Here is a 112,919-nt window from a genome sequence, read left to right on the forward strand (position 1 = left end):
AAACGCTTCGCGGCTCAGCGCGCGTTGACCTGCGGCGTTGCGCGCGTCGCACGCATCACCTCGTCCGCCGCCTGCTGCGCCGGCACGATGCACGCAAGGAACGCCTCGATCGCCGGGCTCTGGCGGCGCGCCTTCAGGTAGTACACGTATTCGTCGATCGTGGTGTCGACGCCGCGCAGCTCGATCACGCGCAAATCAGGATGACGCTCGGCCTCGCCGCGCGGAAAGAGGCTCCCGCCCACGCCATGCAGAATCGCCTCGCGGATCGCTTCGCGGCTGCCGATCTCGGCGACGGACGCGGCCGCGACGCCGGCCGCCGCGAGGATCGTCTCCGTGCAGCGGCGCGTGACCGACCCTTCCTCGCGAATCAGGAGCCGTACATCGGCGAGCTGGGCGGCATCGATCGCATCGAAGCGCGCGAGCGGATGGTCGCGATGCACGACGAGCACGAGCGGATCGGTCGAGATCACCTTGCGTTCGAGCCCGTCGGCGTCATTGCGCTGCGACGACACCGCGAGATCGATGCGGAACTCATGCAGCGCCTGCAGGATCTCCTCGGAATTGCCGATCCGGCACGTGAGCGCGATCGACGGATGCGCATGCGAGAAGCGGCCGACCGCATCCATGATGTAGTACGGCCCCGTCGCACCGATCCGCAGATGCCCTTCGAACAGGCCGCCGACGTTGCGCAGCATGATGTCGGCCTGCGCCTCGAGCGCGATCATCTTCTCGACGAGCGGCAGCAGCTCGATGCCGGTCTCGGTCACTTCGAGCTTGCGGCCGCTGCGGTAGAACAGCTCGACGCCATACAGCTGCTCGACCTGCCGGATCTGCGCGGCGATCGTCGGCTGGCTCACGCCCAGGTGGCGCGCGGCGCGCGTGATGCTGCCCTGCCGGACGGTCGCGTGGAACGCCTTCAGCTGATCGAACACGACTCGGCTTCTCCCCCGTCTTCATCGCGCGTCAGCGTAGCGTACCGATGTGTCGGCCGGATGAAAGGCGCGCGGTGCGCCGCTTCGCAAAAAAGCTGGGGGTCACCGCAAGAAACCTGCGGGAACCGGTCACGGCCGGGACACGCCGGTGCGGACTAATAACGGCAACGCACCGACCGCCGGATCCGCTCGACCGGCGCCACCCATACCGACCCACAGGATCCTCTTCATGTCCGCCACCAATCGACGCGATTTCCTGCGCCTCGCCGCCCAGTCGGCCGGCGCGATGGCCGCCTACGCCGGCTTTCCGCCCGCGATCCGCAACGCGCTCGCCATACCGGCCGCGTACCGCACCGGCACGATCCGCGACGTCGAGCACGTCGTGATCTTCATGCAGGAAAACCGCTCGTTCGACCATTACTTCGGCGGGCTGCGCGGCGTGCGCGGCTTCAACGACCCGCGCCCGCACCTGCTGCCGAGCGGCGCGCCGGTGTGGCAGCAGCCGCCGGCGTCGGTGGTCACGAAGAACTACCACGCGCGCGGACTCGACCCGGCCGCGCCGTACGTGCTGCCGTTCTATCTCGACCCGAAGCAGACGACCGAATTCCAGCCGGGCACCAACCACGGCTGGAGCAGCGGCCATCTCGCATGGAACAACGGTCAGTGGGACCAGTGGGTGAACCAGAAGCAGGACGTGCTGACGATGGGTTACCTGAAGCGCCAGGACCTCACGTACCACTACGCGCTCGCCGACGCGTTCACGATCTGCGATTCGTACTTCTGCTCCGCGCATGCGGATACCGCGCCGAACCGCATCTACCTGTGGACCGGCACGATCGACTCGCGCAACGTGTACGGCACGCAGCAGAATGGCCCGGGCATCGGCGAGCGCAACGACGTGAATGGCTACACGTGGACGACCTACGCGGAACGCCTCGAGAACGCGAACATCAGCTGGAAGGTGTACCAGGGCGGCACGGGCATCCCGGGCGATCCGACCGACAACTACACCGACAACTCGCTGATGTTCTTCAAGCGCTTCCAGGTGAAGGAAGGCGCGAGCGGCCCGCTGGTCGACAAGGGCGCGTCCGACCACACGCTCGCCGAGCTGAAGGCCGACGTGCAGGCGAACCGGCTGCCGCAGGTGTCGTGGATCGTGTCGCCGTACAAGTACAGCGAGCACCCGCAGGCGTCGCCGACCGACGGCGCGTTCTACATCAACATGGTGCTCGAGGCGCTGACGTCGAACCCGGACGTATGGGCGAAGACGGTGTTCATCCTCAACTACGACGAGAACGACGGGCTGTTCGACCACGTCGTGCCGCCGGTGCCGCCGGTGACGAGCGGCGTGGGCGGGCAGGGCATCGTGTCGTCGAACCTGCTGTCGAACCTCGGCGACGAACTGCTCGACCTGAACAAGTACCCGGGCGAGATGAGCCCGCTGGTGCCGGGCGCGGACCCGGGCGGCATCCAGCCGATCGGCCTCGGGCCGCGCGTGCCGCTGATCATCATCTCGCCGTGGACGAAGGGCGGCTGGGTCTGCTCGGAGACGTTCGACCATACGTCGGTGCTGCGTTTCCTCGAAGCACGCTTCGGCGTGAAGGAGCCGAACATCAGCGCGTGGCGCCGGTCGATCTGCGGCGACCTCACGTCGGCGTTCGACTTCTCCGCGCGCCCCGATACGCGCACGGTGAGCTTCACGGTGCCGCAGCACATCCAGACGGCCGGACAGGCGTACCAGGTGCCCGCGCAGCAGACGATGCCGGCGCAGGAGCCCGGCACGCGGCCGGCGCGCGCGCTGCCGTACGAGCTGTTCGTGCATGCACGCGTGAACGGCCGCGACGACAGCGTGTCGCTCGATTTCGCGAACTCCGGTGACGCGGGCGCCGCTTTCTACGTGTACGACCGCCGCAATCCGGCGACGCCGCCGCGCCGCTACGCAGTGTCGTCGCACGACCGCTTCGCCGATACGTGGAGCACGTCGGCCGCGCGCGGCGACTACCATCTCGCCGCCTACGGCCCGAACGGCTATCTGTGCGAATTCCAGGGCAACACGCGGCTCGCCGCGGACGGCAACCACGCGAACCCCGAAGCGAAGCTCGGCTACGACGTGCGCAACCGCCACGTGTACCTGCAGCTGCGCAACAGCGGCCGCGCGGCGTGCCGCGTGATCGTCGACAACGCGTACAGCCATGCGCCTGCCCGCACCTACACGCTGGAGCCGGGCGGGCGCATCGAGGATCACTTCGAGCTGTCGTCGAGCCACGGCTGGTACGATCTGACGCTCACCGCGACCACGCTGCGCGGCGGCGACGACAAGGTCGTGCGGCGCTTCGCAGGCCACGTCGAGACGGGCCGGCCGAGCCAGAGCGACCCGGGGCCGGTGAAGCGGACGGTCTGACGGCTGTCTCGCGTCGTGCGGTCGGGCGTGTTCGTGCCGGCCGCGCGGCGTCAGCTTTTTGGAAACTGAAAACTGTTGACAATATATCGGGCCGACGGTATACAAGGATCATTCGCCGATATGGCGCCCTCGTTTTTCATCCGCAGCTTCGCTGCCTGCCCGACCATGACTGCCCCGAACGCGCTCAACGCCATCGAACTCCTGCAAAGCCAGTCGCTCGCGATGATTGTCCAGGACATGCTCGAGCGCGCGATCGTATCCGGCGAATATGCGCCGGGCGAGAAGCTCAACGAAGTCGATATCGCGACGAAGCTGAACGTGTCGCGCGGGCCGGTGCGCGAGGCGTTCCGCGCGCTCGAACAGGCCGGGCTGCTGCGCAACGAGAAGAACCGCGGCGTGACGGTGCGCGTCGTGCCGCTGCGCGAAGCCGAGGAAATCTACGAAGTGCGCGCGATGCTCGACGAATCGGTCGCGCGCGCGCTCGCGAAGCGCATTTCGCCCGACACGCTGAAGGTGCTGAAGGGCATCATCCAGTCGATGAAGGATGCGGCAAAGACGCACGATGTCACGCGCTACACCGAGCTGAACGTGCAGTTCCACGACGCGATGGTGGTCGGCGTCGGCAATACGCATCTCACCGACACCTATCGCCGGCTCGTGCGTCAGCTCGGGCTGCTGCGCCAGGCGGCGATCGAGGCCGAGGAAGATGCGATCGCGGTGTCGGCGGCCGAGCACGACAAGATCGTGCAGGCGCTCGCGAGCGGCGACGAGGAGAAGGCCGTCGCGCTCGTGCGCGAGCACGTCGCGCACGGCCTCGCGCGGATGCGCCGCACGCACGAGCAGGGGCTGCCTGCGACGGGCAAGGCGGCGCGCGAGAAAGCCGAGCGCGTGTAACGCAGCCGGCAGGGCCGCAGCGGCAAAGGGAAAGGCAATGGGAAAGGCAAAGGGACGCTTCGCAGCGTCCCTTTTTCATTGCGCGTCACGTCACCGCATCAGCGTGCGTGACGTTGCCCTGCCGTCACGCCTTGTCGGCCTTGCCTGCCGCGCTCGCGAATTTCGCGAGCCACGTATCGATCATCGCCGGCCGACGGCTCTCGTCTTCCGCACGCTCCTTGCGACGGATCGCATTGCGCACGACGTGCGCGCCGACATAGCGGATCGGCTCCGGCGGAAAGTGGCCGAGCGGGCCGCGCACGATCGGGCTGCGCGTCCATGCGTTGTCGAGGCCGAGCACCAGCGACGACAGGATCTGTCCGCCCATGTAGGTCGGCCCGACGCCGTTGCCTGAATAACCGAAGCCGTAGAACACGTTCGGCGCGTCGTCGAGGCGCCCGAAGAACGGGAAGCCCGTCACCGAGCGATCGGACGGGCCGTTCCAGCTCGCGGTGACGGGCACGCCCGCGAGCGACGGGAAGAATGCGCGCAGGCTCTGCGTGAGCTGCGCTTCGTACGGCGAGCGCCGGTCGAACACCGGCGCGATGCGGCTGCGCCACGAGAACGTGTTGCCGCCCTTGCCGAGCATCAGCCGGCCATCGACGGTCGTGCGGTAGTAATACACGAAGATTCGCGAGTCGAGCACCGACACGCCGTCGACGAGCCCGGTCCGCTCCAGCAGCTCCGGGCATTTCTCGGTGATGACCATGTCGCTCGACACGACCGCGATCGTGCGTTCGAACTGCGGAAAGCGGCTCGCCATCCACGCGTTGATCGCGAACACCAGCTTGCCGGCGCGCACGCTGCCGGACGGCGTGCGCACGACGGCCGGCTGCCCCGGCGTGAAGTCGACGAGCGGCGTGCGCTCGTAGATCCGGATTCCCATGTCGAGCGCGACGCGGCGCAGCCCGCGCACGAGCTTGCCCGGATGCACGGTCGCGGCGATCGGCGAATACACGCCGTCGAGGTTGCGCGCGGAGCCCGAGCGCCGCGCGACTTCGGCGGCCGGCAGCGGCTCGTAGCTGTGGATCCCGCACGCGGCGAGCGCATCGAGCACCGGCGCGAGCGTGCCGACCTGCGCGCGCGACGTCGCGGTGTACAGCGTGCCGTCGAGCCGCAGCTCGGCATCGATGCGATGCGCGCGGCAGAAGTCGGCGATGTGCTGGACGGCCGCCTCCGATGCCTTCACGAGCCGGATCGCCTCCGCTTCGCCGAACAGCCGGCGCAGCGTGAGGAATTTCGCGGACCACGTGAGGAGGCACCCGCCGTTGCGTCCGCTCGCGCCGGCGCCGCACAGATCGGCCTCGAGTATCGCGATGTCGAGCGCCGGGTTCTGCTGCTTCGCCTGGATCGCGGTCCAGAGCCCCGTGAAGCCGCCGCCGGCGATACAGACGTCGGCCTGCGTCGCGCCCTGCAGCGCGGGTGCGAGATCGCCATCGTTGAACAGTGCTTGTTCGATCCAGAAGGGTCGCATCGGGTGTCGTGCCAGTAAGGTCGGAGGTGCCGTGCCGCGCACGGCGGGAAACGCAACCGCGGACGAAAGCGAAAACCGCAATCGCCGCATCGCGAGGCGCGCCGGCGATGGCTGCGCGCGCCGCGATGCGGCCCGGTTCGTCGCGTCAGGCCGCCGCTTGCGCGGACACGCGGCGCACGCCCATCGCCTTCAGCGTGTCGGCGATCGCGGCGACCGCGCCCGGAATCCCCGCTTCGCCGAAGTGGCCGATGCAGCCGACGCGGAACGTGTCGACTTCGGTCAGCTTGCCCGGATACAGAATGTAGCCGCGCTTTTTGACCTCCTGATAAAACCGCTTGAAGTCGTAGTTCGGATCGTCCGGCGCATGGAACGTGACGATGATCGGCGCCTGGATCGCCGCGTCGAGGAACGGCCGGAACCCGAGCGCGCGCATCCCGTCGATCAGCGCGCGCGTGTTGCGCTGGTAGCGGCCGCCGCGCGCGGCAAGCCCGCCTTCGTCGACGTACTGCGCGACGGCTGCGTCGAGCGCCGCGACCACGTGCGTCGGCGGCGTGAAGCGCCATTGCGTCGTGCGCTGCATGTACACCCACTGGTCGTACAGGTCCATCGCGAGCGAGTGGCTGTTCCCTTCGCAGCGTTCGAGCGTCGCGCGCTTCGCGATCACGAAGCCGAGCCCCGGCACGCCTTCGAGGCACTTGCCGGACGCGGCGATCACCGCGTCGAACGGCGTCATGCGCGCGTCGATGTCGATCGCGCCGAACGAGCTCATCGCGTCGACGATCAGCCCGCGGCCGTGCTTCGCGACGACCTGCGCGACGTCGTGCAGCGGGTTCAGCACGCCGGCGCCGGTCTCGCAGTGCACGAGCGCGACGTGCGTGATCGAAGGATCGGCCGCGAGCGCGCGCTCGACGTCGGCCGGCTCGACGCGGCGATCTTCGGTGTAGTCGATCGTCGTGAGCCGGCGGCCGAGCACGCGGCAGATCTTCGCGAGGCGCTGGCAGTACGCGCCGTTGTTCGGCACGAGCACGTGGCCGTCGCGCGGCACGAGCGTGCCGATCGCCGCCTCGACCGAGAACGTGCCGCTGCCCTGCAGCGGCACGCATTCGTGCGTGCCTTCGCCGTGCACGATCTGCAGCAGCCGTTCGCGCAGCCGCGCGGTGATCGCGTTGAAGTCGCTGTCCCACGAGCCCCAGTCGCGCAGCATCGCGTCGCGCGTGCGGTCCGAGGTCGTCAGGGGGCCGGGGGTGAGCAGGATGGGCTGGGTGGCGAGCGTCATGGTGTCTCCTCGATGAAGTCGGGACGTCACGTGAATGCGGCGAAAGGATCAGCGGCGATGCGGCGTGCGCCACGCCTGCGTGCGGCGCAGCAGCCGGTGCGAGATGCAGGCGAACAGCACGCACGCGAGCGACGACGTCGCGAGCACGAGCGTCGCCATCGCGGCGGCCGGGCCCATCTGGCCTGCGTCGTCGAGGTTCAGGATCGCGACGGACGCCGGCTGCGTGTCCGGCGAGTACAGGAACGCGACCGCCGAGACCGTCGTCATCCCGTTGACGAACAGGTAGCGTGCGATCAGCAGGATCGCGGGCAGGCACACGGGCACGGTCACGCGCAGGAAGCTCTTGTAGAACGGCACCTTCAGCGACGCCGACACCGCCTCGAACTCGCTGTCGATCTGCCGCAGCGCGGTGACGGCGGTCAGGTGGCTCGACGCGTAGTAGTGGACGACCGTGACGATCGCGAGCAGCCACAGCGAACCGTAGAGCCCGTTCAGCGGATTGCCCGGCGCGTTGAACAGGAAGATGTAGCTGATGCCGAGCACGAGGCCCGGTACGCCCATCGGCAGGATCGCGCACAGGCTGATGAAGCCGCGCAGCCAGCGCGCGCCGCGGGTCTTCTCGATCAGGTAGGCGCCACCGAACACGACGATCGTGCCGCCGAGCGCGACCGTCGCGGCCATCCGCAGGCTGTTCTTGTACGCGTCGAAGATGCCCGCGGCGATCAGCCCCATCCGGTAGTGCTGCAGGCCGAGACTCATCTGGTACGGCCAGAACTTCACGAACGACGCGAACACCGAGATGCCGACCACCGCGATGAAGAACGCGCACACCAGCGCGCAGTACGCGAGCATCGCGGCATCGAAGCCGCGCGACGGCTTCGGCTGGTACGGCGTCGAACGCGCGCCGAGCTGCGACTGCTGGCGGCGGCGGATGAAGAAGTCGACGCCGAACGCGACGAGCGCCGGGCACAGCAGCATCAGGCTCACGACCGCGCTGCGGTTGAAGTCCTGCAGCCCGATGATCAGCTTGTAGATGTCGGTCGACAGCACGTTGTACGAGCCGCCGATCACGACCGGCACGCCGAAGTCGTTGATGCACATCGTGAACGCGACCATCGTCGCGCTGATCAGCCCGTATTTCGCGCCGGGCAGCGTGATCGTGAAGAACTTGCGCGTGCGGCTCGTGCCCATCGCTTCGGCGGCCTCGTAGAGCCGACCGTCCGCGAGCGACAGCGCGGTGACGAGGATCATCAGCACGTGCGGGAACGATGCGTACACCATGCTCAGCACGATCCCCGGCAGCCCGTAGATCGAATGGCCGTGCAGCAGCGGCTTGAGCAGCCCCGCGTTGCCGAACCAGTAGATGAACGACACGGCCGACAGCAGCGTCGGCGCGAGCAGCGGCAGCAGCGCGATCGTGCGCGCGGCGTTCTTCAGCGGCATGCACGAGCGCGTCAGCGCATACGCGAACGTGAACGCCATCGGCACGACGATCGCCGTGACGAGCGCGCCGACCGTCAGCGAATGCAGCATCGAGCGCAGCACGCCGCTGTCCTCCAGATACTCGACGAAGTTGTGCGCGCCGACGAAACGGCCGTCCGCATCGACGAAGCATTTCTGCACGACCAGCGCGAGCGGCAGCAGCAGGAACAGCGACATCAGCGCGGCCATCGCGACGAGCGCGAACTGCGCGAGCCGGTCGTGCCAGTGCGTGAGCTGCCGCACGTCGGCGGGGGCGGCCGCGCCGCGGCGGCGTTCGGTGAGGACGGTGCTCATTGCAGTCGCTCCTTCGCGCTCGGGAACACGCGGACATGCTCGCGATCGAGCGCGAGGTCGATGCGCGCACCGGCCTGCACGCCGGTGCGGTCGACGTCGTGATACGACAGGTCGGCGACGATCTCCTGGCCGTCGAGCCCGTCGATCCGGAAGCTCACGCGGCAGAACGCACCGAGGAATTCGAGTTTCTCGACGCGGCCCGCGAGCACGTTGTCGGCGGTCTCGCCCGGCACGCGGATGCGCAGGTCCTCGGGCCGCACGTAGACCGACACGGCCGCGCCTTGCGCGGGCCGCGTGCCGCCATGCCGGCAGTCGAGCCCGACGCCGCCGGCGCGCAGCGTGCCGTCCTGCGCGACTTCGGCGGGAATCGTGTTCACGCGGCCGATGAAGTCCGCGACGAACGGCGACGCGGGCTGCCGGTAGACTTCGAGCGGCGTGCCGATCTGCTCGATCACGCCGTGGTTCATCACGACGATCCGGTCGGCCATCGACAACGCTTCTTCCTGGTCGTGCGTGACCATGATCGTCGTCACGCCGAGCCGCTGCTGCAGCGCGCGGATTTCCTGGCGCAGCCGCACGCGCACGCGCGCGTCGAGCGCCGACAGCGGCTCGTCGAGCAGCAGCAGGCCGGGCGACGTCGCGAGCGCGCGCGCCAGTGCGATGCGCTGCTGCTGGCCGCCGGACAATTGACCGGGATGCTTGCGATGGCTGTCGGGCAACCCGACGAGTGCGAGCAGCGTATGCACGCGCTCGTGGATCGCGTCGCGCTTCATCTTGCGGTTCACGAGCCCGTACGCGACGTTGTCGTAGACGGTGAGGTTCGGAAACAGCGCGTACGACTGGAACACGATCCCGTAGTCGCGCAGTTGCGGCGGCAACCGGGAGATGTCGCGGCCGTCCTGCGTGATGTGGCCGGCGCTTTGCGCCTCGAGCCCCGCGATGATCCGCAGCAGCGTGGTTTTCCCGCAGCCGGACGGCCCCAGGAAGCAGATCATCTCGCCCTTCATCACGCTCAGGTTGATGTCGACGAGGACCTGTGTATCGTTGTACCGCTTTTCGATGCGCTCTACGCTCAGATAGGGTGCCATGCACGCCTCCACGCTGCGGACGGCCCGCGCGCGGGCCGGATACGACGATGGAAAGGGATGCGGGGCGGCGCACGGCGCGGCCCCGCGGCGGGTTGCGGCGTTATTGCTGTGCTTTCGCCCCGTAGCGCTTCTGCCAGGTATCGAGGATCGACTGACGGTTCTTCGCGGACCACACGAAGTCGTTCTTTACGAGCAGGTCCGCATAGTTATCGGGGATGCCGGCCAGCTTGCGCGCAACGCCCGGGTACGCGACGATCGCCCACCAGCGCGCGGTGATCTGGTTCGCTTCCTTGCTCGCCATGAAGTCCGCGAGCTTCTTCGCGGCGTCGGGCTGCTTCGTCGTCTTCATGATCGCCGTGCCTTCCATGTCCCAGCCGAGCCCTTCCTTCGGGAACACGAGGTCGATCGGCGCGCCCTGCGCCTGCAACTCGTGGCCGCGGAACTCGAACGAGATGCCGATCGGGAATTCGCCGGTGCCGGCGAGCGTGCACGGCTTCGAACCCGAGTGCACGTACTGCGCGACGTTCTTGTCGAGCGCGTCCATGAATTTCCAGCCTTTGTCGTCGCCGAAGGTCTGCAGCCACGCGGTCACGTCGAGGTAGCCGGTGCCCGACGACACCGGGCTCGGCATCACGATCGCGCCTTTATAGACCGGCTTCGTCAGGTCTTCCCACGACGTCGGCTTTGGAATGTTCTTCGCCTGCGCGGCGACGCGGTTGTAGCAGATCGTCGCGCCCCACACGTCCATCCCGACCCAGTGCGGCGGCGTGTTCGCGTCGCTGTACTTGCGCGTGAGCTGGTCGAAGCCCTTCGGCGCATACGGCATCAGCATGCCCTGCAGATCGAGCAGCGTGAGGCTCGAAGCGGCGAGGCCGAGCACGACGTCCGCGCGCGGGTTGTTCTTCTCCGCGAGCAGCTTCGCGGTGACGGAGCCGGTCGAGTCGCGCACCCAGCGGATCTCGATGTCGGGGTTCGCCTTTTCGAACGCGTCCTTGTACGGCTTCATCGCCTCGTCTTCGAGCGCGGTGTAGACGAGCAGCGACGTCTTCGCGTGCGCCGCCTGCGCGGCACCGAGCGCGACCGCCGCGGCCAGCGCGACCCGCGCCGCGCCCATCGCCCATCCATTGAAACGCTTGTGTACCGGCACTTCGTTCATCTTCAGACCCCTTGACTGTAGCGCCGCGGCACGCGGCGGATGAGTGGAGACCAGCCCTCTTGCTGCTACGTTGTTTTGCCTTCTGTTCTTTGCATGTTGTTGACAATCTACAAATCATCAATTTTAATGTCAAGCATGGAAAACACCTCCTCGGCGCGGCGCGGGCGCCGATCGCTCAACCCCCTTCGAACCGAAAGGACTGAACGTCATGACTGAAACGCCTGTATCCGTGGAAGTGAACGGCCGTCGCTACAACTGGATGCGCCGCCCCGTGGTGGTGGTCTGCGTCGACGGCTGCGCGTACGAATATCTCGAGATGGCGGCGGAGGCCGGCGTCGCGCCGTTCCTGCGCACGCTGCTGAAACCGGGCACCGCGCTGAAGGGCGAATGTGTGGTGCCGAGCTTCACGAACCCGAACAACCTGTCGATTGTTACCGGCGTGCCGCCGGCGGTCCACGGGATAAGCGGCAACTACTTCTACGATCGCGACACCGGCGCCGAGGTGTTGATGAACGATCCGAAGTACCTCGTCGCGCCCACCGTGCTCGCGACGTTCGCGGAACAGGGCGCGCGGGTCGCGGTCGTCACCGCGAAGGACAAGCTGCGCCGCCTGCTCGGCAAGGGGCTCAAGGGCATCTGCTTCTCGTCGGAGAAGGCCGATGAAGCGAGCATCGCGGAAAACGGCATCGACAACGTGCTGGAACTCGTCGGCAAGCCGGTGCCGAGCGTGTACAGCGCGGACCTGTCGGAGTTCGTGTTCGCGGCCGGCGTGCGCCTGCTCGAGACGCGGCCGATCGACCTGATGTACCTGTCGACGACCGACTACGTGCAGCACAAGTGCGCGCCCGGCACCGACGGCGCGAACGCGTTCTACCAGATGATGGACACGTACCTGAAGCGGCTCGACGAGCTCGGCGCGATCGTCGCGATCACGGCCGACCACGGGATGAACGCGAAGCACGACGGCGAGACCGGCGAGCCGAACGTGATCTACCTGCAGGAGCTGTTCGACGAATGGCTCGGCCACGACGCGGCGCGCGTGATCCTGCCGATCACCGATCCGTACGTCGTGCACCACGGCGCTCTCGGTTCGTTCGCGACCGTCTACGTGCCGGCGTCCGCCGATGTCGACGCATTGCGCGCGCGGCTCGCCGCGGTGGACGGCATCGAGGTCGTGCTGACCGGCGCCGAAGGCTGCGCGCGCTTCGAGCTGCCGCCGGACCGGATGGGCGACCTGATCGTGATCTCGAAGCAGGACGTCGTGCTCGGCACGCGTCGCATCAAGCACGACCTGTCGGGTCTCGACGTGCCGCTGCGCTCGCACGGCGGGATCTCCGAACAGATCGTGCCGCTGATCTTCAGCAAGCCGGTCGCGACCGACGTAACGGGCCGCGCGCGGCTGCGCAACTTCGACATCATCGACATCGCGCTCAACCATCTGCAGTGACGCGGACGTATCCGCCAGGAGACACTCATGAACGCCATTGCAGAATCGACGGATGTCCGCACGCTTCATCGCGAAGCACTGCGAATCGATGGTGAAAAGCTCTACCGCGACGCGGTGATCGAGGTGCGCAATCCGTACGACGGCTCGCTTGTCGGTACCGTACCGAAAGCGACGCTCGACGACGTGCGGCGCGCGTTTGCCGTGGCCCGCGCATACCGGCCGTCGCTCACGCGCCACGAGCGCGCGGCGATCCTGCGCCGCGCGGCCGACATCGTGCGCGCACGCACCGCCGACATCGCGGCGCTGATCACGGCCGAAGCCGGGCTGTGCCTCAAGGACTCGACGTACGAAGCGGGGCGCGTCGCCGACGTGCTCACGTTCGGCGCGGGCGAAGTGCTGAAGGACGACGGGCAGATCTTCTCGTGCGATCTGACGCCCCACGGCAAGAAGCGCCGCGTGTACACGCAGCGCGAGCCGCTGCTCGGCGTGATTTCCGCGATCACGCCGTTCAACCATCCGATGAACCAGGTCGCGCACAAGGTCGTGCCGTCGATCGCGACCAACAACCGGATCGTCGTGAAACCGTCGGAGAAGGTGCCGCTGTCGTGCTACCTGTTCGCGGACATCCTGTACGAAGCCGGCCTGCCGCCGCAGATGCTGCAGGTGATCACCGGCGACCCGAAGGAAATCGCGGACGAGCTGATCACGAACGCGGCGATCGACCTGATCACGTTCACCGGCGGCGTATCGATCGGCAAGTCGATCGCGTCGCGGATGGGCTACCGGCGCGCGGTGCTCGAGCTCGGTGGCAACGATCCGATCATCGTGATGGAGGACGCCGATCTCGACGAAGCGAGCACGCTCGCGGTGTCAGGTTCGTACAAGAATTCGGGGCAGCGCTGCACCGCGATCAAGCGGATGCTCGTGCACGACGCGGTGGCTGACCGCTTTACCGAGCTGGTCGTCGAAAAGACCCGCGCGTGGGCATACGGAAATCCGGCCGATCCGTCGGTCGACATGGGCACCGTGATCGACGAAGCGGCCGCGAAGTTCTGCGAGCAGCAGGTGAACGATGCGATCGCGCGCGGCGCGCGGCTACTGGTCGGCAACGTGCGCGACGGCGCGCTGTATTCGCCGACGGTCGTCGATCGCGTGACGCCCGACATGCCGCTCGTGAAGTACGAGACGTTCGGGCCCGTGTCGCCGATCATGCGCTTTCGCGACATCGACGAAGCGATCCGGATGTCGAACAGCACCGACTATGCGCTGTCGTCGTCGGTCTGCACGAACCGCTTCGACCACATCACGCGCTTCATCACCGAGCTGGAAGTCGGCAGCGTGAACGTGCGCGAAGTGCCGGGCTACCGGCTCGAGCTGACGCCGTTCGGCGGCGTGAAGGATTCGGGCCTCGGCTACAAGGAAGGCGTGCAGGAAGCGATGAAGAGCTTCACGAATACGAAGACCTATTCGCTGCCGTGGTAAGCGGCGCGCGATGAACCCGCGCGGGTTCGCCTACCGGTCGAGCACGGCGGCGACGATGGCCTCCGGCGCATCTTCCTGGACCAGGTGACCCGCGCGCGGCACCCTTGTCAGCTTGCCGTCCGCGATCCGGTCGGCAAGCGCCTGCCCCTGTTCGAGCGGAATCCACGCATCGTCCTCGCCCCATACGATGCGCACCGGGAAGTCCGGCCGCGCATAGCGGGCTTCGGCTTCCTCGATGTAGCGCTGGCGCATCTGCGCGATCTGGCGATAGAACGCCGGCTGACCGGCCGGTGTGAGCCACGGCGAACGGTAGATCGACAGCACGTCGTCGCTCAACGGCCGTGCGACCGCGTTGCCGATATAGGCCGACACCAGCGCGTGATGCGCATATGCCGGTAAACCGGTGAACGCGGCTTCGTGCTGCGCGACGTGCCGCACGAACGGCGAGCCTTGCGGCGCGATCGCGACCGGATTCACGAGCGTCAGGTCCGAATACGCGATGCCGTCGAGGAAATGCGCGCGCAACACCGTCGCGCCGCCGTAGTCGTGCGCGAGCACGCGCGGGCGCGACAGCTTCCATTCGTCGAGCAGCGCGCCGAACAGCACGTTCTGCCGGCCGAGCGATACGTCGGCGTCGGGCATGTCCGACTGGCCGTAGCCGAGCAGGTCGTAGAAGAACACGCGATGGCGCCGCGCGAGCCACGGCGCGATCCGCCGCCACACCTGCGACGAAAACGGCGTGCCGTGCACGAGCACGAGCGGCGGCCCGTCACCGAGCGTGCCCCACGCGATCCGGTGGCCTTCGAAAACGAAGCGGTTGGGAAGATCCAGCATCGGTGCCTCCGTGATAACCTGTTTTGGTTGTTAACAGGTTACGCCGGTTTGGCCGGATATGAAACCGATAGGCGGAAATAAATGGTTACTCGGCACGCGCCTGCGCGGCAGGTGCACACATGGGGCGAGGCGGATTTCGTCGGCGGCCATCCGGCGCTGGACTTCCTGAACACGGTGGCGGACACGGGCAAGACGCGCGACGAGGACAAGCTCGCCGACTGGCCGGCCGTGCGCGCGTGGGCCGGGAAGGCCGGGTTGCTGGCGGAGCCTGACCTGACGCGGTTTCTGCGTCATCCGCGGCAGGACGGCGCGGCCGAACTGGCCGCGCTGCATGCGTTCCGCGAGGATGCCTATGCGGCGCTCGCGCACCTGACGGCCGGCGGCGGCAGCGCCGGTGCGCGCGCGGCCGACCGGCTCGCCGTGGCGATTCGCGATGCGATCGGACGCAGCACGTTCGACGCGATCGGTGGCCGTTTCGCGTGGCGCCCCGATGCGCGCGCGGCGTCGCGCTGGGTCGATGCGGCCGCGCTCGGATTCGAGCAGCTGCTGCGCAGCGACGACTTCGCGCGCGTGCGGCAGTGCGGCCGTTGCACGTGGTTCTTCGTCGATCGCGGCCGCGGCGTCGGGCGACGCTGGTGCGACATGCGCACGTGCGGGAACCGCGCGAAGGTCGAGGCGTTCAGGGAGCGGTGACGCGCGTGTGGCACGCCGTGCGCATCATTCGATTGATTCGTGCGCGCGATGCTCCGGCCACAGCCCGCCGGCGACGACCAGTCCGGCGACGAGGAGCGGCGTGCCGATCGCGAACAGGATCGCGGTGAGCCCCCACCGGTCCCAGAACTGGTCGATGACCGCGCGCTCCGGTGTGACGGGGTCGTACAGCACGTTGACGATCTCGCCTTCGTACAGCGTAGGGTGCGACGACGCCGAGCCTTGCGCGAACCGGATCGGGCGGCCGCTGTCGGTCGTGAACGCGACGATCGCCGAATAGAGCGACGTGCGCGTGGGGGACGAGCGTGCGGTTTCGGCGATCTCGACGACGTGACCGATCGAGCGCGCGTAATGACGGGCGATCTGCCACTCGCGCAGCCCGGCCGCGCCGGCGCCGGCCAAGAAGCCGGTGCCGATCGCGATCGGCAGCAGCGCGATCGCGACGTTCCAGCGGCGCCGTGCCGCGTTGCCGGCGCTCGCGGCGGACGGGGTGTCGACGTGCCGGCTGCGCCGCTCGTTCACGTACAGCAGGCTGCCGATCGCGAGCGATGCGGCCGCGAGCAGCGCCGGCACCGCGACCGGAAACCAGCGTTGCGCGAAATCGTCGATCAGCGCGGGACGGTTCGGATGGTCGGGGTCGATCAGCACGTCGACGCTTTCGCCGATGTCGTAGGCGGGCACCATCGATGCGGTATTGCCGGCGACTTCGCGGCGCCGGCCATCGTGCGCGAGATACGCGACGATCGGGCGGTACGCGCGCATCGCGTCGCTGTCCTGCACGATGCGCACGACCGTGCCGGGTGCGCGGACCAGGTGCCCGGCCGCGGCGCTACCGGCGATGGCGAGCGCCGCTGCGACGACGAGCAGCGCAATGCCGAGCGCGAAGGCGACGAGCGCGTCCTTACGCAGCATGACCGGATCCGTTGCGCGCGTGGTGCGATGGATCCGGATGCGATCGGGTGGATGGCGCGACGAGACCTGCGCGCCGCTGCTGGTGTGACCATGCCCTCTGAATGGTCGCGTCTCGCTCACATGATTCCATGTCTGACGTCCCATGCTCTCTCAGTGCCGGCCCGCGATACGCGACGATCGCGGTGCCGGTCGTGTGATATTTGTCGGAGGATTCTAGCGGAAAGTGTACGCGCGAGGCATCTATGTGATCGCCTGCGGTGATGCGGGGAGGGCCGGGCTGCGCCGGAAATGGAAAAAGGCCGGTCAGCTTGCGCTGACCGGCCTTTGGAATTCCTGGTGGGGCGTGAGTGACTCGAACACTCGACCTACGGATTAAGAGTCCGCTGCTCTACCAACTGAGCTAACGCCCCCAACAGAAGAAAGATTATGCATGGGTATTTCGGTCTTGGCAAGGCCTTTCTCGAAATTTCCGAAAAATATTTCGTCACGACAACGGCGGCTGTCGGCGTGGTAACGAGCCATCGCAGTTGGCCCGCTCCCGGTATGATGACGTCCACCTGTTGCGCGGCGGTCGCGCAACGCTTTCTGGGCATTCGAAGATGGACGAAAACGCAGTCCGCGAATTGCTGGATCGCCTGCTGGCCCCGTGGGTCCGCTCGCTGGGTCTGGTCCCCGTATCGATCGGCGACGACAGCGTCACGATGCGCCTGCCGTTTTCCGGCGAATTCCGTCATTCGGGCGGCATCATCTGCGGCCAGGTGTTCACGGCCGCCGCCGACACCGCGATGGTGGTCGCGATCTCGGCCGCGCTCGGCGAGTTCCGGCCGATGACGACCGTGTCGCTGAACACCAACTTCATGCGGCCGGTGCGCAAGGGCGACGTGCTCGTCACCGCGCGCGTGCTGCGGATGGGCCGCAACCTGGTGTTCGGCGAAGTCGAGCTGTTCGACGAGGACGGCAAGATGGCCGTGCACGCGACGTCGACCTACGCGCTCGTCAGCTGAGCGGCGCGATGTTCGACCAGATCGTGTTCGCGGGCGGCGGCAATCGCTGCTGGTGGCAGGCCGGCTTCTGGGACGTCGCACAGCCGGCGCTCGGCTTGCGCCCGCGCGTGATCGCCGGCATCTCGGCCGGCGCGGCGACCGCGTGCATGCTGTACACGCGCGACGCCGCGTGGGTGATGCGCTATTACGAGGAAGCGCTGCGCCACAACCGCAAGAACGCGTACTGGGGCAACCTGTTCGGGCGCGAGCCGGTGTTTCCGCATTACCGGATCTACCGTCAGGCGCTGCTCGACATCTACGGCGAGCCGTTTGCGCGTCTCGCGGATGCGCCCGAGATCCGGATCGGCGTATCGCACGTGCCGCGCTGGCTCGGCGCGCGTAGCGCGGTCGCCGCGGGCCTCGTCGCGTACAACATCGAAAAATACCTGCGCAAGACGCTGCACCCGACGCTCGGGCGCACGCTCGGCTTTCGCCCGGAGTTCGTGCGCGCGCAGGCCTGCGCGAGCGTCGACGAACTCGCCGACCTGATCCTGCAGTCGTCGTGCACGCCGCCGTTCACGCCGGTGCTGCGGCGCGGCGGCCGGCCGGTGCTCGACGGCGGGATGGTCGACAACGTACCGGTCGGCGCACTCGATCCGTCGCCGGGCGACGTGCTGGTGCTCGTCACGCGGCTGTATCCGCGTCCGCAGATGTTCACGGTCGCGCACGGCGACCAGCGGCGGCTCTACGTACAGCCTTCGAGCAAGGTGCCGATTTCGAGCTGGGATTACACGAGTCCGTCGCAGATGCGGCACGCGTACGACCTCGGACGGCGCGACGGCGAGCATTTCCTCACGCGCGTCGACGCGATGACGGGCGGCCGCGCGGCCGCCTGAAGAAGGGCGCGGGGAAGCAGGCAGCGCGGCCGCGCGGCGCGCGCGGCCGGAGCCCGCGGCGGTCAGCGCACGCGGCGCGGCGTCAGCGCTTCCGGATTGACGACGCTCGACAGGTCGCCCTGGTCGAACGCGAGGATGTTCCTGAACGCCGCGCTGAAATAGAGCTCGTAGCTTTCGCGCTCGACGTAGCCGATGTGCGGCGTGCAGATCACGTTTTCCATCCGCAGCAGGCTGTAGCCCTGCAGGATCGGTTCGCTCTCGAACACGTCGATCGCGACCATCCCCGGACGGTTGTGCGACAGCGCGTTGACGAGCGCGTTTTCCTCAAGCAGCTCCGCGCGGCTCGTGTTGACGAGCAGCGACGTCGGCTTCATCCGCATCAGGTCTTCCTGCTTGACGATCCCGCGCGTGTCGTCGTGCAGGCGCAGGTGCAGCGACAGCACGTCGCTCTGCTCGAACAGCGCCTCGCGGCTGTCGGCGGCCGTGTAGCCGTCCGCGCGCGCGGCCTCGAGCGAATGCTCGCGGCCCCAGATCATCACGTTCATCCCGAACGCCTTGCCGTAGCCGGCGACCAGCCGGCCGATCTTCCCGTAGCCCCAGATGCCGAGCGTCTGGCCGCGCAGCACCTGGCCGAGGCCGAAGTTCGGCGGCAGCGCCGACGTCTTCAGGCCCGACTGCTGCCACGCGCCTTGCTTCAGGTTCGCGACGTATTGCGGGATGCGGCGCTGCGCGGCCATCACGAGCGCCCACGTCAGTTCGGCCGGCGCGACCGGCGAGCCCGTGCCTTCGAGCACCGCGATGCCGCGGTCGGTACAGGCGTCGAGGTCGATGTGGCTCGAGATGCGGCCTGTCTGGCTGATCATGCGCAGGTTCGGCAGCTTCGCGAGCAGTTGCGACGAAATCGGCGTGCGCTCGCGGATCAGCACGAGCGCCTCGACTTCCGCCAGACGGCTCGCGAGTTGCCCCAGGCCGCGCACCGTGTTGTTGAAGACCTTCACGTCGTGCTCGGCGAGCATCTCGAAGCAGTTCAGCTTGCGGACGGCGTCCTGGTAGTCGTCGAGAATGGCAATTTTCATGGTCAGCGGGAGTCGCGCGTTGAAAGCGGCCGTAGCGGCGGCAGCGCACGTTGCGCACCCGTCCGGCCCGGCCGGGGCCGACATGATGCTACGCCGGCGGCCTTCATGGTGTCTTTTTAACAGGTTGTTACGCTCCGCCGCAATCGGCGCCGGCCTCACAGGGCGGCCCTCCGCTGCCGCGCGCCGGGGTGCGCTGCTGTGTCGCATCAAACACGTCCTTCCTGATTCGGCCGCTTACCGGACGAGGTTCACCCAATTGTTGCTCCAATCAGAATAATTGGATCATCCATTCGCAATCGATGAGGATTTTTGACTATTTTTATCGCGAACCGGCGTGTTGTTGAGCAACTCTGCATCATTTCCGCTGTCGTAGGAGAATTACGCATTTGCTTCAACTTTTTGAAGTTGTAACAGCGGCAGGAGTCGTTTATGGATCATTTGCAGTCGATGCGCGTGTTCGTCAAGGTTGCGGATCTCGGCAGTTTCGCGCGGGCCGCGAGTGCAATGGATATCTCCAACGCGGTCGCGACGCGTCACGTCGCCGATCTGGAAGGCCGGCTCGGCACGCGGTTGCTGAACCGCACCACGCGCAGCCTTTCGCTGACGGAGTCGGGCCAGGTCTATCTGGAGCGGGCGCGCCAGATTCTCGACGAGCTCGAGGATGTCGAACAGATGGTCGTCGCGCGCAATCACGAGCCGGTCGGCACGTTGCGCATCGTCGCGCCGGTCGTGTTCGGCCTGCACAACCTTGCTCCCGTCCTGCAGTCGTACACGGAGAATTTCCCGAAAGTGGTGCCGGATCTGACGCTGGTCGACCGTCAGGTCGATCTGGTCGAGGAAGGTTTCGACGTCGGGATCGTCGTCACGCGCCAGATGCGCAGCGCGAGCATCGTCACGCGGCGGCTGACCACGGGCTGCATGACCGTGTGCGCGACGCCGAGCTACCTGGAAAAGCACGGTGTGCCGACCCATCCGGAACAGCTCGCCGAGCACCCGGCGCTGAGCCTGCCGACCGAGTACTGGGGCGACGAGCGCGTGTTCACCGGCCCGGACGGCGAAGTGCGCGTGCGGCCGACCAACGTGATCGTCGCGAACAACACCGCGATGCTGCGCCAGTTCGCGCTGCTCGGGATGGGCGTCGCGATCCTGCCGAGCTACCTGATCGGCAGCGACATCGCGCGCGGCGCGCTGGTGCGGCTGCTGCCGGATTTCCGGCTGCCGCAGGTCGAGATCAACATTGCTTACCCGAGCCGGCGCCACCTGCCCGCGAAGGTGCGTACGTTCATCGACCATCTCGTCGAATACTTCAGCCGCTCGACCGACGCGATGATGGGCGAACAGTGGGCCGCGCAGGGCGCGGCGCCTGCGCCGATCGGCGTCGAGATGCGAGCGGATCCGGCCGAATCGACGGACCCGAACCTGCAGCCGCGTCTCGCGCGTGCGCCGCGCGCGCGGGTCGCGGTGCCGTCGCCGCTGTAACGGCGCGGCGGCCGCGCGCCGACATGGCGCGGCACCAATAAAAAACGCGGATCGAGCGATCGATCCGCGTTTTTTTTCGCCGGGCGGCCGGCATGCGACGCGCCGGGGAAGCCCGGCGGCCGCGTCGTTACGAGCCCGTCTTGCGCGCCGTCGTCTTCCGGGCGGCAGTCTTGCGCGCCGGTGCCGGTTTCTCTTCGGCGCCTTCCGTCACGGTTTCGGCGTCCTTCGTCGCCGATTTTGCCGTCTTCTTTGCGGCGGCGGCTTTCGGTTCCTTCTTTTCGAACTCGAAACCGATCTTGCCGTCCGGCTGCTTCACCAGGAACGCCTTGAAGTTGCGGCCGGTGCGCGACGACTTGAAGTTCGGCAGCAGATCCGTGCGGCCGTCGGCCAGCAGCTTCGCCATCTGTTCGCGCGTGATTTCCTGCTGCAGGATCACCTTGCCCGAACGGAAGTCGCAGGTCTTCGGATTCGCGACCGAGTGCTCGCACACGTAGCTCATCCCGTGCTCGAACACGCGGCCCTTGCACTTCGGGCACGCGCCGACCGGTTCCTGCGCGGAGAAGTCGGGCGCTTCGCCTTCCTCGCCGCCCTGGTCCTGGCCGAAGTCGAACTCGAGCTTGTAGTTCTTCGTTTCGTCGTCGAACGACAGCTTCAGGATCGCCGAGAACGGGCGCCCCATCTTGCTGCGGAAACCGGACAGCGGACCGATCGTCTTCTCGCGCAGCAGTTCCTCGACTTCCGCGATCTCGAACTGCCGGCTGCCCGGAATCTTCGAGATCGAGAACTCGCATTTCGTGCACGCGAAGCGGCGGTAGTTTTCCTTCACCTGGCCGCCGCAGTTCGGGCAGGGTGTCTCGAGCGTCGCGTAATCGCCGGGGATCGTGTCGGAATCGTATTCCTTCGCGCGCTTGACGATCTGCTGCGTCATGCGGGCGATTTCCTGCATGAAGGCGTCGCGGCCGAGGTTGCCGCGCTCCATCTGCGACAGCTTGTATTCCCATTCGCCGGTGAGCTCGGGCGCGGTCAGTTCCTTCACGCCGAGCCCGCGCAGCAGCGTCATCAGCTGGAATGCCTTCGCGGTCGGAATCAGCTCGCGGCCTTCGCGCACGAGGTATTTCTCGCCGAGCAGCCCTTCGATGATCGCCGCGCGCGTCGCCGGCGTGCCGAGGCCCTTCGCGGCCATCGCTTCGCGCAGTTCGTCGTCCTCGACCAGCTTGCCCGCGCCTTCCATCGCGGACAGCAGCGTCGCTTCCGAGTAGCGTGCGGGCGGTTTCGTCACGAGTGCGACGGCGGCGATCTCGTCCGTCTTTACCTTCTCGTCCTTCTGCACCGGCACGAGGTTCGCGTCGGCGCCTTCGGCGTCGCGGCCGTACACCTGCAGCCAGCCCGGCTCGACCAGCACCTTGCCTTCGGTCTTGAAGTGATGGCCGGCGACTTCGGTGATCCGCGTCGTGACGCGGAATTCGGCCGCCGGGAAGAACACCGCGAGGAAGCGCTTCACGACCATGTCGTACAGCTTCTGCTCCGGCTCGGACAGCGACTTCGGCGCCTGCAGCGTCGGGATGATGGCAAAGTGGTCGCTGATCTTCGAGTTGTCGAAGATCCGCTTGTTCGGCTTCACCCAGCCCTTGTCGAGCACCTGCTTCGCATGCGGCAGGTAGTTGTGGCTCTCCTTGAGCATCTCGAGCGTCGACTGCACCGTCGAAAGATAGTCTTCCGGCAGCGCGCGCGCGTCGGTACGCGGGTAGGTCAGCACCTTGTGCTTTTCATACAGCGCCTGCGCGAGACCGAGCGTGTTCTTCGCGGAGAAGCCGAAACGGCTGTTCGCCTCGCGCTGCAGGCTCGTCAGGTCGAACAGCAGCGGCGACAGCTGGGTCGACGGCTTCGATTCCTCGGACACCGTGCCGACCTGGTCGCGGCACGCGGCGACGATCGTTTCGGCGGCCGGCAGGCTCCACAGGCGGGAGTCGCGCTTTTCCGGATCGAATTCGTCGCGCTTGAATTTCGGGTCGAACCACTTGCCTTCGTAGAAGCCGCCTGCACACGCGAACTCGGCCTTCACTTCCCAGTAGTCGCGCGGCACGAAACGGCGGATTTTCTCTTCGCGTTCGACGACGATCGACAGCGTTGGCGTCTGAACGCGGCCGACGGTCGTCAGGAAGAAGCCGCCGCCCTTGCTGTTGAACGCAGTCATTGCGCGCGTGCCGTTGATCCCGACGAGCCAGTCGGCTTCCGACCGGCAGCGGGCGGCGTCGGCGAGCGGCTGCATGTCGGTGTCGCTGCGCAGGTGCGCGAAACCGTCGCGAATCGCCTGCGGCGTCATCGACTGGAGCCACAGGCGCTGGACCGGCTGCTTCGCCTTCGCGTGCTGCACGATCAGGCGGAAAATCAGCTCGCCCTCGCGCCCCGCGTCGCATGCGTTGATCAGGCGATCGACGTCCTTGCGCTTCATCAGCTTGGTGAGGACCTTCAGGCGCGATTCGCTTTTTGCGATCGGGTTCAGGTCGAAATGCGGGGGAATGACGGGCAGATGAGCGAAGCTCCATTTCCCGCGCTTGACCTCGTACTCTTCCGGGGCGGCGATTTCCAGCAGGTGGCCGACCGCGGACGACAGGACGAATTCGTCGCTCTCGAAGTATTCGTCATGCTTGGTAAAGCCGCCCAAAGCGCGCGCGATGTCGTTCGCGACAGAAGGCTTTTCCGCAATGATCAGTGCTTTGGACATGACAGATGTGTGTTGGTAGACCGGGTTCGCCGGTGTGGGTCCCTTTTACGACGGCTTTATAGCACACGCGGCGGCGACGGCGGCTCGGCGTGTAAAAAGCGGCTCATCATAGAGGGGGGGCGCAACGGCGGCAAGCGCCCGGCGCGGCGGCACGCGCAACGGCGTGCGGCACCGGCCGGCCGGCGCGTGATTCACGCCTCGACGTTCAGGATGTTGCGCAATTTCGGTGCGTGCGGTGCGCCGGGTACCGCGCTCAGGTCGGCGAGCATCCGTTCGACGATCGCCGCGTGCGGCAGCACCGTGCCGAAGAAGCGCGCGGTGTTCGCGTCCTCGATCAGGATGGTCGGGAAGTTCTCGACGTCGAGGTCGTCGAGCCGGTCGGCGTGGGTTTCGATGTCGATCCACGCGAAGCAGGCGCCGGGATGGGCGTCGGCGAGCTGGTCGAAGGCCGCGCGGTAGTCGCGGCAGGTGCCGCACCAGTCGGCGCACAGGCAGGCGACCAGCAGCGTGTCGGGATCGGCGAGGCGCTCGGCGATCCGATCGGCATCGGTGTCGAGATTCAGCGCGGGCATGGAATTCCTTGGATATCGTCGGCGGCACAGCCGCTCCTATGCGGGGGAATGTAGCACGCCGGACGGGGCCGGGGTGGGCGCCGCGTCGAGCCGCGCGAAGCGTCCGCCGGGCACGCTCGCGACGCGGCCGGCGAGTTCGAGCGCGAGCAGCGCGCCGTGCAGTACCTCGTCGGACAGGCCGCTGTGCTCGGCCAGCCACTCGTATGTGACGGGGCCATATCCCAGTGCGGCCAGTACGGATCGCTCGGCCGGATCGTCGGGCGGCGGGGCCGCGATCACGCCGGCTGCGGCGCATGGTGCCGCGCCAGCTGTTGCCGCGACGGGCTCGCCCGACTGTTCGCCGGTCGGGGCGACGGCGTCTTCGTCAGCGGGGCGCGAAGCCGAATGCGCCGTGGCGCTGCTCGCTCCGCCCGTCCGGTCGCCCGGCCCGTATTCCTCGAGCACGTCGAGCGGTGTCGCGGTGAGCTTCGCGCCGTCGCGAATCAGCGCATGGCATCCCTGCGCGAGCGGCGCATGGATCGAACCGGGCATCGCGAACACGTCGCGGCCGAGCTCGTTCGCGAGCCGCGCGGTGATCAGCGAGCCGGAGCGCGGCGCGGCTTCGACGACGAGCGCGCCGAGTGCCAGCGCGGCGATCAGCCGGTTGCGCTGCGGAAAATGCGACGCGCGCGCCGGCGTGCCGAGCGGCCATTCCGACACGATCGCGCCGCGCGCGGCGATTGCGTGGGCCAGCGCGCGGTGCCGCGCCGGATAGACGAGATCGGCGCCCGTCGCGATGACGGCGATGGTGCCGGCGCGGCCGTCGAGCCCGCCGCGATGCGCGGCGCCGTCGATACCGAGCGCGAGACCGGAGACGATCGCGAACCCCGCATCGGACAGCGCGTGCGCGAAGCGCGTGGCGTCGGCGAGCCCTTGCGGTGTCGCATGCCGGCTGCCGACCACGGCAATGCCGCGCGCGTGCAGCAGGTCGAGCCGACCCTTTACATATAGCAGCGGCGGCGGATCGTGCAGATCGTGCAAGCGCGGCGGATACGCGGGATCGCCGAGCGTGACGAGCGCATTGCCCGGCAACTCGAGCCACGCGAGCGCGGCATGCGTGCGCGCGTCGAGGTCGTCCCGCTCGCTCGCGCGCACTGCGCGCGCGGCGGCCACGCCGGTTGCGGCCGCGATCGCCTCGTCCGGCGCGCGCAGCAGCGCCTCCGGCGAGCCGAACGCATCGAGCAGCGCGCGCAGCACGGCGGGCGCGAGGCCCGGCGCGTGCGCGAGCTGCAGCCACGCGCGCAGCGCGGAGGAGGTCAGCGCTTGCGGCGACATGAGGCTGCCCTCGAATGCGACCGCCAGCGGAGCGCGTGGCGCCATGATAAAATTTTCATCATCCGAAATACTCGACAGGGCCGCGCGCACAGGCGTCCGGCCAATTGCAGGAGGCATGACCTGCGGCATTGATATGCCGCGCGTCCGCCTCATCTTCATTGCATCCCGGCAGTGGCGCCAGCCGGCCGGATGGCCGATGCGGCACGCCGCTCCACCGAATACCGAACACCATGGCTTTGCTGAACATTCTTCATTACCCCGACAAGCGGCTGCACAAGGTCGCCAAGCCCGTCGACAAGGTCGACGACCGGATCCGCAAGCTCGTCGCCGACATGGCCGAAACCATGTACGCGGCGCCGGGCATCGGCCTCGCGGCGACGCAGGTCGACGTGCACGAGCGCGTGATCGTGATCGACGTCTCCGAAGAGAAGAACGAGCTGCGCGCGTTCATCAACCCGGAGATCATCTGGTCGAGCGACGCGAAGCAGGTCTACGAGGAAGGCTGCCTGTCGGTGCCGGGGATCTACGACGAAGTCGAGCGCCCGGATCACGTGCGCGTGCGCGCGCTGAACGAGCACGGCGAAACCTTCGAGCTCGACTGCGAAGGTCTCCTTGCCGTATGCGTGCAGCACGAAATGGATCACCTGATGGGGCGCGTGTTCGTCGAATACCTGTCGCCGCTGAAGCAGACGCGCATCAAGACGAAGATGAAGAAACTCGAACGCGCGATGTGACGCGCGTTCGCCCAGCCCTCCCGAACGCTGTCATGACCCATACGTTGCGCGTGATTTTTGCCGGCACGCCGGAATTCGCCGCGGCTGCACTCGCCGCGATCCACGAGGCCGGTTTTCCGGTGCCGCTCGTGCTCACCCAGCCCGACCGGCCCGCCGGGCGCGGGATGAAACTGCAGGCGAGCGCGGTGAAACGCTACGCCGTCGAGCACGGGATGCCCGTCGCGCAGCCGCCGTCGCTGCGCCGCGCGGGCAAGTACCCGCAAGAGGCGGCCGACGCGATCGAGCTGCTGCGCACGACCCCGCACGACGTGATGGTGGTCGCCGCGTACGGCCTGCTGCTGCCGCAGGAAGTACTCGACATTCCGCGCGCCGGCTGCATCAACATCCACGCGTCGCTGCTGCCGCGCTGGCGCGGCGCCGCGCCGATCCACCGCGCGATCGAGGCCGGCGACGCCGAGACGGGCATCACGCTGATGCAGATGGACGCCGGCCTCGACACCGGCGCGATGATCGACGAAGCGCGCGTCGCGATCGCGCCCGACGATACGACGGCGACGCTGCACGACCGGCTCGCCGCCGACGGCGCGCGGCTGATCGTCGACGCGCTCGTGCGGCTCGAGCGCGACGGCACGTTGCCCGCCACCCCGCAGCCGGCCGACGGCGTGACCTATGCGGAAAAGATCGGCAAGCACGAAGCGGCGCTCGACTGGCGCAAGCCGGCCGACGTGCTCGCGCGCCAGGTGCGTGCATTCGACCCGTTCCCGGGCGGCGTCGCGATGCTCGACGGCGCGGCGATCAAGCTGTGGGCGGCCGAGCCGGTGGCGGCGCGCGGCTCGACTGCCGACATGGCGCCCGGCACGATCGTCGAAGCCGCGCCGGAGGGCGTGGTCGTCGCATGCGGCAGCGGCGCGCTGCGCGTCACGCAGCTGCAGAAGCCGGGCGGCAAGCGGCTGCCCGCGCGCGAATTCCTGGCCGGCTCGCCGCTCGCCGCGGGCCAGCGCTTCGCGATGCCCGACGCGGGCTGAGCGTCATTCGACACGGCATCGCGGCTGCGCGCAATCGGCCGGATGGCCGAGTCGCGCGCTGCCGCAGGCGCGCGTAGAATTTCCCTGCGCTTTCCGGTTTCGAGGTTCTCATGCTTGGCATCACCCATTTCGGCTTCTTCGTGCTCGCGGTTTTCCTGCTGAACGTCACGCCCGGCCCCGACACCGCATACATCGTCGGCCGCAGCGTCGCGCAGGGCCGCGGCGCGGGGCTGATGTCGGCGCTCGGCATCTCGGCCGGCTGCTGCGTGCACGCGCTCGCATGCGCATTCGGGCTGACCGCGCTGCTCGCCGCGTCGGCGGCCGCGTTCACGGCGATCAAGCTGGTCGGTGCCGCGTACCTGATCTATCTCGGCGTGCGCATGATCGTCGCGAAGCAGGCCGGCGCGCCTGCGGGTGCGCAGGCGGGGCCGGCCGCGGCCGCGAAGCCGCTGCGCCAGTTATTCATGCAGGGATTCTGGACCAACGTGCTGAACCCGAAGGTCGTGCTGTTCTTCGTGTCATTCTTCCCGCAGTTCGTATCGGCCGACAGTCCGCACAAGGCGCTGGCGTTCCTGGCGCTCGGTTCGGTGTTCGTCGTGATGAGCACCATCTGGACCTGTATCGTCGCGTGGGTTGCGGGCAGCGTCACGCAACGCTTTTCCGGCAAGCCGGGCGTCAAGAAGTGGCTCGACCGCACGGTCGGCAGCGCGTTCGTCGGCCTCGGGCTGCGGCTCGCGGCCGCGCAACGCTGAAATTGAATTTTTCCGGCAAGACCTTATCTAACAAATCGCTTACAATTTTCCGCTGCGCCTGTGATGTGCGGCGGTCCCCTGACGGATAAGGAGTGGGTATGTTCAATTGGGTCAAAACGGCGATGCTGATGGCCGCGATCACGGCACTGTTCATCGTGATCGGCGGCATGATCGGCGGCTCGCGCGGCATGACGATCGCGCTGCTGTTCGCGCTCGGCATGAATTTCTTCTCTTACTGGTTCTCCGACAAGATGGTGCTGCGCATGTACAACGCGCAGGAAGTCGACGAGAACACGGCGCCGCAGTTCTACCGGATGGTGCGTGAGCTCGCCACGCGCGCGAACCTGCCGATGCCGCGCGTGTACCTGATCAACGAGGATGCGCCGAACGCGTTCGCGACGGGCCGCAACCCCGAGCACGCGGCGGTCGCGGCGACGACGGGCATCCTGCGCGTGCTGTCCGAGCGCGAGATGCGCGGCGTGATGGCGCACGAACTCGCGCACGTGAAGCACCGCGACATCCTGATCTCGACGATCACCGCGACGATGGCCGGCGCGATTTCGGCGCTGGCCAACTTCGCGATGTTCTTCGGCGGCCGCGACGAAAACGGGCGCCCGGCCAACCCGATCGCGGGCATTGCGGTCGCGCTGCTCGCGCCGATCGCAGGTGCGTTGATCCAGATGGCGATCTCGCGGGCGCGCGAATTCGAGGCCGACCGCGGCGGCGCGCAGATCTCCGGCGATCCGCAGTCGCTCGCCACCGCGCTCGACAAGATCCATCGTTACGCGGCCGGTATTCCGTTCCAGGCGGCCGAAGCGCATCCGGCCACCGCGCAGATGATGATCATGAACCCGCTGCACGGCGGCGGGCTGCAGAACCTGTTCTCCACGCACCCGGCCACCGAGGAGCGCATCGCGCGCCTGATGGAGATGGCGCGCACCGGCCGCTTCGACTAGGCCGCGCCGCGCTCCGCACGCCACCCCGCACGCCTCGCGCTGCGGGGTGTTTCATTTGCGTGTCTCGTAAAGGGGCCGCATTGGCCTCACGCTACAATGCGCGGTTTGGAATCGCGGCGGCCACGCGGCCGCATGGTTCCCGCGGCTCGCCGCGCCCGATTGCCGATCTTGTTCCGATGACACGAACCCGTTCCTCCGCCCAGTCTTCCGCCGGCCGCCCTGCGCGCCTGTCCGCGCTGCACCTCGCGCCTGATTCGCTGGGCTTCGCGCTCGACTCGGCCGCGCAGGCAGTCGACGCGGTGCGGCGCGGCACCGCGCTGCCCGCGGCACTGGCTTCGGTGTTCGCGCAGATGCCGGCCGGCGCGCAGGCGCTGGCGCGCGGCGCGACGCAGGACGTCGCGTACCGGACGATGCGTCGTCTCGGCAGCGCAGACTGGCTGATCGGCCGGCTCGTCAGCAAGGCGCCGCCCGCGCACGTGCATGCGGTGCTTGCCGGCGCACTCGCGCTGCTGCTCGATCCGGAGGACGCGGCCGCATATTCCGCGTTCACGATCGTCGACCAGGCCGTGACCGTGATCGGCGCGCGGCGCGAATACGCGTTCGCGAAGGGGCTCGTCAATGCGGTGCTGCGGCGTTTTCAGCGCGAGCGTGATGCGCTCGTCGCCGCGATGCAGGACGATCCGGTCGCACGCTGGAACTACCGCCCGTGGTGGATCGACGCGGTGAAGCGCGCGTGGCCGGACGCATGGCAGGCGATCCTCGCGGCCGGCGAGCGCCAAGGCCCGCTGACGCTGCGCGTGAACGCACGCCGTGCGAGCGTCGACGCGTATCTCGACACGCTGCGCGCGAGCGGGATCGACGCGACCGCGATCGGCCGCCATGCGGTGCGGCTCGCATCGGCGCTGCCGGTCGATCGCATTCCGGGCTTCGGCGACGGCGTCGTATCGGTGCAGGACGCCGGCGCGCAGCTCGCAGCCGAATGGCTCGGTGCGCGCGACGGCATGCGCGTGCTCGACGCATGCGCGGCACCGGGCGGCAAGACCGGCCATATCCTCGAGCTCGCCGACGCGGAAGTCGTTGCGCTCGAAAGCGATGCGAGCCGCGCGGCGCGCATCGGCGAGAACCTCGCGCGCCTGTCGCTCGCGGCCGACGTGCGCGTCGGCGACGCCGGCGCACCCGGCGCGTGGTACGACGGCCGCCCGTTCGACCGGATCCTTGCCGACGTGCCGTGCTCGGCGTCGGGCATCGTGCGCCGCCATCCCGACATCCGCTGGCTGCGCCGCGAAGCCGACATCGCGGCGCTCGTCGCGGAACAGCGCCGCATCCTGACGGCGTTGTGGCCGCTCGTGAAGCCGGGCGGCGAGCTGCTCTACGTGACCTGTTCGATCTTCCCCGAGGAGGGCGAATTGCAGGCCCGCTGGTTTGAAGCGGCCTGTGAAGATGCGGTACGATTGGACGCGCCCGGCCAACTGCTGCCGGGCGGCGTGCACGGCGCGACGGCCGGCGCACTCGACCAGAACACCGATCACGACGGATTCTTCTACGCGCGGTTTCAGAAACGGTGACGATCAAACACCTTTTTCCACTTCGGCTCGCGGCCGTCCTGCTGGTCGCGCTGGCGCTGTGCCTGGCTGTCGTTCGGCCGGCGCGCGCCGAATCGATCGCCGTGCAGCGTGCCTCGCTGCAGGCTGACGGAAGCGGCTGGAGCCTCGATGCCCGCTTCGATTTCGAACTGAACCCGAACCTCGAGGATGCGGTCAACAAGGGCATCCCGCTTTACTTCACGACGGACTTCGAACTGAGCCGCGCGCGCTGGTACTGGTTCGACGAGCAGCCGGTGTCGGTGTCGCAGACCATCCGCCTGTCGTTCCAGCCGCTCACGCGCGAGTACCGCGTGTCGACCGGCGGCTTGCAGCTCGGCTTCCCGTCACTGAAGGATGCGCTTGCCGTCGTGCGGCACATCACGTCGTGGCACGTGATCGACCGCAACCAGGTGCGTGCCGGCGAAACCTACACGGCCTCGGTGCGGATGCAGCTCGACACGGCGCTGATGCCGAAGCCGTTCCAGGTCGACGCGGTCAACAACCGCGACTGGACGCTCGGGTCCGACTGGAAGCGCTTCAACTTCACGGTGACCGAACGTGCTAAATAAAGTGCGCCGCGCGGCCAGCGGGAAGAGCCTCCTCGTTCGCGTGATCGTGTCGACCGTCGCGATCACCGCGCTGCTGCTGCTCGTGCTGCTCGCGGCCGCGAGCGCGAACACCGAATTCTTCGACCGCTACTACTCGTGGCTGTACGCGATGAACATCGTCGTCGCGCTCGTGTTCCTGCTGGTGGTGCTCGGGCTGATCGGGATGATCGTCGTGCGCCTGCGGAAGGGCAAGTTCGGCACGCGGCTGCTCGCGAAGCTCGCGGTGTTCTTCGCGCTCGTCGGCGTGGTGCCGGGCGGGATCATCTACATCGTGTCGTACCAGTTCGTGTCGCGCAGTATCGAGTCGTGGTTCGACGTGAACGTCGAGACCGCGCTGACGGCCGGCCTGAACCTCGGCCGCGGGATGCTCGATGCGTCGCTGTCCGACCTGCAGACGAAGGCGCGCCTGATGTCCGACCAGCTCGCGAGCGTCGATGCGAACACGAACGGCACGACGCTCACGCTGCTGCGCCTGCGCGACCAGTTCGGCGTGCAGGACGCGACGATCGTCGAGCCGAGCCGCGGCGGCTCGGGCGCTGCGCCCGACCTGCACATCGTTGCGCAGGCATCGGGCAATTTCGCCGCGCTGATTCCGGACGACCTGCCGACGCCGCTGATGCTGAGCCAGGCGCGCGAACACGGCGCGTACGCGGCGATCGAGGGCGAAGTCGACGGCGATCCGCGCGCGCACGGCGCGAAGGGCGCACTGCGGCTGCGCGTCGTGCGGCCGATTCCGGACGCGACCACGTCGCTGCTGCAGCCGGCGGAGCGGTTCCTGCAGCTCACGCAGCCGGTGCCGCCGACGCTCGCGCACAACGCGGACGCCGTGCAGCGCGCATATCGCGAGTACCAGGAAAAATCGCTCGGCCGCACGGGCCTGCGCAAGATGTACATCGGCACGCTGACGCTCGCGCTGTTCCTCGCGACCTTCATCGCGATGATGCTCGCGCTCGCGCTCGGCCAGCAGCTCGCGCGGCCGCTGTTCCTGCTCGCGCAGGGCACGAAGGAGATCACGGAGGGCGACTACACGCCGAAGCGCGAGATCAAGTCGCGCGACGAGCTCGGCTTCCTCACGCAGTCGTTCAACGCGATGACGCGCCAGCTGTCCGAGGCGCGGCTCGCGGTCGAGAAGAACCGGATCGCGCTCGAACATTCGAAGACGTATCTCGAAAGTATCCTCGCGAACCTCACCGCGGGCGTGTTCGTGCTCGACCGCCAGTTCCGGCTGACGACGGCCAACCGCGGCGCCGAACGCATCTTCCGGCAGCCGTTCGGTTCGATGATCGGCACGGCGCTCGACCGGATCGGCGTCGTCGCGGAGTTCGGCGCGATGGTGCGCAAGGCGTTCGCCGATCGCGAAGCGGCGTCCGACGGCGGCAGCGGCGATCGCGGCCACTGGCAACAGCAGTTTGCGATCGAAGTGCCCGGCGAAGCCGATCCGCTGACGCTGCTCGTGCGCGGCACGCGCCTCGTGTCGACGGTCGAAGGCGAGGCCGACGATCCGCAGACGTCCGGCTACGTCGTCGTGTTCGACGACATCTCCGACGTGATTTCCGCGCAGCGTTCGGTCGCCTGGGGCGAGGTCGCGCGACGGCTCGCGCACGAGATCAAGAACCCGCTGACGCCGATCCAGCTGTCGGCCGAGCGGCTGCAGATGAAGCTGTCCGACAAGCTCGAGCCGCACGATGCCGATGTGCTGAAGCGCGGCGCGACGATGATCGTGAACCAGGTGGCCGCGATGAAGCGGATGGTCGACGATTTCCGCGAATACGCGCGCACGCCGCCGGCGGTGCTCGCGAACCTGCAGCTGAACGAACTGGCGAGCGAGGTGCTCGGCCTGTATGGTGTCGGCGAAGGCAAGAGCGCGATCGTCGCCGAGCTCGCGCCGTCGCTGCCGGTGATTCGCGGCGATGCGACCCAACTGCGCCAGGTGATTCACAACCTGCTGCAGAACGCGCAGGATTCGGTCGCGGACGTCGCGCATCCGCGTGTGTTGATCGAAACCAAGACAGTAGAATATGGCGATCCCGACGCCGAGGGCAAAACGCGCGTCGCGGTACGTCTTACCGTGTCCGACAACGGGCCCGGTTTTCCGGCACGCATCCTGACCCGTGCGTTCGAGCCTTACGTGACGACGAAGGCGAAGGGCACGGGGCTCGGGTTGGCCACGGTCAAGAAAATCGTCGACGAGCACGGCGCGCGGATCGATCTGCGCAATCGCATGCACGGCGAGACCGTCGAGGGTGCGCAGGTGTCGATCCTGTTCCTGCAGATGGCGAGCGATACGCCAGGCGCCGAACATGGCGCGCAGGGCGGGGCGGCCCCCGCTAAGACAAAAGCAAGTGTGCAGACAAAGGCAGCGTAAATGGCAACCATCCTGGTGGTAGATGATGAAATGGGCATCCGGGAATTGCTCTCGGAGATCCTCAGCGATGAAGGACATGTCGTCGAGGCGGCGGAGAACGCGCAGGCCGCGCGGGAATACCGGCTGAATCAGGCGCCCGATCTCGTGCTGCTCGATATCTGGATGCCCGATACCGACGGCGTCACGCTGCTCAAGGAATGGGCGGCGCAGGGCCTGTTGACGATGCCCGTGATCATGATGTCCGGGCACGCGACGATCGACACGGCCGTCGAGGCGACGAAGATCGGTGCGCTCGATTTCCTCGAGAAGCCGATCGCGCTGCAGAAGCTGCTGAAGTCGGTCGAGCACGGTCTCGCGCGCGGCGCGGCGCCGGTGTCGGTCAACGCGGCGGCGAAGGCCGGCGGCGGCCAGGCGTCGGGGCCGGCAGCGGTCGCGTCCGCGGCGGCATTGCCGACGCTCGGCGACGACATGGCCGCGGCGCTCGGCCTCGCGGGGCAGACGGCCGCGATTCCGTTCGACATCCCGTTGCGCGAAGCGCGCGACGCGTTCGAACGCGCGTACTTCGAATATCACCTCGCGCGCGAGAACGGCAGCATGACGCGCGTCGCGGAGAAGACGGGCCTCGAGCGCACGCACCTGTATCGCAAGCTCAAGCAGCTGGGTGTCGAGCTCGGCAAGAAGCCGACGGAAGGCGCCGCGTAAAAATATTTCGCCAAAACCCTTGCGCAAGGGCTGAGGGCTCGATATACTTTCATTCTTCGTTGGCCCGGTAGCTCAGTTGGTAGAGCAGCGGATTGAAAATCCGCGTGTCGATGGTTCGATTCCGTCCCAGGCCACCAGCATTTAAAACCCCAAGAATCGGAAGGTTCTTGGGGTTTTTCGTTTGTGGTGGGTTTGCGCGGCATCGGCGCGTGCCCGGCAGCATTCGCCGGGGCATGATAAAATCCGTGCCCGCTCAATGACTTAGCGCATCGCTTCATGCGGCCCGGCCGGCTGCCCGCACGCGCCGCCGTGACGCGCGGCAACGATGCCGTGCGATGCGCGGTATAAGCGCGCCGCCGCGTTCGCGGCCCGGCCCGCTGCCTATACTGGTCGAGCCGGCGCAGGCCGGCACGCGTCGGGCCGCCCGGCGGCAGCCGGCCCCGGCGCGCAGCGCGACGCGAGCCTACACATTCACGGAGTATCACGGTGATTCGGACAGACGCTAAAGACGGCGCGCTCGTGTTGTTTTCCGGCGGGCAGGACTCGGCCACGTGCGTGGCCTGGGCCCTCGAACGCTACCAGACGGTCGAGACGCTCGGCTTCGATTACGGCCAGCGCCACCGCGTCGAACTCGAATGTCGCGAAGGCGTGCGCGAAGCGCTGAAGCGTCAGTTTCCCGCATGGGCGGACCGCCTCGGCGACGATCACATGATCGACCTGTCGGTGCTCGGCGCGATCAGCGATACCGCGATGACGCGCACGATCGAGATCGAGACGTCGGCGAACGGGCTGCCGAACACGTTCGTGCCGGGCCGCAACCTGCTGTTCATGACGATCGCCGCCGCGATCGCGTATCGTCGCGGGTTGCGCGTGCTGGTCGGCGGGATGTGCGAGACCGACTTCTCGGGCTACCCCGATTGCCGCGACGACACGATGAAGGCGCTGCAGGTCGCGCTGAACCTCGGGATGGACACGCGCGTCGTGCTCGAGACGCCGCTGATGTGGCTCGACAAGGCGCAGACCTGGCAACTCGCCGAGCAGCTCGGCGGCGACGCGCTCGTCGAACTGATCCGCGTCGAGACGCACACGTGCTACGTGGGCGAGCGCGCGGAACTGCACGACTGGGGCTTCGGCTGCGGAGAGTGCCCGGCCTGCAAGCTGCGCAAGCGCGGCTACGAGGCCTACCTGAAGGGCGAGCGGGTGACCGAAGCGCCGCTGTGAGGCGCTTGCGCGGGCAGCGCTTGATGGACAACGGATTCTGATCGACAACGAGCGGCGCGAGCCGGACGAAGCACGATGACTTACGCGGTCAAGGAAATTTTCTACACGTTGCAGGGCGAGGGCGCGAACGCGGGCCGGCCGGCCGTGTTCTGCCGGTTCGCCGGCTGCAATCTGTGGTCGGGCCGCGAAGAGGATCGTGCGGACGCCGTGTGCCGCTTCTGCGATACCGACTTCGTCGGCACCGACGGCGAGAACGGCGGCAAGTTCAAGGATGCCGAAGCGCTCGTCGCGACGATCGCCGGCCTGTGGCCGGACGGCGAGGCACACCGCTTCGTCGTCTGCACGGGCGGCGAGCCGATGCTGCAGCTCGACCAGCCGCTCGTCGACGCGCTGCACGCGGCCGGCTTCGAGATCGCGATCGAGACCAACGGGTCGCTGCCCGTGCTGGACACGATCGACTGGATCTGCGTGAGCCCGAAGGCCGACGCGCCGCTCGTCGTCACGAAGGGCAACGAACTGAAGGTCGTGATTCCGCAGGACAACCAGCGGCTTGCCGACTACGCGAAGCTCGATTTCGAGTATTTTCTCGTGCAGCCGATGGACGGCCCGTCGCGCGACATCAACACGAAGCTCGCGATCGACTGGTGCAAGCGGCATCCGCAGTGGCGGCTGTCGATGCAGACCCACAAATATCTGAACATTCCCTGAGCCACGGCTTTTGACATCGTGCTGATTACCCGAAAACTCGAATTCGACGCGGGCCACCGCATTCCCGATCACCGCAGCCAGTGCAGGAACCTGCACGGCCATCGCTACGTGCTCGAAGTCACGCTGCGCGGCGATCTCGTCGATACCGAGGGGGCGCCCGACCGCGGCATGGTGATGGATTTTGCCGACGTGAAGGCGCTCGCGGTCGAGCATCTCGTCAACAAGTGGGATCACGCGTTCCTGGTCTACGCGCGCGACGAGGTCGTGCGCTCGTTCCTCGAGCAGATGGCCGACCACAAGACCGTCGTGCTCGACCGGATCCCGACCGTCGAGAACCTCGCGGCGATCGCGTTCGACATCCTCGCGAACGTGTACGACGCGCACTACGGCGTGAACCTGCGCCTCGAGCGCGTGCGCCTGTACGAAACGCCGAACTGCTGGGCCGACGTCGAGCGCGACCCGGCTCGCTGACGTTCCCGCATTCCCGCGTCGGCCCGCGCGCTCGCGCGGCTGCCGGCCGGCAACCACCGCCTGCGGCGCCCGATCGGTCCGTCCGGCCGCCGCTTTCCGCCTGGTCCCACATCCGCTTACCGCCGCGCTATGATCGTTGCGTGGCACCCGAAAGCGCGTCCGCGCGCGGCCGCGCGGCCCCGCGCTGTCAGATCGGCCGGCCAGCGCCGGCCAACGTTCCAGCGCGCTGTCCGCTGCAGCCGCCGTGCTGCGCTGCACGACGCGTTGCACCCGCTTCCGCCTGTTCTGCCCGTTGCTTGTCCCGTTCGATTGCCGTTCCGTCCAGGAGCCCGTATCGATGAGCACGCTCACCAATTCCCTCAAGCAGCGTCTGCACGACGGCGACGAGCCGCTGTACGGCCTGTGGCTGTCGCTCGGCTGCGATTCGGCCGCCGAGGCGCTTGCGCACGCCGGCTATGACTGGCTCTGCATCGACATGGAGCACGCGCCGAACGACAGTCGCGACGTCGCGTCGCAACTGCGCGCGCTGGCCGCCGCGCATCTGCCGAGCGAGCCCGTCGTGCGCGTGCCGGGTCGCGAGCCGTGGCTCGTGAAGCGCGCGCTCGACGCCGGCGCGCGCACGCTGATGTTCCCGTGCATCGAGACGCCCGACGACGCCGCGCACGCGGTGCGGCTCACGCGCTTTCCGTCGCCGGATTCGCCGGACGGGCTGCGCGGCGTTGCCGGGATGGTGCGCGCGGCCGCGTACGGCATGCGCCGCGATTACCTGCAGACGGCGAACGCGCAGGTCGCGGTGATCGTGCAGATCGAATCGGCGCGCGGGATCGACGAAGTCGAGCGGATCGCCGCGACGCCGGGTGTCGACTGCCTGTTCGTCGGCCCGGCCGATCTTGCGGCGAGCTTGGGCCATCTCGGCGACAGCCGCCACCCCGACGTCGAAGCCGCGATGGCGCGCGTGCTCGCGGCCGGCAAGCAGGCCGGCGTCGCGGTCGGCATCTTCGCGAGCGATGCGGCAATCGCGCGCCAGTATCGCGAGGCAGGCTACCGGATGATCACGCTGTCGGCCGACGTGACGTGGCTGCTGCGCGCGACTCGGCAGGCGCTGCAGGAGGCGCGGTCATGAACGGCGACGGTGGTGCGGGCAGGGAACGCGCGCGGCGCGCGGTCGGTGCGCGCGGGCGAATCGGCGCGACGCTCGCGCTATGGGCCGTATGCGTGGCCGCATCGGCGCAGAATGCGCCGCACGCGAAGCCCGATCCGGCGCACGAGACGCAGTCGGCGGTCGCTGACTACAACGCCGGCGACTATCGCGCGGCGCTGGTGCAGTTCCACGACGCGGCCGAGCGCGGCGACCGGCTCGCGCAGTTCAACTACGCGATGATGCTGCTCACCGGCGTCGGCGTCACCGCGAACGTCGACGAAGGGCTGCGCTGGCTGAAGCGGGCCGCCGACGCGAACATGTCGCATGCGCAGTACGTGTACGGGCGGATGTTCGACGACGGCGAGTTCGTCGCGCGCAATCCGGCCGAAGCGCACCGCTGGTTCCTGCGCGCGGCGAAGCAGGGGCACGTGCAGGCCGAGCTGTCGCTCGCGAACCAGTTCCTCGACGGACGCGGCACGCCGCGCGACAACCGGCAGGCGTTCGCGTGGTACAAGCAGGCGGCCGACGCGGGCGAGCCGACCGCGCAGTACGTGACCGCGTCGTTCTACGAGCGCGGCGGCGACGGCGTCACGCAGAACCTGAACATCGCGCGCGCGTACTACGCGGCCGCGGCTGCGCAGGGCGACGAGACGGCCGAACTGAAATTCAGGGAGCTGAGTGCGCGGCTGAAAACGCCGGAGCCGGCGTCGGGCGCCGGTGCGAACCCGGGAAGCCCGCGCGCGACGCCGCAGTGAGCGGGCGCGGCTTGCGGCATTTGCTTGCCACACAGTGAAAAACGGCGCCGACGCGCCGTTTTCCGTTGCTGCGAATGCGCGCGGCCGCGCGGTGCCGCGCCGTCAGCTCTTCATCAGCCGCCGCTGTCGCCCGACGCTCATGATCATCCCGATCGCGACGCCGAGCGTCGCGAGCGCGGTGCCGCCGTAGCTCATGAACGGCAGCGGCACGCCGACCACCGGCAGCACGCCGCTCACCATCCCGATGTTGACGAACGCATAGACGAAGAACGCGAGCGTGAGCGAACCGGCGAGCAGCCTGCCGAACAGCGTCGCGCCTTGCGCGGCGATGTAGAGCCCGCGCGCGATCAGCGCCATGTACAGCGTCAGCAGCACGAGGCCGCCGGCGAGCCCCCATTCCTCGGAGAACACCGCGAAGATGAAGTCGGTGTGCTTCTCCGGAATGAATTCGAGGTGGGCCTGCGTGCCTTTCAGGTAGCCCTTGCCGAGCACGCCGCCCGAGCCGATCGCGATCACGGCCTGGATCGTGTGGAAGCCCTTGCCTAGCGGGTCGGAGGTCGGATCGAGCAGCGTGCACACGCGGTGCTTCTGATAGTCGTGCATCAGCGGCCACTGCACTTCGGGCTGGCAGATGCGCTCCTCGAACACGGCGATCGAGCCGACCGCGATCACGCCGGCGACGAGCACCGGCACGATCAGCTTGAACGACAGGCCGGCGAGGTAGATCACGAAGAAGCCGGCCGCGAACACCAGCAGCCCGGTGCCGAGGTCGGGCTGTTTCGCGATCAGGCCGACCGGCACCATGAGGATCGCGAACGCGGCGATGAAGTCGTACCAGCGCAGCCCGCCTTCGCGGCGCTGGTAGTACCACGCGAGCATCAGCGGTGTCGCGATCTTCAGGATTTCCGACGGCTGGATCACGACGCCGACGTTCAGCCAGCGCTTCGCGCCTTTCTTGGTCATCCCGAACAGCGCGACCGCGACCAGCAGCGCGACCCCGAACGTATAGAGCGGGACCGCGAAGCGCATCAGCGTCGTCGGCGGAATGTTGGCGATCACCCACATCAGCACGAACGTCAGCAGGATGTTGCGTAGCTGGTCCTCGACGCGGCCCGGCATGTCGATCGCCGCGCTGTACAGCGTGACGATGCCGACGCACAGCAGCAGGAACACGATGAGGGCGAGCGGGCGGTCGAAGCCCGCGAACATCTGCTTGATCTTGTCGAGCCAGGCGCGCTTGTCGAATTGCATGCCTTTCTCCGTCAATGAGCGGTGCCGGCGTTCGCCGCTTTCGCGGCGGCCATGGCACGGGAGTTGTCGTCGCGCGTCGCGGCGGCGAGCGGCTGGCCGTCGCTCGCGGGCCGGCGCGGCCGGTGCGGGCGCCGGATCGGCGGCAGGCTCGCGGCGCGCGGCGCCGCGGCGCTCGCTTCAGCGGGCTGCGCCGCGCTCGACGCGTCGGGCGCCGCCGCGGCCGACGCCGCCGACGCTGCGTCCGCCGCACTCGCCGCACTCGCCGCACTCGCCGCGCTCGGCACGACCGGCTGCGGCAGCGCGGTGAAGCCGGCCGCGACGGCGGCGGGCTTCGACGCGTCGCCGATCACCGGCGCGCTCACCGGTTCGGTTGCCGACGCGGCGGCGGCCACCGCCGCGGCCTCGTTCTTCGGGTTCTGGCGCTCGACGAGGTAATAGTCGAGCACGCGCCGGGCGATCGGGCCTGCTGCCTGCGCGCCCCAGCCGCCGTTCTCGACGACCAGCGCGAGCGCGATCTGCGGATGGTCGACCGGCGCGTACGCGATGAACAGCGCGTGGTCGCGCAGGTGCTCGGCAAGCAGGTGGCCCTTGTAGTTCGAGCCCTGCAGCGAGAACACCTGCGCGGTACCGGTCTTGCCGGCCGCGAGGTACGGCGCGCCGCGGAATACCTTGTACGCGGTGCCGGACGGGTTCTCGATCACGTTCTCCATCCCGCGCTTCACGACGTCGATGTCGGCCTGCTTCAGCGGAATCACTTCGCTTTCCTTCGGCACCGTCAGGTGGCGCGCGCGCGTGATCGGATCCTCGACTTCCTTCACGAGGTGAGGCTTCATCACGACGCCGTTGTTCGCGAGCGTCGCGGTCGCGTGCGCGAGCTGCAGGATCGTGAACGAGTTGTAGCCCTGGCCGATCCCGAGGCTGATCGTCTCGCCGTCGAACCATTTCTGCTGCGCGGCCTTCTTGAACGCCTTCTTCTTCCAGTCGGTCGACGGCAGGATCCCGCGCGCCTCGCCCTGGATGTCGATGCCGGTGATCTGGCCGAACCCGAACGGCTTCATGAAGTTCGCGATCGCGTTCACGCCGAGGTCGCGCGCGAGCATGTAGAAGTAGGTGTCGTTCGACACCATGATCGCCTTGTTCATGTCGACCCAGCCCTGGCCGGAGCGCACGTCGTTGCGGAACGTATGGCCGCCGAACGTGAAGTAGCCGGGATCCTGGAAGCCCCAGCCGGGCGTGCGCTTGCCGAGCGTCAGGCCGGCCAGCGCCATGAACGGCTTGTACGTCGAGCCGGGCGGGTAGGTGCCGTGCAGCGGACGGTTCAGAAGCGGCTTGTCGGGCGAGTTGTTCAGCTCGTCCCAGGTCTGCTGGTCGATGCCGTCGACGAACGAGTTCGGATCGAAGCTCGGCGACGACACGAACGCGAGCACGTCCCCCGTCTTCGGCTCGATCGCGACGAGCGCGCCGCGCTTGCCGGCGAACGCCTGCTCGGCGACCTGCTGCAGCCCGATGTCGAGCGACAGCACGAGGTTGTTGCCCGGCGTCGCCTGCGTGCGCGATAGCGTGCGCACCGGCCGGCCGCCGGCCGTCACCTCGACTTCCTCGAAGCCCGTGAGGCCGTGCAGCTCGGTTTCGTAGCTCTGCTCGACGCCGATCTTGCCGATGTAGTCGGTGCCCTTGTAGTTGTTCGCGTCGCGGCGCGGATCGTAGTGTTCCTGGTCGCTGTCGTTGTCGTCGCTCATCGCGTCGATGCGATCCTGGTCGCGCTTCGAGATCCGGCCGATGTAGCCGATCACGTGCGCGGCCGTCATGCCGAGCGGGTACTGGCGGAACAGCCGCGCGCGCACGTCGACGCCGGGGAAGCGGAAGCGCTGCGCGGTGAAGCGCGCGACTTCCGCGTCGGTGAGGCGCGTGCGGATCGGCAGGCTCTCGAAGTTCTTCGAGTCTTCCTGCAGCTTCTTGAAGCGGCGGCGGTCGCGTGCGTCGATCGGGATGATCTCGGACAGCTTGTCGATCGTGTTGTCGAGCGTGTCGTCGAGCTTCGACGGCGTGATCTCGAGCGTGTACGCCGAGTAGTTCTTCGCGAGCACCACGCCGTTGCGGTCGGTGATGATCCCGCGGTTCGGCACGATCGGCGCGACCGAGATGCGGTTTTCCTCGGCCTGCAGCGCGTATTTGCCATGCTGCATCAGCTGCAGGTAGAAGAAGCGGCTCGCGAGCAGGCCGAAGCAGACGAACACGAACACGCCCGCCGCCGCGACGCGCAGGCGGAACTTCGAGAGCTGCTGTTGGGTGTCGTTGAATTCGGTCATGCGGTTACGTTCGATCCGGCCCGTGTGCGCGAAGCGCGCGCGGGCGAGGGGCCGCCCCGGAGCGCGGCGCGCGGCGGGCGTGGGGGCGGCGGGTAATCAAGGTCGGTCCGGCTCAGATGGGGCGCGTATCGTCCGGGTCGACCGGGCGGCGTTGCGGCATCAGCAGCAGGTGGCTCGCGATCGGCCACAGCGCGGCCTCGACGAAGCCGTCCACCAGATAGCGCCAGCCGGGAAACGCGGCGCCCATCACGAGGCGGATCACGAACGGCACCAGCTGCGCGACGACGAGCAGCGGCGTGACGTACAGCACCTGCACGCCGATCGGCATCCACAGCACGCGGCGATGGATCGTGATCGCGCCGTACGACAGCAGCGTGTAGGCGAGCGCGTGCTCGCCGAGCAGCCCCGCGTCGTGCACGTCCATCAGGATGCCGAGCGCGAACGCGACGCCCATCCCGACCTTGCGCGGCTGGTGGATGTTCCAGAACAGCAGCACGAGCGCGACGAAGTCGGGCACGCCGGGCAGGCGGCCCCACGGCATCAGGTTCAGCAGGAACGCGGCGGCGAGACTGAAGACGATGAAGTACGGATTGACCGGCTGCAGGATGTATTGCGGGCGGTTCATCACTGGGCTCCTGATTGCCCGGCCGCGGGCTTCGCGTTCGCGGCGGCGGGCTTGGCCGGCGCGACAGGCGCAGTCGGCGCGGGTTTCGCGCCCGGCGCGGCCGCGGCGGCCGGCTTCGCGTTGGGGTCGGCCTTGTCGGCCTTCTCGGCCTTGTCGGTTTTTTCACCCTTCGCGGCGGCCTTGGCGCCCTTCTTGCCCTTCGCGTTCTTCTCGGCGGCCGGGTCGGGCTCGGCCGGGCGCGGCGGGACGTCGTTCTGGTAGTGCAGCACGAGCATCTGCCGCGCGCCGCGCACGGCGGCCACCGGCGCGCACGTGACGCGCGCGAATGCGGTGTCGGCGAGCTTGTCGACGCGCACGACCTTCGCGACCGGCAGGCCCGGCGGATAGACGCCGTCGAGGCCGCTCGTGACGAGCTCGTCGCCCGCGACGAGGTCCGAACTCGTCGGCACGAAGCGCAGATCGAGCGAATCGCCCTTCGGCGTGCCGTATATCACGCTGCGCAGGCCGGTGCGCAACACCTGCACGGGAATCGCGAGATCGCGGTCGGTGATCAGCGTGACTTCGGCCTGCAGCGGGAACACGCGCGTGACCTGGCCGATCACGCCGTCCTCGCTGACGACCGGCGCGCCGTTCTGGATGCCCTGCTGCGAACCCTGCCCGATCACGATTTTCTGCGTGAACGGATCGCTCGTGTCGTACTGGATCTCGACCGGCGTCGATTGCGTCGCGATGTGCTGGCGCAGCTCGAGCACCGCGCGCAGATGGGTGTTTTCCTGCGCGAGCACCGCGGCCTGGTTGGCCTGCGTGGACAGTTGCAGGTTGCGCTTGCGCAGCGCGTCGTTCTCGTGGCGCAGCGATGCGCCGGTGACGGCGATGTCGGCCGCCCCCATGAACAGGTCGCGCGGCACGAGCGCCGCGCGTTGCAGCGGGTACAGCACGGTGCCGAGCACGCCGCGGAGGATTTCGAGCGTGCTGAAGCGCGCGTCCGATACGAGAAGCGCGATGGCGAGGGCGACGAAGAAGATGAGCCGCGCGAGCGCGGGCGGACCTTGCTTGAAGAGGGGCGGCGGACTGTATTCCATGGTCGGCGCCGGGCGCGTGGCGATCGGTTAAATAATGCTCAGACGCGCAAACGGCGTGGCGGTTCGTTCTGAACGAGCGAGCCGGCCACGCCGCGGGTGCGTCATATCAAACGGGACTGCTTAGGCGATCACTCGGCGATCACTCGTACGAGAAGATGCTGCCCAGCTTGTCCATGCGCTCGAGCGCCATGCCCGAACCGCGCACGACGCAGGTGAGCGGGTCTTCGGCGACGAGCACCGGCAGGCCGGTTTCTTCCGCGAGCAGGCGATCGAGGTCGCGCAGCAGCGCGCCGCCGCCCGTCAGCATCATCCCGCGCTCGGCGATGTCGGCGCCGAGTTCCGGCGGCGTCTGCTCGAGGGCGATCTTCACCGACGACACGATCTGGTTCAGCGGATCGGTCAGCGCTTCGAGGATTTCGTTGCTGGAGATCGTGAAGCTGCGCGGAATGCCTTCCGACAGGTTGCGGCCCTTCACTTCCATTTCCTTGACTTCGGAGCCCGGGAACGCGGAGCCGATTTCCTTCTTGATCGCCTCGGCGGTCTGCTCGCCGATCAGCATCCCGTAGTTGCGGCGGATGTAGTTGACGATCGCTTCGTCGAACTTGTCGCCGCCGACGCGCACCGAACCCTTGTACACGATGCCGCCGAGCGAGATCACGCCGACTTCGGTCGTGCCGCCGCCGATGTCGACGACCATCGAGCCGGTGGCTTCCGACACCGGCAGGCCCGCGCCGATCGCGGCCGCCATCGGCTCCTCGATCAGGTAGACCTGCGATGCGCCGGCGCCGTGCGCGGCTTCCTTGATCGCGCGGCGCTCGACCTGGGTCGAGCCGCACGGCACGCAGATGATGATGCGCGGCGACGGCGAGAACATGCGCGACTCGTGCGCCGTCTTGATGAACTGCTTGATCATCTGCTCGGTGACGGTGAAGTCGGCGATCACGCCGTCCTTCATCGGGCGGATCGCCTCGATGTTGCCCGGCACCTTGCCGAGCATCTGCTTGGCTTCCTTGCCGACCGCCTGGATCGTCTTCTTGCCGTTGGGGCCGCCTTCCTGGCGAATCGACACGACGGACGGCTCATCGAGCACGATGCCCTTGCCGCGCATGTAGATCAGGGTGTTTGCGGTGCCGAGGTCGATCGCCAGATCGTTGGAGAAGTAGCTGCGCAAAAAACCGAACATTCAGAATCCTGTTTCGCTCTGGGCCGGCCCTGCATAGCGAGCGCTGAGGGCGGCAGCGGAAAAAATAACAGCCTCGGGAAGCGTGACGGAAGTGGCCGCCGCGGCGCACGAAGCTGCGAGTGATGTCTACCGGGGATCGCACGAAGCACGCACGGCTTTGCCGAAACAGGGCGAAACGGTGCGGGAAAAGGCTGCCGGGTTTGGGTCGAACGCGTAATGATACCTTATAATTTCACCGTATTTGAATCGAAACGGGCGGTATTTTTGCCGCTTCGGCCCCGATTTTTGAGGGTGGGATCGCACCCTCCAACCCCCCGCCGCAGCGCTGCATTCGATGCGCTGCGCAGTCTTGTTTTTCCGGTGATCGCATGGCCCTGACCCTGACCGATGTGAAACGCATCGCGCACCTGGCGCGACTCGAAATGGCCGACGCCGACGCCGAGCATACGCTCGGCCAGCTCAATGAATTCTTCGGCCTCGTCGAGCAGATGCAGGCGGTCGACACCGCCGGCATCGCGCCGCTCGCCCACCCGATCGAACAGATCCAGGAAGTCGCGCAGCGCCTGCGCGACGACGCCGTGACGGAAGTCGTCGCTCGCGACGACAACCAGCGTCCGGCGCCGGCCGTCCAGGACGGCCTCTATCTCGTGCCGAAGGTGATCGAGTAAGCATTCGATGACAAGCGCGCCGGCGCCGCGCCGCGCGCCACCCAGAATTCCCAGGAAAACCACTCAATGCACGCAAAAAGCCTGACCGAACTGCGCGCCGCGCTCGCCGCCAAGGAATGCTCGGCCGTCGAGCTCGCGCAGCTCTACCTGAAACGGATCGATGCGGCACGCGACCTGAACGCGTTCGTCCACGTCGACGCCGACCTCACCCTTGCGCAGGCGAAGGCCGCCGACGCCGAGCTCGCGCGCGGCGCGGGCGGCGCGCTGACCGGCCTGCCGATCGCGCACAAGGACGTGTTCGTCACGCGCGGCTGGCGCTCGACCGCCGGCTCGAAGATGCTCGCGAACTACGAGAGCCCGTTCGATGCCACCGTCGTCGCCCGCCTGCAGGCCGCCGGCATGGTCACGCTCGGCAAGACCAACATGGACGAGTTCGCGATGGGCTCGTCGAACGAGAACTCCGCGTTCGGCGCGGTGAAGAACCCGTGGGATACGAGCGCGGTGCCGGGCGGCAGCTCGGGCGGCAGCTCGGCTGCCGTCGCCGCGCGCCTCGCGCCGGCCGCGACCGGCACCGACACCGGCGGCTCGATCCGCCAGCCCGCGTCGTTCGCGGGCGTGACGGGCATCAAGCCGACCTACGGCCGCGTGTCGCGCTACGGGATGATCGCGTTCGCGTCGTCGCTCGACCAGGGCGGCCCGATGGCGCAGAGCGCGTCCGACTGCGCGCTGCTGCTGAATGCGATGGCCGGCTTCGACGAGCGCGACTCGACGAGCCTCGAGCGCGACGACGAAGACTTCACGCGCCACCTCGGCCAGCCGTGGACGGCCGGCAGCGACGCGGGCAAGCCGCTCGCGGGGCTGCGCATCGGTCTGCCGAACGAGTATTTCGGCGACGGCCTCGCCGACGACGTGCGCGCGGCGATCGACGCGGCGCTCAAGCAATATGAAGCGCTCGGCGCGACGCTCGTGCCGGTGTCGCTGCCGAAGACGGAACTGTCGATCCCCGTGTACTACGTGATCGCGCCGGCCGAGGCGTCGTCGAACCTGTCGCGCTTCGACGGCGTGCGTTTCGGTCACCGCGCCGCGCAGTACGGCGATCTGCTCGACATGTACAAGAAGTCGCGCGCCGAAGGCTTCGGGCCCGAAGTGAAGCGCCGCATTCTCGTCGGCACCTACGTGCTGTCGCACGGCTATTACGACGCGTACTACCTGCAGGCGCAGAAGATCCGCCGCATCATCGCGCAGGATTTCCAGGAGGCGTTCAAGTCCTGCGACGTGATCATGGGCCCGGCTTCGCCGACGGTCGCATGGGATCTCGGCGCGAAGGGCGACGATCCGGTGCAGATGTATCTCGCAGATATTTACACGCTGTCGGTGAGCCTCGCGGGCCTGCCCGGCATGAGCGTGCCGTGCGGCTTCGGCGCCGGCGCGAATGCGAAGCGCCCGGTCGGTCTGCAGATCATCGGCAACTATTTCAACGAAGCCCGGATGCTGCAGGTCGCAGACGCGTTCCAGCGCGCGACCGACTGGCACAAGCAAGTTCCGGCGGGGGTATAAGCATGACTCAATGGGAAGTCGTCATCGGTCTCGAGACGCACGCGCAACTGTCGACCGTCTCGAAGATCTTCTCCGGCGCGTCGACGCAGTTCGGTGCCGAGCCGAACACGCAGGCGTGCCCGGTCGACCTGGCGCTGCCGGGCGTGCTGCCGGTGCTGAACCGCGGCGCGGTCGAGCGGGCGATCCGCTTCGGCCTCGCGATCGGCTCGACCATCGCGCCGCGCAGCATCTTCGCGCGCAAGAATTATTTCTACCCCGATCTGCCGAAGGGCTATCAGATCAGCCAGTACGAGATTCCGGTCGTGCAGGGCGGCCAGATCACGATCCAGGTGCCGGCCAACGAAAAAGCCGGCAAGGCCGCGTACGAGAAGACCGTCAACCTGACGCGTGCGCACCTCGAGGAAGATGCGGGCAAGTCGCTGCATGAAGACTTCGCCGGGATGACCGGGATCGACCTGAACCGCGCGGGCACGCCGCTGCTCGAGATCGTCACCGAGCCGGAAATGCGCAGCGCGGCCGAGGCCGTTGCCTACGCGAAGGCGCTGCACGCGCTCGTCGTGTGGCTCGGCATCTGCGACGGCAACATGCAGGAAGGCTCGTTCCGCTGCGACGCGAACGTGTCGGTGCGGCCGGTCGGCCAGGAAAAGTTCGGCACACGCGCCGAGATCAAGAACCTGAACTCGTTCCGGTTCCTCGAGGAAGCGATCAACTACGAAGTGCGCCGCCAGATCGAGCTGATCGAGGACGGCGGCGAGGTCGTGCAGGAAACGCGCCTCTACGATCCGGACAAGCGCGAGACGCGGTCGATGCGCAGCAAGGAAGACGCGCACGATTACCGCTACTTCCCCGACCCCGACCTGATGCCGCTCGTGATCGGCCAGGACTGGATCGAGCGCGTGCAGGCCGGGATGCCCGAGCTGCCGGCCGCGATGCAGCAGCGCTTCGTCGAGCAATATGGCGTGTCCGCGTACGACGCCGGCGTGCTTACGTCGAGCAAGGCGATGGCTGCGTACTTCGAGGCCGTGGTCGCGAAGGCCGGCGCGGCGAACGCGAAGATCGCCGCGAACTGGCTGATGGGCGACGTGTCGTCGCAGCTGAACCGCGACGGCATCGAGATCGACGCGATTCCGGTCTCGGCTGCGCAGCTCGCGCTGGTGCTGCAGCGCATCGCCGACGGCACGATCTCGAACAAGATCGCGAAGGAAATCTTCGCGACGATCTGGGACGAGAAGGCGACCGACGACGCTGCGGCCGACCGCATCATCGACGCGAAGGGACTCAAGCAGATCTCCGACACCGGCGCGCTGGAAGCGATCATCGACGAGGTGCTCGCGGCGAACGCGAAGTCGGTCGAGGAATTCCGCGCGGGCAAGGAAAAGGCGTTCAACGCGCTGATCGGCCAGGCGATGAAGGCGACCAAGGGCAAGGCGAACCCGCAGCAGGTCAACGAACTGCTGAAGAAGAAGCTGGGCTGAACATGGCCGCGCGCCTGAACCGCGCGTGAGCACGGGCCGCCGCCGAACCTGTTCGGGGCGGCCCGTCGCTTTGGTGCATGCGTTATCGTGTGCACGTGCGCATCGCACCGTCCAACGGAGGAACGAATGGCGAAACAACCGTCGCTCGACGATTACCGCGTGCCGTACCGCACGCGCGAGAAGGAAGCTGCCGCATTCAGGCTCGATGCGTTCGATCCGGGCGCGAAGCCGTTCTCGACGGGATCGAAGGAGGCCGACCGCGAGCGGCTCACAGCCGTGTCGACGGAGCTCGACGTCCAGCAGGAGCGCCTGCATACGCAGCAGAAGAAGCGCCTGCTGCTCGTGCTGCAGGGAATGGACACGAGCGGCAAGGACGGCACCGTGCGCGCCGTGTTCCGCGACGTCGATCCGCTCGGCCTGCGTATCGTGCCGTTCAAGGCGCCGACGCCGACCGAGGCCGCGCACGACTTCCTGTGGCGCGTGCACGCGCAGGTGCCGGCCGCGGGCGAGCTCGCGATCTTCAATCGCAGCCACTATGAAGACGTGCTGGTGCCGCGCGTGCTCGGCCTGATCGATGACAAGGAGCGCGAGCGCCGCTACCGGCAGATCCGCGATTTCGAGACGATGCTCGCGGAGAACGGCACGACGATCGTCAAGTGCTTCCTGCACATCTCGAAGGACGAGCAGCGCGAGCGGCTGCAGGCGCGCATCGACGATCCGACCAAGCACTGGAAGTTCGACATCGCCGATCTCGACGCACGCAAGCACTGGGATGCGTATCAGTCGGCGTATCGCGACGCGCTCGCCGCGACGTCGGCCGAGCATGCGCCGTGGTACGTGATCCCGGCGAACTCGAAGACCCATCGCAACGTGATGATTGCCGAGCTGCTGCTGCGCACGATGACCGACATGAAACTCGAATTCCCGCCGCCGAAGCCCGAGCTCGAGGGCGTGAAGATCCGCTAGGCTGCGATGCTGCGATGCTGCGATGCGCATCGAACCGAACAGAACTGAATCGAATTGACCTGACCTGAACTGAACAACGGAACCCGACATGATGCGAGTGATTACCGCCAACCTGAACGGCATCCGCTCGGCCGCGAAGAAGGGCTTCTTCGAATGGCTCGGCGAACAGAACGCCGATTGCGTGTGCGTGCAGGAAATCAAGGTGTCGGCCGACGACCTGCCGGCCGAATTCGTCGAGCCGCACGGCTTCAAGAGCTATTTCCATCACGCCGAGAAGAAGGGCTACAGCGGTGCGGGCGTGTACAGCCGCCACGAGCCCGATGACGTGATCATCGGCTTCGGCAGCAGCGAATTCGATCCCGAGGGGCGCTACGTCGAGGCGCGCTACGGCAAGCTGTCGATCGTGTCGGTGTACGTGCCGTCCGGCTCGAGCGGCGAGGAGCGCCAGCAGGCGAAGTACCGCTTCATGGACGAGTTCATGCCGCATCTCGCCGAGCTGAAGAAGCAGCGCGAGGTGATCCTGTGCGGCGACGTGAACATCGTCCACAAGGAAATCGACATCAAGAACTGGAAGAGCAACCAGAAGAACTCGGGCTGCCTGCCGGAAGAGCGCGCGTGGCTCACGCAGCTGTTCGACGACGTCGGCTACGTCGACGTGTTCCGCACGCTCGATCCGCGCCCCGAGCAGTACACGTGGTGGAGCAACCGCGGCCAGGCGTACGCGAAGAACGTCGGGTGGCGGATCGATTACCAGATCGCGACGCCGGGCGTTGCGGGCACCGCGAAGAGCACGTCGATCTTCAAGGACATCAAGTTCAGCGATCACGCGCCGCTGACGGTCGATTACGACTACAAGAAGTAATCGTCGTGGCCGGGCAATCCGGTCGCAGGATGCAGAACGGGCCGCATGTCGAACATGCGGCCCGTTTCGTTTTCGGATGGCGGCGATCGTTGCGTGCGCCCGGAGTCCATTTGCCTCGTGCGTTGGGTAGACGCCGCTTGCGCGCATGCGCGACTCATTTTCGAACTCATCCCATATTCGCGCCCGTTCAATTTATGGAGACTGTGTGACGCGCATTCGCGTGCTTTTCGAACATGCGACGCCGTCGTCACGGCCATTCGCAGGCCGTGATGATCCGTTTAGACAGGAGAACTCGGCATGTCGAAGCAGGCAATCAACGAAACGATGCATCTTTTCGCTACTATCGGCGCGCGGACCGAACGCGGTGGTACGGTGGCACGGGTGTCCAGCAATGCGACGTTCGCAGATCTGGGGCTCGCCGTGGTTGGCGATATCGTTGCATACGAAGACGGTACAGAGGCCACGATCATAGATGGGGCCGGTTATGCTGCCATGCGGGAGGGCAGACCGATTGCACTCGTCGGGTCGCGTTTGAGTAACGGCGATCGTATCGTGACGGCCGCGCAGAACGCGTTCGGCATTGCCGTTCGCGATGGTCAGGAGATTCCGGGGCTGTTTGATTCGACGTATTCGCCGATTTCGGCCGATGCAGCCCGCACGGGAGGGCACGGTGCGTAAGGCGGCGATTCGGCACGGTGATCCCACGACGACGCGCGGAGTCGTCTTCGCATATTCGTCGACGATTTACGACGATGGAAAGCATGTGGCGCTGAGCGGCGACGAAGCGACGTGCGGCAACTGCGACGGGACATTCAAAATCTTCGGAACCGGCAAAGGGATGTCGGAAAAGGGGCGGAATGTTGTCGTTGACGGCGATCGGGGGCTCTGTCCATGCAAAAGGAACCGCGTCCTCGTCGGCCCCAGCCCGGGAATATTTCTGACGAGCAGTGAGGGATCGGCCGTTCCGAACGCGGTCGCGCAGAGTGTAGCCGCGACATCAGTTGACTCGGAGGAGGTCGAGCACTTTTTCGAGATCATCGAAGTCGACTCCGGAAAACCTGTTGAAGGAATGAACTACAAGGTTCAGAGCAACGGACGTACGCTTGTCGATAATGCGCCTCTCGAACACGGGAGAACGCGGTCGTTCTCAGTGGCAGCCCACCCTGATCTCACAGTGGTCGTCTGGCGCGCAGGGGCTGCTCGATGAGTGATGAAATTAGTGCAGACCTGCGTTTGCTCGCTGCAATCGCATACGGTGAAGCATCCGTTGCAAATGATTCGAACGAAATCGGCGGAATCGCCTTTGCCGTCGCGAACAGGTGTAGGGCATGGGGCGGAATGAGCGTATCGCAACTGCGTGCGGCAGACCCGAACTATGCCTATGCGTGGAATGGCACCAACCAACGGTTCAACAAGTTGATGTTAACGCCGGACGACAAGCTCAATGCTGACTCCGGGATGCAATTAGCTGTCGAGTGGGCACGCAAAGCCCTCGCAAATGAAGGTCTCGACCCGTCGAACGGCGCGTTTTGGTGGGATGGCCGTGACTTCATGACGAGGTATGCATCACACCCTAAGGTCAAAAACACATTCAAGTGGGGGGCGCCTTCGCACAACATTTTCGACGTACAGGAGAATCCGGGGTTATTCGTCAAACGATGGAGGGTGGTGAACAAGAAGACGGGAAAGACAGTCGATGGCGCTGAGCGAGGCCGCTATGACTCGGTGTGGATCTCGACCGCCGCGCACGGAAGTACGATTTTTTGGAAATACAATCCCGACTATCTTCGGGCGACAGGGGCCAACGCGCATCGATGAAATTCGTAACGATATTGGCGGTAGCCGTGGCCCTTTGGGCGCACGCCGCCACGGCCGCGTCGTATGACGGCTACGATGCGTTCTATGCAGCGCGCCCCGGCTCGATATTTCGCACGCCGGCTGAGCGGGAAGTTGACCCGAACACGCCTGGTTCCCACGTGCTCTATGCGTACCCCGGACAGCCCGGCGAGTTTGCTGCTCTGCATGCCGAGTTTGGGCGAAAGGAACTCGCGCTTGAACTCTGGCAGGACCGCATCGTGGTGAACGGTCGAACGTATCGGTTTGCCCGGGCAAGGGCATTTCCGGGCGAGCACTCGTCCGACATTTTTCCGGACTCGGCCGATGTGTACACCACCGAGCGAACCAATACGCACCCGCCGCTGATCTGCGTGGAAGGCGCAGGCAGTGCGTCGGGCGAGGCGGCCAGCCGATACAAGCAAGTGTTCCTGGTGATGAATCCCTTGTCGCGCAAGTCTGCGTTTCTACAATTGCCTGGGCTGTTGTCGTCCTGTCGGGCCGTTGCGGTGAAGAACGACGGGAAACTGGCGTTTCCGAAGAACAGCTATCTGTTCGACGATGCAAACACGGTGCGGACCGGCTTGCTGGTCGAGTACTACACGTTCGACGGGCGCCGCTTTGCTCGAACTGGGGATGTGCTCCGCCTCAAATTCACCACCCCGGAGAATCCGTTTCAATTCTCGCTTCAGGAGCGTGACTGACGGTCCATTCCGTCACTGGCACTATCGCGGTGCCGCATCGCGAAGTCGGCACGGCGTGCTCGCAGGCCGCTCAACGCGACGCAAGCACGCCTTCAGGCTTACTGCTTGATCGACGCCATGTCGATCACGAACCGGTACTTCACGTCGCTCTTCAGCATCCGTTCGTAAGCGGCATTGATCTGCTGCATCGGGATCATCTCGATATCGGACGTAATGCCGTGCTCCGCACAGAAGTCGAGCATTTCCTGCGTTTCCGCGATCCCGCCGATCAGCGAGCCCGCGAGGCGGCGGCGCTTGAAGATCAGGTTGAACACCTGCGGCGACGGGTGGTCGTGCTCCGGTGCGCCGACGAGCGTCATCGTGCCGTCGCGCTTCAGCAGGTGCAGGAACGGGTTCAGGTCGTGCTGCGCGGCGACCGTGTTCAGGATGAAGTCGAAGCTGTTCAGATGCGCGTTCATCTGCGCCTCGTCCTTCGAGATCACCACTTCATGCGCGCCGAGCCGCTTGCCGTCCTCGATCTTCGATGGCGACGTCGTGAACAGCACCACGTGCGCGCCCATCGCGCGCGCGAGCTTCACGCCCATGTGGCCAAGGCCGCCGAGACCGACGATCCCGACCTTCTTGCCGGGCCCGACGTTCCATTGCCGCAGCGGCGAATAGGTTGTGATCCCCGCGCACAGCAGCGGCGCGGCGCCGGCCGGGTCGAGCGTGTCGGGCACGCGCAGCACGAACGCCTCGTCGACGACGAGCTGCGTCGAATAGCCGCCGTACGTGATGTCGCCGGTCACGCGATCCTGGCCGTTGTAGGTGCCGACGAAGCCGTTCTCGCAATACTGCTCGAGGCCCTCCGCGCAGCTCGGGCACGTGCGGCACGAGTCGACGAGACAGCCGACGCCGACCAGTTCGCCGACCTTGAAGCGCGACACTTGCGGGCCGGTCGCCGTCACGCGGCCGACGATCTCATGGCCGGGCACGACCGGGTAGATCGTGTTGCGCCATTCGTTGCGGGCCTGATGCAGGTCCGAGTGGCAGACGCCGCAGTACAGCACCTCGATCTGGACGTCGAGGTCGCGCAGCGCGCGGCGCTGGAATTCGAACGGGGCGAGCGGCGAGCGCGCATCGGTCGCCGCGTAAGCGTAAGTTGTGCTCATGCAGGGGGCTCCTTGTCCGGGAAAAACATCCGGCGAAACAGACTGCCGCCGCGTCTGTGGCGATGCAGCGAGACAGATGCCCATCGTAAGGAGCGAGCCGCCGCGGCGAAATACACGAAGGTCTCGAAGATTTGCCTATTCCTCTCGAATTGCGCGCGAATGGCCGTCAAAACGCTTTCAAGGTGCTACATTGCGAGCCGGATTCTCTTGCAGGACAGGATAACGCCGATGAGCTTCCAGCCCCTTTTCGACGACTCGAGCGACCGTGTGCGGCGCCGCATGATCGACCTGCATTCGCGTCTCGCACCGAACGACGGCGATACGCTGGCGGCGCTCGCCGGCGTGCGCTTCATCCGCGTGAGCCGGCCGGTGCCGCGCATGCCGGTACTGTATGAGCCGAGCATCATCGTCGTGTGCCAGGGCCGCAAGCTCGGCTATCTCGGCGACCGTTCGTTCGTGTACGACGCGCAGCAGTATCTGGTGCTGTCGGTGCCGCTGCCGTTCGAATGCGAGACGTTCGCGAGCATGGACGAGCCGTTTCTCGCGATCTCGATCCGCGTCGATCTCGCGGTGATCGCCGAGCTCGCGATCCTGCTCGACGAGACGCTGGGCGCCGCGGTCAGCGAGCCGCACGGCGTCTATTCGACACCGCTCGATGCGCCGCTCGCCGACGCGGTGGTGCGCCTCCTCGAAGCGCTCGCGTCGCCGCACGACACGCGCGTGCTGGGGCCCGCGATCATGCGCGAGATCGCGTACCGCGTGCTGACCGGCGCGCAGGGCGACGCGATTCGCGCGGCGCTCGTCCAGCAGCATCATTTCGGCCGCATCGCGAAGGCGCTGCGGCGCATCCATGCGGACCTGAAGGCCGATCTCGACGTCGAGACGCTCGCGCGCGAGGCCGGCATGAGCCTCGCGGTGTTCCACGCGCAGTTCAAGCACGTGACGGCGACGTCGCCGATGCAGTACGTGAAGGCCGCGCGCCTGCACCAGGCGCGGCTGATGATGGTGCAGGACGGTGTCGGTGCGGGCGCGGCCGCCGCGCGGGTCGGTTATGCGAGCGCGTCGCAGTTCAGCCGCGAGTTCAAGCGGCTGTTCGGCCGCAGCCCCGGCGATGAAGTGCGCTCGATGCGCGAGAACGGCATGCGGCCGGTCGATTCGGCAGTCGGCGCATAGCACGCGGTGTCACGCGCCGGCGGCGGGGCCGGCTGCGGGCGCTCAGCGCCGCACGACCTTGCGCCGCTGCGCGCTGATGCCTGCGTAGTCGGGCAGCGTGTCGACCCGCTTGCCGATCGCCTTCGCATACAGCGGCATCAGGTCCGGCAGGCGGTTCAGCAGATCCTGCCGGCGCGTCGCGCTGTACGGATGCATGTAGATGAAGCCCGACGTCTTGTTCGCGCGCGTGGCCGCCGCGAGCTTGTCCCACAGCGTGATCGCCGCACGCGGATCGAAGCCCGCGCGCGCGGCGATGTCGCCGCCGATCACGTCGGCTTCCGTTTCGTCGGTCGGATCGTAGCGCAGCGTCTGCAGGCGTGCACCGAGATTCAGCGCCTGCGGCAGCGGATCGCCGACGCCGAACAGCGGCGGCAGCGTGGCCGCGCGCAGCGACGTTTGCGATGCCGCGCTGAAATTGCTGCGTGCATGTTCGCGCAGCGCATGCGCGATGCCGTGCGCGAGCAGCACGCCGAGCTCGTCGTCGTTCAGCCGCACGCGGTCGAGCAGCCCGCCGTACACGAGCACCTTGCCGCCCGGCAGGCACGTGACGCGGATCTCGCGCGAGCGGATCGCGTTGACGTCCCACGCCCAGCTCTTCACGCGATCGTTCCACTTCACCGAATACGGCGCGAGCTTCGCCACGATCGTGCGCAGCCGCTTCACGCGCGGCTGGTTCGCGGGCAGCAGGCGGTCGCTGTCGGCGGCCGTCTGCACGATCTGCGCGTATTCGCTCGCGGTCAGCTGTTCGAGCAGCGGCGACGGGATCAGCGTGCGGAACGCGATCGCGTTGCCGTAGCGGACCTGCTGCGACGTCGGCGTATACGCCTTGGAGGACACGGCCCCGCCGGTCGGCTGCGCGGCTTCGGCCGCGGGCGGCGGAATGGCGGCCGGCGGCGTGGAGAGCGCAGCCGGCGCGGCCGGTGCGGTGGCCGGTGCGGAGACGGCGGCGGTTCCGCTCGCGTCGGCCGCACGCGCGCTCGCCGCGATGCCGAGCGTCGCGATGCCGACGCCCAGCGCGGCGGCGACGCGTGTCAGGCGATGCAGCCGGTCACTGCGCACGGCTGGCCTCGCCATTGCGCGCGACACCGTTCCACGGCGCGATCTTGAACAGCAGCAGCATGCCGGGGATCGCGAGCGCGGTGCACACGATGAAGTAGTCGAACCAGCCGATCTTCGCGACGATGAAGCCGCTCGCGGCCGACGCGAGCGTGCGCGGCACCGACGCGAGGCTCGTGAACAGCGCGAACTGCGTGGCCGTGTAGCGCGGATCGGTCGTGCTCGCGATATACGCGACGAACGCGGCCATCGTCAGGCCGGTCGTGAAGGTTTCGAAGCCGTAGACGATCGCGAGCGCGACCGTCATCGGGCTGAATTGCGGCGTGACCGCGATGCCGAACACCGACAGCCCGGCCGCGATCGCGTGGCTCGTCGACACCGTGAAGTCGTACAGCAACGCGAGCACCGGCGAGCCCGGGCCGAGGTGCGCGAGCCATGCGAAGCCGAGCGTCGACACCATCTGCAGCGCGCCGAAGATCCACAGCCCGCGGCCGATCCCGATCTTCACGAGCCACACGCCGCCGATGATGCCGCCGGCGACGCTCGCGACGAGCGCGGTGGTTTTCGCGACGATGCCGATCTCGGTGCGCGTGAAGCCGATGTCGAGGAAGAACGACGTCGACAGCGTGGTCGCCATCGTGTCGCCGATCTTGAACAGGAAGATGAATGCGATGACGAGCAGCGCGCCGGCCCAGCCGTCGCGCTGGATGAATTCGCGGAACGGCAGCACGATCGCGTCGCGCAGGTTGCGCGGCGGCGCGCCGACCACTTCGGGCTCGCGCACGACGAGCGTCATCAGGATGCCCGGCAGCATGAATGCACCGGTGATCGCGAACACGGCGTCCCACGGCATGTGATCGGACAGGATCAGCGCGAGTGAGCCGGGGATCAGCGCGGCGAGCTTGTACGCGTTCACGTGGACCGCGTTGCCAAGGCCCTGCTCGGTGTCGCGCAGCAGTTCGCGGCGATACGCGTCGATCACGATGTCGGCGCTCGCGCCGAAGAACGCGACGAGCGTCGTGAGCGCGGCGACCGTCCAGATCGAGTCGCGCGGCGACACGAAGCCGAGCGCGGCGATCGCGCCGGCGACCAGCAGCTGCGTGAGCAGCAGCCAGCCGCGCCGGCGGCCTGGCCGCCAGCCGGGCAGGCGCGGGATGTAGCGGTCCATCAGCGGCGCCCACAGGAACTTCCACGTATACGGGAACTGGATCAGCGCGAACAGGCCGATTTCCTTCAGGTTCACGCCCTCGGAGCGCAGCCATGCCTGCACGAGGTAGACGAGCGTGAAGAGCGGCAGCCCGGACGTGAAGCCCAGGAACACGCAGATCAGCATGTGCGTGTTCAGATAGGCGCGCCAGCCGGGGTGATCCTCGTGAGCGGTGAGTGCGGGCGCCTCGTGTGGCGTTTTCGACATGGACAGGAACTGGGTAGCGTTGACTGATTGCGGCGGCAGCGCAGGCGGCGCGGACGGCGCAGAAGGGGCGGCCGCACGCGTGTGCGGGCCGGATCATCCGTCAACGGCCCCGCGGCTCAGCTGCGCTTGACGCGGTAGACAGCAAGACTACCACGCCAGTTCGCTCCCCATCGAATCGGCTGCCCTTCGTGCAGCACGATGCGGTCGAGGATCGTGACGCCGACTTCCGGTGCGAGCGCCTCGAAATCCTTGATCGTCAGTACCCGGACGTTCGGCGTGTTGTGCCACTGGTAAGGCAGCGACTTCGACACCGGCATCCGGCCGCGCAGCACCGACAGCCGGTGCGCCCAGTAGCCGAAGTTCGGGAACGACACGATGCACTCGCGCCCGACGCGTGCGGTTTCGCGCAGGATCGCGGCCGTCTGGTGGATCGTCTGCAAAGTTTGCGACAGGATCGCGAAATCGAAGCTGTGATCCTCGAACAGGCGCAGGCCGTCCTCGAGGTTCTGCTGGATCACGTTGATCCCGTTCTTCGCGCTCGCGAGCACGCCCGCGTCGTTCAGTTCGATCCCGTAGCCGGACACGTCCAGTTCCTCGGACAGCAGCGACAGCAGCGAGCCGTCGCCGCAGCCGAGATCGAGCACGGTTGCGCGCGGTTCGACCCAGCGGGCAATCGCACGGAAGTCCGCGCGTGCGGACAGGGAATTCAGCGCTTGCTGGTTCATGCGCCCACCTCGCTGGCGATTCGTTCGTAATAGGCGCGGATCAGGTTGTGATAGCGCGCGTCGTCGAGCAGGAATGCGTCGTGGCCGTGTGGTGCGTCGATCTCCGCGTAGCTGACCGTGCGCTTGTTGTCGAGCAGCGCCTTCACGATCTCGCGCGAGCGCGCCGGCGCGAAGCGCCAGTCGGTCGAGAAGCTTGCGATCAGGTATTTCGCCTGCGTGTGCGCGAGCGCGGCCGTCAGGTTGCCGTCGAACGCCTTCGCCGGATCGAAGTAGTCGAGCGCGCGCGTGATCAGCAGGTAGGTGTTCGCGTCGAAGTAGTCGGCGAACTTGTCGCCCTGGTAGCGCAGGTACGACTCGACCTCGAACTCGACGTCGAAGCTGAAGTTGTACGCATCGAGCGCGCCGTCCGCGCGGCGCAGCGCGCGGCCGAATTTCTCGGCCATGTCGTCGTCGGACAGGTACGTGATGTGGCCGATCATCCGCGCGACGCGCAGCCCGCGCTTCGGCTTCACGCCGTGCGCGTAGTAGTCGCCGCCGTGGAAATCGGGATCGGACAGGATCGCCGAGCGCGCGACCTCGTTGAACGCGATGTTCTGCGCGGACAGCTTCGGCGTCGATGCGATGTCGATGCAGTGCGCGACGCGCTCCGGGTACATCAGGCTCCATGCGAGCGCCTGCATCCCGCCGAGGCTGCCGCCCATCACGGCGGCGAAGCGCTCGATGCCGAACGCGTCGGCGACGCGCGCCTGCGCGTGCACCCAGTCCTCGACGGTGACCACCGGAAACTTTGCGCCGTACGGCTTGCCGGTCGACGGATCGATGCTCATCGGGCCGGTCGAGCCGAAGCACGAGCCGAGGTTGTTCACGCCGATCACGAAGAAGCGGTTGGTGTCGAGCGGCTTGCCCGGGCCGACCATGTTGTCCCACCAGCCGGTGCTGCGCGGATCGTCCGCGTAGACGCCGGCGACGTGGTGCGACGCGTTGAGCGCGTGGCAGACGAGCACCGCGTTCGAGCGCGCGGCGTTGAGCTCGCCGTACGTCTCGACGACGAGCTGATAGTTGCCGATCACGCTGCCGCTTTGCAAGCGCAGCGGTTCGGCGAAGTGCATGGTCTGTGGAGCGACGATGCCGATCGATTCCATTCGTTCCGCCTTATGACTGGGCGGCTAAATGGTGTCGGCGATGCGCGGAGGCGAAGGTGCGCGGCTGACGACCTCTTTAGCCGCATTTGTAGTGAACCGCCGGGGAACGACGCACGATGCATCAAGGCCCCGGCCGGTTCGCGCGCCCGCAATCGAGTCAGCAAATCGGCGCGCTTCCGACCTGCCGCGAAGGGGGCGGCAGATCGGAGGAGTATAGCGGAATTCCGCGGGGGCGCGAATTTCGCGCCCCCGCCCCGCAGGCGGCATTACCAGCGGTATTTGGCCGAGAACTGCCCCGTTACCACCGAGTAGTCGGACAGATTCCCTTCCACCCCCAGGCTTGCCGATATCGAGAATTGCCGGCTCACCTGCCCGGTCGCGCCGATCCGGACCGCAACGCGGTCGCGCGGCACGCTGTACGAGAACGCATTGCGGTCGAGCGTCAGCGAGCGCGAGCCCGGGCCGTGCCACCAGTTCGCCTCGATGAACGGCCGGAGCTCGCGGCCGTGCGGCATCGTGGTCACGCCATGCACGCGTACGCCCAGGCGGGTGAGCACGTCGGTCGAGCCCTGGCCGTCGAGACGGCCGCCGGCGGTGCCGTGCGCGTCCGCGCGATAGTCGGATACGACCAGCTGCGCTTCGGGCTCGACGAAGAACCGCGTGTCGCCGCGCTCGTAGAAACCGAACGAATAGCCGGTCTCGACCGAGCCGGTCACGGTGCGGGACCGGTACGAATCGGCCGCGAGGCTGCCGCCGACGCTGTTCGCATAGGCGCCGTACATGAACCAGGCGTCGACGTAGGGGCCGGTCAGGATGTCGCGGTTGCCATACCACGTGCCGTACAGGCCGACGTTGTAGCCTTCCACGCTGCCGCGCGCGGTGGCGTCCATGATGCGCTGCTCGACGGCATTCCATAGCGGGCGCGTCGACCAGTTCGTCTGGCTGCCGTACATGCCCATCGCACCGATGCGCACGCTGCCGCCGCGACCATCGTTGAAGCGGAGCAGGTCGGCGCCCGCGTGAATCAGCCGCCCGTTGCCCGACACGCTGCGGTTGCCGCCGGACATCGACGTCATCTGGCCTTCGACACGCAGCCACACGGCGCCGTCGAGCGGGGCCGGTGCGATGGTGCCGGTGCGCAACGACGCGTCTTCACGCTGATGCAGCGTATGGACGGCCATCATCGATGCGGCATCCGCGTTTGCCAGATACGCGTCGGGTTCCGGTGCGGCGGTGCGCGGCGGCGGATCGATTTCCGGCCCGACCGGCGGCTCGGGGTCGACGGGGCCGGGCGGAGTCGGCGGCTGAGGCTTTGCGGCGGAGACGAGATACCAGTCTTCTGCTCGACCGCCGTCGCCACCGCGTTTGAGCATGTAGTCGTAGCCGCCGGCCGACAACGTGCCAAAGCCGTTCCGGTAGCCGTCCGATGCCGCATCCAGCGTGAATGCCGACGCGTCGGTCGTGCCGCCGTTACGCGTTTCGACGAGCGGGATGCCGATGGTCGTTGCCGCGCCGTCGCCGCCCGCGCGCTTGACGACGATGCCGGTGTCGCCGGATGCATGGCCGCCGTCGATCACGAGGCGGTCACTGGGAGACGCGTCGTCCTGCAACGTCGTATGGAGGACGAGCTTGCCGTTGTGGGCCGCATAGTCGCCTGCCACGACGAGCGTGCGCGGGGTCGGTGCGCCACCGGCCGGCGGCGCGTCGAATGCGATCGTCGAATCGTTCAGTGCAACGGAACCGACCGACGAATCGGCGGTGACGGTCCAGAGGCTGTTCGTGTCCAGCGACAGCGTGCGGACCGCGTCGGTCGCGCCGGTCCACGTGGACGCATTCGCGAGCGTGACGTTCGTCACCGCATGGGTCGGGCTGCCGTCGTCGGTCGGGTGATTGACGATGTCGCCTTCGGCATACGAGTGCGCGTCCAGCGTCAGGTGTACCGGGTCGCCCGACTCGGCGTGGACAGACAGCAGCTTGCCGTTGCCGCCGATCGCGCGCGTGCCGTTTTTCAGATCGATCGTTGCGCCGGACGCGTCGATCGCACCGTGGCGCTCGCTGACGAGCGTGCCGTCGTCAACTGCCAGCGTGCTGCCATAGACGCCCGCTGCATAGGCGCCCGCGCCGGTCGTGCGCGCGTCGGCGCGCAGCAGATCGACGGTGCCGCCGGCGCTCGCATACAACGCGGTGGCTTGGGTGCCGTGCGTCTCGACGCTCGTGTCAGTGAGCGAGGCGACGGAGTTTGCGCCGGCCGCCAGCGCGCCGCGCGCGCGTTCGCCGTTCGTCACGATGGCGCCGCGCGTCATCGCGACCTTGCCGCCGAATCGGGCGACCACGCCGATCGCGCGCTCGCCGGTGGTCGTCACCTGTGTATCGGTAGCATCGACGACGGGCGTGCCGGAGTACTCCTTCGATGCATAGAGCCCGTGCGAACTGATACCGTGCGTGACGACGCGCGTGCGTTCGAGCGTAACGCCGCCCTCGCGGGTGTCCACGCCGAGCGCGGCATTGCCGCTGGTTTCGAGATGCGAGTCGCTGAATGCAACGGTGGAAGCGCCGGGCATGTACAGCACCGAAGCATAGTCGCCGTCGGTCCGGATATCGGTGCGCTTCAGCGTGGCCCGGATGCCGTCGTAGCTGAGCGACAGGCCGGTTGCGAACAAGCCGCTGGTACGGAAGAGCGTATCGGTCACGTCGATGGTGCCGCCGGGAACCAGGATCGTCATGATGCCGGACGCCTCCTTGCCGCGCGTCACGATTACGCTGTCGGAGATCGACAGCCGGCTGTTGGCGCCGTCGATGAATGCGCCGTGTGCGTAGTCGCCGTCGGTATCGATGGAGATGCGCTCCGCGGATGCGCTGCCGCCCTGGCGAAGGCCGATGCCCTGGCTCATGCCGCCGCGGGTACGGATCTCGGTATCGCGCAGCACGACGCGCGACCCCGCACCCTCGGCGGCAACGCCTGCCGCGGCGTAGCCGGTCGAGAACACGCGGGTCTTGCCGGCGGTCGTCAGCACGCCGCCCTTGATCGCGGAAAGCACGGCCTGGCCGGACGCGGAATAGTCGCCCGGTGCGACTTCGAGCGCGAGGCCGTCCGCCAGTTGCGGACCGCCGCCGACGACTTGCGCCGTCGCCAGCCACGGCATCACGGCGCCGGCGAGCACGGCGGAATGCACGACACGTCGGCCGATGCGTGCATGGGAAAACAGGAAATAACGGCGGTTCACCCGATCACCTCTTTATATCTCAAGGAGGTAAAAATTAGTGTGATCAGGTGATTTTGGGTATTGGACGAGTTCGAATTTTGCAGAAACATCGGAGGGGCGGCGTGCGGCCGCATGAGGCGTGAAGATTCATCGACGTGCATTGCTGGTGCGACCTGAATCGTCCGGCGATCGTGGATCGGGGAATGGAATGGCGGGCCGCTCGGCTGCACGCATCGAACGTGGACGTTCCGCCTCGATGGGGAGCGGAACAGCAACGGAGGCCGCGGTACGGCGGGCTCGCGTGCCGGTGGCGGGGGTGATGCCGCTTTGGCCGGCGGCAGCGAGAGAACCCGGCGGGCGCGTCGGAGGGGGCGCGTCCGCCGGGCTGGCAGGAAAGCGGCGCGTGCAATCCCGCCGCACGCTCACCGGAGATGAAGCTGGCGCGCGCGGAGCGCGCGCCGTATCGGCATTTACTGATACATGATCGAGTACATCACCGACGTGTTCACCGTGCCCTGGCTTGCGGCACCGCCCGTTGCGACATATTGGGCGTAGTACGGAAGGTCTGCAGCGCCATTCGACAGCGCGACCGTCTTCGAGTTTTCATCGGCCTTGCCAACGCCGATGTTGGTCGTGTCGCCGTTGAGCAGGCCGACTTCGACGTTCTTCGCGGTGCCCTTGTCGTTGAGCAGCTGACCGGTCGTCGTGTTGACCGTCGTGCCCGCCTCGAAGTGGGTGTAGACGTTGCCGGTTGCCGGCGAGCATTCCGTCAGGCCGATCTTGAACGGCGTGCGGCCGGCCGTCATGCCGCCGCTGGCGAGCGCGGACGTCGACACCTTCGGCAGCGCGACGGTGAAGTCCTTGAGGCCCGTGCCGTTGCCGTTGATCTTGCAGGTCTGCGTACCGATCTTGCCGTTGATGGTGATCGTGCCGTCGGCGGCGTGCGAAACGGCCGGCATCATGGCTGCGGCTGCGACGGTGAGAGCGGCGATGCTGGAGAGTGCGAATTTCATATCAATTTCCTCGAGTACTGGTTGGAAAAAACGCGGACTCCGTCGTCGTGCCGCCTGCCCGCCGGGACTGGCCGTATGGGCGGCATGTCGAGTTCATCCGACAATCACCTTCCGATGAAGTCCTGTCGGACTGCTGATCAGAAGCTTGTTCCGGTCACCGATCGGACGGTGACCGATGGCGCGCGCCTGCCGCTTGAGATTGGGTTGCGGCCGGCACACTGCCGAATTACTGCGAGATCGAGTGCGATGCGTTCACTGATAGCTCATCGTGAACGTCGCGACACCCTCGACCGTTCCTGCGGTCACGGCGCCGGTCGCGATGTACTGCGCACTCAGCGGAATGCTGGACGTCGCGCCCGACGGGCCGACGTACCACTGGTTCGGATTGCCGACCGCAGACGAATCAGGACCGTAGCCGACGGGTTGACCGTTCCGCAGAATCCGCAGCTTCACGCCTTTGGCCGTGGCGTTCGGCGTGAGCGTGAGTTGATTGCCCGTGTTTCCGGGATTGGTCAGGTCCGTCAGCGTCACGTACAGATTCGTGCCGGTCTTGCAGGACAGGCTGATGGCGAAGTCGCGATCGCCGGCCGTCATGCCGATTGCATTGAGCTTGCTGGCCGCGACCGGCGGCAGCGGTACCTTGACGGGGTTGTTCAGCACGGTGCAGCTGACCGGCTTGACCGCCAGGTTCGACCCGCCGTCGTACCACCACGTCCGCAACAATGCCTTGTATTGATCGGTATTCCTGTCGAATGCGTAGATCTCGGAGTCGAACTGCGTCATGTTGCCCATCGTGCCGTTCGGAAAGTTGTAAAGCTTGTCGCTCAACTTGATCAGTTCTTTCTTGATCCTCACCACACCGCTGACCGGCCCGGTTTGCTCGATCGGCGGCCCGAACAACTGATACCCGTTGGGCGCCCCCATCATGACTTCGCCCGTATCCAGGTTCGTCGTGCGAATGCCGAGGTACAGGTAGTGCTCATAGAGGCCCCCGGGCGCCGTGCCACCCATCCCGCCGGTATAGAACACCCCCGGTATGTCGGTCGGGTGATACCACTGTTTGAACTTCATCTGGTATCCGCCGGGTTTTCCGCCGGAAGCCGGGTTGGCCGTGCAGCTGTAAGGGAATTCCACCGTCGCGGTCGCGATCACGGCGCCATTCGGCAAATTGGGCGGGACGGAGATTTTCCCGCCACTGTTGAAGGCGAAATACTTGTTCCGGATGCCGGTGGCGTTGTCGAACTTGCAGCTGCTTTGCGCGTTCGCAATACCGACGCCGCATGCCATCGGCACCAGCCAGACGGCGAGCAATCCGAGAAGATGATGAGCTAACCTGCGCGGGGCGAATGTCATGAAATTTCACCGTTAAATTGAGTATTCGAAGGAGGCGGTTGCATGCGACGCGGCTTATGGCTTCGCCGTGATCGGCGAGTAGTCGCATTTCGCGTCCATCCGCTCGTACGCGGCATGCTTGCTTCGCTCCGTCGGCAAACTGTAGGAGAGCGAACAGGATTGATTGCTGCGGTTGCCCCATTTCGCGGTCAACACACCCGAGTCGTTCAGCCCGCGGGTGAACACCGTGCCGCCCTGGCCCGCCATCCCGATCGAATTGCCTTCCTCGTCGACCACCGCGCTGCCAAACGGAATGGGCGTGCCGTCCGGCTGATGGATCCCGAGCAGCACCGCGCGTCCGCTGACGGTGCCGAACTTGAGCTTCACCACCGAATTCGCGCGCGGTGCGACCTGCTGGCTCGTCGTCAGCATCTCCACGTCGAGCGGAATGCCCTTCGGGTCGAGCTCGATCGTGTTCATCTTGTACGGCGTCAGATACGGCAGCACCGCATAGCCGCGCCGGCCGATCCGGACGTCCGTGCCGTTGGTGACGCGGGCGCCGACGGCGTCCTTCGCTTCGATGATCGCGACGGTATCGCCGAGGTCGTTGGCCAGCGTGACGCCGCCCGCATGGCCGACGACGCCGCCCGATACGCCGACGGATACGCTCGAGTAGCCGCTGCCGCCGGTCGCGCTGCCCGAGAAGGTCGCGAACGGGCTGCGATACTGCGCGTTGCCGCCGCCCGACGTCGAGCCGCCGCCGGTGGTGGTGTTCAAGCCGTAGGTGAACGCGCCGGATTCGCCGACCGTGCCGGTCAGCGACATCTGGCCGGTGGTGCCGCCCTGGTTGTCGTGCGCGATACTCGAGCTCAGCGTCGGCGCATACGAGCGCCGGCCGAGCGGGATCGTCACGTTCGCGTAGACCTGGTTGTTCAGGTTGCCCGAATAACCGTCGCGCTGCCTCGACACCGACAGGTTGTAGCTCACGTTGAGGCCGGCGATCCGCAGGCTGTTGTTGTAGCCGACCTGGAACTGCGTGGTCGTGCCCTGCCGATTCCAGTAGCTGGACGACGAGCCGACCGCGAACAGCGTGCCGCGCCCTTCGCCGAGCGTCTGGTTCAGCGTCAGTTGAACCTGGTTGCGCTGCCGGTACACGTCGCCCGGATCCCGGCCTGCTGCCGCTTGCTCCCGGGCATACATCGCATCGCGCATGCCCCAGTATCCGCGCGACGAGTAGCGGTACGCGGCGACCGCGACGTTGGTGCCGGTCGCTTCGACGGACTTGCTGTAGCTGACGCGCACGCTCTGGCCGCTCGTGGCCGACACGCCCGGAATGCGGGCGCTCGCCTGCGTGACGTCGACCGCGAACGCGCCGGCCGGCGTGTTGAACGCGGCACCGACCAGCCCGGCCAGATAGTTTTCCGCGACGATGGCCCCGACGTAGCCGGTCAGCAGGTTGCTGATGCCGCGCTGATAGGTGGCCTGCGCAAAATTCGGATGACGCTCGAGCAGCGGCTCGCGCAACTGGCCCACCGCGAAGCCGAAACGCGAGATGCCGGGGCGCAGCGACTGCACGACCGCCGCATACGGCACCGTGAAGCTGTGCTTCCTGCCGTCGGCCTCGGTGACCGTGACGAGCAGGTTGCCGCCATAGCCGGTCGGGTAAAGGTCGTTGATCTCGAACGGGCCTGGCGCGACGTTGGTTTCGTACAGCAGCGCGCCGTTCTGCGATACCTCGACGTGCGCATTGCTCGTGGCGACGCCGCGAATCATCGGCGCATAGCCGCGCATCGAGTCGGGCAGCATCCGGTCGTCCGTCTCGAGCGTCGCGCCGCGAATGCCGACGCTCTCGAACAGCGTGCCGTCGGTATAGGTCTCGCCGATCTTCAGCTGGCTGCGCCAGGTGGGCAGATCGCGCTGCACGTAGGTATTGAGGCTCCGGTAGCGGCTCGGCCCCTGGGATTGCGCGCTATAGGATCCGTTGTGGCGGAAATGCCAGTTGCCGATATTGGCGCCCGCGTTCAGCCCGACATAGGCCTGCGTGGTGTCATACCCGGACGACATGTTCCGGAACACGTTCGCGTCGTACTTGAGCGTCATGCTCGGCACGCCGCTGTCCCACAGTTCCGGGCTCACATAGCCACGCGGATTGCGCAGCAGCGATGCCTGCGGAATGCTCACGTTCAGCCGCAGCTCGGACATGTCGAACTCAACCGTCGCGCCGGTCACCAGCTTGGCGACGTCCGTGCACTCGCCGGCCTGCACGCGCGCCAGCTCGGCGCGCGCCGCATCGGTCAGCGTCTCGCTGTCGAGGCCGAGGCGGCTCACGAGCGTGCGATCGAAGCACGGCGTCGCGCTGGTCGCGCCTGCCGGTGCATCGAAGCGTACCGTCGAGCGGCCGGTCCACGTTTCGTTCACGTAGAAGTCGACCAGGTACTCGCCGGCCGGAACCGGGTTGCCTTTCGCGAAGCGATCGAGGTCGAGCCGCTGGCCGCGCGGCTTCATCATCAACGTATCATTGAACTGAACCTGCGCGACGTCGAAGCGCTCCGCCGGGGCGGCTGACGCGTCGGCTGCGAATGCACCGGCCGTCCAGCCCCCGAGCGTCGCCATGACGAGCAGGCAGCTCGGTTTGAGCGCGAAACGCGCCGAGGACTCCAGTGGTTGAATGTGATGATTCGCTCGCATGAATTCAATGTGTTGATGCCGCATCGTCATAACGCGAGCGACGGTCTGCCTGCGCCGGTGCGAGTGCCGCACCGCCGGTGAGCGACGGGTTGAGCCGGAAACGGTCGGGCTGTGTCAGTGCGCCTTTTTCGGCGCGTAACGGCCTTCGATGGCGGCGCCGTAATCGTTGAGGAACGTGTAGTCGACCTCGATCGGCGCGCCGGACGGCGACGGCACGTTGCCGACGTCGAATTGTTCGGTGGCGCCCGGCTTGACCATGCCGCCCTTGTCGTCGGTCCAGGTCGTGCCGCCGGACTTGACGATCAGCTTGGTGAACGTCACGTGGTAGGGCGTCGGGTTTGTCGCTTGCAGCGCATAGCCGCCGCTGGCCTTCGGCGCGAAATTCCAGGTGACCTTTTCTGCGGATTCGTCGGCGACGCCTTGCAGTGCGGCAGGGCGGAAGAACAGTTTGATGCGCGTGCGGAACGCGAGCTGCAGCATGTTCGGATCGTTCGAATCGTCGGTCGCCTGAGGCGGGACGTCGAGCACGTTGAGCCAGTACAGCGTTTCCTTGTCCTGCGCGAGCGGCTCCTGCGTATAGATCATCCGCAGGCTCTGGCCTTTCTTCGGATCGAGACGGAACAACGGCGGCGTCAGCGTAAACGGTACCTTCGAGTCGTCGGGCAGCGCGTTCGCGTGGCCGTCGTCGACCCATGCCTGGACGAGCGAAGGCCGGTCGCCCTCGTTGGTCAGCTTGACCGTGACCTCACGCTCCTTTTCCGGATAGATCACGCGCGTTCCGCCGATCACGACGCTTGCATCCGCGGTGCTTACGCCGGCCAGCGACGCGATCAGCGCTGCGGCGCCCACGCTCAAACGCACGTTCATTGGCATTTCCATCGCCGATTTCTCCTTGTAGATGACAGTTCAGTGTTGGTCGGACGCGGCCCGTGCAGCGCCACTGCATCGCGTGCCCGGGCCGCCGGTCGGCCGACCGCGTTACTGGTACGAGACCGAGTACATGACCGACGTGTTGACCGAGCCGGCCGTGGACGCGCCGCCGGTTGCGACGTATTGCGCGAAGTAGTTCAGCTCGGCTGCGCCGGCCGCGATCGGCACGACCTGCGAGTTCTGCTGCGGTTGCGCCTTGCCCAGCTCGATCTTCGAACCGTCCTTGTTCAGCAGGCCGACTTCGACGTTCTTCGCGTCACCCGTTGCGTTGAACAGCTGGCCCGTTTGCGCGTTGACCGTCGTGCCCGGCTCGAAGTACACCGATGCATTGCCCGAATTCGGCGAGCAGTTGGTCAGGTTGATGCGGAACGGCTTGCGGCCGGCCGTCGAGCCCGGCGTGGCCAGTGCGGACGTCGACACGGTGGGCAGCGTGACGGTGAAATCCTTGCCGCCGCCGTCGCCCGAGATGTTGCAGGTCTGGGCGGTGATTTCGCCGGTGATCGTGATCGTGCCGTCTGCTGCGTGGGCCGACGAGGCTGCGGCCAGGAGACCCGCTGTCGCCATCAGAATGGAAAGTGCTTTTTTGGACATGTAAGTACCTGTTAGTAAGGAGTCCTGCGTCGCGAGACGACGCACCGACGTTTCCTGAGCGCTTTCTGCCGGCGTCGTTGAAACGGAACGGAAACGGCGACAGGAAACAGGTGATATTGTTAACTTTTAAGGTGTTTGAAAGAATTGGACGATTACTAATCCGCGTCTGGATTTGTTCGGTCGAGTACTAAATTCTTCTAAATATCGTCAGACGGACGAGTGCGGGATACGCTGGTGTCTGGCTCGGATGCTGTCGGTGCGGGGCAGGAGGCCATTCAGCGGCGTCGGGGCCGGCCTTCGAATGCCCGGGCGAAAGGCGACAGACGCCGGAGAGGCGACGTCGATGGCAGGTTGTTGATTTACATCAATAAACAGGAATCCTGATCTTGTGCGGGGCTCACGTGGTGTGCCGGATCGGATTCGTTCGACAAGCGTGCCGGTCGTTATAAAGCGGATGACCCCGGTCAATCGACGCCTGTGCGGTCGTTGTCGGGATCAGGGCCGTTCGTGTCTGAAACGCGCTCGATCCGGCGCAGGGGGCGTCATGTTGAGGCACGCGGATCGCGCATCGGTCGGTGCGCCGGTGGCGCGCGCTACTGCAGGATCAGTCTCAAATGCGCATCGGCCTGCTCGCCGGGCGGCTTCTGGAACCCGCCTTTTGCGAACCGGTGCCATCTGCCGATCACATAGCTGACGAGCAGGCTCGCACGCGTGGAGGGATCGTAATCGGCCGGCAGCGCGAACGGCGCCGCGCCATCGGGCGCCTGCGCCTCCGTACGCGCAACCCGCAGGCATTGCTTGACGGTCGCCTCGATCCGGTCGAGCAGCTGGTTCACACGCTCGGTCAGCCGCTCGTCCTCGCCGACCAGCGCCTCGCCGGTCAGCACGCGGGTCATCCCGGGATTCTTCGCGGCGAAATTGAGCATCGTCAGCGCGATCGTGCGCGCCTGCAGCACGCCGTTCGGCTCTTTCGCGACGATCTGGTTGACGAGCCCCAACAGCGCCTGTTCGATGAACTCGATCAGCCCTTCGTACATCTTCGCCTTGCTGGCGAAGTGCCGGTACAGCGCGGCTTCCGACACGTCGAGCCGGGCCGCGAGCGCGGCCGTCGTGATTTTCTCGGGCTTCGGCGCCTCGAGCATCGTGGCGAGCGTCTGCAGGATCATCACGCGCCGCTCGCCCGGCTTCGGGCGCGAGCGGGACGGCGTGGTCTGGTCTTCCGTTACGGCTTGGTCCTGCGGGTAAGTCGGCTGCATTTCTGTCGCCCCGATCGTGTGCCCAGTCGCAGCGATTTTAACGAACGAATGCGCTGGTCGACATAATGCGGACGGCCAATATTCGGCAGATGGCCAGGCAGGTGGCCGGTAATCCATACCGTGCCGATGCCGAGGCGCCTGTAGCGCTTCAGGTGGCTGCGGGTATCTTCGACGAGGATCGCGTCGGCGAGCCGCGCATGTGCGGCGCGCAGCGTCCGGCGCAGCATCGTGTGATCGGGCTTCGCGCGCCACGTGCGGCGGTCGCGCATGTGTTCGATCGCGATCACGCGCTCGAACAGCCGCTCGATGCGCAGCTCGCGCAGCACCGCGCGCGCATAGTTCTCGGGCGCGTTGGTCAGCACGAACTTGCGGCCCGGCAGCGCGGCGATGATGTGCGCAAGACCGCGCTCGGCGCGCAGCATCGCAGGCAAATCGGAAAACGTATGGACGACCCGCAGGAAGTCGTGCGGATCGATCGGATGATGGCGCGTAAGGCCGAGGAGCGCGGCGCCGTAGCGCTGCGTGTAGCCGGTGCGCAGCCGGTCGGCTTCGGCACGCCCGACGTGGAGCGTGTCGATGATGTACTGCGTCATCGCGCGATTGATCTCCGGAAAGATCGCGTGCGATGCGTGGTGAAGCGTGTTGTCGAGATCGAACAGCCAGACGGGCGCGCCGGCACGCGGCCGGCTGCGGGAAATGCGCCGGCGTCGTAGCGACGCCGGCAGGTCGGGCTTGGCTGGCTGGCGGCGCTTGCTCAATGCGAGCGGATCATCGTGCCGAACGGCTGCTCGGTCAGGATTTCCAGCAGCACCGAGTGCTCGATGCGGCCGTCGACGATGTGCACCGACTTCACGCCGCTCTTCGCGGCGTCGAGCGCCGACGAGATCTTCGGCAGCATGCCGCCGGAGATCGTGCCGTCCTCGAACAGCGCGTCGATCTCGCGTGCGGACAGGTCGGTCAGCAGATTGCCGTCCTTGTCCATCACGCCGGGGATGTTGGTCATCATCAGCAGCTTCTCGGCGTTCAGCACCGTGGCGAGCTTGCCCGCGACCAGATCGGCGTTGATGTTGTACGACAGGCCGTCCTCGCCGAAGCCGATCGGCGAGATCACCGGGATGAACGCGTCGTCCTGCAGCGCCTTCACGACCGCCGGGTTGATCGCCTCCACTTCGCCGACCTGGCCGATGTCGATGTACTGGCCCGGATTGTCGCGGTCCGGCATCAGCAGCTTGCGCGCGTGGATCAGGCCGCCGTCCTTGCCTGTCAGGCCCACCGCGTGGCCGCCGAAGTGGTTGATCAGCATCACGATGTCCTGCTGCACTTCGCCGCCCAGCACCCACTCGACGACTTCCATCGTCTCTTCGTCGGTCACGCGCATGCCCTGGATGAAGGTGCCGGCCTTGCCGATCTTCTTCAGTGCGTGATCGATCTGCGGACCGCCGCCGTGGACGATCACCGGATTGATGCCGACGAGTTTGAGCAGGATCACGTCGCGCGCGAAGCCCTGCTTGAGCCGCTCTTCCGTCATCGCGTTGCCGCCGTATTTGATCACCACGGTCTTGCCGTGGTAGCGGCGGATGTACGGCAGTGCCTCGGCGAGGATTTCTGCTTTCAGCGTCGGGGCGATCTGCGAGAGGTCGATGGGCTCGGACATGGCGGCGGCTCTGGCTGGGAACGGTTGAAACAGGGCGAATTGTACAGGAGTGGCGCAGCGCAGCATCCGGTTTTTGGACCGGCCGGAAGGCCGGTGCCGCGACCCGTGTGCGTCGCGCTGCGGCCCGCCTGCCATGGCGCCGTGCGTCGCGGCAGGGTGGCGGCGGCGGTGCGGACGCGGCAGGCGCCGCGCACGCCCGCGCGCTTTCGCGGCACGCATCGGCCGGGCGGCCGACGTGCAAAATCCGTGCGCCGCGCTATGCTAGTCGCGTAGGGCGACGTTCACGCCCGCTTTCGCGCCCGAGCCCATGACCGATTCCGCCGCCGACGCCCGTTCGACCCCGCACCGCGCGCGTTGCCCGCACTGCGGGCGCGGCTTCGACTGCGGCGCCGGCACGCAGCCGTTCGACTGCTGGTGCGCGTCGATGCCGGCCGTGCCCGGCGGTGCACCGCCCGCGGCCGGCGCGCGTTGCCGCTGCCCGGAGTGCCTGGCCGACGAGCTCGCGCAGCGCATGGCCGGCGCGGCCGGCTGACGGTGCAGGCCCGTGCCGCCGACGGAACGCAGCCGCGCCCGGTTGCCCGTTCGTCCGGCCCGATCCGGCCCCAGGTGGAGGCGCCGGGCGCTAAACGGGTAAACTGCTCGGATGCAACGAATCACCACCACCGGGCGCGTCAACCTCAGCCATCTGTTCTGGCTGCGCAATCTCGCGATCATCGGCCAGCTCGCGACGATCGGCGTCGTGCAGACCTATTTCGGCGTGCACCTGCCGTTGCCGGCGATGCTGATGGTCATCGCGCTCGAAATCGTCTTCAATGCGCTGACCTGGGTGCGCGTGCTGCGTGCGCGGCCCGAGACCAATTTCGAACTGCTCGGCCAGCTGTGGGTCGACCTCGGCGCGCTGTCGGCGCTGCTGTTCCTGTCCGGCGGCACGACCAACCCGTTCGTGTCGCTGTACCTGCCGTCGCTCGCGATCGCGGCGGCCGTGCTGCCGTGGCACCTGATGATCTGGCTCGCGGCGTTCGCCGTCGCGTGCTACGCGGCGCTCGGCTTCGATTCGGTGCCGCTCAACATGGACAACCCGGCGAATCTGTTCGACTACTACCGCACCGGGATGTGGGTGAACTTCATGGTCAGCGTCGGGCTGATCGCGTGGTTCGTCGCGCGCATGTCGAACGCGCTGCGCCAGCGCGATGCGGCGCTCGGCGAGGCGCAGGCGCATCTGCTGCGCGACGAGCGGGCGGTCGCGCTCGGCGTGCAGGCCGCGACCGTCGCGCACGAGATGGGCACGCCGCTGTCGACCATCGCGATGCTCGCGGAGGAACTGCGCGATGCGGCACGCGCCGATCCGGGGCTCGCGCGCTACGAGGCCGACCTGAAGGTGCTGGAAGAGCAGATGACGCTCTGCACGTCGGCGCTCGCGCGCCTGCGCAGCCGCGCGAGCGCGCCGGCGAGCCGCCAGCCGGTGGACGACTGGCTCGACACGTTCGTCGAGCACTGGCGGCTGCGGCATCCGCACGTGCAGTTCGAGCTGCTCGGCGCGCGCCCGTCGGGCGTCGCGCTCGACGACACGGTCGCGGCCGGCCAGATCCTGACGATCCTGCTCGACAACGCCGCGCGCGCGAGCCCGCACCGCGTGACGCTGGCCGCGAAGCTCGCGCACGGCGAGCGGGGAGTCGACCGGATCGAATTCGAAGTATGCGACGACGGCCCTGGCATTCCGGCCGCGTTGCGCGAATCGCTCGGCGCGATGCCGGTCGACAGTACGCAGGGCGGGCACGGAGTCGGCCTGTACCTCGCGTTCAGTGCGGCCGTGCGTTTAGGCGGCGAGATCGAACTGTCCGATGTCACGCCGCGCGTGGCGGCCGGCAACGGACGCGCCGGTGGCGGCGCGAACGGTCATGCCGCCGCGGCGTCGGCGCAGCGCGCGACCGAGCGGCCAGCCGCACCGGACAGCCGCGCAGCGGGCGCGCCCGGCCGCGGCACGCGCGCGGTGCTGCGCCTGCCGGTGGCGCGCATCACGGCGCCGGCCGCCTCAACCAACACGTAGACGGAGAAACCACATGAGCGAGAACAATTTCCTGGTGATCGACGACAACGAGGTGTTCGCGGGCACGCTCGCGCGCGGCCTCGAGCGCCGCGGCTACGCGGTCCAGCAGGCGCACGACAAGGAGGCGGCGCTGCGCCTCGCGGCCGGCGGCAAGTTCCAGTTCATCACCGTCGACCTGCATCTCGGCGAGGACTCGGGCCTGAGCCTGATCGCGCCGCTGTGCGACCTGCAGCCCGACGCGCGGATTCTCGTGCTGACCGGCTACGCGAGCATCGCGACCGCCGTGCAGGCGGTGAAGGAAGGCGCGGACAACTATCTCGCGAAGCCTGCGAACATCGAGTCGATCCTCGCCGCGCTGCAGACCAACGCGAGCGAAGTGCAGGCCGACGAGGCGCTCGAGAATCCGGTCGTGCTGTCGGTCGACCGGCTCGAATGGGAGCACATCCAGCGCGTGCTCGCGGAGAACAACAACAACATCTCGGCGACGGCGCGCGCACTGAACATGCACCGCCGCACGCTGCAGCGCAAGCTCGCGAAGAAGCCGGTGCGCCAGTAAGCGGCGCGGCGGCGGCCCCGTCGCCCGGCCAGTACCAACGAAAACGGGCGGCCCGCCGGGCCGCCCGTTGCGCATGCGACGCCGCGCGCGTTACAGCACGTAGCGCGACAGGTCTTCGTCCTGCGACACTTCGCCGAGCGCACGGTCGACATACTGCGCGTCGATCGTCACGCGCTCGCCGGCGTGGTTGCCGGCCGAGAACGACACTTCCTCGAGCAGCTTCTCGATCACCGTGTACAGCCGGCGCGCGCCGATGTTCTCGGTTTTCTCGTTGACCGCGAATGCAATCTCGGCGAGGCGGCGGATGCCGTCTGCGGCGAATTCGAGCTGCACGTCTTCGGTCGCGAGCAACGCCTGATACTGCTTGACGAGGCTCGCGTCGGTCGCATCGAGGATCGCCTCGAAGTCTTCGACCGACAGCGAATCGAGCTCGACGCGGATCGGGAAGCGGCCCTGCAGTTCGGGAATCAGGTCGCTCGGCTTCGCGAGATGGAACGCGCCGCTCGCGATGAACAGGATGTGATCGGTCTTCACCATCCCGTACTTCGTGTTGACCGTCGTGCCTTCGACGAGCGGCAGCAGGTCGCGCTGCACGCCCTGGCGCGACACTTCGCCGCCGCTGCCTTCGTTGTTGCGCGACGTGATCTTGTCGATCTCGTCGAGGAACACGATGCCGTTCTGCTCGACGTTCTGCACGGCCTTCGTCTTCACTTCCTCGTCGTTGAGCATCTTCGCCGCTTCCTCGTCGGTCAGCAGCTTCAGCGCCTCCTTGATCTTCACCTTGCGGCGCTGTTTCTTGCCGCTGCCGAGGTTCGAGAACATCGAGCGGATCTGCTCGGTCATTTCCTCCATCCCCGGCGGCGCCATGATGTCCATGCCGACCGACGGCTGCTCGAGGTCGAGTTCGACTTCCTTGTCGTCGAGCTGGCCTTCGCGCAGGCGCTTGCGGAACGTCTGGCGCGTCGCGTTGTTGTCGTCGTTCGCGTGATCGGCGTTGCCGCCGAATCCGACCGCGCGCGGTTGCGGCAGCAGGATGTCGAGGATGCGGTCTTCCGCCTGGTCGGTCGCCTTGCTGCGCACCTTGCGCATCTCGGATTCGCGCGTCTGCTTGACCGAGATCTCGATCAGGTCGCGCACGATGCTGTCGACGTCGCGGCCGACGTAGCCGACTTCGGTGAACTTGGTGGCTTCGATCTTGATGAACGGCGCATCGGCGAGCTTCGCGAGGCGGCGCGCGATTTCGGTCTTGCCGACGCCCGTCGGCCCGATCATCAGGATGTTCTTCGGCGTGATTTCCTGGCGCAGCGGATCGGCGACCTGCTGGCGGCGCCAGCGGTTGCGCAGCGCGACCGCGACGGCCTTCTTCGCCTTGGCCTGGCCGATGATGTGCTTGTCGAGTTCCGAGACGATCTCGGCAGGGGTCATGGTGCTCATGGTGCGGTCCTTACTCGATCGTTTCGATGATGCGATTGTGGTTCGTGTAGATGCACATGTCGCCGGCGATCTCGAGCGATTTCTCGACGATCTCGCGCGGGGACAGCTCGGTGTTCTCCGCGAGCGCGCGGGCCGCCGCCTGCGCGTATGCGCCGCCCGAGCCGATCGCACAGATGCCGCCCTCCGGGTCGAGCACGTCGCCGTTGCCGGTGATCACGAGCGTGGTGGTGGCATCGGCCGTGATCAGCATCGCCTCGAGGCGGCGCAGCATCCGGTCGGTGCGCCAGTCCTTCGCGAGCTCGACGGCCGCGCGCGTCAGGTTGCCCTGGTGCTTCTCGAGCTTCGCCTCGAAGCGATCGAGCAGCGAGAACGCATCGGCGGTGCCGCCCGCGAATCCGACCAGTACCTGGTTGTTGTAGATCCGCCGCACTTTCCGCGCGCCACCCTTCATGACGATGTTGCCGAGGGTTACCTGGCCGTCGCCGCCGAGCGCGACCTGGTCGCCGCGTCGGACCGAAACGATGGTCGTGCCGTGAAATTGCTCCATCTGCGTTCCTTGAGAAAAACGGGGAAGAGTCGGGCGGCGCGAGGCGCCGCCGCGTGAATCCGCAGTGCGCCGGGGAGCGGCCCGGCGCGCGTCCGTTTCATTTTAGGGCGCGCGCCGGGATATCAAGAGGGGGAGGCAAATCGGCCGGCGGCCCGGGAACCAGTGCCGGAAAAACAAAAAGCGCGCGGCAGGCCGCGCGCTTTCGGGAAGCAGCGTGTCTGAGCGGAACGCCGCTCGATCAGTCGCCGAACAGCTTCTGGCGCAGTTCGCGGCGCTCTTGCGCCTCGAGCGACAGCGTGGCCGTCGGACGCGCGAGCAGGCGCGGGATGCCGATCGGTTCGCCGGTTTCCTCGCACCAGCCGTAATCGCCGGAATCGATGCGGGCGAGCGACTGCTGAACCTTCTTGAGGAGCTTGCGTTCGCGATCGCGCGTGCGCAGCTCGAGCGCGTGCTCTTCCTCGATCGTCGCGCGGTCGGCGGGATCGGGGACGATCACCGTCTCGCGCAGGTTCTCGGTCGTCTGGCCTGCATTCTTGAGGATGTCCGCCTGCAACTGTTCGAGCCGATTTTTGAAGAAGGCGAGCTGATCCTCATTCATGTAATCCTTGTCGCTCATCTTCAGGATTTCGGCTTCGGTCAAGAGTTTCTTCGTCATCTGCTTGCTTCTTCAATGTGCGGCAAATCGGTAGATAGTGCCTGCACTTTGGGATTACCCGCAACTGCACTTGCAATCACTTGCGATTTGCCGCTGCGGGGCCGAAAGCCTCTGGAAAACCGGTTCTCAAATACCAGGATTGGCCTGGCGCGGATTTGCGCGCGCGGCGAACCGGTGCTGCGCGGCAGATCGCATCGGCCGCGGCCGGGGCGGATGGGCAATCCGGCGCGGTTGCGATGCCCGGGTAATGGTTCTGCAAGAACCGGGCCTGTTATTGCCGTACTCCAGCGGGCACGTATTGTAACTGAATCGCAAGCGGGCGCCGTATCGGGTCGATCCCCGTCGGCTGCGCCAATATCTAGAAAATATAACGCGCAAATCGCGAAAAAGCGATGACGGCGAAACCCTGCCCGGAAACGGCGCCGCCAAACTGCCGCGACCGCCCGCGAAGGCGGCCGCGCGGGCGGCGCAGGACGGCCGCCCGAACGCTCAGGCGAGGCAGGCGTCGAGGCCGTCGGTGATCAGGTCCTGCGGCAGCTCGACGCCGATGAACACCATCTTGTTGGTCTTCTTCTCGGCCGGCAGCCACTTCGCCGCCAGGTCGCTGCCCATCATCTGGTGCACACCCTGGAACACGACCTTGCGGTCGACGCCCTTCATGTACAGCACGCCCTTGTAGCGCAACATCCGTTCCCCGTAGATCTGCAGAATGCCGCCGAGGAAGTCTTCCAGCTTGTTCGGGTCGAACGGGCGATCGTTGCGGTACACGAACGACTTGATCTTGTCGTCGTGGTGCGCGTGGTGGTGGTCATGATGATGGCCGTGGCCGTGGTCGTGATCGTGCGCGCATTGGCCATGATCGTGGTCGCAATTTGCGTGATCGTGATCATGGTCGTGATCGTGATGATCGTGCGCGTGGTCGTCCTCGGCGAGGAAGTCCGGGTCGATCTCGAGCTTCGCGTTCAGGTTGAAGCCGCGCAGGTCGAAGATTTCCTTGATGTCCGCTTCGCCGAAGTTCACGACCTTGATCGTCGCCTTCGGGTTCATGTGCATCAGGCGATGCTTGAGCGCCGCGACGGCCTGATCGTCCACCAGGTCCGACTTCGTGATGAACAGGCGATCGGCGAAGCCGACCTGGCGCTGCACCACTTCGTGTTCGTCGAGCTGCGCGTTCGCATGCTTCGCGTCGACCAGCGTGATGACCGCGTCGAGCAGGAAGTCGTCGGCGATCTCGCTGTCGATGAAGAAGGTCTGCGCGACCGGGCCCGGGTTCGCGAGGCCGGTCGTTTCGATCACGATGCGATCGAAGTCGAGCTTGCCTTCGCGCTTCTTCGCGGCCAGATCGCCGAGCGCGCGGGCGAGGTCGCCGCGGATCGTGCAGCAGATGCAGCCGTTGCTCATCTGGATGATCTGCTCGTTCGTGTCCTGGACGAGGATCTCGTTGTCGATGTTCTCTTCGCCGAATTCGTTCTCGATCACGGCGATCTTCATGCCGTGCTGTTCGTTCAGGATGCGTTTGAGCAGCGTCGTCTTGCCGCTGCCGAGGAAGCCGGTGAGGATGGTGACGGGAGTGGCCATGTCGGTCGCCTGTGGTTCGTGAATCGGGGTCAAAACCAGGATGGGTGCGTCGCGCCATCGACTCGCGAGCCGGGGCGCACAACCATCCATTGAAACATACCTGTCAAGCCCTCGCCCGTCGTCCGGACGACAGGGGCGAGCGCTGGTCCGCCAGGCAAGCAGGGCCCGCGGACGCGGGTGTGCGTCTAGATCGGGGCGCTCAGACGATTTGCAACAGCAGGCCCTTCAGATATTCGCCTTCCGGGAACGCGGCCAGCAGCGGATGATCGACGCCCGCACCGAGCCGCTTCAGGATCCGTGCGTCGACCTTCGCGTCGGCGGCGGCGCCCGCGACGATCTTCTGGAACAGGTCCATGTCGATCGCGCCCGAGCACGAGTACGTGAACAGCAGGCCGCCCGGACGCAGCAGCCTGAAGCCGCTCAGGTTGATGTCCTTGTACGCGCGGGCCGCGCGGTCGACGCTGTCGCGGGTCGGCGCGAACTTCGGCGGATCGAGCACGATCAGGTCGAAACGCTCGCCTTCGTCGACGAGGCGGCGCAGCGTCTTGAACGCGTCCGCGTCGAGCCAGGTTGCGCGCTCGGCGTCGAAGCCGTTCGCCACGACGTTCTGCTGCGCGAGCGCGAGCGCGTCGGCCGACGAGTCGATCGACACCACGCGTTTCGCGCCGCCCTTGAGCGCCGCGAGCGAGAAGCCGCCCGTGTAGCAGAAGCAGTTGAGCACGTCGCGGCCGTCCGCGTATTGCGCGACGAGCGCGCGGTTGTCGCGCTGGTCGACGTAGAAGCCCGTCTTGTGGCCGTTCGGCACGTCGACGTGATACCGCACGCCGTTTTCGTTCGCGATCAGCGTCGCCGGCGGCGCGTCGCCGGCGAGCACGCCGGTCGTCTGCTCGAGCCCTTCCTTGTCGCGGATCGATACGTCCGAGCGTTCGTACACGTTCGGGCAGCCGGTCGCGCCGGTGAGCGCCGCGACGATCGCGTCCTTCCACGCTTCGACGCCGGCGGCCATGAACTGGCAGACGAGCTGGCCGCGCGGCGCGGCGCCCGGCTCGGCCGTGTCCGCGACGTAGTAGTCGACGATCAGCCCCGGCAGCCCGTCGGCTTCGCCGAACACGAGCCGCAGCGCGCCCGTGCCCGACACCATCGTCGTGCGGTGCGCGACCGCGCGCTGCACGCGGCGCTTGAAGAACGCGTGATCGACCGGCTCGTTCTCGTCGAAGCTCCACACGCGCACGCGGATCTGCGATTGCGGGCTGTATGCGCCGCGCGCGAGGAAGCGGCCGTCGTGCGCGCGCACGACCACGGTCGCGCCGGGCGCAGGCTTGCCGTCGACGCGGTCGATCGCATTGGCATAGACCCACGGATGCCGGCGCAGCAGCGATTTTTCCTTGGACGGTTTGAGTGTGACGGTTTGCATGATCGGATCGGGTGAGCCGCGGGCGGTGCCGGCCATGGCCGGCCGCCGCGCGCGGCGGGGAATGCGGGATGCGCGTCAGTCGCGCTTCTTCGCGCGCGGATGCGCGCTGTCGTAAATCTTCGCGAGATGCTGGAAGTCGAGCGACGTGTAGACCTGCGTCGCGGCGACGCTCGCATGGCCCAGCAGTTCCTGCACCGCGCGCAGGTCGCCGCTCGACTGCAGCACGTGCGTCGCGAACGAATGGCGCAGCACGTGCGGATGGACGTTGGCAGGGATGCCCGCGGCAAGCGCCGCGCGCTTCACGCGCTCGCGCACGACGCCCGGCGCCATCCGGTTGCCGCGCGCCGACACGAACAGCGGATGCGGGTCGTGCTTCACGAATTCGCCGCGCACCGCGAGCCACGCGTTCAGCGCGTCGATCGCCTTGCGGCCGACCGGCACCTTGCGTTCCTTGTTGCCCTTGCCGCGCACCGTGACTTCGGCTTCGGCGAGGTCGAGCCAGCCGGCCGAGCGGTAGCCGTCGGCTTGCGTATACATCACGTCGAGCCCGACCAGTTCGGCGAGGCGCAGCCCCGACGAATAGAACAGCTCGAGAATCGCGTGATCGCGGATGCCTTCGGTCGTTGCGGGCAGCGGCGTATCCATGAGGGCGACCGCATCGTCGACCGACAGCGCCTTGGGCAGCGATTTCTCGCGTTTGGGTGCGCGTACGCCGGCGACCGGATTCGCGGGCATCTCGATGCGCTGCGCGAACCAGCGATAGAACGCCCGCCATGCGGAAAGCCGGTGCGAGATCGAGCGCGCGGACAGTCCGGCCGCGTGCGCGCGCACGACCGCGCCGCGCATGTCGGCGGCTGTCAGCGCTTCGAGCGGGCGGCCGCCGGCGAGCTTCTTCAGTTCGTCGAGTTCGTGCGTGTACGCGCGCAGCGTGTGTTCCGACAACTGCCTGACGTGTTTCAGGTTCGACAGGTAGGCGGCGATCGGATCGTCGGTCATGGGTGCGACGTCAGTGCGGCAGCAGGCGCGTGAGCGCGGCGCTCGCGAGCGTCGCGATCTGCGCGAGGAAATCGGTCGCCATGCCATCGTGGAAGCGGCGCGGATCGGGCGAGCCGAGCACGAGCAGGCCGAACGCGGGCGCATCGTTGCCGGCGAGCGGCGCGCGCAGCGCGAGCAATGCGACGGACGTGGCCGCCCCGTCGCCGGCCGGCGCGGCTTCCGCGCCTTCCGCTGCCGTCGCGGCTGGCGCCGCGACCGCGGGCGCGAGCCACTGGGCGGCCTCGAAGCCGGTGTTCGCGCCGCAGTACGGCGTCGACAGCCCGTTCGCGAACAACCGGACTTCCTCGCCGACCTGGCGTGCGAAATCGGCCTGCGCATACGTTTCGGCGACGTCCCACACACGCAGCGCCGTCTGCGGCACGTCGAACACGTCGGCGATCCCGTCGGCGATCGTGCGCGGCAATGCGTACGGGTCGCGCTCGGCGATCACGCGCGCGGTCCAGCGGCTGAACTTCGCGGACAGGCTGTCGTTCTCGTGGCCGTAGCGCACGAGCTCGGCGAGCCGGCGCTCGAGATGCTTGTTCTTGTCGCGCAGCATCTCCATCTGCCGCTCCTGCAGCGAGATCGCGGCCTTGCCGTGCGGATTCGCGAGACGGATCGTCGCGAGCAGTTCCGCGTGTTGCGCGAAGAATTCGGGATTGGCGAGCAGGTAGTCGGCGACTTCGCGATCGTTCATGTGGCTGGAGCGTTGTTCGGTTATCAGGACGTTGGAGGGTCAGACGTTCAGGTCGATCTCGCCTTCGAACACGGTCGCGGCGGGCCCGGCCATCGTCAGCGCGGCGGCTTCGTCGCGCGCGCCGTCCCAGCCGATCGTCAGCGTGCCGCCGTGCGTGTGCACGGTCACCGGCGAATCGAGCAGGCCGCGCCGGATGCCGGCCGCCACTGCCGCGCACGCGCCGGTGCCGCATGCGAGCGTCTCGCCCGCGCCGCGTTCGTACACGCGCAGCTTCACCTCGCTGCGCGACACGATCTGCATGAAGCCGGCGTTCACGCGCTGCGGGAAGCGCGCGTGGCGCTCGATCAGCGGGCCTTCGGCGAGCACCGGGTACGCTTCGGCGTCGTCGACGACCTGCACCGCGTGCGGGTTGCCCATCGACACCGTCGAGATCCACCGCGTCCGGCCACCGACATCGAGCGGCCACAGCGTGTCGTGGCCTTCCGTGCGGCCGTCGAGCCCCGCCGCGTCGAACGGCACCTGCGCCGGCGCAAACACGGGCGCGCCCATGTCGACGACGACTTCGCCGTTGTCCTGCATCGTCAGCGTGATCAGGCCCTTCATCACCTGCACGCGCACGCTGCGCTTGTCGGTGAGGCCGCGGTCGCTGACGAACTTCACGAAGCAGCGCGCGCCGTTGCCGCAGTGTTCGACCTCGCCGCCGTCGCAATTGAAGATCCGGTACTTGAAATCCGCGCCGTCGACGGTCGGCTTCTCGACGAGCAGCAGCTGATCGGCGCCGATGCCGAAGTGTCGGTTGGCGAGCGCGCGCACCTGCGCGTCGGTGAGCGGCGGCAACGCGCGCGAATAGCCGTCGAGCACGACGAAGTCGTTGCCCGCGCCGTGCATCTTGGTGAACGAGAGTTTCACTGGGTCCGGAATTCCATGGCGAACAAGGCGGTCGGCACGGCGGACGCGGTGTGCGGCCATTTCGGGCGGCGTCGTTCGTCGTGCTGATCTCAACCGCAAATGATACATGCAGCGGACAGGGGCGTCCTGCGCGGGCGGGGCGAGGGGGCCGTCATGCGCGACGGAAGGCGATGTGCATCTGTCCGGGGCGCGACGGATCGCGGAAAGGGCGAGGGGTCGACCGACGCGACCGGACTTGGCGGGCGCCGCCGCGGCGAGTTCCACGAGCGCGTCTGGCGCGCATTTCGGACCGGTCAGACGGACACCGCAAACCGCCCATTCGTATAGTCGGCGGAGACACGCAGCACGGGCCGCAGACATGGCGCTCGGCGACCATCGAAACCTCGAGTTGATCGAACGCCATGACTCGCATCTTCAATCCGCCCCGTCCGGGCGAAGCGTTGCGCGACGACGTCGTGCCAGCGCCCGGCCTGACCGTCACCGGAGCCGCCGCGCAGCCCGGCGTCACGCGTGCGGCGCTGTCGCGCATCCTGCACGGGCACGCCGGCATCTCGCCGGAAATGGCGCTGCGGCTCGAAGCCTGGCTCGGTGAGGAGAGCGGCGGGAAGGCGGATCTTTGGCTCGCGCAGCCGTCGGCCTACGATCTGTCGCAGGCGCGCGCGAAAGACGAAAGACGTGCCGAAGGTCGCGAGAGTGCAGGCGCGCGTAACGGCGCGCCCGCGGGTTCCGCTCAGTAGAGGCTCGGCTCGCCGGGCGGGCGCGTCTTGAAGCGCTTGTGGACCCAGTAGTACTGCTCCGGCATCAGCGGAATCTGTTCCTCGAGGAACTCGTTCATCCGCCGCGCGTCGAGGTCGTCGTCGCCGGTCGGGTAGTTGTCCCACGGCTTGAACACCTTCAGCCGGTAACCCTTGTAGTTCGGCAGCACCTCGCCGATGAACGGCACGACCTGCGCGCGGCCCGTCTTCGCGAGCCGGCCGACGGCCGTCAGCGTGCACGCGGGTACGCCGAAGAAGGGTACGAACGTCGAATTGCGCAGACCGTAGTCCATGTCCGCGCCGAGCATCACCGGCTTGCGGTCGCGCAGCCAGCGCAGCACGACGCGCGCGCTGTCCGCGCGGCCGACCATCTCGGCGTCGAACCGCCCGCGCGCCTTCTTCGCTTCTTCCTCCAGCACCGCATTCGAGAACGGCTGGTACAGCGACCCGCAGCGGCGGTGCAGTGAGCGGTTCAGCCAGATCGAGCCGGCTTCGATGCCGACGAAATGCAGGCCGAGGAACAGCGTCGGGGGCAGATCGGGATCGGTGAGATCGACCGCGCTGTCGACCTGGATCAGCTTCGCGAGCTTGCGCTCGGAGCCGAACCACTGGACGCTGCGCTCCACGTAGCTGCGAATCGCGTGGCGGAAATGCAGGCCGGCCACTTCCTCGCGCCGTTCGTCGCTCCAGTCGGGGAAGCAGAGTTTCAGATTGATATGTACGATGCGCTTTCGCCGGCTGGGAATCTGATACAGCAGCCAGCCGAGGCCATCGCCGAACCGCGCGGTCAAGCCGTACGGCAGCAGGGCGAGCAGCTTCAGCAAGCCGATGGCGAGGTGCGTGCCGAGGCGGCCTAGCATGCGGAATCTCCGTGGGGCCGGCTGGCCGGCACGTTGCGAACAGGGGGGTAGAACAGCGGACGATGCAGCACGGGCGGCGCTCTGTGACAATTCACGAAAGCCGCTATAATACGGGCTTCGCCGAGTTAACTGACAACTTGCGGGGCGAAGCCGGCTGGCGCGAAGCGCGCTGCCCGGTCCTGGTAATCCGCTAAAGCGTCGCCGCTTCAGGCCCAACGAAGCTGGCTACGTGAAACCAACCGTAACCACACAGGAGCCTGAAAAAGTGGCAAACCATTATCTCTTCACGTCCGAATCCGTCTCCGAAGGCCATCCGGACAAGGTCGCGGACCAAATCTCGGACGCGATTCTCGACGCCATCCTCGAGCAGGACAAATATTCGCGCGTTGCAGCCGAAACGCTGTGCAACACGGGTCTCGTCGTGCTGGCCGGTGAAATCACCACGACGGCCAACATCGACTACATCCAGATCGCGCGCGACACCATCAAGCGCATCGGCTACGACAACACCGACTACGGCATCGATTACAAGGGGTGCGCGGTGCTCGTCGCGTACGACAAGCAGTCGCCGGACATCGCGCAAGGCGTCGACCGCGCCCATGACGACAACCTCGATCAGGGCGCCGGCGACCAGGGCCTGATGTTCGGTTACGCATGCGACGAAACGCCGGAACTGATGCCGCTGCCGATCTACCTGTCGCACCGTCTCGTCGAGCGCCAGGCCAGCCTGCGCCGCGACGGCCGCCTGCAATGGCTGCGTCCGGACGCGAAGTCGCAGGTCACGGTCCGCTACGTCGACGGCCGCCCGGATTCGATCGACACCGTCGTGCTGTCCACGCAGCACGCACCGGACATCGAACTGCCGGCGCTGCGCGAAGCCGTGATCGAGGAAATCATCAAGCCGACGCTGCCGGCCGACCTGATCAAGGGCGACATCAAGTTCCTGGTGAACCCGACCGGCCGGTTCGTGATCGGCGGCCCGCAGGGCGACTGCGGCCTGACGGGCCGCAAGATCATCGTCGATACGTACGGCGGTGCCGCACCGCACGGCGGCGGCGCGTTCTCGGGCAAGGATCCGTCGAAGGTCGACCGCTCGGCAGCGTATGCCGGCCGCTACGTCGCGAAGAACATCGTCGCCGCCGGCCTCGCGTCGCGCGCGCTGATCCAGGTGTCGTATGCGATCGGCGTCGCCGAGCCGACCTCGGTGATGGTCAACACGTTCGGCACGGGCCGCGTGTCGGATGCGGTGATCACGAAGCTCGTGCGCGAGCATTTCGACCTGCGTCCGAAGGGCATCATCAAGATGCTCGACCTGCTGCGCCCGATCTACGAGAAGACGGCTGCTTACGGCCACTTCGGCCGCGAAGAGCCGGAATTCTCGTGGGAAGCGACCGACAAGGCGCTCGCGCTGGCCGAAGCGGCCGGCGTGGAGCCGACGGCACGCGTCGCGTAAGCGTCGTCCGCCTGAAACGAAAAACCCCGGCATGCCGGGGTTTTTTTATGCGCGCCGCCAGATGATGACGATCGCGGCGGCCGTGGCGCGTCGAGCCGCCGGTGCGGTGCTCAGCGTGCGCTGAACCCGAACCACCCGGTGCTCGCCGCGAGGCGGCGCGGGCGGTTGACACGGCGCTGCGGGCCGAGCGTGCGGCGCAGCGCGAGCGCGCGCAGCGACGACGGCTTCTGCAGCAGCGAGCGCAGCCCGGCGCGGCGTGCGAACGCCTGCGCGCTCATCATCGAGAAGAACGCGTGAAACCACGCGCGGATGCCGTCCAGCCGGCTGTGCGCATGCGTGTGCTCGGCAAGCGCCTGCGTGCGCGCGCGGTGATGGCGCAGCGAGCGGGCGGGAGCGGACGGCACGACGCGCGTGGCTGCGCGGCTGAGACGGGAAGTCAGACGGAATGGCATGTGAACGATGCTTCGCTTGTATGGATGGCGCCCTTGAAGAGCGCACTGGTATGAACGGCCTCGGATGGCGCAACGGATCTTACCGAAAGTCGCTGCGCGCCGCGCCCGCCAGAATTGACAGGCCGGGACAGGCTACAGGGGATTCATGACGTGCAAAAGTCGCGATAAACCCTCGTGCCGCAAGCGCGTGGCCGCATACCGCCTGTCGCTGAGGCTCGCGCGGCGCCGCACAGTTCCCTTGCGCCAGATCAAATCCGCGATTGGCATGCCCCTGCGCACGACAATGGTGCTGTTCGCCGTATCGGGCGCCGATTTACAATCGTCACATTCACACAATAAACGCCTGGCATCCCATGTCGTCTCCATTGCAGTCGGAATCGATCCGCGCGCAAGTCGCGGAATTGCGCGAACGCGGCTTCGTCGTCGCGCGCGGCCTCGTCGGCGAAGCGCAGTGCGCGGCGCTCAGGCAGATCGCGGAGCGCCAGTTGCAGGAGGCGGCGGAGCCGATCGAGTTCGAGGCGGACTTGCGCTATCCGGGTGCGCCCGAATCGAAGCATGCGCCGGGCGGGCATACGGTGCGGCGGCTGCTGGACGCGTACACGCGCGATCCGGCCTTCGCCGAGCGCGCGATTGCGCCCGAAATCGGCGCGTGGATGCGCGAATACTTCGGCGAGCAGCCGGTGCTGTCGCGTGCGCATCACAACTGCATGATGACGAAGCACCCGGCGTACGGCAGCCTGACGGGCTGGCATCGCGACTTCCGCTACTGGTCGTTCGAACGTCCGGACATGGTGTCGGTGTGGCTCGCGCTCGGGCCCGAAACGAACGAAAACGGCGCGCTCTGGCTGGTGCCGGGCTCGCACACGGCCGAATTCGGGCCCGAAGCGTTCGACGACGCGAAGTTCTTTCGCAGCGACCTGCCGGAGAACCGCAAGATGATCGATGCGGCGACCTGCCCGCCGCTGCAGACGGGCGACGTCGTGTTCTTCCACTGCAACACGCTGCATTCGGCCGGGCAGAACCGCTCGGACCAGGTGAAGTTCTCGCTCGTGTACACGTATCACGGGATCAGCAACCGGCCGGTGCCGGGCACGCGTTCGGCATCGAAGCCGGAGGTGCAGTTCTAGCAGCGGTTCCGGCGCCGGCGCGGCCCTGCCGGTTGCGCGATGCGGCATTGCCGCCAGGCCAGGCGGGCGGAAAAGGAAACGGGCGGCTTCGGCCGCCCGTTGCGTTTTGCGTGCTGCGCATCGCGCGACGCGAGCCGCATCGTGTGTCTTGCGTCGCGCGGCCGCGCGAATCAGCGCCTGTTGGCCGGCATTGCGAGGCCGATCAGGCCGATCAGCAACGCGACGGCGCCGCCGGCGATCAGCAGGATCGTCTTCGTCGCGGGCGAGCCGGTGAAGAAGCGCGACACGTTGTCGTTGATCGAATGAAACGACTGGCCGCCGAAATACAGCAGCACGACGCCGCCGACGAGCAGTGCAACCGAGATGACCCGGGACATACCAACCTCGCTGTAACGGTGATTCGAGACGCCGCAGTGTAGGCGACGCGCGCGGCCGCGTCCATGGCCGTGCGCGGTTGCGCGACGTTCGCTACCATAGCCGTCGTACGTTTCCTTCGCCGCCGGCGCGCGATGTTCGCGTGCGGCGCGCGTCCCTTCCCCGACGTCCTGACGGAACCGATCCATGGCCTACGAAGCAGCTTCCGAACGTTATGCCGACATGCAATACCGCACCTGCGGCAAATCCGGGCTCAAACTGCCCGCCCTGTCGCTCGGCCTGTGGCACAACTTCGGCGACTCGACGCCGATCGAGACGCAGCGCGACATCCTGCGCACCGCATTCGATCTCGGCATCAACCACTTCGACCTCGCGAACAACTACGGGCCGCCGTACGGTAGCGCGGAAATCAACTTCGGCCGGCTGCTGAAGGAAGATTTCCGGCCGTACCGCGACGAGCTGCTGATCTCGACGAAGGCCGGCTGGGACATGTGGCCGGGGCCGTACGGCAGCGGCGGCGGGTCGCGCAAGTACGTGCTCGCGAGCCTCGATCAGAGCCTGCAGCGGATGGGCCTCGACTACGTCGACATCTTCTACTCGCACCGCTTCGACGCGCACACGCCGCTCGAGGAAACGGCCGGCGCGCTCGCGTCGGCGGTGCAGCAGGGCAAGGCGCTCTATATCGGCATCTCGTCGTACTCGGCCGCGAAGACGCGCGAAATGGCCGCGCTGCTCGCGCAATACAAGGTGCCGCTGCTGATCCACCAGCCGTCGTACAACATGCTGAACCGCTGGATCGAAGAGGAGCTGCTCGATACGCTCGAGGAGATCGGCACGGGCAGCATCGCGTTCACGCCGCTCGCACAGGGCCTGCTGACGTCGAAGTACCTGAACGGCGTGCCGGCCGATGCGCGCGTGAACAAGCCGGGCGGCGGTTCGCTGAAGCAGGACCACCTGAGCGCGAACAATCTCGAACACGTGCGCAAGCTCAACGGTATCGCCGAGCGGCGCGGGCAGAGCCTCGCGCAGATGGCGCTCGCGTGGGTGCTGCGCAATGGCCGCGTGAGCTCCGCGCTGATCGGTGCGAGCCGCGCGGAGCAGGTGCGCGAAAACGTCGGCGCGCTGAAGAACCTCGAATTCTCGGCGGACGAACTCGCGGAAATCGATCGCTACGCGACCGAAGGCGGCATCAATCTGTGGGAAAAGCCGTCCACCGATCAGGCGATCTGATCGGCAGCAATGACGGTCGATACGGTATCCGAACGATCGGATGCCGTATCGCAGCGCACACCTGACAGCGGCACGCCGCTGCGGTGCAGCGACGCGGCCGGCACGCGCCGACGCCCGCGCTAGATCAGCGCAGGCAGGCCTTCGACGAGCAATACCGCGACCCCGACGCCGAGGATGACGCCGAGCACGCGCAGCAGGTTGTGGCGGAACTGGGTGGCGCACGGCACCGCGCCGAGAAATAGCGCTCCGGCCAGCGCCATCGGGATCAACAGGATGAAGTCGCCGATCGTGAAATAGGTCGTCATGCGTGTCTCCGTAGTCGGCCGAAGCGCGCGCACGCGCCCTTCAGCCCCATGCCGGGCATTTCTAGTATCGCGCCGGCCCGTTTGCGAGCGGGCCGGCAATTCGAGTATAGGCAACCTCGCGGCGTTTTTCGCTATCCGAACCATTAAAAGTCTGCGGAAAACCCGCGGAAATCCGCGTTTTTCTCGCGAACAAGACGAATGCCTTGCGCAAGTCTTTCCTGATCCTTTCGTTTTGCGCCGAAACGCCGTACTTGCTCAGTACGGGCCGCCGCACCCGCGCGGGCGCGGCGGCCCGTCCGGTTACGCGCGGTCGGGCTGCGTGCGCATGGCCGGCGTGCGGAACACGAGCGCGAGTCCGGCGACGATCGCCGCCATGCCGGCGAGCGCGAGCGGCTCGGGCCGGTTGCCGAGCCAGACGGCGTCCATCAGCGTGGTCACGACGGGCACGAGATAGAACAGGCTCGTCACGTTGACGAGGTCGCCGCGCTGCATCAACCGGTAGAACAGCAGTTGCGCGATCACCGAGATCACGATGCCGAGCCACAGCAGCGGCACGACGAATGCCCAGCCGACGTCGAGTGAAACCGGCCGGAACGGCAGGATCGCAACGCACAGCGCAAGGCCGATCGCGTTCTGCAGCGGCAGCACGTCGGCAGGCGCCGCGCGCACGCGCTTTTGCAGCATCGAGCCGACGGTCAGTGCAACGAGCGCCGCGAGCGCGCACGCGACGCCTGCGATCGGCAGCCCGGCCCCGCCCACGCCTCGGCACACGACGAGCGCAAGACCGGTCAGCGATAGCGCGAGCCCCGCGACGCGCATCGGCTGCCAGCGCCGCTCGACGATCGCGAGCGTGAGGATCGGCTGTACGCCGAGGATCGTCGCGAGCACGCCCGGCGCGATCCCGCGCTCGAGCGCGAGCAGGTAGAAGATCGAATAGCCGCCCATCATCAAGAGGCCGGTCAGCACGGCCATGCGCCGCTCGCCGCGCGGCGGCAGCCAGCGTCCGCGCATGACGGCCAGCGCGAGCAGCACCAAAGATGCGAGCGCGAAACGGGCGGTGAGAAAGACGAACGCGGAGGCGTGACGCAGACCGAGTTCGGCGAAGATCGCGCCGCTGCTCCACAGCAGGACGAAGAGCGACGTGATGCCATGCGCGGCGAGCGCGCGTTTGAACGAAACCATGTGAATCCACCTGTCGAACGGATCGAAACGTTCCACGTCGCGCGCGCAGCAACACATCGTGCGCGATCAAGCACGAACGGCCGCAAACGGGCGACTGGAAAACGGAAAGCGAAGCCGGCTGATCAGCCGACGCGTGCCGCCGGCGGAGGCGGCGCGGCGCCGACGAGCGGCGGTGCGACAGGAGGAGGGAGGACCGACGGATGCGCGCACGCCTGCGGCCGCGTATCGAACTGCGGCCGGGATGTTGCGAGAGCGGACGTGAACGGATGCATCGTGTGTCGAAATGCGCTTGAACGCGGATGAGCTTCAAAGGTACCGCAACGCGGGCATCGCGTGCAACTGTCGGCGACGACGCGCGGCCGCGCGCCCGGACGTCATGCCGCGCCGCCGCGTTCGCGCCGGCGCAGCCATGCGGCGGCGGCGAGCCCGACGGCGAGCAGCGCGGCGACCAGCGCCGCGACGCCCGGCCAGCCGCGTGCGCTCCAGAAGCGTCCGCCGAGCGAGCCGACGATGCTCGAGCCCAGATAGTAGGACAGCAGGTACAGTGCGGCGGCCTGGCCCTTGCCCTGCGTCGCGAGGCGGCCGACCCAGCCGCTCGAGGTCGAATGCCCGGCGAAGAAGCCGAACGTCACGCACGCGATCCCGAAGGCGATCGCCGCGACCGGCTGCAGCAGCGTCAGCGCAACGCCCGTCAGCATGATGATGACGCTTGCGATCAGCACGCGGCCGCGCCCGAGCGAATCGGCCATGCGTCCCGAGAACGGCGACGCGACCACGCCGACGAGATAGACGACGAAGATCGCGCCGATCGTCGCCTGGTTCATCGCGTACGGCGGCGCGAGCAGCCGGTAGCCGACGTAGTTGTACAGCGTCACGAAGCCGCCCATCAGGATGAACGCCATCGCGAACAGCACGGGCAGTTCGCGCCGGCCGGCGAGATGCCGGACGAGCGCCGCGCGATGCTGCGCGAAGCCGAGCCCGCGGCGCGGCGTGAAGTGGCGCGACGGCGGCAGCAGCGCGCGAAACGCGAGCGTGGCCGCGAGGCCGAGCACGCCGATTGCGCCGATCGCGATGCGCCACGTGAAGAGATCGGCGAGCACGCCGGCGATCACGCGTCCGGCCATTCCGCCGATCGCGTTGCCGCCGACGTAGAGTCCCATCGCGAGCCCGAGCCCGTCCGGGTGCACTTCCTCCGCGAGATACGCCATGCCGACCGCCGGCACGCCGCCGAGCGCGAGGCCGGTGAGCGCGCGCAGCACGAGCATCTGATGCCAGTGCGGCGCGAACGCCGCGACGAGCGTGAGCAGCGACGACAGCAGCAGCGATACGGTCATCAGACGGTGGCGGCTCACGCCTTCGGACACGAAGCCCGCGACGAACACGGCGACGGCGAGCGCGGCCGTCGAGAACGACAGCGCGAGACTGCTCTGCGCGGGACTGGCGCCGAACGTGCGCGAGAATTCCGGCAGCAGCGGCTGCACGTAGTAGAGCAGCGAGAAGGTCGCGTAACCGGCGAACAGCAGCGCGACGCTCGCGCGCCAGTAGCTGCGCGAGCCGCGCTCGAGATAGGGCGGCGAGGCATCGCGGCGCGCGGCCGCGGGCGTGGTTCCGTCGGGTGCGGTCACGCAGAATCTCCTGACTACCGGGGCAGAGTACCGGGGCAAAGGCCAGACGATACGCGCATTGCGCGCTTCGCGTGCGCAGCGCGCGGCCGGCCGGATTCGGCGGACAGTCACATTCGACAGGGTATGATGGGGGTATCGGCGCGTGCAAGCGCACGCGCGACGCAGTGGTTGATTGGAGACATTCGACGAATTCGCGGCACTTCGCCTGCTTCTTCTTCTTTTCGCGCTTCGATAAACCGTGAACAATGGGATTACGCGCAACACCCCGGCGAGGGCGGCGCGGATCGTGCATTTGCCGGATCGCCAGCGAGCCGGGTTTCAAGTTTCAAGAGTGGGGAACCATCATGCATGTCGGGTCGATTGTTTGCACTACCCATATCGCAGTGCCGAAGGGCGCGCGCGGCATCGTTCAACGCGTTCTGGGCGACATGGCCATGGTGACCTGGTACGCGGGCGTGCCGGGCGAGTCGAAGGAACTCAACACCGAGCCGTTCTTTCTCGAGGACCTGATCGATACCGGCGAATCCGTGCTGCCGGCCGGCGCCGCGATCCACTGAGCGACCATGCCGCACCCGGCGCTCGTGTTTCGGCGCGGCTGACGGCACAATGCGGGGCATGAAAGACGTTACTTCCGCCCCCGCCACACCCGACGGCCCGCCATTCGCCGGCCTCACGCCCGAGTGCGTGCTCGACGCGCTCGACAGCGTGCTGATGCCCGCCGGCCTCCGCACGGACGGTCGCCTGCTCGCGCTCAACAGCTACGAAAACCGCGTGTACCAGGTCGGCATCGAGGACGGCCCGCCCGTCGTCGCGAAGTTCTACCGTCCCGCGCGCTGGTCGGACGATGCGATTCTCGAAGAGCACGCGTTCGTCGCCGAACTCGCCGCACGCGAGATTCCGGCGGTGCCGGCGCGCGTCATCGACGGCCGCACGCTGCACGCGTTCGACGGCTTCCGCTTCTCGGTGTTCGAGCGGCGCGGCGGCCGCGCACCCGATCTCGACCGCAGCGACACGCTCGAATGGCTCGGCCGGTTCATCGGCCGCATCCACGCGGTCGGCGCGACGCAGCCGTATGTCGCGCGTCCCGTGCTCGACATCCGCACGTTCGGCTACGAGCCGCGCGACTACTTGCTCGTGCACGATTTCATTCCCGATGATGTGCGGCCCGCGTACGAGACGGCCGTCGCGCTCGCGCTCGAAGGCGTCGAGGCCGCGTTCGAACGGGCAGGCGACATCCGCCTGCTGCGCACGCACGGCGACTGCCATCCGAGCAACGTGCTGTGGACCGATGCGGGCCCGCATTTCGTCGACTTCGACGACAGCCGGATGGCGCCCGCGGTCCAGGATATGTGGCTGCTGCTGCCGGGCGATCGCGAAGGCGCGTCGCGCGCGCTCGCGGACCTGCTCGCCGGTTATGAGGACTTCTGCGAATTCGAGCCGCGCGAGCTGCATCTGGTCGAAGCGCTGCGCACGCTGCGCCTGATCCACTACGCGGCGTGGCTCGCGCGCCGCTGGGACGATCCGGCGTTTCCGGCCGCGTTCCCGTGGTTCAACACGCATCGCTACTGGGAAGCACGGGTGCTCGAACTGCGCGAGCAGATCGGCGCGATGCAGGAAGGGCCGCTCTGGCCCGTGTGATGTCATGACCGCGCGCGGCAGCGTCGCCGCGCGGCATCGCCCGGCAGGCCGACGCGCGTGGCGCGCGGCCCGCACCGCTCAGAACTTCAGCATCATCCTGATCACGGCCGCAAAGCGCTTGCCGTAAGGCGGCGCGATCAGCCCGCGCGTGTTCATGCGCGCCTGCGTGAGCACGGGCTTCATCTTCGAGAACGTCACGAAGCCGTCGTAGCCGTGATACGCGCCCATTCCGCTCGCACCGACGCCGCCGAACGGCAGGCTGCCGCACGCGATGTGCAGCAGCGCGTCGTTGACCGTCACGCCGCCCGAGATCGTTTCGCGCATCACGCGCTCGACCGTGCCGGCATCCTCGTCGAACAGGTACAGCGCGAGCGGCCGCGGGCGCGCGTTCACGTACGCGATCGCCTCGTCGAGCCGCTCGTACGGCACGAGCGGCAGCAGCGGCCCGAAGATCTCCTCCTGCATCAGCTGCGACGCGGCCGGCACGTGCGTGACCGCGCACGGCACGAACCGGCGCGATGCGGGGTCGGACTGCGCATCGGACAACGGATGCAGTTGCGCGCCGGCCGCCTGCGCGTCGGTCGCGAGCTGCTGCAGCCGCGCGTAGTGGCGCGGCGACACGATCGTCGTGTAGTCGCCGTTGGTCGACAGGTCCGGATACAGCTTCGCGAAGCGCGCCCGCGCGCGCTCGATGAACGCGGCTTCCATCCCGCGCGGCAGCAGCACGTAGTCGGGCGCGATGCAGGTCTGGCCCGCATTCAGCGTCTTGCCGCCGACGATCGCGTCGACGGCCGCGTCGAAGCGCGCATTCGGGCCGATGATCGCCGGCGACTTGCCGCCGAGCTCGAGCGTCACGGGCGTGAGGTTCTCGGCCGCGGCGCGCATTACGTGGCGGCCGACGTGCGTCGAGCCGGTGAACAGCAGGTGATCGAACGGCAGCGCGCTGAACGCGGCGCCGACTTCCGCATCGCCGTTGACGACCGCGACGTGGTCGCGCGAGAAGGTCTTCGCGATCAGCTGCTCGAACAGCGCGGACGTGCGCGGCGTCAGTTCGGACATCTTGATGATCGCGCGGTTGCCGGCCGCGAGCGCGCAGATCAGCGGCCCTGCGGCGAGCAGGACCGGATAGTTCCACGGCACGACGATCCCGACCACGCCGAGCGGCTGCGGCAGCACCTTCGCGCGCGCCGGCCGCAGCCACTTGTTCATCGGCTTGCGCATCGGCTTCATCCAGCGCTTGCCGTGCTTGAGCGCGTCGTCGATCTCTTCCTTCGCCATCCAGATTTCCGACAGCAGCACTTCCTGCTTTGCGCGATGGCCGAAGTCGGCGCTGATCGCCTCGGCGAGCGCGTCCGCGTGATCGATCAGCATCGTGCGCAGCGCACGCAGGTGCTTCGCGCGGGTGTCCCACTCGGGATAAGGCGCGCGCAGGTACGCCGCGCGCTGGTCGTGCAGCAGCGAGGTCAGTGCATCGACGGACGGCAGCGCTTGCGGGGCCAGTTCGGGCAGGTCGTTCTTCATGTCGTGTCCTCCAGTTGAGCGTGGCACGTCGGCCAGCAGTCAGGCCGCACGGGCGCGCTCGGCGAGCGTGGCGGGATGGGTCGGGATGGCGCGCATCGCGCGGCGCGCGGCCGGGTGCTGCGATGCGCGGTCGAAAACCGGGTGAAGCAGGCGGCGAACGTCGCATTCGCGCGACGGTGTCCGCGTGTCGAAACGGGATTGCACGGGCTGTGCATGCGGCGCGAAGACACTGCTGGACGATGCGCGATCGCGCGCGGCACACGCTTGCGGATGCACCGAAGCGGGGCATCCGAACCCGCGCGGCGCCGGGCGGATGCGCAGCACGCGCTGCGCGCGCGACAAGCCGTCCGAACGGTCGGCGACATCGTGCGTCGTTCGATTTCGGCCGGTCGCGTACATGGTGCGGCACGTGAACGTCGGAGCCTGCGTTTGAAATGAAATGCGGGCCGTGCGCGGCGCGTCCGGACTCGCCGGTCGACACGCGGCCTGCAGAACGTCGCGCTGCATCGTCGTCTCCCTGGTTTCGCGACGGCGCGGCTTCTGACGGCCCGTCGATCGCGTCGCATCGATCGATACATCTTAAATTTAGTTCACGCGGCCGTTTAGAGGAATCGCTCTTGAATCGGCGTGCCGCGCGCGCGACGGCCATTCCTACAATGCCCGAACATTACAAGCGGGAGCCGGTCGCGCCGGGCGCCGTTCATGACACGAAGGAGACGTGACATGCAATACGACTACATCATCGTTGGCGCAGGCTCGGGCGGCTCGAGCGTCGCCAGCCGCCTCGCCGATGCGTGCCCCGACGCGACGATCGCGCTGATCGAAGCCGGCTCGCATACGGAGCGCAACCTGCTCGTGAACATGCCGGTGGGGATCGCGGCGCTGGTGCCGTTCAAGCTCGGCACGAACTACGGATACGAGACGGTGCCGCAGCCGGGCCTCGGCGGCCGCCGCGGCTACCAGCCGCGCGGGCGCGGGATGGGCGGCTCGAGCGCGATCAACGCGATGATCTACACGCGCGGCCATCCGGGCGACTACGACGAGTGGGCGCAACTGGGGGCGACGGGCTGGGGCTGGCGGGACGTGCTGCCGTATTTCCGCCGCGCGGAAGGCAACGAGCGCGGCGCCGATGCGTGGCACGGCGCGGACGGTCCGCTGACGGTGTCGGATCTGCGCTTCCGCAATCCGTTCTCCGAACGATTCATCCAGGCCGCGCATGCGGCCGGCTATCCGCTGAACGACGACTTCAACGGTGCGACGCAGGAAGGCGTCGGTTTCTATCAGGTCACGCATCGCGACGGCTCGCGCTGCAGCGTCGCGCGCGCATACATCTACGGCCGCAACCGGCCGAACCTGCACGTGATCACCGATGCGACGGTGCTGCGCGTCGGCTTCGACGGCAAGCGCGCAGTCGGTGTCGTGGTGTCGCGCGACGGCCGCGTCGAAACGCTCGGCGCGCGCGCGGAAGTGATCCTGTCGGCCGGCGCGTTCAATTCGCCGCAACTGCTGATGTGCTCGGGGATCGGGCCGGCCGAGCAGCTGCGCCGCCACGGAATCGCGGTCGTGCAGAATGCGCCGGACGTCGGCGCGAACCTGATCGACCACATCGACTTCATCATCAACACGCGCGTGAATTCGTCGGAGCTGGTCGGCATCTGTCTGCGCGGGATCGCGAAGATGACGCCGGCGCTCGTGCGCTATTTCTCGAGCCGCACGGGGATGATGACGAGCAACGTCGCGGAGGCGGGCGGCTTCATCAAGAGCGATCCGTCGCTCGATCGTCCGGACCTGCAGCTGCATTTCTGCACGGCGCTCGTCGACGACCACAACCGCAAGATGCACTGGGGCTTCGGCTATTCGCTGCACGTGTGCGCGCTGCGGCCGTTCAGCCGCGGCACGGTCGCGCTCGCGAGCGGCGACGCGCGCGACGCGCCGCTGATCGATCCGCGCTTCTTCAGCGATCCGCGCGATCTCGACCTGCTGGTGCGCGGCGCGCAGGCCATGCGGCGGATCCTGTCGCAGGCGCCGCTCGCGTCGCAGGGCGGGCGCGAGCTGTACACGCGGCCCGACCAGAGCGAGGCGGAGCTGCGTGCGACGATCGTCGCGCATGCGGACACGATCTATCACCCGGTCGGCACCTGCCGGATGGGCTCGGATGCGCGCGCGGTCGTCGATCCGCAACTGCGCGTGCGGGGCGTCGAAGGGCTGCGCGTGGTGGACGCGTCGGTGATGCCGACGCTGATCGGCGGGAACACGAATGCGCCGTCGGTGATGATCGGCGAACGTGCGGCGGACTTCATCGTCGCTGCACGGCGCGCCGGCGTGCCGCGCGGCGAGGCGGCCGCGGCGGTGCACGGCCGCTGAGCGGCGCGCACCGGCACGCGGCGGACGCGATGCTCAGGCGAACGTATCGACGAGGCCCGCGCGGCTCACGGTCGCGCCGGCCGCTGCGGATTGCGCAACGTCGGCCGGTGCATCGACGGCTGACGATCCGGCGCGTGCGCGCCGCGCCGACTGGCCGCCGGCGAAACTCTGTTGCGCGTTCTGCTGCTGCGAGGCGAAGCCGCCGTCGCTGACGGTCGCGCTGCCGAGACCGAGCCCGCCCGCTTCCATCGCTTCGCGCAGCTTCGGCAGCGCGGCCTCCACCGCATCGCGTACCTGCGCGTGCTGCGACACGAACAGCGCATGCGCGTGATTGTCCGCGACGCGCAGCACGACCTGCAGCGGGCCGAGGTCCGGCGGATTCAGCGTCAGCTCCGCGCTCTGCTGGTGCGCGTTCGACAGGAACACGACCTTCTGGCTCAGCGCGTCGGTCCAGTCGGCGGTGCCGACATGCGGGGCCAGCACGTGCGCGTTGGCCGCGGCGATCGAGGCGGCGGCAGGCGATGCCTGCACGTTCGCCTGCGCGGCGGCCGCGGCCGTTGCAGCGGCGGAGACCGACGCGTCGGCGGCCGGGCTGGCGGCTTCTTCGACGGCCGCGAACGCGTGCTGCGCGGCCGGCTGGCCTGTAGCGCCGGCCTGCAGCGCCGGTGCGGCGGCCTGCGTGGGCGCCTGCTGCGTCGCGAGTGCGCCTTTCGCGTCCGCGAGCGTGCGCTCGAAGGTCGGGACCTTCGGCGTCGGCGCGGCGGCAGCGGCCGACGCGGACGTAGCCGGTGCCGCGGCTGCCGCCGTGCCGGCCGCGCTCGTCGCGGGCATCGCGATCGCGCCCGAACCGCCCGTCAGCTTCGCCAGCGCCGCCTGCAGCGCATCGCGGCTCGATGCCGGTGCGGTGGCCGGATCGGCGGCTGCGTCCTTGGCTGCGTGATTCGTCAGCGCGGCGGTCGCGTCGGGCTGGCCGGACACGGCGGTCGTTTGCGCGGCCGTGGCGGCGGTCGCGGCGCTATTGGCGGTACTGGCGTCGGCCGGGGCCGCGTCGGCCGCGCGCGCCTGCAGTTGCGCCTGCACGGCGGCGGCTGCGGCCAGCGCGGCCGCATCGGGATTGGGCGTCGCGTTTGCGTCGGCGGTCGACTTGTCGTCGTCGCTGCCGTTGCCGGACGGCTTCGTGCCGGCGGTCGGCGCGGACGACGCCTGATTCGACGCGGCATCCGGCGTGCCGGCGTTCGCGGTGTCGTGCCGCGCGACGACGCTTTGCTTCAGCGTCTGCGCGAACGGCACGGCGGCCGGGCCGGTCGCGGCATCGTTGCCGGCGGACGCGGCGGACGCGGTGGAACCCGCGCTGCGGGTGGCGGCCTTGAGGGCGGCGCCGGCGGTGTCGAGCAATGCGCCGAGCAGGGGCAGGGGGGGCATGACGATTCTCTCGTTCGAAAGCGGTGAGCGGTTACGCCGAGCGGGCCGCATCGGCTCGCATGCGCAGGATCTTCGCGGCGTGTTCGTCGGCGTCGCGCTGTTCGCGCTTCGCGGCACGCTGCGCTTCCTGCGCGACGCCGCGCGCCTGCAGGATTTCGTATGAGCCGACGGTGCGTTTCTTCTGCTGCCAGTTCGGGCGCGCCTCGTCCATGCGGATTTCGGCCGCGGCCAGCACGTTGCGCTGCTGCGCGATCGCCGCGTCGAGCGTATCGATGAACGCCTGGAAGTTGCGCCAGTTGCCGGCCGGCATTCCGTGCTGCGCCGACTGCGCGAAGCGCGCGTGGTATTCGTCGCGATAGCGCAGCAGCGCATCGAGCTGTTCGGCGGCCGCGGTGCGGTCGCGCTGCGCGGTGCCGAGCTGCTTCGCTGCCGTGTCGAGGTCTTCCTGCGCGCGGTCGAGCAGCAGTTGAAGGGGAAAGCCGTGTGCCATCGGAATCAGCCTCCGTGTCCGTCGAACAGCGCATCGAGCTCGGCGAGGCTCGACGCGAACGGCGCGCATTCGCGAAAGCCCTGCTGCAGGAACGATTCGATGCGCGGGTAGAGCGCGATCGCGCGGTCGAGCTGCGCGTCGCGGCCGGGCGCGTACGCGCCGACCGCGATCAGGTCGCGGTTGCGCTGGTAGCGCGACAGCATTTGTTTGAACTGCCGCACGCGATCGAGATGCGGTTCGTCGATCAGCGCGGTCATCGCGCGGCTGATCGACGCCTCGATGTCGATCGCCGGATAGTGGCCGGCCTCGGCGAGCGCGCGCGACAGCACGATGTGGCCGTCGAGGATCGCGCGCGCCGAATCGGCGATCGGGTCCTGCTGATCGTCGCCTTCGGTCAGCACCGTGTAGAACGCGGTGATCGAGCCGCCGCCTGCGGGCCCGTTGCCGGTGCGCTCGACGAGCGCGGGCAGCTTCGCGAACACCGACGGCGGATAACCCTTGGTCGCCGGCGGCTCGCCGATCGCGAGCGCGATCTCGCGCTGCGCCATCGCATAGCGCGTCAGCGAATCCATCAGCAGCAGCACGTGCTTGCCCTGGTCGCGGAAATACTCGGCGAGCGACGTCGCGTATGCGGCGCCCTGCATCCGCAACAGCGGCGACACGTCGGCCGGCGCGGCGACGACGACCGAGCGCGCAAGACCGTCCTCGCCGAGGATCTGCTCGATGAATTCCTTCACTTCGCGGCCGCGTTCGCCGATCAGCCCGATCACGATCACTTCCGCGCTGGTGTAGCGCGCCATCGTGCCGAGCAGCACCGACTTGCCGACGCCGGAACCGGCGAACAGGCCCATCCGCTGCCCGCGGCCGACGGTGAGCAGCCCGTTGATCGCGCGCACGCCGACGTCGAGCACGTGGTGGATCGGCTCGCGATCGAGCGGGTTGATCGACGGCGCCGACAGCGGCGCGTCGACCCTCGACGCGAGCGGGCCGAGGCCATCGAGCGGGCGGCCCGACGCGTCGACGACGCGCCCGAGCATCTCCCAGCCGACCGGCAGCCGCTTCGCGCCGGCGAGCGGATCGGCGACCGGCGCGCTTTCCAGCGGCCACACGCGCGCGCCGGGCAGCACGCCCGCGACGTCGGTGGTCGGCATCAGGAACAGGCGGTCGCCGGAGAACCCGACGACTTCCGCTTGCGCGTGCGGCAGCGTGCTGCCGGGCGGCAGTTCGATCGTGCATTCGGCGCCGACCGACAGGCGCAGCCCGATCGCCTCGAGCACGAGCCCCGCTGCGCGCGTGAGGCGCCCGCACGGGCGCAGCGGCAGCGCGCGATGGCTGCGCGCGGCGAGTCCGTTCAGGTGCGTGCGCCAGTGCGCGAGATGCGGATTGTGCGGTGCGCGCGGCGCATCGGCCGGCGCGCTGGCCGGATGCGGCTCGGCGCCGTGCGCGCCTTCGGGCCCGAACGACGCGAGCGCGAGCTCGCGCTCGAGCGGCGTCATGCCGTCGTGCGCGAGCGACTCGGGCGTGCGCGTCACCACGTGCTCACCTTGCCGATCGCGGCGGCGACGCGTTGCCAGCGGGTCGGCAGCGTCGCGTCGACCTCGCCCGTCGCGGCGTGCGCGCGGCAGCCGCCGCGCTCGATCGACGCGTCGGTGCGCACGTTCCAGCCGAGCGTGTCGAGATCGTCCTGCAGATACGCTTCGACGACGGGCAGGTCGGCCGGATTCACCGCGAGATGCGGCGCGCCGGACAACGCCGGCTCGGCGGCGAGCACGTCGCGCACGGCCGCGACGAGCGCGGCGGGATCGTGTTTCACGTGCTGGCGCACGACCTGCTGCGCGATGTCGAGCGCGAGCTGCGCGAGGTCGGACGCGAGATCGTGCTCGGCGCTCGACACCGCTTCGCGAAACGATGCGGCGAGCGCGGCAAGCTGCGCGGCCTGTTCGCGGGCTTCGGCCTGGCCGGCCTCGAAGCCCTGCTCGCGGCCCTGCTCGAAACCGGCCTGATACCCGCGCGCCTGGCCTTCGACGTGACCGGCCGCATGGCCTTCGGCATGCGCGGCATCGCGCACGCGCTGCAGTTCCTCGGCGAGCGCGGCGGCGGCTGCGGCCGCGTCGTCGGGCGGCGGCGGAGGCGGCGGCGGATCGAACGACGCCATCTCCCACCGCTGGTACGCGGTGAGGGTGCCGGCGAGCTCGCGCGCGGAATCAGACATACGCGTCTTCCGCCTTGCCGCCGATCACGATCTGACCGCTCTCGGCGAGGTTGCGCACGATCTGCAGGATGCGGCGCTGCTGCGTCTCCACTTCGGACACGCGTACCGGGCCGCGCGCGTCGAGGTCCTCGGCGAGCAGTTCGGCCGCGCGCTGCGACATGTTCGCGAGGAACTTCTGGCGCAGCGCGGGCGGCGCGCCCTTCAGCGCGATGATCAGCGTTTCCGACTCGACTTCCTTCAGCACCATCTGGATCGCGCGATCCTCGAGGTCGAGCAGGTTCTCGAACACGAACATCTGGTCGACGATCTTCTGCGCGAGGTCGGCGTCGTACTGGCGCACGCTTTCGAGCACGCCTTCTTCATGATGGCTCGTCATGAAGTTCAGGATCTCGGCCGCGGTGCGGATGCCGCCCATCGGGCTGCGCTTCAGGTTGTCGCTGCCGGACAGCAGGCCGGTCAGCACGTCGTCGAGCTCGCGCAGCGCGGCCGGCTGGATGCCGTCGAGCGTCGCGATCCGCAGCAGCACGTCGTTGCGCAGCCGCTCGGTGAAGCACGACGCGATCTCCGACGCCTGGTCGCGGTCGAGGTGCACGAGGATCGTCGCGATGATCTGCGGATGCTCGTTCTTGATCAGTTCGGCGACGGCGGCCGAGTCCATCCACTTCAGGCCTTCGATTCCGCTCGTGTCGCTGCCCTGCAGGATCCGGTCGATCAGCACGCCGGCCTTGTCCTCGCCGAGCGCCTTGGTCAGCACCGAGCGGATGTACTCGCTCGAATCGAGCGACAGCGCGGTGTGCTGCTCGGCTTCCTTCGCGAACTCCTGCAGCACGTCCTCGACCTGCTCGCGCGTGACGTTCTTCAGCGAGGCCATCGCGGCGCCGATCTTCTGGACCTCGCGCGGCGCGAGGAACTTGAATACTTCAGCGGCCTCTTCCTCGCCGATCGACATCAGCAGCAGCGCGCTCTTGGTCAGGCCTTCAGCGTTCATCGGACACCCAGTTCTTCACGACGGTGGCGACGATCTTCGGATCCTGGCGGGCGATCGTGCGCGCATAGTCGAGGTTGCGTTCGTAGCGGTTCTTTTCGTTCTCGAAGCCGAGCAGCAGCGTATCGGGCTCCTCTTCCTTCTCCGGGGCGGGCAGGCCGTCGAGCGCGATGACTTCGTCCGGCGCCGCGAGGGCCGGCGCGACCGGCTCGGGCGGCGGGAATGCGCGGCGCATCGCCGGGCGCACGAACATGAAATAGAGCGCCGCCGCGGCCGCTGCGATGCCGAGCCACTTCGCCGCTTCCTTCGCCATCGCGATCATGTCGGGCTGGCGCCACCACGGCAGGTCGGCGTACGGATCGTTCACGGTCGAGAACGCGCTGTTCACGACGTTCACCGAGTCGCCGCGCTTCTCGTCGTAGCCCATCGCGTCCTTCACGAGCTGCTCGATCTGCGCGAGCTTCGCGGGCGGCAGCGGCTGCATCGTCACGTGGCCCTTCGCGTCGGCGATCGGCTGATAGTTGACGACGACCGCCACCGACAGCCGCTTCACGTTGCCCATCGGCTGCTCGACGTGGCGGATCGTCTTGTCGAGCTCGTAGTTGGTCGTCTGGTCCTTGCGGTCGCTGACCGGCGTCGACTGCGGCCCGCTCTGGCCGTTGCCGGCGACGATCGGCGCGGAGGCCGGCTGCGGCGGCGTGTTCGACAGCGCGCCCGGCACGCCCGACGCGCCGCCCTGCGCGAGCTCGGTCGCGGTGCTGGTCTGCTGGCTGCGGATCGCGGCCTGCTGCGGCGTGCCGTTCGGGCCGTAGCTTTCCGACGTCTGTTCGAGCTTCGAGAAATCGATGTCCGCGCTGACCTGCGAGCGCGCGTTGCCGGCGCCGAAGATCGGCGCGAGGATCGCGTCGATGCGCTTCTGCGTGTTGCGCTCGACCTGCTGCACGTACTTGAGCTGGCTCGCGTCGAGGCCGGATGCCGAGGCGGTCTGCGTCAGCAGGTTGCCGTCCTGGTCGACGATCGTCACGTTCTTCGCCGGCATGTCGGGCACGCCGGACGACACCATCCGCGTGATCGCCTGCACCTGGCCCTCGTCGAGTACGCGGCCCGGATAGAGGTCGACGAACACGGATGCGCTCGGCGCTTCCTTGTCGCGCACGAACACCGACGGCTTCGGGATCGCGAGATGCACGCGCGCGCCGCGCACCGCGTTGATCGATTCGATCGTGCGCTGCAGCTCGCCTTCGAGCGCGCGCTGGTAGTTCACCTGCTCGGCGAACTGGCTGATGCCGAATTTCTGGTTGTCCATCAGCTCGAAGCCGACCGAGCCGCCCTTCGGCAGCCCCATCGCGGCGAGCTTCAGGCGCGTCTCGTGCACCTGGTTCGACGGCACGAGGATCGCGCCGCCGGCGTCGGCGAACTTGTACGGAACGTTTGCCTGCTGGAGCGCGGCAATGATCGCGCCGCCGTCGCGATCCGACAGGTTGCTGTACAGCACGCGGTAGTCGGGCGCGCGGCTCCACAGCACGAGTGCGGTGATCGCGGCGATCGCGAACGCGACGGCGATCACGAACGGCAGCTTCGGGTTGCCCTTCATCCGCGAGATGCCGGGAATCCGTTCCGCGAAGCCGCCGAACCCGAAGTCCGCGCCGGCGCCGCCTGCGCCCGGCAACGCGGCGGCCGCGGTGGCGCCTGGCACCGGGCTGGCGAGGCCCGTGCGAGCGTCGGGGTTGATCAGCGAGTTGGCCTGCGAATCCATGCGTGGAGTTTCTCCGGAGCGGGACGACTGAGCCGCTCGGACGAGCGGACGGACAATGACACGATGCGATTATCGGGACCCGCGCGCGACTCCGATCGACCGAAAAGAGCGGGGTTTCCCCCGTACTTTCGCGGCTTTGGCGCGCGCCCCGCTGCTATCCTTTTTCGCGATCCGGCATGGTGCGCATCGTGCGGCGCCGGCGGACACGCCCGGTACGCCGGGTCACTTCTCTTATGTCTGGGGACAGCATGGCTGCCAACGTCAGCGGAATCGGTTCGGTGTTGCAACAGATGCAGGCGATGGCCGCGCAGGCGGGCGGCGGGGTCGCGAGCCCGACGGCCGCGCTTGCCGGCTCGGGCGCCGCGACCGCCGGCACGTTTGCGAGCGCGATGAAGGCGTCGCTCGACAAGATCAGCGGCGACCAGCAGCACGCGCTCGGCGAGGCGCACGCGTTCGAAATCGGCGCGGCGAACGTGTCGCTGAACGACGTGATGGTCGACATGCAGAAGGCCAACATCGGGTTCCAGTTCGGGCTGCAAGTCCGCAACAAGTTGGTGAGCGCTTACAACGACATCATGCAGATGTCGGTGTGACGAGGCAGGCAGGTCGGGGACGGGCGTCGGCGGCCGGGCCGCCCGGCGCGGGCAGCCAGGCCGCCCATCCGGCCGGATGCGGCACCGCTACGGCTCTGCGCTGACGGCCACGCGGCACCCGCCGCGGCGACGCCGGCCCACCCGTCCACCCGCCTAAAGCTTTTCAATTCCCTTCCGATAACTCCGGAACAAGGCCGCGCCATGCGATGCAGGGCGGCGGCCCCGCATAGCAAACGCATCACAAGGAGAAGCGCATGTTTTCCCCAGGACACGCTGGAGCCAATGCGTACGCGCGTGTCGGCGTCGAGACCGGGGTGATGGGCGCCTCCCCGCACCGGCTGATCGCGATGCTGTACCAGGGCGCACGGCAGGCCGTCGCGCTCGCGCGCATGCATTTGCAGCAAGGCAACGTGGCCGCACGCGGCGAAGCGATCGGCAAGGCGATCGGGATCGTCGAGAGCGGGTTGCAGGCGTCGCTCAACCGCGACGCGGGCGGCGACATCGCCGGGCGGCTCGACGCGCTGTACGCGTATATCGGCCGGCGCCTGCTGGAAGCCAACCTGCACGCGAGCGACGCGATGCTGGTCGAGGTCGACGGACTGCTCGCCACGCTCGAGGAAGCGTGGACGGGCATCGCGCCGGAAGTCGCCCGGATGGCCGCGCAACAAGCGGCGGACGCGGTGCGATGAATCTCAAGGCCGAATACTTCGCTCGCTACGAGGCGCTCGCGGCGGTGTCGGGCCGGATGCTGTGCGCCGCGCGCAGTGCCGACTGGAGCGCGCTGCCGGAGTTGCAGGCCGAATTCCTGCGACTCGTCGACGGGTTGAAGGAGGCCGATCCGGGCGTGGCGCTCGACGAAGCGGATCTCGGCCGCAAGCTGGCGCTGATCCGCCGGATCCTCGCCGACGACGCGGCGATCCGCGACCTCGCGAGCCCGGACGTCGCGCGGCTGTCCGCGCTGTTCGAGGCGCGGCGCTCGACCAAGGTGCTGACCGATCTGTACCGCGCGCGCGGGTAGTGCCCGATTGCCGGGGCGGCGGTCGCCGCGTGCCCGGATTCGCAACGAAGTGGCTGAGGTGAGCAGGCTCCGATCATGACCGGTATCGACTCCGTTGCGGCTGCCGTGCTGGCAAGCCGCCTGGACAGCCTGCTGACCGGCCCCGTGACCGCGCCCGCCGGCGGCGGCGCGACCGCGCAGGTCGGCACGCCGGGCGCGGGCGCGTCGTCGCCGTCGTCCACGGGTGCCGCGCCGGCCGCGCCGCCGGCGTCCGCGCAGACCGCGCTGTCCGAAGTCGCGCTCGTGCTCGATGCGATCTCGCGCTCGGGCGGCGCCGCGACGCCGGCGATCGCGGGACGCGCGCCGTTGCTCGCCGATCCGACCGTGCTGCTGAGTAGCGCAGCGCCCGTGGCGCCGGACGCCGCGCACCCATCCGCTCCCGCCGCGTCTTCCGCTGCGTCTTCCGCTGCTGCTTCCGCCGGCTCGCCGGCCGCCGACGTCGCGGCCGCGCGGGCGCTGGCCGCCGCGCCGCCCGTGGCTGCACTGCGAGCCGCGCTGGCGCAGGCCGTGAGCGAAAGCGGCCTGTTCTACGAATCTCATCTCGCGCAATGGCTGGCCGGCCAGCGCCCGCTTGACGCGCTGCTGCGCGAACCGCAGGCGCGGCTCGCGACCGTGCCGGTGCAGGCCGCCCCGGACGCCGCGCAACACGCGACACCCGACGAGCTCGACGAACTGCTCGCGCAGCGCCTGCCGTTGCCGGCGGCAGCCGCGCGCGCCGCCGTGCCGCCCGGCGCGACCGCGACGGCCGGGGCGGCTGCGCACCAGCTCGCGCAGACTCTGCCGAACGTGCAGGCGGCCAGCCGGCCAGGCGCGGCAGCGGGCGCGGCCGAGATGTCCGATCCGCTCGGCGATCATCCCGGCGCGCACTGGACGCCCGCGCGTGCCGAACTCGCCGCGGCATCGGCCGACCCGCAGGCGCAGGCATCGGCTCCGGTGCATCCGGCTGCCGTACCGCTGGTTCGCCAGCAACTCGACGCGCTCGCGACCGACCAGTTCCGCTGGGCGGGCGAAGCCTGGCCCGGCGCGCGCCTCGACTGGACGATCGAGCCCGACGATCCGGGCGGGCACGCGTCGCGCAGCGGCGACGACACGGGCGACGGCATCGCGTGGCGCACACGGCTGACGCTGACGCTGCCGTCGCTCGGCACGGTCGACGCGGAGCTGGTGTTGAACGGCAAGCAGCTCGTCGCGCGGCTGCGCGCGAATTCGGCCGGCGCCGACCGCCTCACGCGCAACGAAGCCGCGCTGCGGCAGCGCTTCGAGGGCTCGGGTCTGCAACTCGGCGGGCTGTCGATCCGCGCGGTCGGCGACGAACCGGACGGCTTCGATCCGCTCGTCGCGCAGGCGGCAGCCGCCGCGTATGCGCGCAGCGCGGCCGGCGGCACGCCGCACCCCGACGACGAGGTGCCGCGATGAGCATGGCCGCCCGCAAGCGCGCGGCCGCGCTCGTCTACGATCCGAAGGGCGGCGATACCGCGCCGCGGGTAGTCGCGAAGGGCTACGGCCTGCTCGCCGAGATGATCGTCGCCCGCGCGCGCGATGCGGGGCTGTACGTGCATACGGCACCGGAGATGGTGTCGCTGCTGATGCAGGTCGACCTCGACGACCGGATTCCGCCGCAGCTGTACCAGGCCGTCGCCGATCTGCTCGCGTGGCTGTACGCGCTCGATCGCAGCGAGCCCGTGCCGGACGACGCCGCGCCGCGCTTCCCGCTGCCGCCGCTGCGCCGCTGAGCGGCCGCAGACGCCCGAATTCTTGCGAAACGCTGTCGTGGCCTTTCGCGACGATTTCTCCGCCATCTTCGTCCATCGAACTGCGATTCGTCCGCGTTCAACGCCTATCGCCTGCGATCTCCGCCATTTCCCCCGCGTCGGCGCGTGCGCGCGCCGATTGAGCCGGCACGTCATTTATGTAATGATATTCATTCTCATCTCATGACGCCGCGGGCGGTGCACGTTTCTCCGTGCGCCGCCCGTTGCTTTGAACGAATGGAAGCTTTCGCGTGAACGCGCCCGAAACGATTGCCCCGCCGCAGGCGGGTACGCCCGCCGCGGGCGTCACCGTGCTGCATCCGGCCGCACGTCCCCTGAGCGACGCCGCACGCGCGGCGCGCCTCCACCGGTCGCGCCGTGCGACCTTCATCAAGTGGCTGCGCAAGGTGCACGGCTGGGTCGGGCTATGGGGCGCGGTGCTCGGATTGCTGTTCGGCGTGACGGGCGTGCTGCTCAATCACCGCGCGCCGCCGCTGAAGATCCCGACCGGCGAGCCGCAAGTCGAGCAGATGCAGATCGCGTTGCCCGATCCCGCGCCGAAGTCGCCGGCCGCGATGACGAAATGGCTGCAGCAGGAACTGCACTTCGACGGCCGGCCGGGCCGCATGCGCAAGGAGCCCGCGCAGCCGGTCGCATGGGGCGACCGGCGCGTGATGCAGCCCGAGCACTGGCAGATGGGTCTGTTCGGGCCGCACCAGAGCCTGCAGGCGGAATACTGGGTCGGCAACGGCTACGTGTCGGTGAAGCGCACCGGCAACACGTTCCTGACGACGCTGAACAACCTGCATCGCGGTGTCGGCATGAATCTCGGCTGGGTGCTGCTGATGGACACGATCGCGGGTTCGCTGATCCTGCTGTCGCTGACGGGTGTGCTGCTGTGGACCGAGCTGAACAAGCGCCGTACGGTCGGCGTCGTGCTGGTGGTCGGCTCGGTCGCCGCGGCGCTCGCGGCGGGCCTGGCCTGACGGGTGAAACGCGCCGGCGTGCGGCCGGCGCAAGATAGGCACTCAAACGCGGCGGCCGTGCGCCGCGCCCGGTCTCAAAGGCCGCAGGTCGCGCCGTTGTTGGCCGCGATTTCGCGCGCGGCCTTCGCTCCCTCGACCTGCAGGATCGTCGGCAGCGACACGTTGTTCTTCGCCGCGGTGACTTCCGCGAGGATCGAGATCGCGATTTCCGGCGGCGTGCGGCTGCCGATGTAGATGCCGGCGGGCCCGTGCAGCCGCGCGAGTTCCGCGTCGGTCAGGTCGAATTCCAGCAGCCGCTCGCGGCGCGCCGCATTGTTGCGCCGCGAACCGAGCGCGCCCACGTAGAACGCGGGCGTCTTCAGTGCCTCCATCAGCGCGAGATCGTCGAGCTTCGGGTCGTGCGTGAGCGCGATCACCGCCGAACGCGCGTCGAGCTTCATGTCGAGCACCGTATCGTCGGGCATCGTGTGCACGACGCGCGTGCCGGCGACGTCCCATGCATCGGTATATTCGTCACGCGGATCGCAGACCGTCACCTGATAGTCGAGCCCGACCGCGATCTGGCACAGATAGCGCGACAACTGCCCCGCGCCGATCACGAGCATCCGGTAGCGCGGCCCGTGGATCGTCACGAGCCGTTCGCCGTCGAACGCCAGCCCGTCGGTCGCCTGCGCGGGCGTCAGCGATGCGCGGCCGGTCGCGAGCGTCATCGTGCGCGTGACGAGCCGGCCGGCTTCGACTTCCGCACACAACGCCGCGATTCCGCTGTCGCGCGTGAGCGGCTCCAGCACCAGCTGGATCGTGCCGCCGCAGGGCAGCCCGAAGCGGTGCGCTTCCTCGGCCGTCACGCCGTACTTGACGGCTTCCGGACGCGCATCGGCCGCGATTCCGCTTGCATGCACGCGGGCGATCAGGTCGTCCTCGATACAGCCGCCGGACACGGAGCCGACGACGAGCCCGTCCTCGCGCACCGCGAGCATCGCGCCCTCGGGGCGCGGCGACGAGCCCCACGTCTTCACGACCGTCACGAGCAGCACGCGGCGCCCTTCGTCGAGCCAGCGCGCGCTGGATTTCAGTACATCGAGATCGACGCTTTCCATCATGTTTTCCTGTTGCCGGAGGCCCGCCGAGGCGGACCGTCGTTCGATGGCGCGATTATGAACCGCCGGGCGCGCACGTGCAGGCAGCGGGCGCGTCGTTCGCGCAAATCCGGACGATCGGGCAAGACATCGGGACGATCAGGCAGCTTGCACGCACGGGCGCGGCGCCTGCCCGGCGGCCTGGAGGCGGAAGAGGGGAAGACACGCGGACCGCACGGGGGCCGGAGAGGGATGGCGCCGTGCGGCAGCGGACCGCCGCGCGCGGCATGCGCGCGCGGCGGCGCGGATCAGTGCGCGTCGTGCTGGCCGCGCGCGAGCTTCGAGTGGTGTCGCGAATACAGGAAGTAGATCACGAGGCCGATCACGAGCCAGATGCCGAACGCCGCCCACGTGACGGGCTGCAGGTTCAGCATCAGGAACAGGCACGCGCCGACCGCGAGGATCGGCACCACCGGCACGCCGGGGCAGCGGAACGCGCGCGGCAGTTCCGGGTGCGTGCGGCGCAGCACCAGCACCGCGATCGACACCATCGAGAAGGCGGCGAGCGTGCCGATGTTGATCAGCTCGGCGAGCACGTTGAGCGGCACGAGCGCGGCGATCAGCCCGAAGAACAGGCCGACGAGCCAGGTCGTCAGGAACGGTGTCGCGTAGCGCGGATGCACGCGCGACAGCGTGGCCGGCAGCAGCCCGTCGCGCGACATCGCGAAGATGATCCGCGTCTGGCCGTAACTCATCACGAGGATCACGGTCAGCATCCCGAGCACCGCGCCGAGGTCGATGAAGCCCGCGACCCACTTCTCGCCGGCGATCTGCAGCGCATACGAGATCGGATGCGACACGTTCGCGTACTGGGCCGACGGGACGATGCCGGTCGCGACCGCCGCGACCGTCACGTACAGCACCGCGCACACCGCGAGCGACGCGATGATGCCGATCGGCAGGTCGCGCTTCGGGTTCTTCACTTCCTCGGCCGCCGACGACACCGCATCGAAGCCGATGAACGCGAAGAACATCACGGCCGCCGCGCCGAACACGCCGTTCCAGCCGTGCGGCATGAACGGCTTCCAGTTCGCGGGCGTCACGTGGAACAGGCCGACCGCGATCACGAGCAGCACCACCGACACCTTGATGAACACCATCACGTTGTTGATGCGGGTCGACTCGCGGATGCCGATCGACAGCAGCGTCGTGATCACCAGCATCACGAGGAACGCGGGCAGGTTGAACCACGTGACGACGCCCGGAATCGCGCCGGGCGCGGCGGTCAGCACGGTCGGCAGCGAAAGCCCGAAGCCCTGCAGCAGCGACTGAAGATAGCCCGACCAGCCGACCGACACGGCCGACGCCGCGAGGCCGTATTCGAGCATCAGGTCCCAGCCGATGATCCACGCGACCAGCTCGCCGAGCGTCGCGTACGAATACGTGTAGATCGAACCCGCGACCGGGATCGTCGACGCGAACTCGGCGTACGACAGCGCCGCGAGGCCGCACGCGATCGCGGCGATCACGAACGACAGCATCAGCGCCGGGCCGGCCTGCACGGCGCCCGTGCCGGTCAGCACGAAGATGCCGGTGCCGATGATCGCGCCGATGCCGAGGAAGGTGAGGTCGATTGCGCCGAGCGCTTTCTTGAGCCCGGCGCCGTGCGCGCCGGCGATCATGCGATCGACGTTTTTCTTGCGGAAGAGGGACATTGCGGATGAGTCTCCAGCGCGCGCGAACCCGGCGGCGCCGACTGAGTGAAAACCCGGAATTTTAGCCGATTTGGCGCGGAAGACCCGTTGCGGCGCAGCGGTGCGTGCGGGAATCGTCCGATAAAACAAGCGCTTGCGCGCGATCGGCGGCGGCCGGGCCGGCGCCGGGCATGCCGGCGCGGCGAATCGCGCGCGTGCGGCGACGCCGGCGGATCACGCGCCCGACGCGGGCGCCATGTCGACGAGCCGGTTGCTCATCACGTAGAACGTGAGTTCCGCGTTGTTCGACAGCCGCATCTTCTCGAGCAGCCGCGACCGGTACACGCTGACCGTCTTCACCGACAGCGACAGCGTGTTCGCGATGTCGGTGAGGCGCTTGCCGGACGCGAGCATGCAGAGCGTCTGGTATTCGCGGTCGGACAGCTTCTCGTGCGGCAGCGGTTCGTTCTCGAACGACACGTATTCGGCGAGCGCCTCGGCCATCGCCGGGCTCACGTACTTGCGGCCCGCCGCGACCTGCTGGATCGCGCCGATCATCTGCGCGGCATTCACCGTCTTCGACAGGTAGCCGGCCGCGCCGGCCTTCAGCGCGCGTACCGCGTACTGGTCCTCGCGGTACATCGAGAACATCAGCACCGGCGTCGCGGGCAGCTTGCGCTTGATGCGCTTGAGCAGCTCGATGCCGTTCGTGTCGGGCAGCGAGATGTCGAGCAGGATCACGTCGAAGGTGTCGCGGTCGATCGC

General features: G+C 67.7%; 102 protein-coding genes and 2 tRNA genes (1 of these 104 running past the window's edge). 48 read left to right on the top strand and 56 right to left on the bottom strand.

Annotation, left to right across the window (positions count from 1 at the left end):
* Window positions 1–14: 14 nt before the first annotated feature.
* Complete coding sequence (locus tag Q3A80_RS21630; protein WP_446330924.1) at window positions 15–932, bottom strand: LysR family transcriptional regulator; 918 nt, start codon at window positions 930–932, stop codon at window positions 15–17.
* Window positions 933–1,161: 229 nt separating this feature from the next.
* On the opposite strand from Q3A80_RS21630, the gene Q3A80_RS21635 reads away from it, so the two are divergent.
* A complete protein-coding gene (locus tag Q3A80_RS21635; RefSeq protein ID WP_446330925.1) occupies window positions 1,162–3,333 on the top strand; it encodes a phosphocholine-specific phospholipase C in 2,172 nt (723 codons plus the stop codon).
* Between the two features lie 165 nt (window positions 3,334–3,498).
* Window positions 3,499–4,227, top strand: a complete 729-nt coding sequence (locus Q3A80_RS21640) for a phosphonate utilization associated transcriptional regulator (RefSeq protein ID WP_446330926.1) — start codon at window positions 3,499–3,501, stop codon at window positions 4,225–4,227.
* A gap of 124 nt (window positions 4,228–4,351) precedes the next feature.
* Here Q3A80_RS21640 and Q3A80_RS21645 read toward each other — a convergent pair whose 3' ends face one another.
* The 5 genes from Q3A80_RS21645 to Q3A80_RS21665 all read right to left on the bottom strand — a co-directional run bounded on the left by Q3A80_RS21645 (window position 4,352) and on the right by Q3A80_RS21665 (window position 11,036).
* Window positions 4,352–5,740, bottom strand: coding sequence for an FAD-dependent oxidoreductase (locus Q3A80_RS21645; RefSeq protein WP_446330927.1), 1,389 nt, complete (start codon window positions 5,738–5,740; stop codon window positions 4,352–4,354).
* A 145-nt stretch (window positions 5,741–5,885) separates the two neighbouring features.
* Window positions 5,886–7,016 (bottom strand): 2-aminoethylphosphonate--pyruvate transaminase, encoded by a 1,131-nt coding sequence (locus Q3A80_RS21650; RefSeq protein ID WP_446330928.1) that lies wholly within the window; start codon window positions 7,014–7,016, stop codon window positions 5,886–5,888.
* Between the two features lie 48 nt (window positions 7,017–7,064).
* A complete protein-coding gene (locus Q3A80_RS21655; RefSeq protein ID WP_446330929.1) occupies window positions 7,065–8,792 on the bottom strand; it encodes a putative 2-aminoethylphosphonate ABC transporter permease subunit in 1,728 nt (575 codons plus the stop codon).
* The gene (locus Q3A80_RS21660; RefSeq protein WP_446330930.1) at window positions 8,789–9,880 is read right to left on the bottom strand and encodes a putative 2-aminoethylphosphonate ABC transporter ATP-binding protein; all 1,092 of its coding nucleotides are present in this window, start codon (window positions 9,878–9,880) and stop codon (window positions 8,789–8,791) included. Before Q3A80_RS21660 ends, Q3A80_RS21655 begins: the two co-directional genes overlap by 4 nt.
* Before the next feature lie 100 nt (window positions 9,881–9,980).
* Window positions 9,981–11,036, bottom strand: a complete 1,056-nt coding sequence (locus Q3A80_RS21665) for a putative 2-aminoethylphosphonate ABC transporter substrate-binding protein (RefSeq protein ID WP_446330931.1) — start codon at window positions 11,034–11,036, stop codon at window positions 9,981–9,983.
* Between the two features lie 208 nt (window positions 11,037–11,244).
* On the opposite strand from Q3A80_RS21665, the gene phnA reads away from it, so the two are divergent.
* Both phnA and phnY read left to right on the top strand, forming a co-directional pair.
* Window positions 11,245–12,483: a phosphonoacetate hydrolase gene (gene phnA / locus Q3A80_RS21670; protein WP_446330932.1), complete on the top strand. Its 1,239-nt coding sequence runs from the start codon at window positions 11,245–11,247 to the stop codon at window positions 12,481–12,483.
* 27 nt (window positions 12,484–12,510) lie between these two features.
* Window positions 12,511–13,965: a phosphonoacetaldehyde dehydrogenase gene (gene phnY / locus Q3A80_RS21675; RefSeq protein ID WP_446330933.1), complete on the top strand. Its 1,455-nt coding sequence runs from the start codon at window positions 12,511–12,513 to the stop codon at window positions 13,963–13,965.
* Between the two features lie 30 nt (window positions 13,966–13,995).
* On the opposite strand, the gene Q3A80_RS21680 is transcribed toward phnY, so the two are convergent.
* Window positions 13,996–14,799: an alpha/beta fold hydrolase gene (locus Q3A80_RS21680; protein WP_446330934.1), complete on the bottom strand. Its 804-nt coding sequence runs from the start codon at window positions 14,797–14,799 to the stop codon at window positions 13,996–13,998.
* Window positions 14,800–14,880: 81 nt separating this feature from the next.
* Here Q3A80_RS21680 and Q3A80_RS21685 point away from each other — a divergent pair, with 81 nt between their 5' ends.
* Window positions 14,881–15,492: a CGNR zinc finger domain-containing protein gene (locus Q3A80_RS21685; protein ID WP_446330935.1), complete on the top strand. Its 612-nt coding sequence runs from the start codon at window positions 14,881–14,883 to the stop codon at window positions 15,490–15,492.
* Window positions 15,493–15,516: 24 nt separating this feature from the next.
* On the opposite strand, the gene Q3A80_RS21690 is transcribed toward Q3A80_RS21685, so the two are convergent.
* The gene (locus Q3A80_RS21690; RefSeq protein ID WP_446330936.1) at window positions 15,517–16,422 is read right to left on the bottom strand and encodes a DUF3592 domain-containing protein; all 906 of its coding nucleotides are present in this window, start codon (window positions 16,420–16,422) and stop codon (window positions 15,517–15,519) included.
* A gap of 334 nt (window positions 16,423–16,756) precedes the next feature.
* A tRNA-Lys gene (locus Q3A80_RS21695) sits at window positions 16,757–16,832 on the bottom strand.
* A 189-nt stretch (window positions 16,833–17,021) separates the two neighbouring features.
* Between Q3A80_RS21695 and Q3A80_RS21700 the strand changes: the two genes are divergently transcribed.
* Both Q3A80_RS21700 and Q3A80_RS21705 read left to right on the top strand, forming a co-directional pair.
* Window positions 17,022–17,426: a PaaI family thioesterase gene (locus tag Q3A80_RS21700; RefSeq protein ID WP_011886440.1), complete on the top strand. Its 405-nt coding sequence runs from the start codon at window positions 17,022–17,024 to the stop codon at window positions 17,424–17,426.
* Between the two features lie 8 nt (window positions 17,427–17,434).
* Entirely contained in the window at window positions 17,435–18,301 is an 867-nt protein-coding gene (locus Q3A80_RS21705) for a patatin-like phospholipase family protein (RefSeq protein WP_446330937.1), read from the top strand.
* Between the two features lie 62 nt (window positions 18,302–18,363).
* On the opposite strand, the gene Q3A80_RS21710 is transcribed toward Q3A80_RS21705, so the two are convergent.
* A complete protein-coding gene (locus tag Q3A80_RS21710) occupies window positions 18,364–19,377 on the bottom strand; it encodes a D-2-hydroxyacid dehydrogenase family protein (protein WP_446330938.1) in 1,014 nt (337 codons plus the stop codon).
* 429 nt (window positions 19,378–19,806) lie between these two features.
* On the opposite strand from Q3A80_RS21710, the gene Q3A80_RS21715 reads away from it, so the two are divergent.
* Entirely contained in the window at window positions 19,807–20,856 is a 1,050-nt protein-coding gene (locus Q3A80_RS21715; protein ID WP_446330939.1) for a LysR family transcriptional regulator, read from the top strand.
* Between the two features lie 127 nt (window positions 20,857–20,983).
* Here the strand turns inward: Q3A80_RS21715 and Q3A80_RS21720 are convergent, their stop codons facing one another.
* The 3 genes from Q3A80_RS21720 to dprA all read right to left on the bottom strand — a co-directional run bounded on the left by Q3A80_RS21720 (window position 20,984) and on the right by dprA (window position 25,626).
* The gene (locus Q3A80_RS21720) at window positions 20,984–23,581 is read right to left on the bottom strand and encodes a DNA topoisomerase III (protein ID WP_446330940.1); all 2,598 of its coding nucleotides are present in this window, start codon (window positions 23,579–23,581) and stop codon (window positions 20,984–20,986) included.
* Between the two features lie 191 nt (window positions 23,582–23,772).
* On the bottom strand, window positions 23,773–24,153 hold the full coding sequence (locus Q3A80_RS21725) for a thioredoxin family protein (RefSeq protein ID WP_446330941.1): 381 nt from the start codon (window positions 24,151–24,153) through the stop codon (window positions 23,773–23,775).
* Between the two features lie 36 nt (window positions 24,154–24,189).
* Window positions 24,190–25,626: a DNA-processing protein DprA gene (gene dprA, locus Q3A80_RS21730; protein ID WP_446330942.1), complete on the bottom strand. Its 1,437-nt coding sequence runs from the start codon at window positions 25,624–25,626 to the stop codon at window positions 24,190–24,192.
* Between the two features lie 71 nt (window positions 25,627–25,697).
* Between dprA and def the strand changes: the two genes are divergently transcribed.
* The 14 genes from def (at window position 25,698) to Q3A80_RS21800 (ending at window position 38,488) form a co-directional block, all read left to right on the top strand.
* Complete coding sequence (def, locus tag Q3A80_RS21735) at window positions 25,698–26,201, top strand: peptide deformylase (RefSeq protein ID WP_040142555.1); 504 nt, start codon at window positions 25,698–25,700, stop codon at window positions 26,199–26,201.
* A 32-nt stretch (window positions 26,202–26,233) separates the two neighbouring features.
* On the top strand, window positions 26,234–27,226 hold the full coding sequence (fmt, locus tag Q3A80_RS21740) for a methionyl-tRNA formyltransferase (protein ID WP_446330943.1): 993 nt from the start codon (window positions 26,234–26,236) through the stop codon (window positions 27,224–27,226).
* A gap of 110 nt (window positions 27,227–27,336) precedes the next feature.
* Entirely contained in the window at window positions 27,337–27,978 is a 642-nt protein-coding gene (locus Q3A80_RS21745; RefSeq protein ID WP_446330944.1) for a LysE family translocator, read from the top strand.
* 98 nt (window positions 27,979–28,076) lie between these two features.
* Window positions 28,077–28,934 (top strand): zinc metalloprotease HtpX, encoded by an 858-nt coding sequence (gene htpX / locus Q3A80_RS21750; protein WP_006485774.1) that lies wholly within the window; start codon window positions 28,077–28,079, stop codon window positions 28,932–28,934.
* A gap of 176 nt (window positions 28,935–29,110) precedes the next feature.
* On the top strand, window positions 29,111–30,499 hold the full coding sequence (gene rsmB, locus Q3A80_RS21755) for a 16S rRNA (cytosine(967)-C(5))-methyltransferase RsmB (protein ID WP_446330945.1): 1,389 nt from the start codon (window positions 29,111–29,113) through the stop codon (window positions 30,497–30,499).
* Window positions 30,496–31,086 carry a DUF4390 domain-containing protein gene (locus Q3A80_RS21760; RefSeq protein ID WP_151064086.1) on the top strand — a complete coding sequence of 197 codons (591 nt, stop codon included), beginning with the start codon at window positions 30,496–30,498 and terminating at the stop codon, window positions 31,084–31,086. The genes rsmB and Q3A80_RS21760 overlap by 4 nt, the downstream gene beginning before the upstream one ends.
* Window positions 31,076–33,490, top strand: a complete 2,415-nt coding sequence (esaS, locus tag Q3A80_RS21765) for a sensor histidine kinase EsaS (RefSeq protein WP_446330946.1) — start codon at window positions 31,076–31,078, stop codon at window positions 33,488–33,490. The genes Q3A80_RS21760 and esaS overlap by 11 nt, the downstream gene beginning before the upstream one ends.
* Complete coding sequence (gene esaR / locus Q3A80_RS21770) at window positions 33,491–34,192, top strand: response regulator transcription factor EsaR (RefSeq protein ID WP_446330947.1); 702 nt, start codon at window positions 33,491–33,493, stop codon at window positions 34,190–34,192.
* A 61-nt stretch (window positions 34,193–34,253) separates the two neighbouring features.
* A tRNA-Phe gene (locus Q3A80_RS21775) sits at window positions 34,254–34,329 on the top strand.
* A gap of 349 nt (window positions 34,330–34,678) precedes the next feature.
* The gene (gene queC, locus Q3A80_RS21780) at window positions 34,679–35,413 is read left to right on the top strand and encodes a 7-cyano-7-deazaguanine synthase QueC (RefSeq protein WP_446330948.1); all 735 of its coding nucleotides are present in this window, start codon (window positions 34,679–34,681) and stop codon (window positions 35,411–35,413) included.
* A 75-nt stretch (window positions 35,414–35,488) separates the two neighbouring features.
* A complete protein-coding gene (gene queE / locus Q3A80_RS21785; RefSeq protein WP_446330949.1) occupies window positions 35,489–36,121 on the top strand; it encodes a 7-carboxy-7-deazaguanine synthase in 633 nt (210 codons plus the stop codon).
* Window positions 36,122–36,139: 18 nt separating this feature from the next.
* A complete protein-coding gene (queD, locus tag Q3A80_RS21790; protein WP_006755431.1) occupies window positions 36,140–36,592 on the top strand; it encodes a 6-carboxytetrahydropterin synthase QueD in 453 nt (150 codons plus the stop codon).
* Window positions 36,593–36,929: 337 nt separating this feature from the next.
* Complete coding sequence (locus tag Q3A80_RS21795; protein ID WP_446330950.1) at window positions 36,930–37,715, top strand: HpcH/HpaI aldolase family protein; 786 nt, start codon at window positions 36,930–36,932, stop codon at window positions 37,713–37,715.
* Window positions 37,712–38,488: a tetratricopeptide repeat protein gene (locus tag Q3A80_RS21800; protein ID WP_446330951.1), complete on the top strand. Its 777-nt coding sequence runs from the start codon at window positions 37,712–37,714 to the stop codon at window positions 38,486–38,488. The genes Q3A80_RS21795 and Q3A80_RS21800 overlap by 4 nt, the downstream gene beginning before the upstream one ends.
* A gap of 102 nt (window positions 38,489–38,590) precedes the next feature.
* On the opposite strand, the gene rodA is transcribed toward Q3A80_RS21800, so the two are convergent.
* The 5 genes from rodA to Q3A80_RS21825 form a co-directional block, all read right to left on the bottom strand.
* Window positions 38,591–39,739, bottom strand: a complete 1,149-nt coding sequence (gene rodA, locus Q3A80_RS21805; protein ID WP_446330952.1) for a rod shape-determining protein RodA — start codon at window positions 39,737–39,739, stop codon at window positions 38,591–38,593.
* 11 nt (window positions 39,740–39,750) lie between these two features.
* Entirely contained in the window at window positions 39,751–42,048 is a 2,298-nt protein-coding gene (mrdA, locus tag Q3A80_RS21810) for a penicillin-binding protein 2 (protein WP_446330953.1), read from the bottom strand.
* Window positions 42,049–42,160: 112 nt separating this feature from the next.
* On the bottom strand, window positions 42,161–42,673 hold the full coding sequence (gene mreD / locus Q3A80_RS21815) for a rod shape-determining protein MreD (protein ID WP_009687274.1): 513 nt from the start codon (window positions 42,671–42,673) through the stop codon (window positions 42,161–42,163).
* Entirely contained in the window at window positions 42,673–43,755 is a 1,083-nt protein-coding gene (gene mreC, locus Q3A80_RS21820; RefSeq protein WP_446330954.1) for a rod shape-determining protein MreC, read from the bottom strand. The genes mreD and mreC overlap by 1 nt, the downstream gene beginning before the upstream one ends.
* Window positions 43,756–43,894: 139 nt before the next feature.
* Window positions 43,895–44,938, bottom strand: a complete 1,044-nt coding sequence (locus Q3A80_RS21825; protein WP_004189550.1) for a rod shape-determining protein — start codon at window positions 44,936–44,938, stop codon at window positions 43,895–43,897.
* Between the two features lie 368 nt (window positions 44,939–45,306).
* On the opposite strand from Q3A80_RS21825, the gene gatC reads away from it, so the two are divergent.
* The 9 genes from gatC to Q3A80_RS21870 all read left to right on the top strand — a co-directional run bounded on the left by gatC (window position 45,307) and on the right by Q3A80_RS21870 (window position 53,003).
* A complete protein-coding gene (gatC, locus tag Q3A80_RS21830) occupies window positions 45,307–45,606 on the top strand; it encodes an Asp-tRNA(Asn)/Glu-tRNA(Gln) amidotransferase subunit GatC (protein WP_446330955.1) in 300 nt (99 codons plus the stop codon).
* A 66-nt stretch (window positions 45,607–45,672) separates the two neighbouring features.
* Window positions 45,673–47,163, top strand: coding sequence for an Asp-tRNA(Asn)/Glu-tRNA(Gln) amidotransferase subunit GatA (gatA, locus tag Q3A80_RS21835; protein ID WP_446330956.1), 1,491 nt, complete (start codon window positions 45,673–45,675; stop codon window positions 47,161–47,163).
* A gap of 2 nt (window positions 47,164–47,165) precedes the next feature.
* Window positions 47,166–48,638 carry an Asp-tRNA(Asn)/Glu-tRNA(Gln) amidotransferase subunit GatB gene (gene gatB, locus Q3A80_RS21840; RefSeq protein ID WP_446330957.1) on the top strand — a complete coding sequence of 491 codons (1,473 nt, stop codon included), beginning with the start codon at window positions 47,166–47,168 and terminating at the stop codon, window positions 48,636–48,638.
* A gap of 126 nt (window positions 48,639–48,764) precedes the next feature.
* A complete protein-coding gene (locus tag Q3A80_RS21845; protein ID WP_446330958.1) occupies window positions 48,765–49,604 on the top strand; it encodes a polyphosphate kinase 2 family protein in 840 nt (279 codons plus the stop codon).
* Between the two features lie 88 nt (window positions 49,605–49,692).
* Window positions 49,693–50,466: an exodeoxyribonuclease III gene (locus Q3A80_RS21850; protein ID WP_446330959.1), complete on the top strand. Its 774-nt coding sequence runs from the start codon at window positions 49,693–49,695 to the stop codon at window positions 50,464–50,466.
* A 297-nt stretch (window positions 50,467–50,763) separates the two neighbouring features.
* Window positions 50,764–51,144, top strand: coding sequence for a PAAR domain-containing protein (locus tag Q3A80_RS21855; RefSeq protein WP_446330960.1), 381 nt, complete (start codon window positions 50,764–50,766; stop codon window positions 51,142–51,144).
* Window positions 51,113–51,673 carry a PAAR domain-containing protein gene (locus Q3A80_RS21860; protein ID WP_446330961.1) on the top strand — a complete coding sequence of 187 codons (561 nt, stop codon included), beginning with the start codon at window positions 51,113–51,115 and terminating at the stop codon, window positions 51,671–51,673. The genes Q3A80_RS21855 and Q3A80_RS21860 overlap by 32 nt, the downstream gene beginning before the upstream one ends.
* Window positions 51,670–52,284, top strand: a complete 615-nt coding sequence (locus tag Q3A80_RS21865) for a hypothetical protein (RefSeq protein ID WP_446330962.1) — start codon at window positions 51,670–51,672, stop codon at window positions 52,282–52,284. The genes Q3A80_RS21860 and Q3A80_RS21865 overlap by 4 nt, the downstream gene beginning before the upstream one ends.
* Window positions 52,281–53,003, top strand: a complete 723-nt coding sequence (locus Q3A80_RS21870) for a hypothetical protein (protein ID WP_446330963.1) — start codon at window positions 52,281–52,283, stop codon at window positions 53,001–53,003. Before Q3A80_RS21865 ends, Q3A80_RS21870 begins: the two co-directional genes overlap by 4 nt.
* A 98-nt stretch (window positions 53,004–53,101) precedes the next feature.
* Here the strand turns inward: Q3A80_RS21870 and Q3A80_RS21875 are convergent, their stop codons facing one another.
* Window positions 53,102–54,154: an NAD(P)-dependent alcohol dehydrogenase gene (locus tag Q3A80_RS21875; RefSeq protein ID WP_446330964.1), complete on the bottom strand. Its 1,053-nt coding sequence runs from the start codon at window positions 54,152–54,154 to the stop codon at window positions 53,102–53,104.
* 228 nt (window positions 54,155–54,382) lie between these two features.
* Between Q3A80_RS21875 and Q3A80_RS21880 the strand changes: the two genes are divergently transcribed.
* Entirely contained in the window at window positions 54,383–55,327 is a 945-nt protein-coding gene (locus Q3A80_RS21880) for an AraC family transcriptional regulator N-terminal domain-containing protein (RefSeq protein ID WP_446330965.1), read from the top strand.
* A gap of 42 nt (window positions 55,328–55,369) precedes the next feature.
* Here the strand turns inward: Q3A80_RS21880 and Q3A80_RS21885 are convergent, their stop codons facing one another.
* The 13 genes from Q3A80_RS21885 to argB form a co-directional block, all read right to left on the bottom strand.
* The gene (locus Q3A80_RS21885; RefSeq protein WP_446331031.1) at window positions 55,370–56,425 is read right to left on the bottom strand and encodes a M48 family metallopeptidase; all 1,056 of its coding nucleotides are present in this window, start codon (window positions 56,423–56,425) and stop codon (window positions 55,370–55,372) included.
* Window positions 56,415–57,836 carry an AmpG family muropeptide MFS transporter gene (locus Q3A80_RS21890; protein WP_446330966.1) on the bottom strand — a complete coding sequence of 474 codons (1,422 nt, stop codon included), beginning with the start codon at window positions 57,834–57,836 and terminating at the stop codon, window positions 56,415–56,417. Before Q3A80_RS21890 ends, Q3A80_RS21885 begins: the two co-directional genes overlap by 11 nt.
* 116 nt (window positions 57,837–57,952) lie before the next feature.
* Window positions 57,953–58,561, bottom strand: coding sequence for a methionine biosynthesis protein MetW (gene metW, locus Q3A80_RS21895; protein WP_044847830.1), 609 nt, complete (start codon window positions 58,559–58,561; stop codon window positions 57,953–57,955).
* On the bottom strand, window positions 58,558–59,703 hold the full coding sequence (gene metX / locus Q3A80_RS21900) for a homoserine O-succinyltransferase MetX (RefSeq protein WP_040142503.1): 1,146 nt from the start codon (window positions 59,701–59,703) through the stop codon (window positions 58,558–58,560). The genes metW and metX overlap by 4 nt, the downstream gene beginning before the upstream one ends.
* A 266-nt stretch (window positions 59,704–59,969) precedes the next feature.
* Window positions 59,970–62,927 carry an autotransporter family protein gene (locus Q3A80_RS21905; RefSeq protein ID WP_446330967.1) on the bottom strand — a complete coding sequence of 986 codons (2,958 nt, stop codon included), beginning with the start codon at window positions 62,925–62,927 and terminating at the stop codon, window positions 59,970–59,972.
* A 449-nt stretch (window positions 62,928–63,376) separates the two neighbouring features.
* Window positions 63,377–63,919: a fimbrial protein gene (locus Q3A80_RS21910; RefSeq protein WP_446330968.1), complete on the bottom strand. Its 543-nt coding sequence runs from the start codon at window positions 63,917–63,919 to the stop codon at window positions 63,377–63,379.
* 252 nt (window positions 63,920–64,171) lie between these two features.
* Window positions 64,172–65,272 (bottom strand): fimbrial protein, encoded by a 1,101-nt coding sequence (locus Q3A80_RS21915; RefSeq protein ID WP_446330969.1) that lies wholly within the window; start codon window positions 65,270–65,272, stop codon window positions 64,172–64,174.
* Between the two features lie 54 nt (window positions 65,273–65,326).
* Entirely contained in the window at window positions 65,327–67,864 is a 2,538-nt protein-coding gene (locus Q3A80_RS21920; RefSeq protein WP_446330970.1) for a fimbria/pilus outer membrane usher protein, read from the bottom strand.
* 189 nt (window positions 67,865–68,053) lie between these two features.
* Window positions 68,054–68,812 (bottom strand): fimbrial biogenesis chaperone, encoded by a 759-nt coding sequence (locus Q3A80_RS21925; protein ID WP_446331032.1) that lies wholly within the window; start codon window positions 68,810–68,812, stop codon window positions 68,054–68,056.
* Between the two features lie 105 nt (window positions 68,813–68,917).
* A complete protein-coding gene (locus Q3A80_RS21930) occupies window positions 68,918–69,460 on the bottom strand; it encodes a fimbrial protein (protein ID WP_446330971.1) in 543 nt (180 codons plus the stop codon).
* Window positions 69,461–70,053: 593 nt separating this feature from the next.
* Complete coding sequence (gene slmA / locus Q3A80_RS21935) at window positions 70,054–70,716, bottom strand: nucleoid occlusion factor SlmA (protein ID WP_446330972.1); 663 nt, start codon at window positions 70,714–70,716, stop codon at window positions 70,054–70,056.
* Entirely contained in the window at window positions 70,683–71,474 is a 792-nt protein-coding gene (locus tag Q3A80_RS21940) for an HAD-IA family hydrolase (RefSeq protein WP_446330973.1), read from the bottom strand. Before Q3A80_RS21940 ends, slmA begins: the two co-directional genes overlap by 34 nt.
* Complete coding sequence (gene argB / locus Q3A80_RS21945) at window positions 71,471–72,370, bottom strand: acetylglutamate kinase (RefSeq protein WP_006490510.1); 900 nt, start codon at window positions 72,368–72,370, stop codon at window positions 71,471–71,473. Before argB ends, Q3A80_RS21940 begins: the two co-directional genes overlap by 4 nt.
* A gap of 307 nt (window positions 72,371–72,677) precedes the next feature.
* Here argB and Q3A80_RS21950 point away from each other — a divergent pair, with 307 nt between their 5' ends.
* The 3 genes from Q3A80_RS21950 to Q3A80_RS21960 all read left to right on the top strand — a co-directional run bounded on the left by Q3A80_RS21950 (window position 72,678) and on the right by Q3A80_RS21960 (window position 74,973).
* Window positions 72,678–72,902, top strand: a complete 225-nt coding sequence (locus Q3A80_RS21950; protein WP_446330974.1) for a cysteine-rich CWC family protein — start codon at window positions 72,678–72,680, stop codon at window positions 72,900–72,902.
* A gap of 111 nt (window positions 72,903–73,013) precedes the next feature.
* Complete coding sequence (locus Q3A80_RS21955) at window positions 73,014–74,417, top strand: ATP-binding protein (protein WP_446330975.1); 1,404 nt, start codon at window positions 73,014–73,016, stop codon at window positions 74,415–74,417.
* A 13-nt stretch (window positions 74,418–74,430) separates the two neighbouring features.
* Window positions 74,431–74,973 (top strand): response regulator transcription factor, encoded by a 543-nt coding sequence (locus tag Q3A80_RS21960; RefSeq protein WP_011658200.1) that lies wholly within the window; start codon window positions 74,431–74,433, stop codon window positions 74,971–74,973.
* Window positions 74,974–75,063: 90 nt separating this feature from the next.
* On the opposite strand, the gene hslU is transcribed toward Q3A80_RS21960, so the two are convergent.
* The 8 genes from hslU to dapF all read right to left on the bottom strand — a co-directional run bounded on the left by hslU (window position 75,064) and on the right by dapF (window position 83,242).
* Window positions 75,064–76,407: an ATP-dependent protease ATPase subunit HslU gene (hslU, locus tag Q3A80_RS21965; RefSeq protein WP_446330976.1), complete on the bottom strand. Its 1,344-nt coding sequence runs from the start codon at window positions 76,405–76,407 to the stop codon at window positions 75,064–75,066.
* 10 nt (window positions 76,408–76,417) lie between these two features.
* Window positions 76,418–76,954, bottom strand: coding sequence for an ATP-dependent protease subunit HslV (hslV, locus tag Q3A80_RS21970; RefSeq protein ID WP_124510677.1), 537 nt, complete (start codon window positions 76,952–76,954; stop codon window positions 76,418–76,420).
* Window positions 76,955–77,192: 238 nt separating this feature from the next.
* Complete coding sequence (gene dksA / locus Q3A80_RS21975) at window positions 77,193–77,609, bottom strand: RNA polymerase-binding protein DksA (protein WP_006477498.1); 417 nt, start codon at window positions 77,607–77,609, stop codon at window positions 77,193–77,195.
* A gap of 489 nt (window positions 77,610–78,098) precedes the next feature.
* Entirely contained in the window at window positions 78,099–79,187 is a 1,089-nt protein-coding gene (locus tag Q3A80_RS21980; RefSeq protein WP_446330977.1) for a CobW family GTP-binding protein, read from the bottom strand.
* Window positions 79,188–79,386: 199 nt separating this feature from the next.
* Window positions 79,387–80,601 carry a class I SAM-dependent rRNA methyltransferase gene (locus tag Q3A80_RS21985; RefSeq protein ID WP_446330978.1) on the bottom strand — a complete coding sequence of 405 codons (1,215 nt, stop codon included), beginning with the start codon at window positions 80,599–80,601 and terminating at the stop codon, window positions 79,387–79,389.
* 75 nt (window positions 80,602–80,676) lie between these two features.
* Window positions 80,677–81,597, bottom strand: coding sequence for a tyrosine recombinase XerC (xerC, locus tag Q3A80_RS21990; RefSeq protein WP_446330979.1), 921 nt, complete (start codon window positions 81,595–81,597; stop codon window positions 80,677–80,679).
* Window positions 81,598–81,607: 10 nt separating this feature from the next.
* Window positions 81,608–82,333: a DUF484 family protein gene (locus tag Q3A80_RS21995; RefSeq protein ID WP_446330980.1), complete on the bottom strand. Its 726-nt coding sequence runs from the start codon at window positions 82,331–82,333 to the stop codon at window positions 81,608–81,610.
* 39 nt (window positions 82,334–82,372) lie between these two features.
* Window positions 82,373–83,242: a diaminopimelate epimerase gene (gene dapF, locus Q3A80_RS22000; RefSeq protein ID WP_446330981.1), complete on the bottom strand. Its 870-nt coding sequence runs from the start codon at window positions 83,240–83,242 to the stop codon at window positions 82,373–82,375.
* Between the two features lie 401 nt (window positions 83,243–83,643).
* Here dapF and Q3A80_RS22005 point away from each other — a divergent pair, with 401 nt between their 5' ends.
* The gene (locus Q3A80_RS22005; RefSeq protein ID WP_446330982.1) at window positions 83,644–83,979 is read left to right on the top strand and encodes a HigA family addiction module antitoxin; all 336 of its coding nucleotides are present in this window, start codon (window positions 83,644–83,646) and stop codon (window positions 83,977–83,979) included.
* On the opposite strand, the gene lpxL is transcribed toward Q3A80_RS22005, so the two are convergent.
* A complete protein-coding gene (lpxL, locus tag Q3A80_RS22010; RefSeq protein ID WP_446330983.1) occupies window positions 83,973–84,857 on the bottom strand; it encodes a lauroyl acyltransferase LpxL in 885 nt (294 codons plus the stop codon). The genes Q3A80_RS22005 and lpxL overlap by 7 nt on opposite strands.
* A gap of 265 nt (window positions 84,858–85,122) precedes the next feature.
* Between lpxL and metK the strand changes: the two genes are divergently transcribed.
* Window positions 85,123–86,310 (top strand): methionine adenosyltransferase, encoded by a 1,188-nt coding sequence (gene metK / locus Q3A80_RS22015; protein WP_446330984.1) that lies wholly within the window; start codon window positions 85,123–85,125, stop codon window positions 86,308–86,310.
* Window positions 86,311–86,420: 110 nt separating this feature from the next.
* Here the strand turns inward: metK and Q3A80_RS22020 are convergent, their stop codons facing one another.
* Complete coding sequence (locus Q3A80_RS22020) at window positions 86,421–86,762, bottom strand: hypothetical protein (protein ID WP_446330985.1); 342 nt, start codon at window positions 86,760–86,762, stop codon at window positions 86,421–86,423.
* A gap of 353 nt (window positions 86,763–87,115) precedes the next feature.
* Here Q3A80_RS22020 and Q3A80_RS22025 point away from each other — a divergent pair, with 353 nt between their 5' ends.
* Window positions 87,116–87,889, top strand: coding sequence for a phytanoyl-CoA dioxygenase family protein (locus Q3A80_RS22025; protein ID WP_446330986.1), 774 nt, complete (start codon window positions 87,116–87,118; stop codon window positions 87,887–87,889).
* Window positions 87,890–88,059: 170 nt separating this feature from the next.
* Here the strand turns inward: Q3A80_RS22025 and Q3A80_RS22030 are convergent, their stop codons facing one another.
* On the bottom strand, window positions 88,060–88,266 hold the full coding sequence (locus tag Q3A80_RS22030) for a DUF3185 family protein (protein ID WP_446330987.1): 207 nt from the start codon (window positions 88,264–88,266) through the stop codon (window positions 88,060–88,062).
* Between the two features lie 184 nt (window positions 88,267–88,450).
* Between Q3A80_RS22030 and mgrA the strand changes: the two genes are divergently transcribed.
* Window positions 88,451–89,494 carry an L-glyceraldehyde 3-phosphate reductase gene (gene mgrA, locus Q3A80_RS22035; RefSeq protein ID WP_446330988.1) on the top strand — a complete coding sequence of 348 codons (1,044 nt, stop codon included), beginning with the start codon at window positions 88,451–88,453 and terminating at the stop codon, window positions 89,492–89,494.
* A 119-nt stretch (window positions 89,495–89,613) separates the two neighbouring features.
* Here the strand turns inward: mgrA and Q3A80_RS22040 are convergent, their stop codons facing one another.
* The 3 genes from Q3A80_RS22040 to Q3A80_RS22050 all read right to left on the bottom strand — a co-directional run bounded on the left by Q3A80_RS22040 (window position 89,614) and on the right by Q3A80_RS22050 (window position 92,606).
* Window positions 89,614–89,799: a hypothetical protein gene (locus tag Q3A80_RS22040; protein WP_006482800.1), complete on the bottom strand. Its 186-nt coding sequence runs from the start codon at window positions 89,797–89,799 to the stop codon at window positions 89,614–89,616.
* A gap of 300 nt (window positions 89,800–90,099) precedes the next feature.
* Window positions 90,100–90,981, bottom strand: coding sequence for a DMT family transporter (locus Q3A80_RS22045; RefSeq protein WP_446330989.1), 882 nt, complete (start codon window positions 90,979–90,981; stop codon window positions 90,100–90,102).
* Between the two features lie 374 nt (window positions 90,982–91,355).
* A complete protein-coding gene (locus Q3A80_RS22050) occupies window positions 91,356–92,606 on the bottom strand; it encodes an MFS transporter (protein WP_446330990.1) in 1,251 nt (416 codons plus the stop codon).
* A gap of 344 nt (window positions 92,607–92,950) precedes the next feature.
* Here Q3A80_RS22050 and Q3A80_RS22055 point away from each other — a divergent pair, with 344 nt between their 5' ends.
* Both Q3A80_RS22055 and Q3A80_RS22060 read left to right on the top strand, forming a co-directional pair.
* Window positions 92,951–93,163, top strand: a complete 213-nt coding sequence (locus Q3A80_RS22055) for a hypothetical protein (RefSeq protein WP_011886311.1) — start codon at window positions 92,951–92,953, stop codon at window positions 93,161–93,163.
* A 58-nt stretch (window positions 93,164–93,221) separates the two neighbouring features.
* Window positions 93,222–94,244, top strand: coding sequence for a serine/threonine protein kinase (locus Q3A80_RS22060; RefSeq protein WP_446330991.1), 1,023 nt, complete (start codon window positions 93,222–93,224; stop codon window positions 94,242–94,244).
* Between the two features lie 78 nt (window positions 94,245–94,322).
* On the opposite strand, the gene Q3A80_RS22065 is transcribed toward Q3A80_RS22060, so the two are convergent.
* Window positions 94,323–95,765 (bottom strand): coniferyl aldehyde dehydrogenase, encoded by a 1,443-nt coding sequence (locus tag Q3A80_RS22065; protein ID WP_446330992.1) that lies wholly within the window; start codon window positions 95,763–95,765, stop codon window positions 94,323–94,325.
* Window positions 95,766–96,488: 723 nt separating this feature from the next.
* Here Q3A80_RS22065 and Q3A80_RS22070 point away from each other — a divergent pair.
* Window positions 96,489–98,129: a GMC family oxidoreductase gene (locus Q3A80_RS22070; RefSeq protein ID WP_446330993.1), complete on the top strand. Its 1,641-nt coding sequence runs from the start codon at window positions 96,489–96,491 to the stop codon at window positions 98,127–98,129.
* Between the two features lie 33 nt (window positions 98,130–98,162).
* On the opposite strand, the gene Q3A80_RS22075 is transcribed toward Q3A80_RS22070, so the two are convergent.
* From Q3A80_RS22075 to fliF, 6 genes are read right to left on the bottom strand one after another with little or no spacing between them, the layout of a single operon-like run.
* On the bottom strand, window positions 98,163–99,551 hold the full coding sequence (locus tag Q3A80_RS22075; RefSeq protein WP_446330994.1) for a flagellar hook-length control protein FliK: 1,389 nt from the start codon (window positions 99,549–99,551) through the stop codon (window positions 98,163–98,165).
* A 31-nt stretch (window positions 99,552–99,582) separates the two neighbouring features.
* The gene (gene fliJ, locus Q3A80_RS22080; protein WP_446330995.1) at window positions 99,583–100,041 is read right to left on the bottom strand and encodes a flagellar export protein FliJ; all 459 of its coding nucleotides are present in this window, start codon (window positions 100,039–100,041) and stop codon (window positions 99,583–99,585) included.
* A 5-nt stretch (window positions 100,042–100,046) separates the two neighbouring features.
* Complete coding sequence (gene fliI / locus Q3A80_RS22085; protein ID WP_446330996.1) at window positions 100,047–101,576, bottom strand: flagellar protein export ATPase FliI; 1,530 nt, start codon at window positions 101,574–101,576, stop codon at window positions 100,047–100,049.
* Complete coding sequence (gene fliH / locus Q3A80_RS22090; RefSeq protein WP_446330997.1) at window positions 101,570–102,253, bottom strand: flagellar assembly protein FliH; 684 nt, start codon at window positions 102,251–102,253, stop codon at window positions 101,570–101,572. Before fliH ends, fliI begins: the two co-directional genes overlap by 7 nt.
* Complete coding sequence (gene fliG, locus Q3A80_RS22095; protein WP_446330998.1) at window positions 102,246–103,241, bottom strand: flagellar motor switch protein FliG; 996 nt, start codon at window positions 103,239–103,241, stop codon at window positions 102,246–102,248. The genes fliH and fliG overlap by 8 nt, the downstream gene beginning before the upstream one ends.
* Window positions 103,231–104,994, bottom strand: coding sequence for a flagellar basal-body MS-ring/collar protein FliF (gene fliF / locus Q3A80_RS22100; RefSeq protein ID WP_446330999.1), 1,764 nt, complete (start codon window positions 104,992–104,994; stop codon window positions 103,231–103,233). The genes fliG and fliF overlap by 11 nt, the downstream gene beginning before the upstream one ends.
* 248 nt (window positions 104,995–105,242) lie before the next feature.
* Between fliF and fliE the strand changes: the two genes are divergently transcribed.
* From fliE to Q3A80_RS22130, 6 genes are all read left to right on the top strand, one after another.
* Window positions 105,243–105,587, top strand: coding sequence for a flagellar hook-basal body complex protein FliE (fliE, locus tag Q3A80_RS22105; protein ID WP_446331000.1), 345 nt, complete (start codon window positions 105,243–105,245; stop codon window positions 105,585–105,587).
* Between the two features lie 254 nt (window positions 105,588–105,841).
* Window positions 105,842–106,276 (top strand): flagellar export chaperone FliS, encoded by a 435-nt coding sequence (fliS, locus tag Q3A80_RS22110; RefSeq protein WP_446331001.1) that lies wholly within the window; start codon window positions 105,842–105,844, stop codon window positions 106,274–106,276.
* Complete coding sequence (locus tag Q3A80_RS22115; RefSeq protein ID WP_446331002.1) at window positions 106,273–106,605, top strand: flagellar protein FliT; 333 nt, start codon at window positions 106,273–106,275, stop codon at window positions 106,603–106,605. Before fliS ends, Q3A80_RS22115 begins: the two co-directional genes overlap by 4 nt.
* Before the next feature lie 75 nt (window positions 106,606–106,680).
* Complete coding sequence (gene fliK, locus Q3A80_RS22120; protein WP_446331003.1) at window positions 106,681–108,060, top strand: flagellar hook-length control protein FliK; 1,380 nt, start codon at window positions 106,681–106,683, stop codon at window positions 108,058–108,060.
* Complete coding sequence (locus Q3A80_RS22125; RefSeq protein WP_446331004.1) at window positions 108,057–108,377, top strand: EscU/YscU/HrcU family type III secretion system export apparatus switch protein; 321 nt, start codon at window positions 108,057–108,059, stop codon at window positions 108,375–108,377. The genes fliK and Q3A80_RS22125 overlap by 4 nt, the downstream gene beginning before the upstream one ends.
* Before the next feature lie 269 nt (window positions 108,378–108,646).
* Complete coding sequence (locus Q3A80_RS22130; RefSeq protein ID WP_446331005.1) at window positions 108,647–109,381, top strand: PepSY-associated TM helix domain-containing protein; 735 nt, start codon at window positions 108,647–108,649, stop codon at window positions 109,379–109,381.
* A gap of 74 nt (window positions 109,382–109,455) precedes the next feature.
* Here Q3A80_RS22130 and Q3A80_RS22135 read toward each other — a convergent pair whose 3' ends face one another.
* The 3 genes from Q3A80_RS22135 to rqpR form a co-directional block, all read right to left on the bottom strand.
* The gene (locus Q3A80_RS22135) at window positions 109,456–110,481 is read right to left on the bottom strand and encodes an XdhC family protein (RefSeq protein WP_446331006.1); all 1,026 of its coding nucleotides are present in this window, start codon (window positions 110,479–110,481) and stop codon (window positions 109,456–109,458) included.
* A 287-nt stretch (window positions 110,482–110,768) separates the two neighbouring features.
* Window positions 110,769–112,175 carry an amino acid permease gene (locus Q3A80_RS22140; protein ID WP_446331007.1) on the bottom strand — a complete coding sequence of 469 codons (1,407 nt, stop codon included), beginning with the start codon at window positions 112,173–112,175 and terminating at the stop codon, window positions 110,769–110,771.
* Between the two features lie 213 nt (window positions 112,176–112,388).
* Window positions 112,389–112,919, bottom strand: the 3' portion of a protein-coding gene (gene rqpR, locus Q3A80_RS22145) for a response regulator transcription factor RqpR (protein WP_446331008.1). The gene runs 126 nt beyond the window's last position; only the last 531 of its 657 coding nucleotides appear in the window; the start codon falls outside the window, past its right edge — the gene reads right to left on this strand; the stop codon is at window positions 112,389–112,391.

The organism is Burkholderia sp. SR8 (assembly GCF_052851275.1).

What these genes read in the sequence shown, in the direction of transcription:
- Q3A80_RS21635 (WP_446330925.1), top strand. Translation starts at nt 1,162, where the DNA reads ATGTCCGCCACCAATCGACGCGATTTCCTGCGCCTCGCCGCCCAGTCG.
- Q3A80_RS21640 (WP_446330926.1), top strand. Translation starts at nt 3,499, where the DNA reads ATGACTGCCCCGAACGCGCTCAACGCCATCGAACTCCTGCAAAGCCAG.
- Q3A80_RS21645 (WP_446330927.1), bottom strand. Translation starts at nt 5,740, where the DNA reads ATGCGACCCTTCTGGATCGAACAAGCACTGTTCAACGATGGCGATCTC.
- Q3A80_RS21650 (WP_446330928.1), bottom strand. Translation starts at nt 7,016, where the DNA reads ATGACGCTCGCCACCCAGCCCATCCTGCTCACCCCCGGCCCCCTGACG.
- Q3A80_RS21655 (WP_446330929.1), bottom strand. Translation starts at nt 8,792, where the DNA reads ATGAGCACCGTCCTCACCGAACGCCGCCGCGGCGCGGCCGCCCCCGCC.
- Q3A80_RS21660 (WP_446330930.1), bottom strand. Translation starts at nt 9,880, where the DNA reads ATGGCACCCTATCTGAGCGTAGAGCGCATCGAAAAGCGGTACAACGAT.
- Q3A80_RS21665 (WP_446330931.1), bottom strand. Translation starts at nt 11,036, where the DNA reads ATGAACGAAGTGCCGGTACACAAGCGTTTCAATGGATGGGCGATGGGC.
- phnA (WP_446330932.1), top strand. Translation starts at nt 11,245, where the DNA reads ATGACTGAAACGCCTGTATCCGTGGAAGTGAACGGCCGTCGCTACAAC.
- phnY (WP_446330933.1), top strand. Translation starts at nt 12,511, where the DNA reads ATGAACGCCATTGCAGAATCGACGGATGTCCGCACGCTTCATCGCGAA.
- Q3A80_RS21680 (WP_446330934.1), bottom strand. Translation starts at nt 14,799, where the DNA reads ATGCTGGATCTTCCCAACCGCTTCGTTTTCGAAGGCCACCGGATCGCG.
- Q3A80_RS21685 (WP_446330935.1), top strand. Translation starts at nt 14,881, where the DNA reads ATGGTTACTCGGCACGCGCCTGCGCGGCAGGTGCACACATGGGGCGAG.
- Q3A80_RS21690 (WP_446330936.1), bottom strand. Translation starts at nt 16,422, where the DNA reads ATGCTGCGTAAGGACGCGCTCGTCGCCTTCGCGCTCGGCATTGCGCTG.
- Q3A80_RS21700 (WP_011886440.1), top strand. Translation starts at nt 17,022, where the DNA reads ATGGACGAAAACGCAGTCCGCGAATTGCTGGATCGCCTGCTGGCCCCG.
- Q3A80_RS21705 (WP_446330937.1), top strand. Translation starts at nt 17,435, where the DNA reads ATGTTCGACCAGATCGTGTTCGCGGGCGGCGGCAATCGCTGCTGGTGG.
- Q3A80_RS21710 (WP_446330938.1), bottom strand. Translation starts at nt 19,377, where the DNA reads ATGAAAATTGCCATTCTCGACGACTACCAGGACGCCGTCCGCAAGCTG.
- Q3A80_RS21715 (WP_446330939.1), top strand. Translation starts at nt 19,807, where the DNA reads ATGGATCATTTGCAGTCGATGCGCGTGTTCGTCAAGGTTGCGGATCTC.
- Q3A80_RS21720 (WP_446330940.1), bottom strand. Translation starts at nt 23,581, where the DNA reads ATGTCCAAAGCACTGATCATTGCGGAAAAGCCTTCTGTCGCGAACGAC.
- Q3A80_RS21725 (WP_446330941.1), bottom strand. Translation starts at nt 24,153, where the DNA reads ATGCCCGCGCTGAATCTCGACACCGATGCCGATCGGATCGCCGAGCGC.
- dprA (WP_446330942.1), bottom strand. Translation starts at nt 25,626, where the DNA reads ATGAAGATGAGGCGGACGCGCGGCATATCAATGCCGCAGGTCATGCCT.
- def (WP_040142555.1), top strand. Translation starts at nt 25,698, where the DNA reads ATGGCTTTGCTGAACATTCTTCATTACCCCGACAAGCGGCTGCACAAG.
- fmt (WP_446330943.1), top strand. Translation starts at nt 26,234, where the DNA reads ATGACCCATACGTTGCGCGTGATTTTTGCCGGCACGCCGGAATTCGCC.
- Q3A80_RS21745 (WP_446330944.1), top strand. Translation starts at nt 27,337, where the DNA reads ATGCTTGGCATCACCCATTTCGGCTTCTTCGTGCTCGCGGTTTTCCTG.
- htpX (WP_006485774.1), top strand. Translation starts at nt 28,077, where the DNA reads ATGTTCAATTGGGTCAAAACGGCGATGCTGATGGCCGCGATCACGGCA.
- rsmB (WP_446330945.1), top strand. Translation starts at nt 29,111, where the DNA reads ATGACACGAACCCGTTCCTCCGCCCAGTCTTCCGCCGGCCGCCCTGCG.
- esaR (WP_446330947.1), top strand. Translation starts at nt 33,491, where the DNA reads ATGGCAACCATCCTGGTGGTAGATGATGAAATGGGCATCCGGGAATTG.
- queE (WP_446330949.1), top strand. Translation starts at nt 35,489, where the DNA reads ATGACTTACGCGGTCAAGGAAATTTTCTACACGTTGCAGGGCGAGGGC.
- Q3A80_RS21795 (WP_446330950.1), top strand. Translation starts at nt 36,930, where the DNA reads ATGAGCACGCTCACCAATTCCCTCAAGCAGCGTCTGCACGACGGCGAC.
- Q3A80_RS21800 (WP_446330951.1), top strand. Translation starts at nt 37,712, where the DNA reads ATGAACGGCGACGGTGGTGCGGGCAGGGAACGCGCGCGGCGCGCGGTC.
- rodA (WP_446330952.1), bottom strand. Translation starts at nt 39,739, where the DNA reads ATGCAATTCGACAAGCGCGCCTGGCTCGACAAGATCAAGCAGATGTTC.
- mrdA (WP_446330953.1), bottom strand. Translation starts at nt 42,048, where the DNA reads ATGACCGAATTCAACGACACCCAACAGCAGCTCTCGAAGTTCCGCCTG.
- mreD (WP_009687274.1), bottom strand. Translation starts at nt 42,673, where the DNA reads ATGAACCGCCCGCAATACATCCTGCAGCCGGTCAATCCGTACTTCATC.
- mreC (WP_446330954.1), bottom strand. Translation starts at nt 43,755, where the DNA reads ATGGAATACAGTCCGCCGCCCCTCTTCAAGCAAGGTCCGCCCGCGCTC.
- Q3A80_RS21825 (WP_004189550.1), bottom strand. Translation starts at nt 44,938, where the DNA reads ATGTTCGGTTTTTTGCGCAGCTACTTCTCCAACGATCTGGCGATCGAC.
- gatC (WP_446330955.1), top strand. Translation starts at nt 45,307, where the DNA reads ATGGCCCTGACCCTGACCGATGTGAAACGCATCGCGCACCTGGCGCGA.
- gatA (WP_446330956.1), top strand. Translation starts at nt 45,673, where the DNA reads ATGCACGCAAAAAGCCTGACCGAACTGCGCGCCGCGCTCGCCGCCAAG.
- gatB (WP_446330957.1), top strand. Translation starts at nt 47,166, where the DNA reads ATGACTCAATGGGAAGTCGTCATCGGTCTCGAGACGCACGCGCAACTG.
- Q3A80_RS21845 (WP_446330958.1), top strand. Translation starts at nt 48,765, where the DNA reads ATGGCGAAACAACCGTCGCTCGACGATTACCGCGTGCCGTACCGCACG.
- Q3A80_RS21850 (WP_446330959.1), top strand. Translation starts at nt 49,693, where the DNA reads ATGATGCGAGTGATTACCGCCAACCTGAACGGCATCCGCTCGGCCGCG.
- Q3A80_RS21855 (WP_446330960.1), top strand. Translation starts at nt 50,764, where the DNA reads ATGTCGAAGCAGGCAATCAACGAAACGATGCATCTTTTCGCTACTATC.
- Q3A80_RS21860 (WP_446330961.1), top strand. Translation starts at nt 51,113, where the DNA reads ATGCAGCCCGCACGGGAGGGCACGGTGCGTAAGGCGGCGATTCGGCAC.
- Q3A80_RS21865 (WP_446330962.1), top strand. Translation starts at nt 51,670, where the DNA reads ATGAGTGATGAAATTAGTGCAGACCTGCGTTTGCTCGCTGCAATCGCA.
- Q3A80_RS21870 (WP_446330963.1), top strand. Translation starts at nt 52,281, where the DNA reads ATGAAATTCGTAACGATATTGGCGGTAGCCGTGGCCCTTTGGGCGCAC.
- Q3A80_RS21875 (WP_446330964.1), bottom strand. Translation starts at nt 54,154, where the DNA reads ATGAGCACAACTTACGCTTACGCGGCGACCGATGCGCGCTCGCCGCTC.
- Q3A80_RS21880 (WP_446330965.1), top strand. Translation starts at nt 54,383, where the DNA reads ATGAGCTTCCAGCCCCTTTTCGACGACTCGAGCGACCGTGTGCGGCGC.
- Q3A80_RS21890 (WP_446330966.1), bottom strand. Translation starts at nt 57,836, where the DNA reads ATGTCGAAAACGCCACACGAGGCGCCCGCACTCACCGCTCACGAGGAT.
- metW (WP_044847830.1), bottom strand. Translation starts at nt 58,561, where the DNA reads ATGAACCAGCAAGCGCTGAATTCCCTGTCCGCACGCGCGGACTTCCGT.
- metX (WP_040142503.1), bottom strand. Translation starts at nt 59,703, where the DNA reads ATGGAATCGATCGGCATCGTCGCTCCACAGACCATGCACTTCGCCGAA.
- Q3A80_RS21910 (WP_446330968.1), bottom strand. Translation starts at nt 63,919, where the DNA reads ATGAAATTCGCACTCTCCAGCATCGCCGCTCTCACCGTCGCAGCCGCA.
- Q3A80_RS21915 (WP_446330969.1), bottom strand. Translation starts at nt 65,272, where the DNA reads ATGACATTCGCCCCGCGCAGGTTAGCTCATCATCTTCTCGGATTGCTC.
- Q3A80_RS21920 (WP_446330970.1), bottom strand. Translation starts at nt 67,864, where the DNA reads ATGGCGACGCTCGGGGGCTGGACGGCCGGTGCATTCGCAGCCGACGCG.
- Q3A80_RS21925 (WP_446331032.1), bottom strand. Translation starts at nt 68,812, where the DNA reads ATGCCAATGAACGTGCGTTTGAGCGTGGGCGCCGCAGCGCTGATCGCG.
- Q3A80_RS21930 (WP_446330971.1), bottom strand. Translation starts at nt 69,460, where the DNA reads ATGTCCAAAAAAGCACTTTCCATTCTGATGGCGACAGCGGGTCTCCTG.
- slmA (WP_446330972.1), bottom strand. Translation starts at nt 70,716, where the DNA reads ATGCAGCCGACTTACCCGCAGGACCAAGCCGTAACGGAAGACCAGACC.
- argB (WP_006490510.1), bottom strand. Translation starts at nt 72,370, where the DNA reads ATGTCCGAGCCCATCGACCTCTCGCAGATCGCCCCGACGCTGAAAGCA.
- Q3A80_RS21950 (WP_446330974.1), top strand. Translation starts at nt 72,678, where the DNA reads ATGACCGATTCCGCCGCCGACGCCCGTTCGACCCCGCACCGCGCGCGT.
- Q3A80_RS21955 (WP_446330975.1), top strand. Translation starts at nt 73,014, where the DNA reads ATGCAACGAATCACCACCACCGGGCGCGTCAACCTCAGCCATCTGTTC.
- Q3A80_RS21960 (WP_011658200.1), top strand. Translation starts at nt 74,431, where the DNA reads ATGAGCGAGAACAATTTCCTGGTGATCGACGACAACGAGGTGTTCGCG.
- hslU (WP_446330976.1), bottom strand. Translation starts at nt 76,407, where the DNA reads ATGAGCACCATGACCCCTGCCGAGATCGTCTCGGAACTCGACAAGCAC.
- hslV (WP_124510677.1), bottom strand. Translation starts at nt 76,954, where the DNA reads ATGGAGCAATTTCACGGCACGACCATCGTTTCGGTCCGACGCGGCGAC.
- dksA (WP_006477498.1), bottom strand. Translation starts at nt 77,609, where the DNA reads ATGACGAAGAAACTCTTGACCGAAGCCGAAATCCTGAAGATGAGCGAC.
- Q3A80_RS21980 (WP_446330977.1), bottom strand. Translation starts at nt 79,187, where the DNA reads ATGGCCACTCCCGTCACCATCCTCACCGGCTTCCTCGGCAGCGGCAAG.
- Q3A80_RS21985 (WP_446330978.1), bottom strand. Translation starts at nt 80,601, where the DNA reads ATGCAAACCGTCACACTCAAACCGTCCAAGGAAAAATCGCTGCTGCGC.
- xerC (WP_446330979.1), bottom strand. Translation starts at nt 81,597, where the DNA reads ATGACCGACGATCCGATCGCCGCCTACCTGTCGAACCTGAAACACGTC.
- Q3A80_RS21995 (WP_446330980.1), bottom strand. Translation starts at nt 82,333, where the DNA reads ATGAACGATCGCGAAGTCGCCGACTACCTGCTCGCCAATCCCGAATTC.
- Q3A80_RS22005 (WP_446330982.1), top strand. Translation starts at nt 83,644, where the DNA reads ATGACTCGCATCTTCAATCCGCCCCGTCCGGGCGAAGCGTTGCGCGAC.
- lpxL (WP_446330983.1), bottom strand. Translation starts at nt 84,857, where the DNA reads ATGCTAGGCCGCCTCGGCACGCACCTCGCCATCGGCTTGCTGAAGCTG.
- Q3A80_RS22020 (WP_446330985.1), bottom strand. Translation starts at nt 86,762, where the DNA reads ATGCCATTCCGTCTGACTTCCCGTCTCAGCCGCGCAGCCACGCGCGTC.
- Q3A80_RS22025 (WP_446330986.1), top strand. Translation starts at nt 87,116, where the DNA reads ATGTCGTCTCCATTGCAGTCGGAATCGATCCGCGCGCAAGTCGCGGAA.
- Q3A80_RS22030 (WP_446330987.1), bottom strand. Translation starts at nt 88,266, where the DNA reads ATGTCCCGGGTCATCTCGGTTGCACTGCTCGTCGGCGGCGTCGTGCTG.
- mgrA (WP_446330988.1), top strand. Translation starts at nt 88,451, where the DNA reads ATGGCCTACGAAGCAGCTTCCGAACGTTATGCCGACATGCAATACCGC.
- Q3A80_RS22040 (WP_006482800.1), bottom strand. Translation starts at nt 89,799, where the DNA reads ATGACGACCTATTTCACGATCGGCGACTTCATCCTGTTGATCCCGATG.
- Q3A80_RS22045 (WP_446330989.1), bottom strand. Translation starts at nt 90,981, where the DNA reads ATGGTTTCGTTCAAACGCGCGCTCGCCGCGCATGGCATCACGTCGCTC.
- Q3A80_RS22055 (WP_011886311.1), top strand. Translation starts at nt 92,951, where the DNA reads ATGCATGTCGGGTCGATTGTTTGCACTACCCATATCGCAGTGCCGAAG.
- Q3A80_RS22060 (WP_446330991.1), top strand. Translation starts at nt 93,222, where the DNA reads ATGAAAGACGTTACTTCCGCCCCCGCCACACCCGACGGCCCGCCATTC.
- Q3A80_RS22065 (WP_446330992.1), bottom strand. Translation starts at nt 95,765, where the DNA reads ATGAAGAACGACCTGCCCGAACTGGCCCCGCAAGCGCTGCCGTCCGTC.
- Q3A80_RS22070 (WP_446330993.1), top strand. Translation starts at nt 96,489, where the DNA reads ATGCAATACGACTACATCATCGTTGGCGCAGGCTCGGGCGGCTCGAGC.
- Q3A80_RS22075 (WP_446330994.1), bottom strand. Translation starts at nt 99,551, where the DNA reads ATGCCCCCCCTGCCCCTGCTCGGCGCATTGCTCGACACCGCCGGCGCC.
- fliJ (WP_446330995.1), bottom strand. Translation starts at nt 100,041, where the DNA reads ATGGCACACGGCTTTCCCCTTCAACTGCTGCTCGACCGCGCGCAGGAA.
- fliH (WP_446330997.1), bottom strand. Translation starts at nt 102,253, where the DNA reads ATGTCTGATTCCGCGCGCGAGCTCGCCGGCACCCTCACCGCGTACCAG.
- fliG (WP_446330998.1), bottom strand. Translation starts at nt 103,241, where the DNA reads ATGAACGCTGAAGGCCTGACCAAGAGCGCGCTGCTGCTGATGTCGATC.
- fliF (WP_446330999.1), bottom strand. Translation starts at nt 104,994, where the DNA reads ATGGATTCGCAGGCCAACTCGCTGATCAACCCCGACGCTCGCACGGGC.
- fliE (WP_446331000.1), top strand. Translation starts at nt 105,243, where the DNA reads ATGGCTGCCAACGTCAGCGGAATCGGTTCGGTGTTGCAACAGATGCAG.
- fliS (WP_446331001.1), top strand. Translation starts at nt 105,842, where the DNA reads ATGTTTTCCCCAGGACACGCTGGAGCCAATGCGTACGCGCGTGTCGGC.
- Q3A80_RS22115 (WP_446331002.1), top strand. Translation starts at nt 106,273, where the DNA reads ATGAATCTCAAGGCCGAATACTTCGCTCGCTACGAGGCGCTCGCGGCG.
- fliK (WP_446331003.1), top strand. Translation starts at nt 106,681, where the DNA reads ATGACCGGTATCGACTCCGTTGCGGCTGCCGTGCTGGCAAGCCGCCTG.
- Q3A80_RS22125 (WP_446331004.1), top strand. Translation starts at nt 108,057, where the DNA reads ATGAGCATGGCCGCCCGCAAGCGCGCGGCCGCGCTCGTCTACGATCCG.
- Q3A80_RS22135 (WP_446331006.1), bottom strand. Translation starts at nt 110,481, where the DNA reads ATGGAAAGCGTCGATCTCGATGTACTGAAATCCAGCGCGCGCTGGCTC.
- Q3A80_RS22140 (WP_446331007.1), bottom strand. Translation starts at nt 112,175, where the DNA reads ATGTCCCTCTTCCGCAAGAAAAACGTCGATCGCATGATCGCCGGCGCG.